This is a genomic window from Nostoc sp. ChiQUE02 (assembly GCF_034531305.2).
GTDB lineage: Bacteria > Cyanobacteriota > Cyanobacteriia > Cyanobacteriales > Nostocaceae > Nostoc.
The window spans coordinates 1-83,031 of sequence record NZ_JAVRBN020000031.1 but is presented as its reverse complement, the minus strand read 5'-3'; the positions used below and the strand labels follow the sequence as shown (position 1 = coordinate 83,031).

Annotated in this window: 79 protein-coding genes, 2 tRNA genes and 5 pseudogenes; 40 read left to right on the top strand and 46 right to left on the bottom strand. The window is 42.7% G+C overall.

Annotated features, from left to right (window positions below; genetic code table 11):
* Positions 1–564: 564 nt before the first annotated feature.
* The 3 genes from RM347_RS25900 to RM347_RS25890 all read right to left on the bottom strand — a co-directional run bounded on the left by RM347_RS25900 (position 565) and on the right by RM347_RS25890 (position 3,818).
* Complete coding sequence (locus tag RM347_RS25900; protein ID WP_322719539.1) at positions 565–1,332, bottom strand: hypothetical protein; 768 nt, start codon at positions 1,330–1,332, stop codon at positions 565–567.
* Between the two features lie 316 nt (positions 1,333–1,648).
* On the bottom strand, positions 1,649–3,061 hold the full coding sequence (locus RM347_RS25895) for a DnaJ domain-containing protein (protein WP_322719538.1): 1,413 nt from the start codon (positions 3,059–3,061) through the stop codon (positions 1,649–1,651).
* Between the two features lie 118 nt (positions 3,062–3,179).
* Positions 3,180–3,818 carry a J domain-containing protein gene (locus tag RM347_RS25890; RefSeq protein WP_416211910.1) on the bottom strand — a complete coding sequence of 213 codons (639 nt, stop codon included), beginning with the start codon at positions 3,816–3,818 and terminating at the stop codon, positions 3,180–3,182.
* Between the two features lie 2 nt (positions 3,819–3,820).
* Between RM347_RS25890 and RM347_RS25885 the strand changes: the two genes are divergently transcribed.
* From RM347_RS25885 to trxA, 5 genes are all read left to right on the top strand, one after another.
* Positions 3,821–4,918, top strand: coding sequence for a tocopherol cyclase family protein (locus RM347_RS25885; RefSeq protein ID WP_322719537.1), 1,098 nt, complete (start codon positions 3,821–3,823; stop codon positions 4,916–4,918).
* Between the two features lie 33 nt (positions 4,919–4,951).
* Positions 4,952–5,025 (top strand) — tRNA-Arg (locus RM347_RS25880).
* 363 nt (positions 5,026–5,388) lie between these two features.
* Positions 5,389–5,919 carry a YdcF family protein gene (locus tag RM347_RS25875; RefSeq protein WP_322719545.1) on the top strand — a complete coding sequence of 177 codons (531 nt, stop codon included), beginning with the start codon at positions 5,389–5,391 and terminating at the stop codon, positions 5,917–5,919.
* A 338-nt stretch (positions 5,920–6,257) separates the two neighbouring features.
* Positions 6,258–7,421, top strand: a complete 1,164-nt coding sequence (locus RM347_RS25870) for a GuaB3 family IMP dehydrogenase-related protein (protein ID WP_322719536.1) — start codon at positions 6,258–6,260, stop codon at positions 7,419–7,421.
* Positions 7,422–7,789: 368 nt separating this feature from the next.
* Positions 7,790–8,113 carry a thioredoxin gene (gene trxA / locus RM347_RS25865; protein WP_322719535.1) on the top strand — a complete coding sequence of 108 codons (324 nt, stop codon included), beginning with the start codon at positions 7,790–7,792 and terminating at the stop codon, positions 8,111–8,113.
* Positions 8,114–8,269: 156 nt separating this feature from the next.
* On the opposite strand, the gene RM347_RS25860 is transcribed toward trxA, so the two are convergent.
* The gene (locus RM347_RS25860; RefSeq protein ID WP_322719534.1) at positions 8,270–8,863 is read right to left on the bottom strand and encodes a MarC family protein; all 594 of its coding nucleotides are present in this window, start codon (positions 8,861–8,863) and stop codon (positions 8,270–8,272) included.
* A 210-nt stretch (positions 8,864–9,073) separates the two neighbouring features.
* On the opposite strand from RM347_RS25860, the gene RM347_RS25855 reads away from it, so the two are divergent.
* Complete coding sequence (locus tag RM347_RS25855) at positions 9,074–9,886, top strand: carbon-nitrogen hydrolase family protein (protein WP_322719533.1); 813 nt, start codon at positions 9,074–9,076, stop codon at positions 9,884–9,886.
* 230 nt (positions 9,887–10,116) lie between these two features.
* On the opposite strand, the gene fba is transcribed toward RM347_RS25855, so the two are convergent.
* The 4 genes from fba to pdhA all read right to left on the bottom strand — a co-directional run bounded on the left by fba (position 10,117) and on the right by pdhA (position 13,854).
* Positions 10,117–11,196, bottom strand: a complete 1,080-nt coding sequence (fba, locus tag RM347_RS25850) for a class II fructose-bisphosphate aldolase (RefSeq protein WP_094346179.1) — start codon at positions 11,194–11,196, stop codon at positions 10,117–10,119.
* Positions 11,197–11,649: 453 nt separating this feature from the next.
* Positions 11,650–11,721, bottom strand: a tRNA-Lys gene (locus tag RM347_RS25845).
* Positions 11,722–11,782: 61 nt separating this feature from the next.
* Positions 11,783–12,652, bottom strand: a complete 870-nt coding sequence (locus RM347_RS25840; RefSeq protein ID WP_322719532.1) for an aldose epimerase — start codon at positions 12,650–12,652, stop codon at positions 11,783–11,785.
* Positions 12,653–12,819: 167 nt separating this feature from the next.
* Positions 12,820–13,854, bottom strand: coding sequence for a pyruvate dehydrogenase (acetyl-transferring) E1 component subunit alpha (pdhA, locus tag RM347_RS25835; protein WP_322719531.1), 1,035 nt, complete (start codon positions 13,852–13,854; stop codon positions 12,820–12,822).
* Positions 13,855–14,621: 767 nt separating this feature from the next.
* On the opposite strand from pdhA, the gene RM347_RS25830 reads away from it, so the two are divergent.
* Positions 14,622–16,925: an IMS domain-containing protein gene (locus RM347_RS25830; RefSeq protein WP_322719530.1), complete on the top strand. Its 2,304-nt coding sequence runs from the start codon at positions 14,622–14,624 to the stop codon at positions 16,923–16,925.
* Positions 16,926–17,004: 79 nt separating this feature from the next.
* Here the strand turns inward: RM347_RS25830 and dhaL are convergent, their stop codons facing one another.
* The 3 genes from dhaL to RM347_RS25815 all read right to left on the bottom strand — a co-directional run bounded on the left by dhaL (position 17,005) and on the right by RM347_RS25815 (position 20,157).
* Positions 17,005–17,646, bottom strand: coding sequence for a dihydroxyacetone kinase subunit DhaL (gene dhaL / locus RM347_RS25825; protein ID WP_322719529.1), 642 nt, complete (start codon positions 17,644–17,646; stop codon positions 17,005–17,007).
* 54 nt (positions 17,647–17,700) lie between these two features.
* Positions 17,701–18,777 carry a dihydroxyacetone kinase subunit DhaK gene (gene dhaK, locus RM347_RS25820; protein WP_322719528.1) on the bottom strand — a complete coding sequence of 359 codons (1,077 nt, stop codon included), beginning with the start codon at positions 18,775–18,777 and terminating at the stop codon, positions 17,701–17,703.
* A gap of 504 nt (positions 18,778–19,281) precedes the next feature.
* Positions 19,282–20,157 (bottom strand): MBL fold metallo-hydrolase, encoded by an 876-nt coding sequence (locus RM347_RS25815; protein WP_322719527.1) that lies wholly within the window; start codon positions 20,155–20,157, stop codon positions 19,282–19,284.
* 190 nt (positions 20,158–20,347) lie between these two features.
* On the opposite strand from RM347_RS25815, the pseudogene RM347_RS25810 reads away from it, so the two are divergent.
* From RM347_RS25810 to RM347_RS25795, 4 genes and pseudogenes are all read left to right on the top strand, one after another.
* Positions 20,348–20,491 (top strand): annotated as a pseudogene (locus RM347_RS25810) (4-Cys prefix domain-containing protein); the annotation flags it as partial.
* A complete protein-coding gene (locus RM347_RS25805; protein WP_322719526.1) occupies positions 20,475–20,729 on the top strand; it encodes a GUN4 domain-containing protein in 255 nt (84 codons plus the stop codon). The pseudogene RM347_RS25810 and the gene RM347_RS25805, both read left to right, overlap by 17 nt.
* Positions 20,730–20,756: 27 nt before the next feature.
* Positions 20,757–20,966 (top strand): type II toxin-antitoxin system HicB family antitoxin, encoded by a 210-nt coding sequence (locus RM347_RS25800; RefSeq protein ID WP_322719525.1) that lies wholly within the window; start codon positions 20,757–20,759, stop codon positions 20,964–20,966.
* Complete coding sequence (locus RM347_RS25795) at positions 20,963–21,205, top strand: type II toxin-antitoxin system HicA family toxin (RefSeq protein WP_322719524.1); 243 nt, start codon at positions 20,963–20,965, stop codon at positions 21,203–21,205. The genes RM347_RS25800 and RM347_RS25795 overlap by 4 nt, the downstream gene beginning before the upstream one ends.
* Before the next feature lie 195 nt (positions 21,206–21,400).
* On the opposite strand, the gene RM347_RS25790 is transcribed toward RM347_RS25795, so the two are convergent.
* Together RM347_RS25790 and RM347_RS25785 are read right to left on the bottom strand one after the other, a co-directional pair.
* Positions 21,401–22,354 (bottom strand): heme o synthase, encoded by a 954-nt coding sequence (locus tag RM347_RS25790; protein ID WP_322719523.1) that lies wholly within the window; start codon positions 22,352–22,354, stop codon positions 21,401–21,403.
* Between the two features lie 229 nt (positions 22,355–22,583).
* Complete coding sequence (locus RM347_RS25785; RefSeq protein ID WP_322719522.1) at positions 22,584–23,525, bottom strand: COX15/CtaA family protein; 942 nt, start codon at positions 23,523–23,525, stop codon at positions 22,584–22,586.
* Positions 23,526–24,128: 603 nt separating this feature from the next.
* Between RM347_RS25785 and RM347_RS25780 the strand changes: the two genes are divergently transcribed.
* The 5 genes from RM347_RS25780 to RM347_RS25760 all read left to right on the top strand — a co-directional run bounded on the left by RM347_RS25780 (position 24,129) and on the right by RM347_RS25760 (position 31,290).
* Positions 24,129–25,217 (top strand): cytochrome c oxidase subunit II, encoded by a 1,089-nt coding sequence (locus RM347_RS25780; protein ID WP_322719521.1) that lies wholly within the window; start codon positions 24,129–24,131, stop codon positions 25,215–25,217.
* A 61-nt stretch (positions 25,218–25,278) separates the two neighbouring features.
* Positions 25,279–27,024, top strand: a complete 1,746-nt coding sequence (gene ctaD / locus RM347_RS25775; RefSeq protein WP_322719520.1) for a cytochrome c oxidase subunit I — start codon at positions 25,279–25,281, stop codon at positions 27,022–27,024.
* A 172-nt stretch (positions 27,025–27,196) separates the two neighbouring features.
* Positions 27,197–27,823 carry a cytochrome c oxidase subunit 3 gene (locus RM347_RS25770; RefSeq protein WP_322719519.1) on the top strand — a complete coding sequence of 209 codons (627 nt, stop codon included), beginning with the start codon at positions 27,197–27,199 and terminating at the stop codon, positions 27,821–27,823.
* 978 nt (positions 27,824–28,801) lie between these two features.
* Positions 28,802–30,046, top strand: coding sequence for a serine/threonine-protein kinase (locus RM347_RS25765; protein WP_322719517.1), 1,245 nt, complete (start codon positions 28,802–28,804; stop codon positions 30,044–30,046).
* A 170-nt stretch (positions 30,047–30,216) separates the two neighbouring features.
* On the top strand, positions 30,217–31,290 hold the full coding sequence (locus RM347_RS25760; RefSeq protein WP_322719516.1) for a PstS family phosphate ABC transporter substrate-binding protein: 1,074 nt from the start codon (positions 30,217–30,219) through the stop codon (positions 31,288–31,290).
* A 205-nt stretch (positions 31,291–31,495) separates the two neighbouring features.
* On the opposite strand, the pseudogene RM347_RS25755 reads toward RM347_RS25760, so the two are convergent.
* The 5 genes and pseudogenes from RM347_RS25755 to RM347_RS25735 form a co-directional block, all read right to left on the bottom strand.
* A pseudogene (locus tag RM347_RS25755) lies at positions 31,496–31,830 on the bottom strand (XisI protein).
* Between the two features lie 26 nt (positions 31,831–31,856).
* A pseudogene (locus tag RM347_RS25750) lies at positions 31,857–32,233 on the bottom strand (XisH family protein).
* 50 nt (positions 32,234–32,283) lie between these two features.
* Complete coding sequence (locus tag RM347_RS25745; protein ID WP_322719514.1) at positions 32,284–34,065, bottom strand: tetratricopeptide repeat protein; 1,782 nt, start codon at positions 34,063–34,065, stop codon at positions 32,284–32,286.
* Positions 34,055–35,347 carry an ATP-binding protein gene (locus tag RM347_RS25740; protein WP_322719513.1) on the bottom strand — a complete coding sequence of 431 codons (1,293 nt, stop codon included), beginning with the start codon at positions 35,345–35,347 and terminating at the stop codon, positions 34,055–34,057. Before RM347_RS25740 ends, RM347_RS25745 begins: the two co-directional genes overlap by 11 nt.
* A gap of 499 nt (positions 35,348–35,846) precedes the next feature.
* Entirely contained in the window at positions 35,847–36,059 is a 213-nt protein-coding gene (locus RM347_RS25735; protein ID WP_322719512.1) for a hypothetical protein, read from the bottom strand.
* Positions 36,060–36,236: 177 nt separating this feature from the next.
* Between RM347_RS25735 and RM347_RS25730 the strand changes: the two genes are divergently transcribed.
* The 4 genes and pseudogenes from RM347_RS25730 (at position 36,237) to RM347_RS25715 (ending at position 39,779) form a co-directional block, all read left to right on the top strand.
* Positions 36,237–36,605, top strand: a complete 369-nt coding sequence (locus RM347_RS25730) for a hypothetical protein (protein WP_322719511.1) — start codon at positions 36,237–36,239, stop codon at positions 36,603–36,605.
* 346 nt (positions 36,606–36,951) lie between these two features.
* Positions 36,952–37,493 (top strand): annotated as a pseudogene (locus tag RM347_RS25725) (REP-associated tyrosine transposase).
* A 265-nt stretch (positions 37,494–37,758) separates the two neighbouring features.
* On the top strand, positions 37,759–39,096 hold the full coding sequence (locus tag RM347_RS25720) for an AAA family ATPase (RefSeq protein ID WP_322719510.1): 1,338 nt from the start codon (positions 37,759–37,761) through the stop codon (positions 39,094–39,096).
* Complete coding sequence (locus RM347_RS25715) at positions 39,093–39,779, top strand: Rho termination factor N-terminal domain-containing protein (protein ID WP_322719509.1); 687 nt, start codon at positions 39,093–39,095, stop codon at positions 39,777–39,779. The genes RM347_RS25720 and RM347_RS25715 overlap by 4 nt, the downstream gene beginning before the upstream one ends.
* Before the next feature lie 250 nt (positions 39,780–40,029).
* Here RM347_RS25715 and RM347_RS25710 read toward each other — a convergent pair whose 3' ends face one another.
* From RM347_RS25710 to RM347_RS25695, 4 genes are all read right to left on the bottom strand, one after another.
* Positions 40,030–40,560: an NAD(P)H-quinone oxidoreductase subunit J gene (locus tag RM347_RS25710; protein WP_322719508.1), complete on the bottom strand. Its 531-nt coding sequence runs from the start codon at positions 40,558–40,560 to the stop codon at positions 40,030–40,032.
* Entirely contained in the window at positions 40,553–41,290 is a 738-nt protein-coding gene (ndhK, locus tag RM347_RS25705; protein WP_322719507.1) for a photosynthetic/respiratory NAD(P)H-quinone oxidoreductase subunit K, read from the bottom strand. Before ndhK ends, RM347_RS25710 begins: the two co-directional genes overlap by 8 nt.
* Positions 41,281–41,643, bottom strand: a complete 363-nt coding sequence (gene ndhC, locus RM347_RS25700; protein WP_196526961.1) for a photosynthetic/respiratory NAD(P)H-quinone oxidoreductase subunit C — start codon at positions 41,641–41,643, stop codon at positions 41,281–41,283. The genes ndhK and ndhC overlap by 10 nt, the downstream gene beginning before the upstream one ends.
* A 67-nt stretch (positions 41,644–41,710) precedes the next feature.
* Positions 41,711–41,839, bottom strand: coding sequence for a hypothetical protein (locus tag RM347_RS25695; RefSeq protein WP_428850614.1), 129 nt, complete (start codon positions 41,837–41,839; stop codon positions 41,711–41,713).
* Between the two features lie 179 nt (positions 41,840–42,018).
* Between RM347_RS25695 and RM347_RS25690 the strand changes: the two genes are divergently transcribed.
* The 6 genes from RM347_RS25690 (at position 42,019) to RM347_RS25665 (ending at position 44,607) form a co-directional block, all read left to right on the top strand.
* Positions 42,019–42,354, top strand: coding sequence for a rubredoxin (locus RM347_RS25690; RefSeq protein ID WP_104908258.1), 336 nt, complete (start codon positions 42,019–42,021; stop codon positions 42,352–42,354).
* 356 nt (positions 42,355–42,710) lie between these two features.
* On the top strand, positions 42,711–43,733 hold the full coding sequence (locus RM347_RS25685; protein ID WP_322719506.1) for a photosynthesis system II assembly factor Ycf48: 1,023 nt from the start codon (positions 42,711–42,713) through the stop codon (positions 43,731–43,733).
* Between the two features lie 157 nt (positions 43,734–43,890).
* Positions 43,891–44,139, top strand: coding sequence for a cytochrome b559 subunit alpha (gene psbE / locus RM347_RS25680; RefSeq protein WP_012411800.1), 249 nt, complete (start codon positions 43,891–43,893; stop codon positions 44,137–44,139).
* A gap of 9 nt (positions 44,140–44,148) precedes the next feature.
* On the top strand, positions 44,149–44,286 hold the full coding sequence (psbF, locus tag RM347_RS25675) for a cytochrome b559 subunit beta (RefSeq protein WP_015115279.1): 138 nt from the start codon (positions 44,149–44,151) through the stop codon (positions 44,284–44,286).
* Between the two features lie 8 nt (positions 44,287–44,294).
* A complete protein-coding gene (locus tag RM347_RS25670; RefSeq protein WP_012411802.1) occupies positions 44,295–44,417 on the top strand; it encodes a photosystem II reaction center protein L in 123 nt (40 codons plus the stop codon).
* A gap of 70 nt (positions 44,418–44,487) precedes the next feature.
* Positions 44,488–44,607, top strand: a complete 120-nt coding sequence (locus RM347_RS25665; protein WP_012411803.1) for a photosystem II reaction center protein J — start codon at positions 44,488–44,490, stop codon at positions 44,605–44,607.
* Between the two features lie 222 nt (positions 44,608–44,829).
* On the opposite strand, the gene RM347_RS25660 is transcribed toward RM347_RS25665, so the two are convergent.
* The 4 genes and pseudogenes from RM347_RS25660 to RM347_RS25645 form a co-directional block, all read right to left on the bottom strand.
* On the bottom strand, positions 44,830–44,940 hold the full coding sequence (locus tag RM347_RS25660) for a photosystem I reaction center subunit VIII (protein WP_229486813.1): 111 nt from the start codon (positions 44,938–44,940) through the stop codon (positions 44,830–44,832).
* A gap of 201 nt (positions 44,941–45,141) precedes the next feature.
* Positions 45,142–47,721: a hypothetical protein gene (locus RM347_RS25655; RefSeq protein WP_322719543.1), complete on the bottom strand. Its 2,580-nt coding sequence runs from the start codon at positions 47,719–47,721 to the stop codon at positions 45,142–45,144.
* Positions 47,722–48,137: 416 nt separating this feature from the next.
* Positions 48,138–48,483, bottom strand: a pseudogene (locus RM347_RS25650) (hypothetical protein); the annotation flags it as partial.
* A gap of 363 nt (positions 48,484–48,846) precedes the next feature.
* Positions 48,847–49,023 (bottom strand): hypothetical protein, encoded by a 177-nt coding sequence (locus RM347_RS25645; RefSeq protein WP_322719505.1) that lies wholly within the window; start codon positions 49,021–49,023, stop codon positions 48,847–48,849.
* A gap of 58 nt (positions 49,024–49,081) precedes the next feature.
* Between RM347_RS25645 and RM347_RS25640 the strand changes: the two genes are divergently transcribed.
* Both RM347_RS25640 and RM347_RS25635 read left to right on the top strand, forming a co-directional pair.
* On the top strand, positions 49,082–49,279 hold the full coding sequence (locus RM347_RS25640; protein WP_179065660.1) for a hypothetical protein: 198 nt from the start codon (positions 49,082–49,084) through the stop codon (positions 49,277–49,279).
* Positions 49,280–49,360: 81 nt separating this feature from the next.
* Complete coding sequence (locus RM347_RS25635) at positions 49,361–49,837, top strand: Tic20 family protein (RefSeq protein ID WP_322719504.1); 477 nt, start codon at positions 49,361–49,363, stop codon at positions 49,835–49,837.
* Positions 49,838–49,840: 3 nt separating this feature from the next.
* Here the strand turns inward: RM347_RS25635 and RM347_RS25630 are convergent, their stop codons facing one another.
* Positions 49,841–50,614 (bottom strand): fumarylacetoacetate hydrolase family protein, encoded by a 774-nt coding sequence (locus tag RM347_RS25630; RefSeq protein ID WP_322719503.1) that lies wholly within the window; start codon positions 50,612–50,614, stop codon positions 49,841–49,843.
* Positions 50,615–51,012: 398 nt separating this feature from the next.
* On the opposite strand from RM347_RS25630, the gene rpsF reads away from it, so the two are divergent.
* The gene (gene rpsF, locus RM347_RS25625; RefSeq protein ID WP_322719502.1) at positions 51,013–51,363 is read left to right on the top strand and encodes a 30S ribosomal protein S6; all 351 of its coding nucleotides are present in this window, start codon (positions 51,013–51,015) and stop codon (positions 51,361–51,363) included.
* A 244-nt stretch (positions 51,364–51,607) separates the two neighbouring features.
* On the top strand, positions 51,608–52,168 hold the full coding sequence (locus RM347_RS25620) for an Npun_F5560 family protein (protein ID WP_322719501.1): 561 nt from the start codon (positions 51,608–51,610) through the stop codon (positions 52,166–52,168).
* 483 nt (positions 52,169–52,651) lie between these two features.
* On the opposite strand, the gene RM347_RS25615 is transcribed toward RM347_RS25620, so the two are convergent.
* Positions 52,652–53,005: an STAS domain-containing protein gene (locus tag RM347_RS25615; RefSeq protein WP_322719500.1), complete on the bottom strand. Its 354-nt coding sequence runs from the start codon at positions 53,003–53,005 to the stop codon at positions 52,652–52,654.
* Between the two features lie 487 nt (positions 53,006–53,492).
* On the opposite strand from RM347_RS25615, the gene RM347_RS25610 reads away from it, so the two are divergent.
* Entirely contained in the window at positions 53,493–54,122 is a 630-nt protein-coding gene (locus RM347_RS25610) for a DedA family protein (RefSeq protein ID WP_322719499.1), read from the top strand.
* A 68-nt stretch (positions 54,123–54,190) separates the two neighbouring features.
* On the opposite strand, the gene RM347_RS25605 is transcribed toward RM347_RS25610, so the two are convergent.
* Positions 54,191–55,393 (bottom strand): argininosuccinate synthase, encoded by a 1,203-nt coding sequence (locus RM347_RS25605; protein WP_322719542.1) that lies wholly within the window; start codon positions 55,391–55,393, stop codon positions 54,191–54,193.
* A 422-nt stretch (positions 55,394–55,815) separates the two neighbouring features.
* Between RM347_RS25605 and RM347_RS25600 the strand changes: the two genes are divergently transcribed.
* Complete coding sequence (locus RM347_RS25600; protein ID WP_322719498.1) at positions 55,816–56,352, top strand: PEP-CTERM sorting domain-containing protein; 537 nt, start codon at positions 55,816–55,818, stop codon at positions 56,350–56,352.
* A 179-nt stretch (positions 56,353–56,531) separates the two neighbouring features.
* Here RM347_RS25600 and RM347_RS25595 read toward each other — a convergent pair whose 3' ends face one another.
* On the bottom strand, positions 56,532–58,850 hold the full coding sequence (locus tag RM347_RS25595; RefSeq protein WP_322719497.1) for a PhoX family protein: 2,319 nt from the start codon (positions 58,848–58,850) through the stop codon (positions 56,532–56,534).
* Positions 58,851–59,358: 508 nt separating this feature from the next.
* Here RM347_RS25595 and RM347_RS25590 point away from each other — a divergent pair.
* Positions 59,359–60,312 (top strand): glycosyltransferase family 2 protein, encoded by a 954-nt coding sequence (locus RM347_RS25590; RefSeq protein ID WP_322719496.1) that lies wholly within the window; start codon positions 59,359–59,361, stop codon positions 60,310–60,312.
* A 36-nt stretch (positions 60,313–60,348) separates the two neighbouring features.
* On the opposite strand, the gene recG is transcribed toward RM347_RS25590, so the two are convergent.
* The 7 genes from recG to RM347_RS25555 form a co-directional block, all read right to left on the bottom strand.
* Positions 60,349–62,868 carry an ATP-dependent DNA helicase RecG gene (gene recG, locus RM347_RS25585; RefSeq protein ID WP_322719541.1) on the bottom strand — a complete coding sequence of 840 codons (2,520 nt, stop codon included), beginning with the start codon at positions 62,866–62,868 and terminating at the stop codon, positions 60,349–60,351.
* A gap of 76 nt (positions 62,869–62,944) precedes the next feature.
* Positions 62,945–63,805: a hypothetical protein gene (locus RM347_RS25580; protein ID WP_322719495.1), complete on the bottom strand. Its 861-nt coding sequence runs from the start codon at positions 63,803–63,805 to the stop codon at positions 62,945–62,947.
* Positions 63,806–64,030: 225 nt separating this feature from the next.
* Positions 64,031–64,975 carry a translation elongation factor Ts gene (tsf, locus tag RM347_RS25575; RefSeq protein WP_322719494.1) on the bottom strand — a complete coding sequence of 315 codons (945 nt, stop codon included), beginning with the start codon at positions 64,973–64,975 and terminating at the stop codon, positions 64,031–64,033.
* Positions 64,976–65,192: 217 nt separating this feature from the next.
* The gene (rpsB, locus tag RM347_RS25570) at positions 65,193–65,987 is read right to left on the bottom strand and encodes a 30S ribosomal protein S2 (protein ID WP_322719493.1); all 795 of its coding nucleotides are present in this window, start codon (positions 65,985–65,987) and stop codon (positions 65,193–65,195) included.
* A 243-nt stretch (positions 65,988–66,230) separates the two neighbouring features.
* The gene (locus RM347_RS25565; protein ID WP_322719492.1) at positions 66,231–66,398 is read right to left on the bottom strand and encodes a hypothetical protein; all 168 of its coding nucleotides are present in this window, start codon (positions 66,396–66,398) and stop codon (positions 66,231–66,233) included.
* Between the two features lie 693 nt (positions 66,399–67,091).
* On the bottom strand, positions 67,092–67,811 hold the full coding sequence (locus RM347_RS25560; RefSeq protein WP_322719490.1) for a Uma2 family endonuclease: 720 nt from the start codon (positions 67,809–67,811) through the stop codon (positions 67,092–67,094).
* A gap of 50 nt (positions 67,812–67,861) precedes the next feature.
* Complete coding sequence (locus RM347_RS25555; protein ID WP_322719489.1) at positions 67,862–68,659, bottom strand: HAD family hydrolase; 798 nt, start codon at positions 68,657–68,659, stop codon at positions 67,862–67,864.
* 104 nt (positions 68,660–68,763) lie between these two features.
* Between RM347_RS25555 and RM347_RS25550 the strand changes: the two genes are divergently transcribed.
* Entirely contained in the window at positions 68,764–69,582 is an 819-nt protein-coding gene (locus RM347_RS25550) for a hypothetical protein (RefSeq protein ID WP_322719488.1), read from the top strand.
* Between the two features lie 197 nt (positions 69,583–69,779).
* Here RM347_RS25550 and RM347_RS25545 read toward each other — a convergent pair whose 3' ends face one another.
* The 3 genes from RM347_RS25545 to RM347_RS25535 form a co-directional block, all read right to left on the bottom strand.
* Positions 69,780–70,487: a DevA family ABC transporter ATP-binding protein gene (locus RM347_RS25545; RefSeq protein ID WP_322719540.1), complete on the bottom strand. Its 708-nt coding sequence runs from the start codon at positions 70,485–70,487 to the stop codon at positions 69,780–69,782.
* A 129-nt stretch (positions 70,488–70,616) separates the two neighbouring features.
* Positions 70,617–71,771: an ABC transporter permease DevC gene (gene devC, locus RM347_RS25540; protein WP_322719487.1), complete on the bottom strand. Its 1,155-nt coding sequence runs from the start codon at positions 71,769–71,771 to the stop codon at positions 70,617–70,619.
* Positions 71,772–72,014: 243 nt separating this feature from the next.
* A complete protein-coding gene (locus RM347_RS25535; RefSeq protein WP_322719486.1) occupies positions 72,015–73,439 on the bottom strand; it encodes an HlyD family efflux transporter periplasmic adaptor subunit in 1,425 nt (474 codons plus the stop codon).
* Between the two features lie 407 nt (positions 73,440–73,846).
* Here RM347_RS25535 and RM347_RS25530 point away from each other — a divergent pair, with 407 nt between their 5' ends.
* The gene (locus tag RM347_RS25530; protein ID WP_322719485.1) at positions 73,847–74,056 is read left to right on the top strand and encodes a hypothetical protein; all 210 of its coding nucleotides are present in this window, start codon (positions 73,847–73,849) and stop codon (positions 74,054–74,056) included.
* 369 nt (positions 74,057–74,425) lie between these two features.
* Here RM347_RS25530 and RM347_RS25525 read toward each other — a convergent pair whose 3' ends face one another.
* Entirely contained in the window at positions 74,426–75,163 is a 738-nt protein-coding gene (locus RM347_RS25525) for a phycocyanobilin:ferredoxin oxidoreductase (RefSeq protein ID WP_322719484.1), read from the bottom strand.
* A gap of 201 nt (positions 75,164–75,364) precedes the next feature.
* Here RM347_RS25525 and RM347_RS25520 point away from each other — a divergent pair, with 201 nt between their 5' ends.
* The gene (locus RM347_RS25520; protein ID WP_322719483.1) at positions 75,365–75,592 is read left to right on the top strand and encodes a hypothetical protein; all 228 of its coding nucleotides are present in this window, start codon (positions 75,365–75,367) and stop codon (positions 75,590–75,592) included.
* A gap of 34 nt (positions 75,593–75,626) precedes the next feature.
* Here the strand turns inward: RM347_RS25520 and RM347_RS25515 are convergent, their stop codons facing one another.
* The 4 genes from RM347_RS25515 to rcbX all read right to left on the bottom strand — a co-directional run bounded on the left by RM347_RS25515 (position 75,627) and on the right by rcbX (position 77,875).
* Complete coding sequence (locus RM347_RS25515) at positions 75,627–76,220, bottom strand: Maf family protein (protein ID WP_322719482.1); 594 nt, start codon at positions 76,218–76,220, stop codon at positions 75,627–75,629.
* A 102-nt stretch (positions 76,221–76,322) separates the two neighbouring features.
* On the bottom strand, positions 76,323–76,868 hold the full coding sequence (gene psbP / locus RM347_RS25510) for a photosystem II reaction center PsbP (protein WP_322719481.1): 546 nt from the start codon (positions 76,866–76,868) through the stop codon (positions 76,323–76,325).
* A gap of 223 nt (positions 76,869–77,091) precedes the next feature.
* Positions 77,092–77,421: a ribulose bisphosphate carboxylase small subunit gene (locus RM347_RS25505; RefSeq protein ID WP_012410539.1), complete on the bottom strand. Its 330-nt coding sequence runs from the start codon at positions 77,419–77,421 to the stop codon at positions 77,092–77,094.
* Positions 77,422–77,467: 46 nt separating this feature from the next.
* A complete protein-coding gene (gene rcbX / locus RM347_RS25500) occupies positions 77,468–77,875 on the bottom strand; it encodes a RuBisCO chaperone RbcX (protein WP_322719480.1) in 408 nt (135 codons plus the stop codon).
* A 38-nt stretch (positions 77,876–77,913) separates the two neighbouring features.
* On the opposite strand from rcbX, the gene RM347_RS25495 reads away from it, so the two are divergent.
* A complete protein-coding gene (locus RM347_RS25495) occupies positions 77,914–78,039 on the top strand; it encodes a hypothetical protein (protein ID WP_322719479.1) in 126 nt (41 codons plus the stop codon).
* 6 nt (positions 78,040–78,045) lie between these two features.
* Here RM347_RS25495 and RM347_RS25490 read toward each other — a convergent pair whose 3' ends face one another.
* Positions 78,046–79,476 carry a form I ribulose bisphosphate carboxylase large subunit gene (locus RM347_RS25490; RefSeq protein WP_012410537.1) on the bottom strand — a complete coding sequence of 477 codons (1,431 nt, stop codon included), beginning with the start codon at positions 79,474–79,476 and terminating at the stop codon, positions 78,046–78,048.
* Between the two features lie 835 nt (positions 79,477–80,311).
* Between RM347_RS25490 and RM347_RS25485 the strand changes: the two genes are divergently transcribed.
* The 3 genes from RM347_RS25485 (at position 80,312) to RM347_RS25475 (ending at position 82,942) form a co-directional block, all read left to right on the top strand.
* Positions 80,312–81,418 carry a ligand-binding sensor domain-containing protein gene (locus tag RM347_RS25485; protein WP_322719478.1) on the top strand — a complete coding sequence of 369 codons (1,107 nt, stop codon included), beginning with the start codon at positions 80,312–80,314 and terminating at the stop codon, positions 81,416–81,418.
* 121 nt (positions 81,419–81,539) lie between these two features.
* Entirely contained in the window at positions 81,540–82,310 is a 771-nt protein-coding gene (panB, locus tag RM347_RS25480; protein ID WP_322719477.1) for a 3-methyl-2-oxobutanoate hydroxymethyltransferase, read from the top strand.
* 14 nt (positions 82,311–82,324) lie between these two features.
* Positions 82,325–82,942, top strand: coding sequence for a hypothetical protein (locus RM347_RS25475; RefSeq protein WP_322719476.1), 618 nt, complete (start codon positions 82,325–82,327; stop codon positions 82,940–82,942).
* Positions 82,943–83,031: the final 89 nt, after the last annotated feature.

Genomic DNA, 83,031 nt, shown 5'->3' with positions numbered 1-83,031 from the left:
ACTTTTATCCGCTTCTTCATATAGTAATTTTGCCAGTTCCCTTACACAGGCTTTTATTTGTTCTTCTCTATCTTGGCTCATAGTAGTTGATGCACTCTTTTTATCTCCTTTTACATTCTCTCTTATTTTGTATATCTTCCAAAAGTGGATGCTCCCTAACTCAACTAAGGTGGACACTATTCGCGATCGCTTTACTCAGAATTGCACATCCTTATATTCCAACTAGGCAGGCATTTTCTGGCTGTGCGTCTTAAAACCTCCAAAACAACTCATTGAACTCAAGGCAAAAACACATTCAATGGATGTCACAACTTCAGAGCGATCGCAAGAACATTAGAGCAGGAGGTACAGGCTCTAACTTGAAAGTTTTTGTTTAACTTTTAACCTGTTTGTACCTTGCTCTTAATCTAGCATTATGTTTTTTCAGCCACAAGACACGTTTACTAAACTTGAGTAGCATTAATTTATCGCAACAATTCTGAAATATTGCTTAAAAATTGTCCCACTTGTTAGATGTTGGCGTTAATGCCAGCATTATCAAGTGGGCTGAAAATTCAGAAGCAGTTATTGACCAGAACCGCCTGTAGTAGTATCACCTGCGGTAGAAGAACCGCTATTAGATGTACTGTTTGACTTGTCTACTCCTTCAGGTGGAGTAACTTTAGAGCTATCACTTTTTGTACCTGGAGCGACGGTATTAGTAGAAGTATCGTCCTGCGAACTAGGAGTCTTACTAGTTGGACTCGTAGTCTGACTCTGTGTCGCATTGGGAGTTGGCTGGGTTACAGAAGGCGCTTTTTCTGCCGCAGGCTGCTGGGGTGGAACAGTAATATTAATATCCGGTTGGCGAGGAGGTGCAGACGGAGGTACAACCTGCTGTTGTGGAACAGGAACAGGTACAGGAACAGGTACTTCCCTAGTTCTTTCGATTATTGTCGTTTGTGGTTGAGGAGATGCACTGGGGGTTGGACTACTATCAGTCGGTACAGGAACCACGACGGGCACAGTAGTGTCAACGGCTGCATCATTGCGCTGGCTGAAGTACCAGACCCCACCTACAACCAAACTAACCAGGGAAGTAACAATAATACCCAACAGCAAACCACGACTAGCATTGTCATTGTCACGCTCGGCTAAATCAGCTTGCTGGTAGCTACGCTCACTATTTCGACCTTGTACGTAACCGTTTTGGTAAGAGTTAGGATTAGCTGTGCTATTGTTGAGCGTTTCAGTGGTTCGTGTCAGGTGGGTGTGAGTATTACCATTAGTATCAGTGTAAGATTCTTGTCTAACTTCACTGTTTTTGCTTTCGCGTTCATTGGGAATAGACATAGCTGTTGATTTAACTCCTCGATACGATATTGACAAACTAAAGCTTTGTAAAAACAAGAGGTTTTAATGAACTGAAAATATATGTTGCTGATAAATATTGAGTTTTATTTGCTACTCAACTGTTGGTAATTCTCAGAATAACCTCTGCGATTAAACAAGTGGCTCTATCTCCAGGGAGTTAATACTTAATCTTCAGGATGTTAATACTTAATCAAGAGAAAGAGTATCCCAAAGATGGATGTTATTATGCTGTCAGTTAATGGATTGATAAAAACATCTAGGATTTGCTGCAATTATCTAAATTTTTAATTTGTTGTTAGATATCGCAGCGCCAAATTTTAATGGTCATGTCTCGACTACTACTAACCAGGGTTTTGCTATTGGGACTGAAAGCGACAGAGTTAACCCAATCCGAATGCTTGCCAAGAGTGTAAAGTTCTTGTCCAGTGCTAACGTGCCACAACTTCACACTATAATCTGCACTACCACTAGCAATATGCTGACCATCGGGGCTAAAAGCGACCGAACAAACATAGTTGTGATGTCCGGCAAATGTGTTAATTAGCTTACCTGTATTGATGTTCCATAACTTGATAGTCTGGTCATAACTGCTACTAGCTAAAAATTGCCCATCAGGGCTAATGGCCACACAAGTCAGCCAACCTGAATGCCCGTTGAGAGTTTGCAACAGTTTCTTAGTTTTTAAATTCCACAGCTTAATGGTATTGTCTGCGCTACCACTGATTAAAGTCTGCTGCTTTGAGCAAATAGCAAGGGAAAAAACCAAGCAGGAATGACCTTTGAGGACTTGCAGTAATTGTCCCATTTCTATATGGGAAATCTTGATAGTAGTGTCTTTACCGCCACTCAGGATAGTCTGACCATCCGGACTAATGATTACAGAAAAAACTGGGGTTGAATGTACTTTAAGGGTGTTGAGTAACTTACCTGTAGACACTTCCCAAATCTTTATGCTGCTATCATCACTGCCACTAACCAGAGTTTGGCTATCTGGGCTAAAGGCAATACATCTTACCCATTTTGTATGACTAGTAAGAGTATGTAGTAATTTACCTGTGTCGCAATGCCAAATCTTGATAGTATTATCACTACTTCCACTAGCCATAGTTTGCCCATCTGGACTGATTGCAGTTATAAAAACCCAGTTCAGATGACTCAGAATGTGTACACATTTCCACGGTGAAGGTTGAGACTGTGATTTAGCTGGTGGCGGCGATGCAGGTTTGGGTGGTGCTTTTTTCTGTTTCAGTTCCAGTTCTCTGGCATTTTTGAAATCTGACCAAGCTCTATTTTCATATCCCAGTTTTGAGCAAGCAAGCCCTCGATATTTATAGGCTTCAAAGTAGTTAGGGTTAAGACGAATTGCTTGGCTAAAGTCTTCAATTGCTTCAGTATATTTTCCTTTTTGAGCTTTCTCCATGCCCAGTTTGTAGAAACTTTCAGCATTGGATGGAGTGAAATCAATTTTAATCGAAGTGGAAGCAGATTGATTTGTCTCACTTGGCTGATAAGATTTTAACCTTGCATAAGCTTGATTAATTTCTTTGATTTTTTCTTCTGCTTCTCGCTTTTGCTGTGGTTCGAGAAAACAATCTGGATGCCAAGCCTTAGCCATCTGGCGATAAGCTTGCTTGACTTCCTCAACAGATGCACCTGGTTTTAACCCAAGGATATTGTAAACATGATTTATATCGAAGCTATCGCTCATACTGGGAATACTAAGAAATCAGGGCAAATCTTACTATACTTAGTATTCCCCAGTATAAGTATTCTCTAACTCAAGGTATGTATCGCCGTCTGAAGTCGTCTTAAACTATATTCGCTTTTTATCTCCAACGTCGATTTAGTCGTAGTAAACTTTTTATCCTCTGACAAAATCTTTCTACCACAGGTTTAGGTTTTGATACATATCTAGGTGAGCGTAATGTCCGTGCAGCGCCCGGATTTCTTAACTCTTGTTCTATTTGTGCAGCTTTATTTAAATCTGAAGCGGCTCTATGTTCGTATCCCAGTTGAGAGCAAACTAGCCCACGATATTTATACGCGTCAATATAGTGAGGATTGAGACGAATTGCGTGGGTAAAATCTGCGATCGCATCCTCATATCTTCCTTCTGTAGCATTCTCTACCCCTAAAGTATAGAAAGTTTCCGCATCCCAACGATTGACAGATATTTTTGGGGGATTTTTAGGCGAAGATGAAAGTGGATTTTCAGGAGTGGGAGGCTCAGATGGACTTTCAGATTTGAGCTTGTTGTAAGCTGCGTTGATTGATTTAATTTTTTCCTCAGCTTCCTGCTTTTGCTTTTGATCGACAAAGCGATCGGGATGCCAAATTTTCACCAGTTGACGGTAAGCTCGCTTCACTTGTGCTTGTGATGCACCGGGTTCCAGCCCAAGAATTTCATAAGCATGATTGATATCGAGGTCATCGCGCATACTGAAAAAATCGGCAACTATATACATATATGTTAACTATTCCCATAAATCCCCTCCAATCAACCCAAACCCCCCATTCTGGTTATCACTGGGATGGTAGTAGTCGCCGCTTCTTTGAAGGCTGGTATTACCGCGTCACGTTACCAGAAATTGGGCAAACGTTCGCCTTTATGTACTCCATTGAAGACCCTATTGGCGGTAAACCCCATAGTGGTGGTGCAGCCCAAATTCTCGGCCCGGATGATGAGTATTTATGCCGTACTTTTCCTGATGTCAATAAATTTTGGGGGAGTCGAGATGTGCTGGGTTTAGGTCATTGGGGTAAAACTAATTTGCAAATTTCTCCTCTATACCTCCTGCCAGCAGAGTTTGAGCATCATGTTCAAGAGGGTTATCAAGCCACAGCCACCTTGAATCAGGGAATAATTTGCGATCGCGCCACCAATAATTATTGCCGTTGGGAGTATGAAATTCAATCAGTATACGGTTGGGGACATAAAAATAGCATTCAGCAATCAACCGCAGGCTGGCTTTCATTCTTACAGATTTTTGAACCAGGATGGCAGATTTTGATGGCTCACGGTCTAGCCAGCGGAAAGATTGACTGGAATGGCAAAATCTACGAATTCACCAACGCCCCAGCTTACGGAGAGAAAAATTGGGGTGGTGCTTTTCCTCAAAAATGGTTTTGGATAAATTGTAATTTATTTGAAGGCGAACCTGACTTAGCATTAACTGCTGGTGGTGGACGGCGGGGTGTGCTGTGGTGGATGGAATCTGTAGCGATGATTGGCTTGCACTACCAAGGCAAGTTTTATGAATTCGTTCCCTGGAATTCCCAAGTAGAGTGGGAAATCCAGCCTTGGGGCCGATGGCAAATGAAAGCTAGTAACTCCAATTACGAAATTGAATTGACAGGAACCACCCATCTACCTGGTACACCTTTACGTGCGCCCACAGCAGAAGGTTTAAGATATTGTTGCCGAGACACTATGCAAGGAAAGTTAAATTTAGAGTTACGAGAACTAAATGGCAGAAAATCTAAAATAATCCTAAAAGCAGAAAGTCTTCTTTGTGGTTTAGAAGTAGGCGGCGGCTCTTGGGATACTTGTTGGCAGTCTCCCTAAAACTACTGCTATAATAGTATATGCTTCGCAGTTGGGGTTGTAGCTCAGTTGGATAGAGCGGACGCCTCCTAAGCGTCAGGTCGTGCGTTCAAGTCGCACCAGTCCCGTTGTATGCAGACAATTAATAGCAATTCTGAGGGGCGTACAGCTAGCTGTGCGCCCTTAGCTTATACCTCATTCAAACGAGAAGCACTACATTGCCATCTGCCATCTATATAAAGTGGTTATAACCCTTTGATGAATCGTCCGATACAGGTTAGGATAATCCATCAATTAGAGGAAAAACTCCAAGCACGCTTAATCGCGCTGTAACACTAAAATCAACCAAATTTATATTTGGTCAGATTTTTGGAAGTTTGCTACTCTACTATCAATTGTTTTTTCTTCTAGCCAGAGAAAATTTTGGATTAAGCAAATTAAGTTATTAAGCCTTGAATAAGCTACTTTTTACAGGTAAATCTTTTCGTTTTATGGCTTTTGTCCTACCAATAATCGTGTGGTGGGGATACAAAGAAGTACAAAACCAATTTGTACAGCCGCAAGCAGTTGTAGTTTTGGGTGGTTCAACGAGACGTTTAGAGCGAGAAAAGTTTACGGCCAAATTCGTTCGCGAGCATCCAAATATACCAATTTGGATTACGGGCGGGAGTCCACCTACATTCACCGAACGAGTATTTATCAAAGCTGGTGTTGATCCGAAACGTTTACACTTGGACTATGAAGCTGTAGATACAGTTACTAATTTTACTACGTTGGTGGATGATTTGCAAGCTCGCGGCATCAAGAGCGTTTATTTGATTACTTCAGATTTTCACATGCGTAGGGCTTGTGTCATCGGCGAAATTATTTTGGGTAGTCGAGGTATTTATTTAAAACCAGTGCCCGTTCCTTCAGAAAAACCACCTGAATCTATTGAAAAATCTATTCGTGATGGAGCTAGAGCGATACTTTGGATAGCAACTGGTTACACTGGTGTGGATGCAGCTAAAAATAAGCGGTAAATGATCAGTAAGAATTTGCATGATTTTGACTTAACTCAATACAGGCAAATTAAGGCAATTAATGCCAAGAATCGTGATATTAACAAAGTAATAACAGACACATGAAACTACAATGATCCAAAAACTAGCGCAACACCAACCCTCAAACAACACAATCTAAAAACCAATTAACAAATTTTGCTCATTTGGTTGCTTGGTGAATACTTTGCGTACATCAAAGTTTCGAGCGGCGGCTTGGCTAACTCGAATCTATCTGTTGTGTAGTTCAGGAAAAAAACGCCCCAACTTATCTCACAATTTGATACCCTAGCTTAAACAGATTTGAGAAAAATTAAAGCGTGGAAATTCAACTTGGGCGGGGAAAAACAGCTCGTAGAGCTTACGGAATAGATGAAATTGCTCTAGTCCCTGGTAACAGAACACTAGACCCCAGTTTGGCAGATACTAAGTGGCGTATTGGCAATATTGAGCGAGAAATCCCGATAATTGCCAGTGCGATGGATGGCGTAGTAGATGTTCGTATGGCTGTACGTTTGTCACAGTTAGGAGCATTAGGTGTTCTCAATTTAGAGGGTATTCACACTCGCTATGCTGACCCAGAGCCAATATTAGATCGGATTGCCTCTGTGGGGAAAGATGAATTTGTTGCCTTAATGCAAGAACTCTATGCCGAACCAATAAAGCCGGAATTAATTGAACAACGTATTCAGGAAATTAAACAACAAGGTGGTATTGCGGCGGTGAGTGCAACTCCAGCCGGTGCAAGTAAATACGGTGAGGCGGTGGCAAAAGCTGGGGCAGATTTATTTTTTGTACAGGCTACGGTAGTTTCTACTGCACATCTATCACCAGAATCTTTAGTACCACTTGATTTGGCAGAATTTTGCCGTTCCATGCCCATCCCCGTGGTGTTGGGGAATTGCGTGACTTACGAAGTCACTTTGAATTTGTTGAAAGCTGGAGCGGCTGGAGTACTAGTGGGAATTGGGCCTGGTGCGGCTTGTACATCCCGTGGGGTTTTGGGTGTGGGTGTGCCACAAGCGACTGCGATCGCAGATTGTGCTGCGGCACGAGATGATTACTACAAGGAAACTGGCAACTATATCCCCGTCATTGCTGATGGCGGTTTAATCACTGGTGGGGACATTTGTAAATGCATTGCTTGCGGTGCTGATGGTGTGATGATTGGCTCACCCTTTGCTAGAGCCGCAGAAGCCCCAGGACGGGGTTATCACTGGGGTATGGCGACTCCAAGCCCAGTCTTGCCCCGTGGCACCCGCATTCGCGTTGCCACCACTGGTAGCCTAGAGCAAATACTCATTGGCCCAGCAGGGCTAGATGATGGCACTCACAATCTTTTAGGAGCCTTAAAGACGAGTATGGGCACCTTAGGAGCCAAAAATATTAAAGAAATGCAACAAGTGGAAGTTGTGATTGCGCCTTCTCTATTAACCGAGGGTAAAGTTTACCAAAAAGCTCAACAATTGGGTATGGGGAAATAAAGCTGGATATTGAGGGCTGGGTACTAGGTACTGGGAGAGAGTTATTTTAATCCCCAATCCCCATTGCCCCTTATCCCCAGAGGGGGCCCCGAGTTCCCCAATCCCTAATTCTTCAATAAATTTTCCAGGCCCCTAAACAATTGCTGGAAAAATCCGATATGTCGCCTACAATAGAGATAGCGGAGACGCATGTTTCCGTTCACTCCTCACACCACACTCCGCCCGGACTACTGTTCGGGCGGTTCCTTATGTTTGTAAATAAATTCTAGAGCTTCTTTGCAAATGTACATCCTCGCATTCCCAAGCTGAGGTTTTTGCTATGGTAGAATTTTCACCAAGTTCAGATATTATTGGCGAAGGTTTTAGGCATGTCAACAGCCGCACAAGTTACCGATTCTAGTTTTAAGCAAGAAGTACTCGAGAGCGATGTACCAGTTTTAGTTGACTTTTGGGCACCCTGGTGCGGACCATGCCGTATGGTAGCTCCTGTTGTCGATGAAATCTCCGAACAGTACAAAGGTCAAATCAAGGTCGTCAAGGTCAACACGGATGAAAATCCTAATGTTGCCAGTCAGTACGGTATCCGCAGTATTCCCACATTAATGATTTTTAAAGATGGACAAAAAGTGGATATGGTAGTCGGCGCTGTGCCTAAAACTACATTAGCTTCTACTCTCGAAAAGTATCTTTGAAACTCAATTGGCAATAAAATCCTTTTGAGTTATCCATGTTGTTCTAACTTTAGGTTAATTTTTATAAACAAGTTTGAAAGGCGCAAATTTCTCGCCTCTCAAACTTGTTTACATTTGTATACCAGTTTCAAATCTCAGAATATTTTTAGGAGTTTTTTACCTGAAAAACAACTCCCTAATTCCCGTACTACCAATTTCCACCGCTAGCGCCGCTAACAAAAAACCCAAAAGTTGAGTCACAATCACTCCACCTTCTGCACCAATCCACTGGTCAATCACATTTGCTAAACGCAAAATCAACCAAGTGATAAACATTGCTCCTAAGATACCCATCGCCACAGCAATATGCGGACTCTGTGATTTTGACATCAGCAACATCACCGTTGTCAAAGTCCCCGGTCCCGCTAGCAGTGGTAAAGCTAGTGGAGTAATTGCGACATCGCGTCCTTCCTCAATAATCGGCTGATCTAATTCTCCGCGCAGCATTTGCAAAGCAATTAACAGCAACAATAGTCCTCCTGCTACTCGCAAAGAGCCGATACTGATTTCCAAATAATTTAAAATTACTTGCCCTGCAAAAGCAAATAGCAAAAGAACTGCGATCGCAATGATAACTGCTTTATCTATAACTTTGTTTCTTTGCTCTGGCATCATGCCCTTAGTCAAAACTAAAACAATCGGTATATTGCCCACAGCATCCGCCAAGACAAACACAGCGATAAATGTTTGAATGAGAATAGAAATATCCACAGCAGATAGCTTTTATCAAGGTTTGATCACAACCTAATCTTTATCTTGCTCAGTTTGCTAGAACCTAGAGGAAGATTAAGATCAGTAATAAAACAAGTCTGTTAAAGAAAAGCAACGCTGACGCATTTCTAATTAAGTTCCACAGATGTTGAAGTAGCGATATATTTTGATAATCTCTTTTCCATAAATGAACTGTTCGTTGTTGAATCTATGAAGCCTTATTTAGCCGCCGCTATTCAATTGACCAGTGTGCCCGATCTACAGAAAAATTTGGCACAGGCAGAAGAATTAATAGAGCTTGCCGTGCGTCAAGGTGCTGAATTGGTAGGTTTGCCAGAAAACTTTTCCTATATGGGAGAAGAAAAAGACAAGCTCGCGCAAGGTGATGCGATCGCTCTTGAAAGTGAAAAATTTCTGAAAAAAATGGCTCAACGCTTTCAAATTACGATCTTGGGCGGCAGCTTTCCAGTTCCCGTAGACAATACAGGCAAAGTTTATAACACCACTCTACTTATCGACCCCAGCGGTCAAGAACTTGCCCGCTACTACAAAGTACACCTATTTGATGTTAATGTTCCCGACGGCAACACCTATCGTGAATCCAGCACGGTTGTGGCTGGTACGCAACTACCCCCTGTCCATTTCTCAGAAAAACTCGGTAATCTAGGACTTTCTATTTGTTATGATGTCCGCTTCCCTGAACTGTACAGACATCTGGCAGATAAGGGAGCTGATGTTATCTTTATTCCCGCTGCCTTTACCGCCTTTACTGGCAAAGACCACTGGCAAGTACTACTACAAGCCAGAGCCATCGAAAATACCGCCTACGTCATTGCTCCTGCCCAAACAGGCAATAACTACGCCCGCCGTCTAACCCACGGGCACGCGGTCATTATCGACCCTTGGGGCGTAATTTTAGCCGATGCTGGGGAAAAACCGGGAATTGCGATCGCAGAAATCAAGCCCACTAGGCTCGAACAAGTCCGCCGTCAAATGCCTTCTTTACAACATCGGGTGTTCTAGGGATTGGGGACTGAGGAAGAAGCAAGGGAGCAGGGAGCAGGGAGCAAGGGAGAAGAGTTTTCTCCTCAGCAAGAGCAGCACTCCGCCCCGATGCCTCTTTTCAATGCCCCATTCCCAGCCCTTATGAATAAAACAAAAAACCGGGTAAACACCCGGTTTCTGACAACATTAAAATCTTCAGTTTTTTAGGAGCAAAGCAGCACTGTGCCCCGATTCATTTGTTGCCAAAATTAAACTTTAGCAGCTGCTTTGGTAACAACGTTAAGTTCACCTTTAGCATACTTAGCAGCAAAATCTTCCAAAGAAATTTGCTTAATCTTGCTTGCGTTGCCAGCTGTGCCAAATTGCTGATAGCGTTCAGCACATACCTTCTGCATGTATGTAATAGAAGGCTTGAGGAAGTGACGGGGGTCAAACTCCTCTGGTTTTTTAGCCAAAGCTTCACGGACAGCAGCAGTAATAGCCAAACGGTTGTCGGTGTCGATGTTTACTTTACGTACACCACTCTTAATACCTTTTTGGATTTCTTCTACAGGTACACCGTAGGTTTCAGGAATTGCACCACCATACTGGTTAATCAGTGCAAGCAAATCTTCAGGTACAGAAGAAGAACCGTGCATTACCAAGTGGGTGTTAGGCAGACGGCGGTGAATTTCTTCAATGCGGCTGATGGCCAAAATTTCGCCAGTCGGCTTACGGGTAAACTTGTAAGCACCGTGGCTTGTGCCAATGGCAACAGCCAAAGCATCTACTTGGGTTGCTTCTACGAAGTCAACAGCTTCATCGGGGTCAGTTAACAGTTGAGAGTGGTCGAGTGTACCTTCAAACCCGTGACCATCTTCAGCTTCACCAGCACCAGTTTCTAGAGAACCCAAACAACCGAGTTCACCTTCAACGCTGACACCCAGAGCATGAGCTACATTTACAACTTCGCGGGTAACATTGACGTTGTACTCGAAGCTAGCGGGAGTTTTCGCATCAGCTTCCAAAGAACCATCCATCATCACGCTGGTGAAGTTGTTCTTAATTGCTGAGTAGCAAGTAGCAGGCGCATTCCCATGATCTTGGTGCATGACAATGGGAATGTGAGGATAGGTTTCTACCGCTGCCAAAATCAGGTGACGGAGAAAGTTTTCTCCTGCATAAGCACGAGCGCCACGAGAGGCTTGCAAAATTACGGGGCTATCTGTCTCGACAGCAGCCTTCAGGATCGCCTGAATCTGCTCCAAATTGTTAACGTTGAAAGCTGGGATGCCGTAACCGTTTTCAGCTGCGTGATCCAACAGCAGCCGCAGTGGTACAAGCGCCATAGATAGTCCTCCTAATGTGGTTGTCAGCTAGTCGGTCTGAGAGAAGCGTAATTATTACGCTAAATCTTAAGAGTTTTTTCAACTTATAGGAAATTATAACTAGTGTCGTGTGTCTATGTTGAAAAAGTTTACGCCATAGCCATAGTTATTATAAATATGTTCTATACTTGCTCTCTACTGCTGTACTATGCCCCATACTTGCTCTGTATTGCTGTACATTTAGTTACCCTAGAGTTAGTAGCTCTGGTAGCCCACTATCCAAAATGGTCATTTCAAAGCGATCGCTTCAAGCTAAAGGCAACAAATTCTACCAAATGCTGTGAGGTGTTTTCCTGTAACTATTGCATTTGCGATGAGATTATGCTTAGTCTACAGAATTCTTAAAAAGAGGAGCGATTTCAATCTTAATCAATAGGCGATCGCTCTTTGATTACCATTCAATAAACCTTTATATGGGTCGCCCGGGATTCGAACCCGGAACTAATCGGTTAAAAGCCGAGTACTCTACCGTTGAGTTAGCGACCCTTTCTTTGCATTTCGCAACTTTGCCATCATAGCATAGACATCTGTAGATTTGTAAATAGGTTTAGAAAAAATCTGCCGTTAACTGCACAGATGCCGTGTAGCTGCTTCCTGGTTCTAACACAGTCAGGTTTTCACCAGTGTTTAGGGAGTTACGGGGACCGCTCCACGGTTCTAGACAGTAGAATTCTTTGCCTTTGAGCGTCCAAAATACCAAAATCGGATATTCATTCCCGTAATCCAGAGTCAGTTTTAACTTGCGGCTGTTGTCTATGACTACGGCTGATTGACTGGTTAGCTGTTTAAAGGCAACGTCAATTTCATCGCGGCTAAAGTCAAAATTACCATTGAAGGGATGAACCTCCTTGGTTCTCTGGTCTTGATACTGTTGGGAAGGAATTTCAAACTCTAGCCCAGCTTTATCATCCGTCAGAAAATAAGGATGGAAGCCTGTGGAAAATGGCAGTGATGTGGATGAAAGATTTTTATACTGCTGCCGAATTTCTAAGCTATTACCTTGGAGTTCGTAAGTGAACAGCACTTGAAAGTCAAAAGGATAAACAGCCCGTGTTTGCTCGTTGCTGTTGAGGACGAGGGTAAGGCTAGCTTTATCTTCAGTTACTTGGTCAGTTACTTCCCACGGGAGATCGCGGGCAAAGCCGTGTTGTTTGAGAGTATACTGCTGCCCATTGTGAGTATAACTATTATCCGGTATATTGCCACAGATAGGAAACAAAATAGGATTCCCACCTCTGACGCTCAAATCAGGATTAGCAAAGCGTTCAGTATCTAAATAGAAAATTTCTTGCCCCTGTATACGCCAACGAGTGATGATACCACCACGTTCTGGGACAACTTCCAGTTGAGAACCAGCGGTTTCATCTGAAAGGATGTAAGTTTTGTATTGTTGCTGTTGAACTGCAATGGTAAACACAAGTCTAGTCCTGAAAGGATTGGGGATTGGGGATTAGGGATTGGGGAACTCGGGGCCCCCTCTGGGGATAAGGGGCAATGGGGATTGGGCACAAGAGGCAGAGGGGAAAACTCTTCTCCCTTGCTCCCTGCTCCTTTGCTTCTTCCTGTGTCCCCAGTTCCCAAAATTTATTCGTCTTCTGCAAACACAAAACGATATAACTCGCTGGGGTCTGGTTCGGGGCTACTTTCGGCGAACTTAACCGCTTCGTCGATTACATCCTGAATTTTACGGTCAATGGCTTTGAGTTCTTGCTCATCGGCTAGGTTTTGCTCCACCAAATAAGCTGCCAACTTCTTAATTGGGTCACGGGCGAACCAAAATTCTTTCTCAGCTTTGCTTCGCATTTCATCAGGGTCAGCCAAGGAATGACCCCGGAAGCGGTAGGTAAGTGCCTCAATTAATGTTGGTCCTTCACCTGCACGGGCACGGGCTACAGCTTCTTGGGCCACGGCTCGGACTGCTAGTACATCCATGCCATCTACTTCCACGCCCACCATGTTAAATACACTGGCTTTTTTATAAATCTCTGGCTGGGAAGTGGCTCGTTCGTGAGACATCCCAATGGCCCACTTATTATTTTCGACTACAAAAAGAATTGGCAGTTTCCATAGGGCTGCCATATTTAGCGTCTCGAAAAACTGACCGTTGTTAGCTGCACCGTCACCAAAAAAGCAAGCTGTCACTTGGTCAGCATTTTTATCTCCTAGCACTTCGCGGCGGTATTTGCTTTGAAAAGCCGCTCCAGCTGCCACAGGAATTCCCTCAGCCACAAAAGCATAGCCACCCAGCAAACGATGTTCCGCAGAAAACATGTGCATGGAACCACCGCGCCCTTTGCTACAACCTGTGGCTTTGCCAAATAATTCTGCCATTACCTCTTTTGCTGGTACTCCCGCACTCAGAGCATGAACGTGGTCGCGGTAAGTACTACAAACGTAATCTTCACCCGGTCGCATTGACTGCACAACACCACTGCAAACGGCTTCTTGACCGTTGTACAAATGGACAAAACCAAACATTTTGCCCCTGTAGTACATTTCAGCGCACTTGTCTTCAAACAAGCGCCCTAACACCATGTCCTCATATAACCGTAACCCTTCTTCCTTAGTAATGTGCGTAGTAGCAGGATTAAAAGTGGGTAAAGTACGCTCTTGAACCATTATTTTTGAGTATCCCTGTTGTACAACTTAAAGTTACGGTCTTAAATAAGTTGGTCTGATAACACCTCAGCTTTTAACAGGCTAGCGTTTGCAAGACTCAACAATCAAACTTTATTTATGCACCAAAAAAGGGTCTTAGGGAATAGCTGAATTTTTGATTTTTGATTTTTAACTTTTCAGCCCATACCCCGTGAGGATTTGACTCTAACGACAATATCTGGCGTTTTGGGTTTTATCTCTCACGATTCCCCTTCATAGACTAGCAATCAAGATAAGCTGCTTTCTGCATATCCATTAACAATTTAAAAAAAAGGAGGCAAAAGTCTATATACCCAAATAGGTAATTGTAATTAAAGGTAAATTATGATATGATTTTCTTCTCCTGTTATCAGGGTTAAACCCCCAATAGTAGTATTTTTAGTGACCTCCTAGTGGGAAAGTCCCGAAAAAATCAATCATCAATAGATTCTTACAACCACAACAATTATGCCGTGATTAAAAACGGTAGTTGTGGTTTGTGGTATCGAAGGCTGATAATAGTCGTGTTAAACAAAAATACTAAGAATTAAGACAAAAAATTGAGGCTTTCTAGGCGAAAGCAAAAAATTAGTACTAGAATGTGACTCAAAATTTCGGGAAGGTACAAAACAAGTTGTTGCAATATACACTTGTAGAGTAAATTCTACACGGCATTTTTATGGCACGGTTTTGCAAGCCTGGAACGCTCTAGGTGAATTATGTTGATCACGGTGCAGGGGAAGTAGGCTGTGCGAATTCCGCTAGATTACTACCGAATTTTAGGACTACCGTTAGCGGCAAGTGAAGAACAATTGCGACAGGCATACAGCGATCGCATTGTACAATTGCCACGACGTGAGTATTCTCAGGCAGCAATTTCTTCTCGTAAACAACTCATAGAAGAAGCTTACGTGGTTTTATCAGATCCAAAACAACGCAGTACCTACGATCAGCTTTATCTTGCCCACGCCTATGACCCTGATAACCTTGCTGCTGCCGCAGTAGCACTGGAAAATCGTCCAGAAAGCACCAAAAGGGGTAGTGAGACCCAGAGTCTGGGTATCGAAATTACCCAAGACGAATTAGTTGGCGCTTTATTAATTTTGCAAGAGTTGGGGGAATACGAACTTGTATTGAAACTAGGTCGTCCCTACCTGGTAAATAAAAATGGTGCTACAAGTGCAAGAAAAGGCAATAATTTAGCAGACGAAGAAATACACGAAAGTGCTGAACATCCAGATGTTGTTCTCACTGTTGCCCTTGCTTGTCTAGAATTAGGTCGCGAACAGTGGCAGCAAGGTCACTATGAAAATGCCGCCATATCCCTAGAAACTGGTCAAGAACTGCTAGTACGCGAAGGGTTGTTCTCCAGTGTCCAGGCAGAAATTCAGGCTGATCTTTACAAATTGCGACCATATCGAATTTTGGAGTTGTTGGCATTACCTCAAGAAAAGACTGCCGAACGAAGCCAAGGTTTGGAATTATTGCAAAACCTCTTAGAAGATCGTGGCGGGATTGATGGCACGAACAATGATGACTCTGGTTTAAACATAGATGACTTTCTGCGATTTATCCAGCAGTTACGCAACCACTTAACAGTTGCAGAGCAGCACAAGTTATTTGAAGCCCAAAGCAAACGTCCTTCTGCTGTTGCCACTTACTTAGCTGTTTATGCCTTAATAGCGCGGGGATTTGCTCAACGGCAACCTGCTTTAATTCGTCAAGCAAGGCAAATGCTCATACGTTTGGGCAAGCGCCAAGATGTACATTTAGAACAGTCGCTATGTGCGTTACTCTTGGGACAAACTGAAGAAGCAACTCGTGTTTTAGAACTTAGTCAGGAGTACGAAGCTTTAGCTTTTATTCGGGAAAAATCTCAAGACTCTCCAGACTTGTTACCTGGGCTGTGTCTATATGCAGAGCAGTGGTTGCAACACGAAGTATTTCCACATTTTCGAGATTTAGCAAACCAGCAAGCTTTCCTGAAAGATTACTTTGCTAACCAACAGGTACAAGCTTATTTAGAAGCACTACCAACAGATGCAGAAACAACTAATGAATGGGCTGTAATTAATCCTCAGTATTTTCCCCAACCCCAGACAAATAATTCCCCTTTCCCCAACAATTCAACTAGGAATTCAGGGCAATTTAATCACAGCAGAACACCTGACCTAGATTTGCCAGAAACACCAACAAAAGAAACATTCGAATATGCAAACTTCTCATCACCAATATGGAATTCATCTGGGAGTGTAAAATCAGAGGTTCCTGCTGCTGAACGGATGAGCAGAGGTACTAATCAGCATTTGAATGGGTCAGCTAAGACTGCTGCACCCAGTCATAACCAAAAGCGTAGGCGGAGAAAACCTACTCCATCTGCTAGCCGAGGGCGTGTACCAGATAATCGTCCTCATTCTCGTCGTCCCCGGCGGCGGCGAACCTTTGCTAACACCATAGAAGGAAAAACACGGCTGGTGTGGAGAGTGTTTATTTCTTTGGTGAGTCTATTAGTTTTCTGGGTATTAGCCACAACAACTTTTGGATGGTTAAAAAATCTGTTTTTTCCTACACCACGTATGCCTGTTTCAGAGTTGTTTATACAAATAAATCAACCACCAATATCTATTCCCGATCCAAGTAAACCACAAGGACTAGATGGTCCTTTAACAGATGCAACGGCAGAAGAGATCATTCAGACTTGGTTATCTACCAAAGCTGAAGCTTTAGGTCCGAATCATGAGATTAATAATTTAGATCAGATTTTAACTGGTTCAGCTTTGTCTCAATGGCGGGTGATTGCTCAACAGTATAGGTCAGACAACCTCTACCGGAAGTACAACCATAGTCTGAAGATAGAATCTGTAGAGAAAATTGATTTATTTGCAGATCGCGCCGCAGTGGAAGCTACGGTTAAGGAAGCAACGCAGTTATATGAAAATGGTCAGTTTCAAAAGTCTTCTAACGATAATTTGCGAGTTCGATATGATTTGATTCGAGAACGAGGTAAATGGCGTATTCAGAGTACATCTGTTGTGAATCAGATAATCAGATAAATTGGAATTTTTAGATGATAATCTGGTTAATTATTCCTTTTTGTACCTTACCTATGCGGGAACCGCTAGAAATTTTAACTCAAAATTTGCCAGAACTTTCTAACACCCCTAACAAACTCTTCAACATCAAATAAGCAGAAGTCCCTCCTGGATCTTGATGTCCGATACTCCGTTCTCCCAGGTAGCTAGCCCGTCCCTTTTTCGCCTGCATTGGTATAGTTTCCTGCAACCCCCTTTCGGCTGCTGCTACAGCCTGTTGCATAGCTTCCACCGTACCCTTGCTTTCTCCTACAGCTTGCCCAAAAGCGGCTACAGCCGGAGATAGCACATCTACCATTGTTTTGTCTCCTAGTTGCGCTTTGCCACGTTGCAGCACGCCGTCTAAGCCCGCTTGGAGTAAGCCTAAAACATCTTGTTCTGTTAATTCTTGCTTACTAGCTACTGCTGTACTTGCTCGCAAAAACCAAGTGCCATAAAGAGGACCACTAGCACCGCCAATAGAAGAAATCAAGGTCATACTGACGGCTTTGAGAATGTTGCTGATGTCCTTGTCTGTAAGAGTTGGTAACTGAATACTTACCTTTTTAAAGCCACGTTCCATATTTATACCGTGGTCAGCATCTCCGATCGCAGCATCTAATTCTGTCAAATATGCTTTATTCTGCTCTATCTCGGTTGCATAAGCTTGCAACCATTGTAATATCTGCGCGTGGCTTACCATATAAACATAATTCGTAATGAAGCTCGAATACTCGCTAACGCTACGCTAACGTAATTATGAAATTCCCCAGCGCCAACTTGGTGTTTTTACTGGTGCATCCCATAGCCGAATCATCTCATCATCTAATTTCAGCAGGGTAATAGAGCAACCTTGCATTTCTAGAGATGTGATGTAAGGGCCTATCAAGTTTCGCACAATTTGTAATCCTTGCTGTTCGCAGATTTGGGCGAGTTTGCGGTAAACAATATACAGTTCAGAAACCGGAGTTCCACCCATACTATTGACAAAAGCTAATAAGCGATCGCCTTTTGCAAATGGGAGATTTGTTAGTTCTACATCTACCCATTCTCCTTTGTCTTCATCCCACTCGCGCAGTGTGCGGCTGTATGCTGCATCTTCAATGAGCGATCGCGTTAAAATTTCGGTAATCTCATCTACTGATTTAATAGCTGTACGTTCTATTCCTGGCTCACCGTGGATACCGATACCTAATTCGATTTCGCGATCGCCCAATTCAAATGTCGGCGTTCCATTAGCTGGCACTGTACAAGATGTTAGAGCAATTCCCATACTCCGCCCATTTAGATTTACCCGACGACATAAATTTGCTATTTGTGGCAAATCATACCCTGCTTCAGCCGCAGCGCCACAAATTTTTTCCGCCAGTATTGTTGTTCCCACACCCCGCCGTCCTTGGGTATAGAGACTATCCTTCACTGCTACATCGTCATCAATCAAAATATTTAGCGATCGAATGCCCTCACTACGGGCTAACTCTGTTGCCATTTCAAAGTTCATCACATCGCCACTGTAATTCTTGACGATATAAAGGATACCAGAGCCTCCATCTACTTGCTTGGCTGCTTCTAGCATTTGGTCTGGAGTAGGTGAAGTGAAAACCTCACCAGGACAAGCTGCATCAAGCATTCCTCTGCCCACGAAGCCAGCGTGCATTGGTTCATGTCCACTGCCACCACCAGAAATAATTGCTACTTTACCCGGAATAGGTGCATTGGCTCGATAGACAAAAGTAGGATCATAGTTCAGTTTAATTAAATCGGAATGAGCCGCCGCCATACCTTCTAGACTTTCCCGCACAAAGTCTTCCGGCTTATTGATCAGCTTTTTCATAATCCGTATTTGGTTAAAAGGGTGCTAAAACTCAGGTTATAGTGCTTCTGGTTTGTATGCAATAAAGTTTGATCTCTCTCTAAGTCTCTCTCCTAAAAGGCTATCCTATAGACACAAGTCTTTTAGAGTGGCTCCACAGACTTTTAATCCCCACAACCCCTCTTGAAAAGCAAAGCTGTTTCATACCCTCAAAAACTCAAAAAAGACTTGTGTTCTGAACGAAAGTACTTGTGTTCTGAACGAAAACCCTTATGTTCTGAACGAAAGCCCTTGTGTTCTGAACGAAAGCCCTTGTGTTCTGAACGAAAACCCTTATGTTCTGAACGAAAGCCCTTGTGTTCTGAACGAAAGCACTCGTGTTCTGAACGAAAGCACTTGTGTGTACACCGTAGCCTTAAAGGAGAGAGACTTTAAATTTCCCTCCTTCCGGCATCGGGAAAGGGGTTAGGGGGTTAGGTTTTTCTTAAGTTTTGCCATATAACCGAATAATTATAAATTATTTGGTCAATTCAAAGATTCCATCCACTCAATACACTTGTGCATCTGCTGGCGCATGGTTTCCTTATCAGCATGAAACCTTCGTCCATGACCTGGTAGCACCCACTCAAAAGAATAATTAGCCAAGTTACGCATTGATTTAGTCTGTTCTGACCAAGAATACCAGCAGACACCATAGAATGCAGTCAGTTGGTGCAAGCTTTCTGACCAAGCGAGATGGTCGCCAGTGAACAGAAACTTATTTTTATAAAGTAGGGCGGTTTGTCCTTTCGTGTGACCGGGAACTGGGATAATTAATAAATCTGGAGTCAAAGTAAATGGTTCAGAACCAGTTAGCTGTATTTCTACATTGCGAGTATCCGCAGTAATATCATCAGTATGAAGGATGCGATCGCACTGAAAATGCTCGGCAAACTTTTGATGATCGGCGACATCATCCTTATGAGTTAGGTACATATAATGAATCGGCCCCAGTTCTTCTAAACGCTTGACTAAAGGCGGCGTAAAACGGGGAGAATCCACCAAAATGTTACCTTCTGGAAGCTGAATTAAATAGCTAGCAGCACCATAAGATTTTTCAGAATGATAGCCGCAGTGGTAAACATTTTCCGTTACTAATATGGGAAATTTTTGTTGAGCATCTTTGATATCTTTTGGTTTTTCAACTGTGCCGATAGAACTAGTAGGACAAGCTAAAAGTGCTTCGAGGGCTGCTAATCTTTCCACTTCATTCGTTGGTTGATGATAAACCGCCGACTGTTCATCAATACGAGAAAACACTTCAGGAGTCATCCAGCGACAGGTATCACAATCAATACAGGTAGTATCTACATAAAAATCGCCGTTGACATTTTGGGAGCGACGCTGATTTAAATGAGCCATATTAATCCTTTTGCTTCCAACTGCTTAGTGGGGAGCGATAAACCTTATATCACTACGCTAGCAAAAGTAACTTGAGACTGTAGACGCTATCAGAAGTAAATCTGCTCAAAAATATAAAGACTCGTGAAACCCACTAAGCAGAAAATGGAAAAACTGAACATAGACATTATCTGCTGATATATTCCCAAATATGCTCTACTGTTCTAATTCCAGTTGTTCAAATCCCTTTAACCCTGATGACAATAAGTTTTGCATTAAGTGTGGACAAACACTCACACCATTACTCAGAAACCGTTTCCGGGTAATACGACTTTTGGGTGAGGGTGGATTTAGCATTTAGTGTCCAAAGCCAAATTTGGTTAAAATTAGACCGTGATTGGATTAAAGTAGGCGATCGCTTAAGTTGGCGTGTCAATAATAACTGGAAAGAATATTCTGAACTTACTTTTAGTATTGATGCACCAGAAGGAGCATTTCCTACTTTTTGGGGTGGAGAGGGAAGAAAGTTGATATTTGGTTATTCAGGCGCTTGGGAGGATTTTTTCTCTTGTATTAGGGCTTGTAAATTGTAAAATTTAGTAGTTAAGGAAAAATTGGCTATGACTGAAATTGTATTTATCGTTGAAGATGATCCAGATGGTGGTTATACAGCTAGAGCTTTAACCGAGTCAATTTTTACTCAAGCTGACGATATAGAAACATTACGCGAAATGATCCGTGATGCGGTTCATTGCCATTTTCCTAATGAACAAAACCGTCCTAAAATTATTCGGTTACACATAGTCCGTGATGAGGTAATAGCTTCTTGAAGCTCCCACGAGACTTATCTGGTTCAGAATTAGTTAACGTTTTAGCTCGTCTGGGATATGAGATTAGTCATCAAAAAGGTAGCCACATTCGGTTAACTACTCAACAGAATGGTGAGCATCATATCACAGTTCCCGCCCATGACCCGATTAAAATTGGCACACTTAACGCCATACTGAGAGATGTTGCTGCTCATGCTGGTTTCACTCGTGACGAATTACTTGCGTTGCTTTTTCCATAGCTATTAAAAATGGATAAATAGGTAAGTGTAATTAATGTTTAATAAATACACTTATGATTGAAACTTTACTCGCGTAGGCGTAGCCCATCGTAGATATCGCAAATCCGCCAAACCCTAATTATTATGTATATTTTATAATTTCTGAAAATGCGATCGCGCCCCTTTACCAAACGCGATCGCTAACTTTTTCATCCCCTAACCAATAAAATGCAGATGATTACTCACCGCACTAATTAGATTATGGGTAACGGGAAGACTATCAACTACCATCCCCAGACACAACAGCATCATGTAGGAGATGGAATAGAGAAACAACTCTTTAGCTACAGCGCGATCCTCTGGATTTTGCAACAACCGCCAAGATTTGTGGATAAATAATCCTCCCAGACTTACGGCGATCGCAGCATAAAGAATTCCACTCGCGCCCAAGGGATAAACCAATAACACGGTTGCAAATACTGTTACCAGCGTATAGTACCAAATCTGCTTCACTGTTGCCGTATCACCTTCAATCACAGGTAGCATTGGTATCCCAACTTTTGCGTAATCGTCCCGGATCATCAGAGCTAAAGCCCAGAAATGGGGTGGTGTCCACAAAAAGACGATGGCAAAAATTAACCATGCAGACCAGCTTAAAGTGCCTGTGACGGCAGCCCAACCCACTAATGCCGGAATTGCCCCAGCAGCCCCACCAACAACGATATTCTGGGTGGTATGGCGTTTTAGCCAGTGGGTATAGACCAAAATATAAAAGACGATACCAGAGAAGGCTAGCAGTGCGGCTAACAGGTTGGCAAAAACTGCCAAGAGTGTAAAGGAAATCGTCGCCAGTGCGATCGCAAAAATTAGAGCATCGCGTGGCTGCACTTTACCCGAAGGTATTGGACGATGGCGCGTCCGCTCCATGTCGTAATCTATATCCCGGTCATAGACACAGTTAATCGTCTGGGCGCTTGCAGCAGCCATTGTGCCACCAGTCAGAGTTACTAGCAACAGCAATGGGTCTACTTCTCCCTTAGCAGCAATCCACATACTCCCAGCCGTGGTAATCAAAAGCAACGGAATAATCCGAGGCTTTGTTAGCTGGTAGTAACTTTGAACTACTTGTAAAAATGTTTCGTGGTGGCGAGAGACATTAGTCTCAATCATTTTGGCTCTGGTTCCTTATTTTTCAACAACTTATATGCAGCCCCCGCTCAAGCTGGCTCTTTCAGGCAAACGAAAACACAGATTTTCTGCACCTGCGTGGGTCGCAATACTCGCCGTTGCGGCCATAATTTAGTGCTGAGTTAGGAGTTAGGAGAGACGCGATTAATCGCGTCTGTACAAGAGTTAGGGATTTTCCTTCCGCTACTCTCCCTGTTCCCTCACTTCATATTCAGCACTCATTGCTCAACACTGTGATCTCACGGCTAGTAGCCCAGTCACGCAATGCGAGAACTGTGAAAGCCACCAAAGTACCCAGCAAAGCAGCTCCTATAGCTTGGTGAGAGACGGTGAGAGGCTCGACTTGGAGATGTAATTTGAAAGTGGCAAATCCCAACAAGATTTGTAAGGTCAACAACCCACCAGCTATATTTGCCAGTCGCCGTAAGGCTGGATGTAGTGCTGGTGTACGCCAACAGATAAATACCATTGCCAAGGTTGTCACTGTTGGCGGCACCAAACCAGCAATATGGCTGTACATTACAGTACAAAGTTGAGAACCGCCGAGGCATTGGTGTAGCGCCCAGCGAGACCCTACCAAAGCACCTAGCAGACTTTGCAGGTAAACCAGAACAGCGGCAGTTAAACCTACCCAAGGCAACTGACCAACGGTTCCAGTCCCGTGATAGGGTGTGAGTGCCGTGCCGATAATCAGGAGGGTGGTAAAAAACAACAGCGCCGTTCCTAAATGAGCGGTAACGATATCAAACCGCAACAGTTCGGTGACGGTGAGTCCCCCCAAGATGCCTTGGAAGACGATTAAAAACAGGGCGAATGTGGATGCCCAAGGCAGCCATCTGGGTAAGAAACGACGATGCCACCAGGACAAACCGAAGAGTGCGATCGCGCTTACACCAATTAAAGCTGCATCCAATCTGTGAAACCACTCTAGGAACACCTGGAGATTCATTTGCTTGGCTGGCACCAGTTCGCCATAGCATAAGGGCCAGTCTGGGCAAGCAAGTCCAGCATTCATCACGCGGGTGGCGCTGCCTATTGCCATCAAAATTAAGGTGGCTATGCATATTTTCCACACCAAGCGACGAATCATTTCCTTGGGCTTGTGCTGCTCAACTGCCGCTTCATTTTGTTGTTGTAGGACAAATTCGCTCATTAACGATACCTTCTGCCCGCTCTTGGTGGATCTGTTAAAATTTTCAATTTTCTTTTAGCGTCCTATCTTCACCCTAGCGTATAGGCTAAGGGTTTATAGATTAGCACTCACTTATACTTTGAATCACTTCAGAAAGGTTTTGCCTGAAGCTTTAGGTATTTTTCAAGATGTGAAAAATTGATTAATGACAATTAATTTAAGCATCCTAAATTCTTCCTTAAATTTTTTCACTGATTTTAGGAGAAGGCAGGAGGCAGGAGGCAGGAGGAAATAATTATGAATGAAAACTTTAGTTTTGGGTATAAAACCCAGTGCTTCAATCCCATACTTTTAAATGCATTTGGGTTACTCCTACCTTCTGCCCCCTACCTTCTGCCCCCTGCCTCCTGCCCCCTGCCTCCTGCCCCCTGCCTCCTGCCCCCTGCCTCCTGCCCCCTGCCTCCTGCCCCCTGCCTCCTGATAGTCACCTTGTACTCAAAATTAGTAAAATATTTAAAAAAATTAATAAAAATTTTAGACCTTTGGACTCTATGCCTTCCAGCCTAGACTACCTTAGTAAGTGAGCAGCTTTAAGATAACGTAGTAAATTCAATTAAGTAAGCCGTGAAGATTCCAAGTTCAATCTGGACATTACTGATTGGCGTCGTGCTAACGCTAGTCAGCCTTTGGTACGGTCAAAATCACGGTCTGTTGCCAGCAGCAGCCACGGATGAAGCCGTATTGGTTGATGGTCTGTTCAACGCGATGATGATCGTTTCTACAGGTATATTCCTGCTCGTAGAAGGTGTTTTAATTTACTCTGCATTTAAATACCGTCGACGCGCAGGTGACAATGAAGACGGCCCACCAGTTGAGGGCAATGTACCTCTAGAAATTCTCTGGACGGCGATCCCAGCAATTATCGTTATCGGCATTTCTGTTTACAGCTTTGATGTGTACAACGAAATCGGTGGCTTTGATCCCCATGCTATCCATGAAGCGCCGATAAATCAGGAGTCGATGAAAATGCCAGGGCATGGGAGTGCGATAGCCGCGACTTTAAGCGATACTCCTCCCAGCACTGAACCCAACCTCAATCAAGAAAAATCTGATGAGGCAATGCAAGACCCAGCTACGGCAGAAGTCCGCAATGCTGACCAAATTCCCCAACTGCGGAATGCCCCAGGTGTAGGTACTGTTGCTCCGACAATTGGGGGCAGTCGTGATAAAGCAGGCAAACCACCAGAATTGCGAGTCAACGTCACAGGTCTACAATATGCTTGGATTTTCACCTATCCTGAAACTGGTATAACTACAGGTGAAATGCACGTCCCCATCGGGCGAGAAGTGCAAATCAATATGACAGCCAATGATGTTATCCACGCCTTCTGGGTGCCAGAGTTCCGCCTGAAACAAGATGCGATCCCTGGTAGACAAAGCGAGATTCGCTTTACACCCAAAAAAGCAGGCGATTATGCCCTGATCTGCGCTGAACTTTGCGGCCCATATCATGGTGCGATGAGAGCATCAGTAGTAGTTGAGACAGAAGAAGCCTTTGACAAATGGGAGAAAGAGCAGCTAGTTGCCAGCAAGGAAACTCTAAATCAAGCCGTTGCTGTTAACCCTGCGGATCTATCCCCAAATGAATTTCTCGCTCCTTACACCAAGGACTTGGGGATTCAGCCAGAAATCCTCCATCAAGTTCACCATTAGTCAATATGTTATTTAGTCAAAATCCAATGACTAATGACTAATGACTAATGACTAATGACTAATGACTATGACGACACAAGCTCAGTTGCAGGAAACTGCCAATATCCCCGCCCTTATAGAGGAACCAGGGATTAGAAAATGGCAAGACTACTTTGGCTTCAACACCGACCATAAGGTGATTGGGATTCAATACCTAGTCACTACGTTCATTTTCTACTGCATTGGTGGGGTGATGGCTGACTTGGTTCGTACAGAACTGCGAACCCCAGAAGTCGATTTTGTCACCCCTGAAGTCTACAACAGCTTATTTACGCTGCACGCCACAATCATGATTTTCTTGTGGATTGTGCCAGCTGGTGCGGGTTTTGCTAACTTCCTTATCCCCTTGATGATTGGGGCAAAGGATATGGCATTTCCGCGCTTGAATGCTGTTGCCTTTTGGATGATTCCCCCTGCGGGTTTATTATTGATCGCCAGTTTAGTAGTAGGCGATGCACCGGATGCGGGTTGGACTTCGTACCCTCCCTTGAGCTTGGTAACAGGTCAAGTAGGTGAGGGAATTTGGATTATGAGCGTCCTCCTACTAGGTACGTCATCGATTTTAGGGGCAATCAATTTCCTTGTCACATTGCTCAAGATGCGTATCCCCGGTATGGGGGTTCACCAAATGCCCTTGTTCTGCTGGGCGATGTTTGCTACCTCGGCACTGACTTTGGTATCTACGCCAGTGTTAGCAGCAGGTCTGATTCTGCTTGCCTTTGACTTAATTGCTGGGACAACATTTTTTAACCCAACTGGCGGTGGCGACCCAGTTGTATACCAGCACATGTTCTGGTTTTACTCCCACCCAGCGGTTTACATCATGATTTTGCCCTTTTTTGGGGCAATTTCAGAAATTATCCCGGTGCATTCCCGCAAGCCGATTTTTGGCTATAAAGCGATCGCTTATTCGTCTCTTGCTATTAGCTTTCTGGGGCTAATTGTTTGGGCACACCACATGTTTACCAGCGGTATCCCTGGTTGGTTGCGGATGTTCTTTATGATCACCACCATGATCATTGCCGTACCTACGGGAATTAAAATATTCAGTTGGTTAGCAACCATGTGGGGTGGAAAAATCCGGCTTAACAGCGCCATGCTGTTCGCTATAGGCTTTGTCGGCACCTTTGTGATTGGTGGGATCAGTGGCGTGATGTTGGCAGCAGTGCCCTTTGATATTCACGTTCACGACACCTATTTTGTGGTTGCACACTTGCACTACGTCCTGTTTGGTGGTAGCGTTCTCGGCATTTATGCGGCGATTTACCACTGGTTCCCGAAAATGACGGGACGGATGGTGAACGAATTTTGGGGTAAGGTTCACTTTGCCTTAACAATAGTGGGTCTAAATATGACCTTCTTACCAATGCACAAGCTGGGATTAATGGGCATGAACCGCCGTATCGCCCAGTATGACCCGAAATTTACCTTTCTCAACGAAATCTGCACTTATGGCGCTTACATATTAGCAGTTTCGACATTCCCCTTCATCATCAATGCGATTTGGAGTTGGTTGTACGGCGAAAAAGCTGGTAACAATCCCTGGAGGGCACTTACCTTAGAGTGGATGACAACCTCACCACCAGCGATCGAGAATTTTGATCAAACCCCAGTACTGGCTACGGGCCCCTACGACTACGGTTTGGAAAAGGCTAAAGAAGGTGTACCTTTGTCTGATCCCAATCCAGTCTTATCTGCCGGCCCAAACTCAGTGTTAAGAGCAGAACCCGACCCTGTGGTTGCTGCCAATCCCGAAGACCGCAAATAAACAGCGCATAGGGCATGGGATATAGGGCATTGGTCAGAAGATGCAGAAGGGTAGGGGAAAGGGTGCAGAGGAGAGGAATTTTCCCCCTGCTCCCTGCTCCCCTGCCTCCCCTGCCTCCCCAGCCTCCCCTGCTCCCCCTGCTCCCTCTTTGTCCTCTAGGCATTAAAAATTCATGCAAAGTCAAACTATTGACCCAGCTAAAACCGAACTAAATCATCACCACGCGGCGGAAGCATCCGTCGGCCATCACGAAGAACATCCAGACCATCGCCTATTTGGGCTAATTGTCTTCCTGATTGCTGAAGGGATGATTTTTATGGGGTTGTTCGGAGCCTACTTGGCTTTCCGTGCTACCTTACCTGCATGGCCGCCAGCAGGTACCCCAGAGTTAGAACTATTGTTACCCGGAGTGAACACCGTCAATCTAATTTCTAGTAGTTTTGTCATGCACAATGCTGACACTGCGATCAAAAAGAACGATACGCGGGGTGCACAAACTTGGTTAGCAATTACTGCTGCGATGGGTGCTATTTTCTTGGTGGGTCAAGTATATGAATATACCCATTTAGAATTTGGTTTAACTACCAATTTATTTGCCAGTGCATTTTACGTTTTGACTGGTTTCCACGGATTGCACGTTACCATCGGCGTTTTGGCGATTGTTGCCGTGTTATGGCGATCGCGCCTTCCGGGTCACTACAGTAACGAAAAGCACTTTGGCATTGAAGCAGCCGAAATCTACTGGCACTTCGTTGACGTGATTTGGATTATTTTGTTCGGATTACTGTATTTACTGTGAGTATTAATTATTAGTTGTTCACTCCACGCGAACAACTTAATTGGCCCCCTATTGGGGGCTTTTTTAATCCAATGCTGCCGTTGCAACTGCCCTGATGTCACATTATTTTATCTATTGGCTGGCAGCAAAATCTAAATTAGGACTGCTTCTAGAAGATTAAATATTTGGGAAGTTATCTATACCGTTTTTTATTTCCTATAAAATAGTTTTATCTTTTAACTATAAGAGTTATATAAAATATATCAAAACGGCGTAGTCTTTTCCCAGTATGAGTTTTGCTAAATGCAATTGAGTTATTGCAAGTGAGACAGGTGGGAGTAAAAGGTGGGAAAGGTCGGAAAAGTTGGATTTTTGTAGAAACTATTGAATAACTAGTTAATATACTGTAATTTGATATGTGAGTGATTGAAAAATAACACTTATTTGTCTCAAAAACCATCACTCGATATTTATCTCAATAACTTACCTGCTCTTTTTAGTTTTGTCGAACTTACGTTTATATTAATAACGCGATCGCAGTTAGTACTGGTAACAAAGTTGTGGTCGGCATTGTAATGGTATTTGTGCGTTTAAATTCCACTGCTCAAGGTTTTGTCAGTAATCAGACCCAACAGTTAAAATAAATATCCTAACTGCCTGAATGTTATCTTCATGACGGTAGTTGTAAATACTCTGGGCTAGTGTTAAATTTACTTAAGTGATAGAATTATTGAAGTATTCCAGAAATAAATTTTATATTTATAAGGTTAAATTTACTTAAGTGATAAAATTATTGAAGCATTCCAAAAATAAATTTTATATGTAAGATACCTATAAAGGTATTAAATGAACCAATCAAGCGACTAAGCATAAAACTACTCCAAAACGTCTGAAACCTGAGAAGCTGACTGTCTCAAATACCAACAAATCTAGCGATAGGTATTCATAACCACACTCAAGCTCTGAATGGTCAGTAAATTAACAAGTAGTATACGCCACATGAGCCAGAACCCTCTAGTCAGAAAAACACTTCGGAGTCGCTTTGAGACTGTCAAACTGTTGACAAGCGGAGGATCAGGTAATACTTCCTTGTTGGCAGGTAATATACGTAACAGACGTCAGTACTCGAGCGCTAGAAAAACACTTCGGAATCGCTTTGAAATTGTCAAACACTTAGGAAGTGGAGGATCTGGTGATACCTACTTAGCCATAGACCTGGATTTACCAGGACAACCCCATTGTGTCGTCAAACATTTCCACCCAAAAGACTCCAATCCTGCTGTTCTACCCATCGCTAAAAAGCTATTTGATCGGGAAGCGGAAGTTTTATACCAGCTAGGCAACGACCACGATCAAATTCCTAGACTGTTTGCCCATTTTGATGAAGATGGGGATTTCTATTTAGTCCAGGAATTTATTGACGGTCATGCCTTGACTCAAGAAATTTTACCAGGTCAACGTCTTAGTGAGAATGCAGTCTTAAATTTATTAAAAGACATCCTAGAAGTTTTGGCCTTCGTCCACCAACACAATATTATTCACCGAGATATTAAGCCTCAAAACTTAATGCGGCGGTACTCCGATCAAAAGATTGTGTTAATTGACTTTGGCAGTATTAAGAAAATTGGTGCTTTGGGAGCAGGCTTAACAATTGCTGTTGGGACTCCTGGCTATATGCCAAGTGAACAGGCTAAGGGAAAGCCAAAACTTTGCAGCGATATTTATGCCGTAGGGATGATTGCCATTCAAGCTTTAACAGGTTTAATACCTGAGCAACTCCAAGAAGATCCCAATACTGGAGAAATTATCTGGCGCGATCAGGCACAGGTAAGTGATGCTCTGGCAAATATTTTAGATACAATGGTTCGCGATCGCTACAACCAGCGTTACCAATCTGCCACAGAAGCTTTGCAAGCGCTTAATTCTGATCTGGCGTTCTCACAGTTCTCACAATCTGTTGGCACCAACCAAAACGCCGATGATACCTATTTGCTGACTTATAGAAACTTTGTTTTGCTGCTGGGCATTGGTCTTGGTGCTACCACTAGTTTAATAGTATTAGTTTTAATCTATACATTTATTAATACGGGGACATCGCTTCCGAAGCAACCTACTTCACTAAAGAGTTTTTTAGAAAAATTTGTTGAGTTACCGTTAACTAATATGAATAGTCTAGTAGCTAAATCAGCACCTAACAGAAGAATCTTTCAAAGCAATTGTACCATTGCAAAAACTACTAAATAGCAAATTTAATTTCACTAAATCAGAAAGACTTATAAATCTAGTAGTAATCATAAAACTGACTATTAACTATTTATTACATATTTACTTTGAACCTAAATATTTAAAGATTATTAGAGGATAAATACTTAGATATTCCTGTAAGATGAATACAATAATCAACATTTAAATATATGGACAATACAAATCAAAGAAAAGCTTTAATTAACGGCGAAATCGCCCTCTTTCTTAGAGGTTTGATTATTGGTAAAGTGCTGACACTTATGGTTATTGGTGGATTACTTTGGTGGTTACTGAAGCCTAACTTATCATCCCGCAACAGCGCTGATTCCTCCAATCAAACTTTGAACACCGTCTCTAATACTGCATCCACTTTTCAGACAGTTGCTGATGTCCCCACTGCCTCATTCAACTACGGAGGCAGTACAGCTTGGGCATCTATCCGACAATTTGTAGATTCTCAGATTCAGAGCGTTCGCCCTGAACTACAATTACGTTATGTAGACCCTGTTAATGGTAGTCCTGGTTCTAGCTCAGGCATTCGGATGTTGCTTGATGGGAAACTCGATTTTGCTCAGTCTTCCCGTCCCCTCACAGATGAAGAACAAGCTATTGCAAAAGAGCGAGGCTTCACCCTTGAGCAACGTCAGGTGGGTATGGATGGGATAGCAGTGGTAGTCAACCCATCACTGAATGTGTCGGGTTTAACTGTTGAACAATTGCAGCAAATCTATTTGGGAAAAATTACTAACTGGAATCAAGTAGGTGGGCCAAACCTACCCATCACAGCTTTTTCCCAACGACCAGAGGACGCAGATACAGTAATATTCTCTAGCAACAGCGACTTGAAGGGACAAGCACTTGGCTCGAATGTGCAGTATGTCTACTCTACAACAGAGGCAGTGCGCCAACTCAGTAAAACTCCTGGTGGTGTCTATTACGCTTCTGCTCGTTCAGTAGTACCTCAATGTAGTGTAAAGGCTTTGCCATTGGGTAGCACTTCTGGTCAGCTAATTCCCCCCTATCGCGAAACTATGATATCGCCTGAGCAATGTCCACGTCAGCGCAACCAGCTAAATATTCAGGCGATCAAAAATGGCAGTTATCCGATGATTGCTAATTTGTTTGTAATTATTAAGCAGAATAAAGGTCGGGAACAGCAGATTGGGAATGCATATACTAAACTTTTATTAACTGATCAGGGACAAAGAGCAATTGAGCAAGCTGGTTTTGTTGGGGTTCGCTAGTAGATTTAGATCGCAATTAAGCCCCCTTCTGGGGGTTTTTATTACTAATTGTGTAATCGACTGCTCAAGGCAAAATACTCGTTATTGAGATCCCCGACTTATTAAAAAAGTTGGGGTTCAAGGGGAAGCGATCGCTTTTGTATCCATTCACTACTTGTTCAATATTCATGTATTGATCATTTGAGTTCAAAATATTTATTTATGTTCACTCTACAGCATAAGAAGTAAATTGGCGCTTAAAAGGAGATGGAACCCAATAACAATATCAGAAGGGGGTACACCTAGCTCAACCAATCGTTCAGCAACAGACTCTTCTGTCCCGTTATACTGTATCCATATTTTCCCATTTTGAATATCAAAATGCATAACCGGGCCAAACACCCGCTTATCTCCTTACCAGCCAACGTAAGCTAGTTGATAATGGTCGTTTTCATTGTCTAAAATTAATTGTGATTTGACAGTATCGGTATTAGACGCGATTTCTTGATGTTCACTCAAAATTTGTTTGATAAATTGTCGATAGCGTTCTATTTTATCCATAGCCGAATTTCCTCTTATTTTGGATCCTAAATTATTAACTTAACTTGGTAACGATGAATGGTGCGTTGGATAAAAGAAAGTTGAAAAAAGTCTTGATATGTTTCGATAGGAATGGCTAGATAAAGCACTCTGTCTGCTTCTTTCTCTTCAATAGCTTGGCAGTAATTCAAATATTGTCCGAGTACAGTATGATATTCACTGATATCTGAATCTGCAATAAAACTCTTAATTTCAACAGCTATTTTCTCTGTATTCCGTTCTGCGACAATGGCATTTTCAGCCGCTAAATCTATTTGGAGTTTAATTGCTTCACTAATCCGAATTGTAAAAGGGTCTGAGTAATTATCCACCCATCTTTGATTAGTGCTTTTTTTACCTGTTGATGGAAAACATCTTTAGCCATTTTGCTATCTCTAGATTAGAGTCAGCTTAACTCAAAATGATATTTTTGCTCTATGTAATGCGATCGCACTCTCCATTATTCTGTATAGTTGCAGCAAGCTTCTCTAAATTTTGACGTACATTGACACTACGGTGATGATTTACACCCCAGATTCGTTCACAAATATCTAAAGCTTGCAAATAAAGCGGTTCTGCTTCACCGTAACGTCCAGTTTCACGATAAATTTCTGCCAAATTATTGAGACTTTCGGCAATATTGGGATGATTTTCTCCCAATAGGTGCTTATCAAGTTCTAAGGCTTTTATACATAAGGGTTCCGCTTCATTGTAACGCCCCTGCTCCCTGTACATGTAACCAAGAGCGTAGATAGTATCTGCTAAAAGGGGATGCGCTTTTTGTAATACACGCTGCTTGAGTTCTAATGATTCCAAAAACAAAGATTCCGCTTCACTGTAGCGTCCTTGAGCGCGGTATATTAAACCTAAATTGTGCAAATCTGTTGCAACATCTGGATTCTCTTCTCCCAAAAATTGCTTATCTAGTTCTATTGCTTGTTGCGACAAGGGTTCAGCTTCACTGTAGCGTCCTTGATGATAATAAAGTAGCGCTAAATTATTCAGTATAAGAGCGAAAGAAAGATGATTTTCGCCAACCAAACGTTTTTCGAGTTCTAATGATTGCAAATACAGAGGTTCTGCTTCGTCATAACGTCCTTGTTCATCATATAATAATGCCAAATTGTTTAGACTGGCAGCAACATCGGCATGGTTTTCTCCCCACAGGCGTTTCCTCAGTTCTAAAGCTTCTTGATATAGGAGTTCTGCTTTACTATATTGTCCAGTAGATTTGTAGAGTCCTGCCAAATTATTTAGGCTCGTAGCAAAAGAAGGATGGTTGTCTCCTAGCAGGCGTTTCCTCAGTTCTAAAGCTTGTTTATATAAGGGTTCGGCTTCGCTGTAGTGTCCGGTTGCACGATATATTCCTGCTAAATTATTGAGGCTGTTAGCTAAGTCTATCTGCAAACCTAATTCATTTTGTAGCTCACTCGCTTGACGCCAATATTTAATTGCTAATTCTTGCTCTTCTTGATAATTCTGAGATTCACCCCGATCTAATCTGCTACGGTAAATATCGCCCAATCTTGAGTATAACGTAGCCAAGGTCGGGTCTTTCGTTCCCCGTTCCTGTTCTACTTTCTCGATTAGCCTTTGTAAATCTTGGATAGGTAAGAAAAAGTGATTAGTTTCGTTAGTATCTGTGCTAGCTAATTCTGTATCACGAAAAACAAAGCGTATATGTTCTAATTCTTTACCAGGAATAGCACTTGTCTTTTTAGATTCAAACCGGAATACACCATTGCGCCAACTCCAAAAATCAGGAGCTTTTTTAATCAGGTTGACTAAAATTTGGTTAGTTACCCAAAGCACGATCGCAAACGGAAACTCGCGCAATCCTTCCCTTGTCCACTGTAAGTAACCAAAAAATTTCTCCTGTTCTGATTGCTCATTTCCCAACCTGAGAAAATAAAGTTGTTCAGCACCTGTTACAGTAATCGCCGCCGGGTTCTGCTGACGAAGATATTCTTCTTGTTGTACCAGTTGGTTAAGGGCAGCTTTTAGGCTCGGTTCCTGACGTGCTAAAGTCGCTCGATATGGACGGAAAGCAGGTTGTAGTTCAGCTTCATATTGAGCAATAATTTCATCACGAAAGCTAGCATCATCGCAAACCGCAATCAGTAAATTTAATCCCCGCTTTTGAGCTTCAATAGAAACAATTAAATCATCATAAGCATCTTGATTTTCTCCCTGATCAAATAACTCTTCATTTAACATTAATAGCACCTTGTCTTTTCAAGCTTTCGATAATAATTGGATGAACATCGTACCAAGTTTCATCAGTGCGATATTCTAGAACATACAGCCCATGTAGCAAATCCAAAAACTCTGCTTGTTTAGGATCATTGGGCATAAATTGTTCATAAACACTTTGCAAAATATCTGTATCAGCTTTTCCTAAACGTATGGAAAAATCATTGCGGATTTTATTGATTGCTTGAAGGAGAATTTTATCATCAATGATAATTTTAACTGAGGGATTTCGCCGGATCATCCGCAAACAAATTCGGCAGCATTCCTTAGAGATACGAATTAACTCTCGTAATACACCACCACTATAAATCACAATTTTTTCAGCAGTTTCGACTGCAATTAATTCACTGGAAATGCGCTTTTGTAAAACTTCACCGAGAATCTTTGTTGCTTCTGGGCGAGGTTGGGCATTAGGGAAGCGATTTTTACCTTTATCAAAAATTTTTAAGACAGGCATCGCTACAACTTGATCGTTGGTTTCAGTAGCAATTATTGTGCTGATAAATGTTTCCCGAAGGACTGCGATCGGGATAGTGTAAATAATTTGAAAGTTTGGTTGGCAAAGAGCTTTAATGTTATCTCTATAAATTTCGTTAACTCTGCCTAAGTCAAGCTTATCTAAATCATCAATGATTACTAAAACATTTTGTTTAGTTGCAGCTTGAATAAGAGCAGCAATTTCATTAATCCTGGCAACTAAATCTGATAACTTGCGTTCAAACTCTTGCTTAATTTCATCCCGAACGCTAGCATCAGCTTTTAATTTAGAGCTAATCAACTTTAAGAGATCAAAACCTATACTAGCTTCTGCTTGCAAATTTAATTCTTCAGTACGAGTGCGGGTAGCAAACCACTTATAAAGAGCTTCTTTAGTAGATTGAGGAATATCAACTTTGCGTGCTTCGGCCTCTGTCATTAAATTAACTGCGATCGCAAACAGTATATTAATATGATTAACAGCCGACATTTCAATTTTGTCAGCAATAGAAAATAGAACTACAAAATATTTATCTTGAATTTGTCTGCTAAATTCAGCTAACAAAGTAGACTTACCACATCCCCGATGTCCTGTAAAGACAATTTTGCCATCTCCATTAGGACTATCTTCCACTAATTGGTTCAGGTCTGCAATCAAATCATCACCATATTCGACCCGAAATCTTTCCATTTCGTTCCGTTCCATTAACGGAAATAGTTCGAGATTGCTGTATGCTTCTTGAAAGGAGTTTAATAAGTCTTCAGACATTGGATAGTGCCGTAAACGTGCTAACTATTCATATAATGACTCATGATTTTTGAAGCACAAGTTCAGGCAATGTCTAAGATAGATTCTGCCTACATAACTTCTTAAGTTCTGTTAATAAATAACTACTAAGTGAGTGGTATGTTATGTCTTAAAAAGAGATGCCCTAAACTCAAATTTCAACCTATCAATGAGTAACAGAGGTCAATAATCAATCAGACTGAATGATAGATTATACATTTGATAATTCCGACTGAATGATAGATTATACAGATAACATCCTGAAAGCTACTTAACACATAAATAAAATAAAATTTTCAGTTATAAAAATAAATTTTTAGTGTGCTTCGTCTCATCCCCCTCTAGCCGATGCGATGGTAGCTGTTGTTACTATTAGTTAGTAGTCTGTCAAGGAATAATTGACGAGTACATTCTCTGTAGAGACGGCGATTTATCGCGTCTCTCTAACGTGTCAGTCTTTTAGACGCGATAAATCGCGTCTCTACATGAGATAAAGCTCCGCGACTTCAAAACCAGCTTTTGCGACTTCAAAACCAGCTTTTGTGACTTCAAAACCAGCTTTTGTGACTTCAAAACTAGCTTTTGCAACTTCAAAACCAGCTTTTGCGACTTCAAAACCTGCTTTTGTAACTTCAAAACTAGCTTTTGCAACTTCAAAACCAGCTTTTGCGACTTCAAAACCTGCTTTTCTCAAGAAATTTCAGCAAATATACCCGCATCTATCTAGTTGGCTAATGCCATTTAATGCTGTTAAAATTCTGTAACTTCACTGTGGCTGGTGCATCTGCTTGTTGCGTATTTTTATGATATATAAATAACTCAGTGTGCAAACTTAGGGTTATTTATAAATTAATCCAAACAGGAAAACTATATGACGCAACGGAAACGAAACTCCATATCACTGACCAAAGCTGAACGACGGATTGAAGGAATGCAGACAATTAACCCTAAGTTAGACTTTAGTAATGGGTTTTCAATTGCTACTTACAACACTAAAGTAATTGAGTTACGAGAAAAGCTAGCCGCTTATAATCAAGCACAAACAATAGTAGATAAGACACACAATGCATTAATAGAAGCAGAACGTGAGTTGAATACTTATTCTGAGCAGATGTTGCTGAATGTTGCATCTTGCTATGGCAAAAATAGTGATGAGTATGAAATGGCTGGTGGAACGCGCAGGTCAGACCGCAAAAAACCACGCCCAGTAGCAAACCAAACTGTGATATCAGTGAAGTAATTGTTCGGACTCGCCGCTTCTTTAGATAAGGGTGCGTTGACCTTTGTGACAACGCACCACGATCCTATATTCTACCGCTTAACTTCTGAAGCGTCTTCAGAGACTTTTGACATCCCAAAATCGAATGCTGAGTGCGATCGCAAATAGACTAAGGATATCGTCAAACTCTAAATCAGACATAATCGTAGGTTGGGTTGAGGAACGAAACCCAACATCTACTTTAGTTTCTTAAATAGCCCTTCACTCATTTCTTAACTTACATCTCAAAAAAAATAAGTTGAGGGTATCCTTTATAACCAATACTTTGGTATAAAGCCCGAAATATAACCATCATAAAATTAACTCAATGCAATATCGCCGAGCCACAATAGAAGGTGGCACTTACTTTTTACACTCGTAACACATAAAAGACAAAGACTATTATGCTTACCGACTAACGTATCTTTATTGAGAAATATTTTTCGGTATGTAATGCGACAACACCCATTTATAATTGATGCCTTTGTTTTATTACCCGATCATCTGCACTGTATTTGGACATTACCACAGGGCGATCGCAATTTTTCTACTCGTTGGCGTTTGATCAAAAGCTATTTTAGTCGCCAGTGCATTACTCTATCACAGGAAAACCTATCTACCTCTAGGCAAAATAAAAAAGAGCGGGCTATTTGGCAGCGTAGTTTTTGGGAACACTTGATTAGAGACGAGGTAGATTTTAAAAATCACCTTGAATATATTCACTACAATCCTGTCAAACATGGTTTAGTGAAAGCTCCAAAAGATTGGGAATATTCCAGCTTTCATCGTTCTGTTCGTCAGGGTACGTATGATATTACGTGGGGTGCTGGGCAAGGAATTGTATTTGACTCTAATATCGGTAAAGAGTAAATATCGCCTAAATTGTAACTGAAATTGTAGGTTGGGTTAAACGAAGTGAAACCCAACATCAGCGTTGGGTATTGTGATGGGTAATGTTGGGTTTCGTTCCTCAACCCAACCTACGAATTACTACTAAATCTAAGCGTGGCGTCTGTGTTTGGCTGGTTATAGAGTAATTTTGTAATTTTCTCGATAAATGATAAACAAACACAATAAATAATTGTCCTGAAGTGGGAACACTAGACTTAGACATTGCTGGAAGTCAACCCACACTATGAGCATGACAATTATCAGTCTTCGAGCGGCACTGCAAAGCCTGCCCGAAAATGCACCAGAACCTGTTATAAACGACCTTTTCGCCCCTTACTTGTTGAGGGCATTAGGGTTTCAATCTGAAGAAATTCATCCTGAATATAACACTGGTGACGGAGCTGTTGATAAAGCAGCCAGGAAAACTATTGGAGATGATGTATTTTTACATACAAAATCTAATCCATACCTGCTACTGGAATTGAAAGGGAGGGATATTAATTTATCTGAAGATGCTGCACAGTATCAAAGAACAGTTAATCAACTTAAACGTTACCTACTTGCACCTAATTGCAAAACAGTACAGTGGGGAATTATTACTAATTCTTGCCATATTCAACTGTTTCGCAAGCATGGAAAAGTGATTTATCCTGCTACACAGTGTCTTCCAATTGATGCAAATAATATTGATAATGTAGTCGTTTCAATTAGGAAAAAAATTGAAAATCCTACAAAAGCCTTAACCATCGCGGTTTATAACAATAAAGGTGGAGTAGGTAAAACAACAACTACCGTCAACTTGGCAGCTATCTTAACTTTTTTAGGGAAAAAGGTTTTAGCGATTGATTTTGATCCAAACCAACAAGATTTAACTAGTTCTTTAGGACTTCCACTAAGCAAAGGTAGTGTATTTGAGGCTCTTAAGGAACGGGGTATAGAACTTCAAAGTACTCTACATCCTTATAAATTCCCCTTAAAGAAGCTTAATTCAGAACTTAGATTTGATATTATTCCTGCCGATCAAGAACTGATAGATGCACCTGAACAGCTCTTGCGTAATCATTTGCAAGCTCACACTCTTTATCAAAAGCTAGAATTATCAAGACAAGAATATGACTATATTTTGATAGATGCACCACCCAACTGGCGAGTGTTTAGCCAGCTAGCAGTATATGCGGCTGATGTCGTTCTCATTCCCACGAAGCATAACAATCTTTTCTCTTTAGAAAATGCAGCAATAGCAATCAAGAAATTCATTCCTGAAGTCCAATCTAAAAAAGCTGATGGTAGTCCCATTCCATTACCGATTTTCTTCAATGGAGAAAAGATTACACCATTTCAATTGGAAGTTGCTCAAAAAGAAATTAATAATATTCTTAAAACTGCTAAAAAAGAGGGATTTGATTTACTGTCCTATTTCTATCCCAAGTATACCAATGCCAACAGAGACCTTCGTGTTCATGAGGTTCCAAGCTACGCTAACATAGCTAGTTCAGCTTTCTCACGCACTCCTGCGGTTTATCGAGATCGATCTGCTCATGAATATTACAAAAATCTAGCAAAGGAGTATTTTTTACAATGAGTAGCCTCAGCAATATTGGAAATTTGATGCATTTATATTTAGATGAAATTGACCCCGGCGAAGGAACTAATGCACCTGAGTTTTTGATTAAAGCTTCAGCTCATTTGCTCAACCAAAAGGGCGGAAGAAATTGGATTCCAGTGATTGTGAAAGAAACTGGCAAGGATAAGTATCAAGTAATTGCTAACTCTTTCATTTATGCAATTGCAGAAGCCGCTCGCTTAGATCGCGTTTGGTGCATTATTACTGATGGTAGTGATGAGACAGTTGAAGTCACAAAAGTACTAGCAAAAGAAGAAATTCCAAAAATCAATCTCTCTAAGGCATCTAGAGATGAAATCATGGCAGCATTAGAATACTTAGTTGAACAACCAGGTAGTGTTCTTAAAGCAGTTAAACCTGCTATAGCTACAAACCGGATTGATGAAGCTCCTCGTGAATATTGGAAGACATTAGATCCAATTCTTAATCTGAAATGTGGCATTACCAAAGGGAAAAAACTTGATGCTTTAAATAAAGTTTTTTATCTAACTCCTCAACCAATGCCAGATACAATTACTGACACTGCTATTCTCCAAACAATGACAATAGCTGATTTAAAAGCGATCGCGAAGAAACGAGGAATTACTGGCATCACTAAGATGAAAAAAGACAATCTTGTTAAAGCATTGAGTAAACCTTAAAAGTAGCGAAGAGACAACAGAGTAATCGCATCTTTACTGGTGTGTTGTGGCAAAGGCGCAACGCACCATTATCTCAAGCATCTTCAATATTGGAAATACAGCCAATGAATTACAGCAAATTTTGTCAACCAACTTTACATGAAAGGCCAAAAACATAACCCCTCTCCGCCACCGGAAAGGGGTTAATCACTGCCGAAACTCAGCACTATATTGTACAGACGCGATGAATCGCGTCTCTATTCAGCACTATCTAATAAGCGTCTTGCAACTCGTAGAAATCAGGCGAGATGTAATCCTTCCGCAAAGGCCAACCTACCCAATCTTCCGGCATCAAAATCCGCTTGAGATTTGGGTGTCCTTCGTAGATAATGCCGAACATATCGTAAGACTCGCGCTCTTGCCAATCTGCGGTCTTCCAAATCCAGTACACAGAAGGCACTACAGGATTTTCCCGTGGTAAGAACACCTTAACTCGAACTTCTTCGGGGCGATCGCTATTATCACCGACTTTAATCAAGTGATACACACTTACCAATTCCTGCCCTGGCCCAAGGTCAACACCACCTTGAAACTGGAGATAATTAAAGCCGTAGGCATAAAGGGCTGTAGCGGTGGGAAGCAAAAAATCTGCCGCCACCTTAATTATCTCTACACCATTCTTGTCTGGTGCCAAAAACTCATGGTCAAAGCCATTTTCCGTCAACCACTGGGAAACTTTACCCGCTTGTACCAATGCCTCTTCTTTCGCTGCTGGTACTGGTTTAGATTCTTCTTCAGCCACGGGTTTGTTCCTCCTTTTGCGCCTTTGCTGTCAGCAGTGCAGGTGGTATTGGCATACCGATCGCTTCTGCCAATTCCTTCGGTGGTACAGAGCGAGTATCTGACTGCAAATACTTACCAGTTAAGATTTCCTCTACTGGCTTCAAATTATGAGTCGTGCTGTAGTAGCGGTGGGTTTGCTTAATTTTATCCCGCTCTTGCATCGATTCATTGGCGATTTTCTTTCGCAGCTTAATGATTGCGTCAATAATTGCTTCTGGACGGGGAGGACAACCAGGCAAGTACACATCCACAGGAATCAGTTTATCAACTCCGCGCACTGCTGTGGGGGAATCAACACTGAACATCCCGCCAGTAATTGTGCAAGCTCCCATCGCAATTACATACTTCGGCTCTGGCATTTGTTCATAAAGACGCACCAGTTGGGGAGCCATCTTCATCGTAATAGTCCCTGCCGTAATAATTAAATCGGCTTGGCGGGGGCTAGAACGGGGAATTAGCCCAAAACGGTCAAAGTCAAATCGGGAGCCAATTAAAGCTGCAAACTCAATAAAGCAGCAAGCAGTACCAAACAGTAATGGCCACAGGCTAGAAAGCCGCGCCCAGTCGTAGAGATCGTCAACCGTGGTCAAAATGACGTTTTCTGAAAGGTCTTGAGTGATTGTAGTCCGTTCAATGGGGTTGATGATTCGCTCTTTGCCCTGGGTTGTTAAGTTAGAATTCAAGACCATTCCAAAGCTCCTTTACGCCATGCGTAAACTAAAGCGACTACAAGAATTGCAATAAAGACTAGCGCTTCAATAAATGCCAGTAGCCCCAAACGGTGGAAAGCTACCGCCCAAGGATACAAGAATACAGTCTCCACATCAAAGACGACGAAGACCAAAGCAAACATGTAGTAGCGGATGTTGAACTGAATCCAGGCTCCCCCGATGGGTTCCATGCCAGATTCATAGGTGGTGTGCCGTTCTGGGCTGTAACCACTAGGTCGTAGGAGCTTGGATGCTGAGAGCGCTAAGGCAGGCACTAGGCTACAGATGATGAAGAAGCCTAGAAGGTACTCGTAACCGCTGAGGACAAACACAATGAGTATCTACCGCTTATGGAGTATTTTAAGTAGTGACTGGAGATTGGGTACAGACGACTAGAGATTAGGGGCTAAAGAGTTGGTGGACAAAGAAGTTTTCTTGCCCAATGCCCAATGCCCCATCCAGTTGCTTCTCCGTAGGAGTACAAGTCGGGCATTGCCCGCCCAACGCACTGGCTCCCCAATGCCCCATGCCCAATCCCTTGAATTACGTTACTTTCTTTTACATTATATCTGTTTGGTTTTTCTGAAATCTGGGAAACAGACGCACTTCAGGTATTTAATTCGCTTTTGCTAGTGATAGAAAAGTCTAACAATTATGTCATAATTTTTAACGTATATTTAAGATTTCTCCTCTGCGAGGCCTTAGCCATGAGCGAACCAGCTGTTGAGACTACGGTGTTAGACCGCTACGAGTGTCGCGCCTGCGGTTATGTTTACGAACCTGAAAAGGGAGACGACAAGGATGATATTCCTTCAGGGACAACCTTTGCAGAACTGCCCATAAATTGGCGCTGTCCAGTTTGTAGTGCTAAGAAGACCGCTTTTGCCAACATCGGACCTGCCGGTACTGCATCCGGCTTCAAAGAAAATCTCGGTTACGGTTTGGGTGTCAATAACCTAACGCCAACCCAAAAGAATATCCTAATTTTTGGCGCTTTGGCTCTTGGCTTCTTGTTTTTTATTAGTCTCTACGGCTTACAATGACAGCCGTTATCTCAGACACAGGGAACAGATGATAGGTGACACCAAGCTTGTTGTGTAATTAAAATTACATAAATGTGTCGTTTTTCCAGTCCCGTAGAGTGGCCACGGCCCTCAATACCAAATTGGGATAAATAATATTTTTTGGGATTATTGGAAGGGTTTTTAGTAAAAACTTTTAATCCCTTCGGGTTCAGCAGTCGCTTATGGGGGAAACCCCAGACACTCGCGGACTCGGTAACGCCAAGGGAGAAGACCGCGCGGCTTCACCAAAATCCCAAATCTAAAATCCAAAACTGGTATAAGGTAAACCTTTTAGAGAACACCTACACAAATTTAGAAACAATTAAGAAATACTGATGCATTCAATTGTGAAAAGTTGGCAACGAATAGCTGCCTTGTTGATAGTAGTCCTCATGTGTATAGGTTGTAGCAAAATCCCCTCTGTTAGCTACAATCCCTGGAAAATCATTTCTGTGCCAACAGACTCGAATCTCCTAGATATTGCTTTTACTAATAATCCTGAGCATGGCTACTTAGTAGGTAGCAATGCCACCCTGTTGGAAACCAATGACGGTGGTAATACCTGGAAACCAATCACACTGCAACTGGATGAGCAAAAGTATCGCTTTGACTCAGTAAGTTTTGCAGGGAAAGAAGGCTGGATTGCTGGAGAGCCTGGACTGTTGCTGCACACTACTGATGAAGGTGCTTCTTGGTCGCGTATTCCCCTGAGCGAAAAGCTACCAGGTAGCCCGATCGCAATTAAGGCACTGGCAGACAAGACAGCTGAGATGGCTACTGATGTGGGAGCCATATATAAGACCACAGACGGCGGCAAAAACTGGAAAGCCCAGGTGGAGTCAGCGGTGGGTGTGGTGCGTAACTTAGAACGTTCTGCTGATGGTAAATATGTTGCAGTTTCTGCGAAGGGTAGTTTCTACTCGACTTGGGAACCGGGGCAAGATGCTTGGGTACCCCATAACCGCAATAGTTCTCGGCGCGTAGAAAACATGGGTTTTGCTGACAATGGGCAATTGTGGTTGCTAGCTAGGGGAGGTCAAATTCAGTTTAGTGACCCAACTAAACCTGAAGAATGGCAAGAGGCAAAATATCCAGAGTTATCCACCAGTTGGGGTTTACTAGATTTGGCATATCGCACACCCAATGAAATTTGGATAGGTGGCGGTAGCGGTAATTTGCTACGGAGTGCAGACGGTGGCAAAACGTGGGAAAAAGACCGTGCAGTGGAAGAAGTTGCTGCTAATTTGTACAAGATTGTCTTCTTAGAGCCAGAACGGGGATTTATAATTGGCGATCGCGGCGTTTTGCTCAAATATCTACCAAACCCTGAAACAACCTCCTCAGAAGAGGCTGCTTAGTTACCGAAGAGGCAGAGGGCACAGGAAGAAATAACTAATACGCAATGCCCAATGCCCCATGCACTATTTCTGAGAAGAACGTTGTAACTTGTAACTCTTTCTTAACTTTGTAGGATAATAAACTCAATAACACTCTATGTATAAGGTAGGGAGCTAAATGTCAGGTACCACTGGAGAACGTCCGTTTTCGGACATCATTACCAGCGTTCGTTACTGGGTAATTCACAGCATCACCATCCCGGCATTGTTTATTGCCGGTTGGCTATTTGTCAGCACCGGGCTGGCTTATGATGCCTTTGGCACACCCCGCCCCAACGAGTATTTCACACCAGCGCGGCAAGAAGTGCCAATTGTGAAGAACCGTTTTGAAGCTAAAAAACAAGTTGAACAATTTATCGGAAAGTAGTTTGAGATCATGACTAGCGGCAATAACATCAATCAACCAGTTACCTATCCAATTTTTACCGTTAGATGGCTGGCAGTTCACACCTTAGGTGTACCAACTGTATTCTTTTTGGGCGCGATCGCCGCAATGCAATTTATTCAACGTTAGGAGCAATTATGGTAGAAAGATCGCCCAATCCCAATAATCAGCCGGTTGAACTAAACCGGACTTCGCTATACCTGGGACTACTACTAGTTTTCGTTCTGGGGATTCTGTTTTCCAGTTACTTCTTTAACTAACTGGAACTACTGTTGTTAATCTTTGTTTATTGAACGTGTGTTGATTTGTTGTTAAGGGAGGAGAGAAGCTGTGTCTGGAAGTGGGAGAATTCCCCTGTGGGTCGTCGCTACGATCGCAGGCTTAGGTATAATTACAGTCTTGGGCATTTTCTTTTATGGTGCCTACGCCGGACTCGGTTCTTCGATTTAACATTAGTTAGTTTGAACCGAACACTATAAGTTAGAATTTTCTAGCATTTGTTGAGAAATCAACCTTAAAAAAACCGCCTGTCTCTATGAGATAGGCGGTATTAATTTTGGTCAATAGTCCTTTGTCCTACCCTGCGGGTACTCCGTTGGAGAACTCGAAGAGTAGCCGCTAGCGCGTCTATGTCATTTGTGTTTTGCAAATGACTACTGACTGATGACTACATTAGCCAATATCGTCTCTTTCAATGTATAAAAATAGAAACGCGAAGGTCACTGCTGGTAAAACCCAACCAATGATGGGAACTAAGATAGAAGGCAAAAAGGAGGCTGCCATAGTAAAGGTTCCTGTTAAATAACACTACAATTCAAAATGAGCTTACTGCAAATCCTGCCAAATTTTTGAAATTCTTTCATATTTTTAACACAGCTAATATTGGCAGTGGGGAGCAAAGAGTGGGGAGCGGGGGAAGATTTTTTGAGTAATACTTCCTTTTACCCTTATCTTTAAGTAACTATTTTTACTCGCAGTTCACTATCACATACCCAAGAGTTCATCTAGTTGCAAGTTCGGCAAGTCTGGAGGAATCACAGTTCGCACTATTGTGACTTTGTGACTCTCTTGTTGGGTTGTCAGATCAAGTGCGATCGCTTCCAAGCGAATTTCTAAACAGCCAAAGGGAATGTTTAATTGCGTCATCACTTCCAACGCTCCCGATGCATTAGGTAGTAAATTTGCCAATAAATGGGGACCATCTAGTAACCAGCGAGTTTGATAATCTTCAAGCCATAACTTGACAACAACTTGCGGAGGTACTTCAGGCAGTACTACGCGTACTATGACAGATTTACCAGCGATTAGTTCGCCTTCTGGCACATACAAATATGGAACTGGCAAAGGCTCAGTGGCTGCCGCAATTATAGGTAAGGAAGGGGATGAATCTAACAGTGGTTGCTCCTCTTCTTCAAAAGGGTAACTCCTCGTTGCATCAGCTTCCAGTTCACTATATGTATCATCTACAACAATTTCTTGAGCCAACCAAGCTGACGCTATATTTATTTTTATCGGAGGAGGGGGGGGCGGTAGTTGTGTTAACAGAGCCGATGAGAGTGCTGGTTCTTCTAATACTTTTTCTATTTCCGTATTTTCTTCTATCCCCAGATCGGCTTCCTTTGCTGTGTCTAAATCTTCTCCAAAATTCCCTAGTTCGGAAGACAGCTTTTGGGCTTCTTCCCATGTCCCCTGTTCGTTGTGAGTCTTTGCCAGAAGAAGTTCTGAGTGGTTCCAACCTTCGCTCAAATTCTTCTCTGTGTTGGTATCTAGGTTTAACGGCAAATTGACATCAACATTCGCATTTTCTGCACTAAGAGAAAGGGGCATCTGCTGTGCTGGAACATAGTTATCGTAATCTTGAAGTTGCAGATCATTGATGGATTCAGGCAACGAGTATCCTTGGCTCTGCATCCACTTCCTGAGTAGAGGAGATGAGTAAAGGTTGCCTGTTGTAATGAATTGTGAATTTTGCTGGGCTTCTACTTCAGCAACAGATTCTTCCTGGAATTGTGGATTTTGCTGGGCTTCTAACTCAGCAACAGATTTTTTCTGAGATGGTGCATCACTGACTACTAATTCAGGTGTATTTTCATCTTCATCTACAATTGCGTCCAACTGCGGGAAGTCTTCAGCCCCTTGAACTTCTAATGCATCTGGGGTGATATTGTCTTTTACTTCTTCTGAATCATCTGGCAAAGCTTGTAGCCGTTTCAAGTATGGCAAAGTAGTGTCAAGTATTGGCATTCGACGTTGCTTGATGACCAACTGCTCCAAGTTGATGGCAGCTATAGTGGCATCCTTTTCTAGAAGCTCCTCCTGTATAGGGGGTTCTGCAATAACATCTGTGGGAATGTTGACATCTGTTTGAACAGGGGGCAGTTTCGGCAATTGAGGGGAAGTGCCTGAATTCTTGAGCTTAGATGTCCGCAGGGTAGTTTCTCGCAGAACTTGTAGGTTAATTTGCGGTGGTAGGGGTGTGTTTGGGGATGGATTAAGTATCTGTGACTGGTCTGTTTTTGGAATCTTGACCAGATTGAATAGTTTCAAATCGAGCCTAACAGGTGCTTCTGGTTCTGTGAAAGCAGCAGATGAGTCCGATGGTGCTATGGGGTCATTTAAGGATGTACTGGGTTTTGCTGCGGCTGTGATTGCCAGTAATTCCGTTACATCTGCTGTAATGGTGAACGAATGGCTGGCTAACTGGATGACTTCACCAGCATCGGCGAATCTACCATACAAACTGATATCTGCCAAAATTAACTTGGATTCACACTCAGCAGGAATACCAATTGAGGTATTGATGGTGAAGGGCAACTCTTGGTCTGGTAAAGGTTGCCGCACCTGGGTCAAAATTTTCGAGTTATTAGGCGATCGCAGTTCAATTCCTAGTTCAAGTGCCCGCAGGCATTCTGGGGATAATGTTTCAGCCTGATCTAGATTCGTCTTTTCTTTGAGTTCTATATGCCCATTGATTCTAACAGCTTGTCCCCAACGAGCAATGTAAGTATCCTGACTTAAAGTTAGCAGTAGTGGTGGCGGTAGTTTTGTTGCTGGAGAATCTGTAATCTTTTCATCTTTGGGTAGGGGTTCAGATGTGGGTAAAGCTAAATCTATTAAATTTTGTAAAATCTGCTCTGCCGTCTCACCTTTGAGCCACACAGGACTTACAGGCTCATCGATAACTATATCTTCTTCCGTTTCATCTGGCAGAACACTGGTAGTGAGGTTGCTGTGTAGTTCTGTGGAAACAGCGATCGCTTTATCAAGCGTAGTTGCGGGTTCTGCTGGAGCAGTGTATTCCAAGTTCCCTTTTGGAATAACACTGGTAGCAGGGTTGCTGTCTGTCGCAATTGCCAGTTCTGTGGAAACAGCGATCGTTCGATCAAACGTAATTACGGGTTCTGCTGGGGCAGTGTATTCTAAGTTCTCTTCATTTGGCAGAACACTGGTAGCGGGGTTGCTATCTGTAGTAATTGCCGATTCTGTAGAGACCGCGATCGCTTGATCAAATGTAATTGCGGGTTCTGCTGGAGCAGTGCATTCCAAGTTTCCTTCATCTGGCACAAAAATGTTAGTAGGGTTGCTGTATTTAGTGATTGCCAGTTCTGTGGAAACAGCGATCGCTTTATCAAGCGTAGTTGCGGGTTCTGCTGGAGGAGTGTATTCCAAGTTCCCTTCTGGAAGAACACTGGTAGCGGGGTTGCTATCTGTAGTAATTGCCGATTCTGTGGAAACAGCTATCGCTTGATCAAACGTAATTACGGGTTCTGCTGGAGCAATGTATTCTGAGTACCCTTGATCTGGCAGAACAGTGGTAGTGAGGTTGTTGTGTATTTCTGTGGAAACAGTGATCGCTCGATCAAACGTAATTACGGGTTCTGCTGAAGTAGTGCCTTCCAAGTTTTCAGAAACAGTAGTTGGGTGATCGGGTGAATTTGATTCTACATTCTCCCCCTGCTCCCCTTCCTCCTCTGCCACCGGAGACAAGACTTGCAGTTGAACATTGTATTGCCAAGATTTACCGAGCAGATCCGACATCAAATCGCCAGAACAGCGCAGTTCCCAAACTCCCGCCTGGAAGTAGGTAAAAGGAATTACCGCCATTAAGCCTTCTGAGTTAGTGCGACGCGATCGCTTGAAAATTCGCCGCGTTGGTTGAACTTCCTGGGTTGAAGAGTGAGTTACCCGCACTTCCACGTCTGTATTAGGAAGGTTAGAACGAGCCAAAACTCTATAGTGTCCTTCCAAAATTTCCAAATTTGGCGATTCTAGGATATGCCACGAGCGAGCGCCTTGTTTCTGTATCAGAAATTGCCAGTGTTCCATTGTGAGTGATGCCCAGACCGACGAGCCGCTGAGTAATATTGTGTATTAACTTGCTTGCAAGTTTACCTCAGTATTTTATAAATGCCTCACTTAAATGGCTATCAAGTTAACTCAGTTTTACTTACTTAACTTTTCTGGCTTTAACTAGTCACCTCAAGGAAATTTCAATGGGTCGCTGTGTTGCTTATGCATAAAGCTTTTGTTGTTTTCTGAATATTAAGTTTGACACTCTCCAGTGCTAAATTAACAGGGATGTAATAGATAGCATGAGCTGTCTCTGCTCAACTTCGTGCAAAGATTTTTGTATTATTTTTTACTAAAATACTCAAATTGCAATAGACACAACGTACAATAAATTAAGATTCACTTGACAATTTGTATTAAATTGTGATTGCCCACATTTTTGCTACAAAGAGGTAGGATGTGGCTCTTAAGTGTCTTCTGCGATCGCCCACGGCGGGCGCAAAGTCCATCGCAAATCACAACACTTAACCGCGCAAAACGCATCCAATCTACCTGAAGCGGCTTGAACCGCCACACAGTGTGTCCTCCCCTGAGTGAAATGTGGGTGACAATGAGGATTTACAGGAGGGATTGGATGCTAGTCATTTTAATGGACGATCAAATCCTTGCCCCTGAGCAAGTTTGCCAGTCTTGTTTACTCGCTGACGGGAGCGGTCAACCCCGTTGGCGTGGAGGTCAACTGCGCTGTGGTCAAGCCATTCGCAAACTTACTCAACAGCAGCCAGACCAGTATGAGTGCATGATGGGCTTTCGCATCGCCCATATAGAATAGTTGAATTTGTCAGCAAGACCAAGCAACTGCGTTATCCTAAGCTCAAGTAACTATTAAAATTTAACCACAGGAGAACGCATAATGTCTTGGCGCGGGTCTACAACGGTTTCAGATCGGATTTTTGCTTCCTTGCCTTATTTGCTTCCTCTAATCGAGGTTTTTGTATTTGGTAGATATTTGCTTTCAGAGTTCCCACCGCTCCAACTGCTGTTTCTGCCACTTGTGCCATTGTTAAATATTTACTACGGCGTGCGTTATGCAGGAATGATTATTTTCTTTGCTTTATTTTTGCTGGTAGTGAGAAACGAAAAAATTAGTCACTTTATTCGTTTCAACACCATGCAAGCAATCCTTTTGGACATCATTATCTTTTTGTTTGGTATCCTAACTGATGTTGTAGGACTAGTTCCCGCTGGTGGTTTTGCAATTCAAACCCTATCCACAACTATTTTTATCGGCATAGTGGGAGCAGTTGCATATTCAGTCATCCAGTCTGTGAGCGGACGTTATGCAGAAATTCCGGCGATTTCCGATGCAGTGTATATGCAAGTGCGTTAGAAGTTAACGGGGCGCTACGGTGTTTTCCAGGCGACCAATACCTTCAATTTCGACGCGGACGCGATCGCCTGGATGCAATGGATTTACACCCTCCGGCGTACCTGTAAGCACCAAATCACCGGGTAGTAGCGTCATAACCTGACTGATATAGGAAACGAGAACATCGGGCGAAAATACCATCTGATCGATACAAGCAGATTGGACTGGATTGGCGTCATCATTCACAAAAGTCTGCAATCTCGCTCCTGGATTTAATTCCCGCACAATCCAAGGCCCCAAGGGACAGAAAGTATCAAAACCTTTGGCTCGCGTCCATTGACCATCCCGTTTTTGTAAATCCCGCGCTGTTACATCATTGGCGATAGTGTAGCCCCAAATCTTCGTTTGGGCTACCTCTGGTGTACATTCAAAGGCATAATCGCCAATCACTAATGCTAACTCTCCTTCGTAGTCAACTCTTTGTGACTGGGGAGGATACTTAATTTCCCTCTCCGATGGAATGATAGACGTAGGTGGCTTGAGAAAGATTAGTGGCTCAGAAGGTACAGGAGTTCCCATTTCCGCTGCATGATCTGCATAATTCTTACCCACTGCCACAATTTTTGAGGGAGCACAGGGAGCTAGAATTTGGTAATTTTCTGGTGTCAAAGTTAAATCAGTGGGTTGTCCTTGTAACCAAGGCGGAGCATCTAGCACCTGGACGTTGAGGGATAGTTGTAGTAACCCATAGAAAATCTGTCCTTCTTGATTTTGAATTCGCACATAGCGCTGCGCCATAACCTTGATGAATATCCTTTTATCTGCGATTAGAAGCTGTGAGCAGGTAGCAATCCTCAGTTATCTTGATTGAGCCTTGAGCCTAAAAGCGATCGCTATAGATGCCCTTAGGAAAAGATACCCGTTGGCGAAGCTGGTAGCTTGAATAATTTGCTGGCGAGCACCAAAACTGGATTCTTACTTGCTAAAGAAATATCGGGGTCGCCTCCCGACTTAGTTTTCATTAGGGATATGCAAAAAATCCAAACTTCGGCGATTTGGCTAATGATTCAAATTGAAAACTGGTAAGATTATAGTTCCTTGTTGCTTCAGATGTTGATTAATACTGTCATTTTTAATGAAAAGCATGTATAAATTAACATCAGCAGCCACTTTTGTCCATGAGGAAACTGAAAAATATGACTACAAGTTACGAAACAATGTACATCCTGCGTCCTGACCTAGGAGACGAACAGGCAGAGCAAGCAATTACTAAATATCAGAATTTGCTTCGCGATCAAGGCGCTGAGGATATCCAAATTCAAAATCGTGGTAAGCGTCGTCTCGCTTATGAAATCAAAAAACACCGCGATGGTATCTACATCCAGTTAAACTACACTGCGCCTGCAACTGCGATCGCCCCCTTTGAACGCGCCATGCGCTTGAGTGAAGAAGTGATTCGCTATTTGACAATTAAGCAGGAAATTGAAGAGGAAAAACCCCCTAAAGAAGAAAAGGAAAAACCCACTAAAGTGGCAGCAACGGTCTAGGGGACTGGAGACTAGGGACTGGTAACTGGGGAAGAAGCAAGGGAGCAGAGTTTTCCCCTCTGCTAAGAGCACCCCTCTGCCTCTTTTCAATTGCCAATCCCCACTCCCATTCAATAAAATTTTGTCTTTTTCTTTTCTCGTGACTTGTCTGGGAATGCTAAATTAACAAATACTTGCCAAAGGTAGTACTCCCGCAGTTATACCTAAGAGTGGACAAGATTCTGAATGGGAGCTGTAAGCTACTGTGAGCCAATCTGATACACCCAATATTCAAGTTCTCTCTACGGAAGTATCGCAGCTACGCCAAGAGTTGCAACTTCGCGATCAATTAGTTCAACAACTATCTCAAGAACTTTTCCGGCTGGTAAAGGGTAATACTAGTTTTATGCCCCAGCAGCCGGAGCTTGAGCGCGATCTGACCCAATTACACGCTTTACAAGAACAACTCCAAGCTGTAGAGCAACAGGTGGCGTTCTACCAAGAGCAAATTACTACTCGTGACTCCGAAATTTACCAATTGCGACAGTCAGTCCAAGAACTCACAGATCGCACTCGGATGTTAGAGCAAGTAGTACAAGAGTTGCCTCAAATTTACCGTCGGAAATTTGAGGAGCGGATGACGCCAGTGAGAGAAAAGGTGGCAATGCTACAAAGGGAAAACCGCCAACTACAAGCAGAACTGCAAAGTGTGAGTTACCGTTTAGCACTCAAGACTCGCAATGCTAGTCACAGCGGCATTGATTTGCCAAATTTTCCCCGCCCAGCATCAGAACAAACTAACATTTCGACTCCCCAGAATGCCTAAAATTAGCATTATGGTGGAATATTTAAGAGGTAAGAAATTGGTGCAGCAAAGGATCTTGGAGACATCCAAGTAGTAAATCAAGGCAAAAATAACTATAGAGTTATAAATAACGCAAAGATTGATATTCTAACCTTTCTTACCTCCTGCTTCCTTGTAGTACTTACGTACGACATAGAGGAATTAGCTCAGAGTAATTTTAAAAGCCCTATCCTAGAAAGGCTGGGGAGTGTCACAAATAATTGCATTTGCTTTGACCAATTTTGGTCATTTCATACTTTACTGGTTTAGGTAGATGGCTTCCAACGAGCAGATTCATTCATCTGCCATTCATACTACTTAGCTCAAAAGCATAAGCTTTCATAAGCATTCTTCTTTATACAAAAAAGAATATCAGCCTGCTAGCACCAGACTGTTATCTTGGAGAATGTGAAAAAATGCAAAAATTACTTGACTCCACCATCGTTCTAAAGGTAGATTTATTAGCTAGCCTGCTAGCACCAGACTGTTATCTTCGATGGTGGTAAAAATATCTTGGTAAGTGTGAAAAATTTCAAACACTGTATCTAGTTGGGTAAGTTCCAAAATTAACCGTACAGGAGCTTGCACGTTGCATAAAACCAAACGGCAGCCACTCTGACGTGCAGCTTTTAACCCTTTTACTAAAGGGACTAATCCAGAACTGTCCATGAAATTAACTTCTGCTAAGTCGATAACCCAGAGTTGATGAGCTTGAGGCAATACTTCAGCCATCTGTTCACTTAAAGCCTTACCGCCTTCCAAATCTATGCTTCCTTGGGGTTTAAACAAAATTACTTGAACTTCTTGTGTGAGAGCCATGAATTTAACAGGGTAATTGGTACACTTGACAAAAAAATTGAAAAAAGACATCAATACTTCTTCTCTCTCAACGGGAAAATGACGGTTTTACCCAGATATTTGGGCAATTGCAGTCGTGCAGTTGAGAGGGATTGTTTCAGTATTCATGTCGTATAATTTGTGATAACTTTCATCAATATAGGCATAAGCGCCTAACAATTTCGGTATCAAGCGTATCTTTTACAAGATTTTCACAATTTAAACAGATATTTATAAATTTTCTATAAATTTTTTAATTTTTTATTAATAAATATGAACTTGTGGTAGCAATTCCAAAAACTGCATAGTTAATAGTCAAAATTTAATAGTTACCATAGACTAAAAGGTATGGATTATTCAGTATTAAACTAATGACTTAATGACTCTATGTATTGGTTTGATTGACACCCCACCCAAAAACAAGCAAAGATATAGTAAAAGTAAAAATTTGTAAAGACGGCGGTGCGGAATGTCTTTAGAGCTGATTTCACTAGAAAATATCCAGGAAGTTGCTCACAGGTACGGGTATTGGGCAATTTTTTTGGGAATTTTGCTAGAAAATTTAGGCATTCCCCTTCCTGGTGAAACCGTGACCTTAGTAGGCGGGTTTCTAGCTGGCAGCGATGAACTAAATTTCTGGCTGGTTCTCGGTGACGCAATTATGGGTGCTGTCATTGGTGGCACTTGTGGCTATTGGATTGGTAGAGTTAGCGGTTGGTCTTTTCTGGTAAAAGTTGGTAGCATATTTCGGATTTCGGAAGTGCGGCTACTGAATATTAAAGATCAATTTAGTCAAAATGCTGCTAAAGCAGTGTTTTTTGGACGTTTTTTAGCATTATTACGAGTTTTTGCTGCACCACTAGCTGGTATAGCTGAAATGCCTTTTGGAAAATTCTTTTTATACAACTTGTTAGGAGCAGTTGCTTGGGCTAGTTTGATGGTGACATTGGCTTTTTTTGCTGGCAAAATTGTCTCTTTAGAACAACTAGTTGCTTGGGTGGGTCAATTTGCGATCGCAGCGTTACTGATCCTCGCTGCCTTAATTATTGTGCCCCTGTGGCTAGAGTCTCGCCAAGTTAAGGGTGCAGCAGAAGAGTAGTCGAAGTGGAAAGATGAGCTAGCAGGGGGAGACGAGGGAGAAAATTGTACCTTGTCCCCCTCATCTTCCTAACCTCTAACTTGCCGCGACCAAATGCGAGTCGGTAGTCCCCAAACGTAAATAAAGCCTTCAGCGGCTTTGTGGTCAAATTGGTCTTCGGCTCCGTAAGTTGCCAAATCGGGAGTATAAAGGGAATTATCGCTTGAACGCCCAACTATCGTAGAGTTGCCCTTGAACAACTTCACTCGCACAGTTCCAGAGACTCGCTCTTGTGTCTTTTGAATAAAAGCATCGAGTGCAACTTTGAGTGGACTGTACCACAAACCGTTGTAAACGATTTGGCTGTAAGTTTCTTCAATCCCACGCTTGTAATGGGTGACATCTGCCGTTAACGTCAAGCTTTCTAAATCCCTATGTGCCTGAATTAGGACTAACATCGCGGGTGATTCGTAGATCTCCCGCGATTTGATACCCACCAGACGGTTTTCAATCATATCGATCCGTCCGATGCCGTGATTTCCTACCAGATGATTGAGTTCTTCAATTAGCTCAACTGGTTTTTTAGCTATGCCGTTGAGGGTTGTCGGAATACCGTAGTGGAAACCAATCTCGATGTACTCTGGCTCGTTGGGAGTGTCAACGATCGCTTTGGTCATTTCATAAATTTCTTCTGGTGGCTCGAATGACGGATCTTCGAGTAAACCAGCTTCAATGCTACGACCAAGTAAATTCTTGTCAATGCTGTAGGGAGAGGATTTTTTGACTGGTGAGGGGATACCAAACTTTTCACCATAAGCGATAGTTTCTTCACGGCTCATCCCCCATTCTCTGGCTGGTGCGAGGATCTTCAAGTTGGGGTTCAGAGCGGTAACAGAAACATCAAAGCGAACCTGATCGTTACCTTTACCGGTGCAACCGTGAGCGATCGCATCAGCACCATATTTTTCAGCAGTTTCTACCAATACCTTAGCAATCAGTGGACGGGCAAGGGCAGTTCCTAGAGGATAACGATTTTCATAAAGGGCGTTGGCTTGAATCGCTCCAAAGGCGTAATCTTTAACAAAGCTGTCTTTGACATCCGCCACAAGGGATTCACTTGCACCCGATTTCAGAGCTTTTTCTCTGACTGGCTCTAATTCATCTCCCTGACCTAAATCTGCTGCTAGGGTAATCACCTCTTCTACACCCCATTCCTGTTTGAGGTAGGGGATGCAAACTGAGGTATCCACTCCGCCAGAATATGCCAGGACAACCTTTTTGGCGCGACCCATTAATTTCTCCAGTTGGGAAAACAAAGAATGAGTCATTATTATATCTAAACTTATCCATATATATTTTCTTCATGCAACAAGCGATCAGAGGAGTTACAATTCAGAATTTTGATCAAAGTTTGTCTCTAAAGCGATCGCTTGCACATAAATATTTTTGATCTGCTTTTGAACGTCTCAATATTTTTATTTAACGCAAAATATTTTTTGCTTTGAAGAATTATTGATAATCAGCTTCAAATAGCAACATAACCTGCTGTAAATATTGAAATAAGTTTACACAAAATTTATATATAGCTGACAAACTTGAAGATTTAACGAAGATCATCTTTTGTTTGTTATTTCTTAACCTCTATACAGAGGTTGAAAGTTTATTTAAGTGAAATTACAGAATAATTAATTTTTGAGCTTCGGAGCATTTTCTGATGAAATTAGCTAAAAATATTGGCATTGCTGCTATTGCGATCGCGGTTGCTGCTGTTGCTAAACCGACGCAAGCTGCCTTGGTTAATTATGGTTTCAGTGTGAATGCGACATCTGGCGATAATCCCGGTCAGTATTTCGGCTCTTTTCAATATGATGACTCGACTTTAACCGGTACAGGTGAGGAAACTCTAGGCGTTAGCAATGGATTATCTATTTTGTTTGACTACTTGGGTACTCAGTATACAGAGGCAAGTGATTTTGATTACCCATCATCTCCTGTAGTCAGCTTTACAAATGGCAACCTGTTAGGACTGAGCTATTTGGTTGAAGATCAGTTTTTCATTGGGAATGATCCAGTTAATCCAAATACAGGAGGAACAAAATTTTATAGCATTCTGAGTGCTGACTTATTGTCTACAACACAGGTGGGTACAGTAAGTTACTCTAAGAGTCAGTCTGTAGCAGAACCTATGACTGTTGCTGGTATAGCGATCGCTGGTGTTATGGGGTTATGCCTCAAACGCAAGAAAAAATGACATACTGTACTTAGTCAGTCTCTGAAGTTTTAACCAGCTTTCAGCTAAACGGTTTGGCTTGGTGATTATACAAATCATGCACACAGATAAATTATCTGTGTGCATCTGTGATTCAAACTTTATATAGATATCCAATGTAAAGAAGTTGAATGACAACTTCTTTACACGTACAGAAAAGGCTAAACAAAACTGCCAGTCGGCTTCTTCCGCTGGATAGCAATTACAGATGGACGAGGGACACCTGTATGTTGACCATTTATATTACTGGGCCAACTACTACCACGAGGTACAGTGCGAGTCTGATTGAATGTTATACCATTCAAATCCAGTAATTCAATGCTACGGCTCAAAATTGTGCCATCATTAATCGGACAATCTTCACCAGGATGTTGTACTGAAAGAATCAGTGTATCTTCTACAAAAGTTGGCCCAGTCATCTCGCAACGCACCGGCCCATAGGCAAACGGTACTACATGTCCTGCATTGGCTCCACTGGTGGGGATAAAGAACAGCCAGTTATTACCAAAAACTCCTGTAAACTTGGAAACATCACCAATAATTTTGTGATCGATGGTGGTTGGAGTACCAGCTGCACCGATGTCAAAACCGTTGTGAGTGTTGGTAGACATATCTGTTACACCCCAAACATTACCTTGATTGTCGAATACTTGGTTATCGACATTAGCAAAACCAGCTCCATCAACCGATCCGGCTTCCCCACCTTGGGCAAATCTTTCCCAGCGGAAGGTTAAACCTGTACCATCGGCACTATCTTCAATAATTTTGTAGAGTCCGCCTGACTGCTGTGTGGCATTGACATCGGTACTTACCTTGGCAACTTGGAAAATCCGCGAATCTGGATAACCGTCGCTTCCCGGTGCACCATCAGTATAGGAGATGAACACCTCTTTGGTGAAAGGATGCACTTCTAAATCTTCTGGACGTGCTGTAGGTGTTCCCCCGGCCAAGTTTGCGGCTAAGAAGGCATCGCTGAGAACAGCGCCTTGGGTTGGGTAGAAGTCAGATAGCTTCTTATTCTGATAATTAGGTAGTGCTGTCGCTTCGTTGGTGCGATCGCATTTAAAGATACCACCATCTTCAGTTTGACCTGCAACGCCACTACGTTTCGGTAGTGGTAAAAACTTCACTTTTTCATCTAAGACGTTACCTTCTTGAGAAGAAATAACTGATGGTGGAATAGGATTGGTAGCAGTATTTAAGAGTAAAGGTATCCATTGACCTGTTTTATCTGCGTTGTAACGGGCAACATACAAAGTACCACTTTCCCACAAGCTGCTGTTAGCTTTACTAGTTGGTGAGGAAATAGTACCTTTACTAACAAATTTCCAGGTATGTCCGCCACGTCTGTCATCACCCATATAGGCGACTAATTTCTTACCTGCTTGAGCACGGATGGCAACGTTTTCATGGCGGAAACGTCCTAACCAAGTGTGTTTACGAGGGCGGAAATTCGGATTTACGAGGTCAATTTCGACAATCCAGCCGTATTTTTCGCCAACTAAACCAAAAGTTTTACCTACAGTATCTTTGGTGTAATCTGTCTGAGTCCCATCAGGCTTAACTGCTTCTGTAACACTGCTTTGGAAGTTTTCTTCAGCAGATAAAATAGTTCCCCAAGGAGTTGTACCACCAGAACAGTTGTAGGCAGTACCAATAATTTTGTTGCCAAGTTTATCGGAACTCAGGTTAAATACTTCAGTTGCAGCTGGGCCAGTACTAGTTAAATAGTTTTGGTCACCTTGCTGGTGGCTGCGACTTCCCCAAGAGGTAATGTTTTTGTAATCATCATTCCGTTGGCTATTAATTCCCAACCCAGAAAGACCATGAATGCGACGATTTCGGGGATCATCGCTGACCACAGCAAAATGCTTATTGGCGTTACGGCGAGAGATGCGAATGATTGATCCGCCTTGATTATATAAAAATTCCCCTTCAACTTCAATATTTTTGGCAGAGGGTAAAGCCCACCCAATTACCTGCTGGAATGCGTCGGGTGATGCTTTCACATCAGAGGGAGTTCCTGGTGCTAAGACAGAAAAAGGGAAACTAACGTATTCGTGATTGACCCACAAATAGCCGACATCGTTGGTTCTACCAATGGGAACAAAACCAGTGTAATCGCAGTTGTAACCGAAATAATCATCTTTGTTGGGAAACACGCGATCGCCCCAACTTGCAATTACATAACGTTCGTACTCCGGTGGCACTACTACATCATCAATGACGTTGTAGCTACTTAACTTAACATCCGTAGATGCATTTTCTACTTTTCCCTGACCAATTCCTGTTGGCAAGAAATTCTTTTGGTGTTTATAAATTGGTAGGGGATGGGGTAAACGCACTGGTGTAAAGCTTAGTAGCTTAGTTTTTGCTTCCGCAATGCTGGTAACACCATCTAGAATTTTGTCTCCCAACACAGCAGCACCAGCACTGCCTGCAAAAAAGATTAAAAGTTGTCTCCGGCTGAATGTAGACATCAAACTTCCTCTATTTTGATCGGAAAAATTTAATACAGACAAACTCTATTCGTTGACAGGAAAAGCCATTAGTATTTACGTGAAACTTCCTATATTTTGAATATGAGATAACTTCCTACGAAAAATAGATTATTTGCTGTTTTAAGTTACCTAAATGCATGAGATTTCCTAAGTTTCTCCTAAAATATAATCAATAAAAATTAACGACAGGTTATATCTTGATTAATTAGAATTTATCAACTGTTATTCTTTACTAAAAAATAATCTTGAAAAAAGTAATATGAGTTAAGCATAAATACCTGTACTTGTAAAAGTAAAATAATTTTTAACAGATATAGCAAAATGTATATTTTCAGGTTTAAGACATAGTAAATTTATATACCTGTTCTTAAATACCTAGCAAATATTATTGCATTATCAGCAAATTTACCATTTCCGTAAACAGAATCAAGTAAGGAACAGTGTCAGCGTCGTATCTGTCCTATGCTGAAGATGGGTAGATAGTGTTGTGGGTGAGACTGTGTTTTTCAGCGTTGTGATACCAACTTATAATCGCCAACCGATTTTAGAAAAGTGCCTCCGTGCCTTGGAGGTACAAGAGTTGAGTAAGCCAAGTTCGGTTACTGATTACGAAATTGTTTTGGTGGATGATGGTTCTACTGATGGCACATTGGAGTGGTTAGCAGCACACAAAGAGGAGTTTCCCCATGTGCGCTGGTTTCAACAAGATCATGCTGGCCCAGCTGCGGCTCGAAATTTGGGAGTAGAACAAGCGCTGGGAGACACAATTATCTTTATTGATAGTGATTTAGTAGTGCTGGATAATTTCTTGCAAGCTCATGTTAACGCATTAGTGCAGGGGAAAGAGAAATTGGGGTGCGATCGCTTTTTCACTTACGGTGCAGTTATTAATACTTGCAATTTCGATAATCCAACGGCTGAACCCTACAAAGTAACAGATTTTTCAGCAGCTTTTTTTGCTACGGGAAATGTAGCAATCCCTAAACATTGGCTAGAGAAAGCAGGACTTTTTGACACTAGTTTTCAACTCTATGGTTGGGAAGATTTAGAATTAGGTGTGCGGCTGAAAAAACTAGGTTTGACATTAATTAAATGTCCAGAAGCTGTAGGATATCATTGGCATCCAGCATTTAAATTAGAACAAATTCCCCGATTGATTGACCAAGAAATTCAACGCGGACGTATGGGAGTTTTATTTTATCAAAAGCATCCTACATGGGAAGTGCGAATGATGATTCAAATGACTTGGTTGCATCGCTTACTTTGGGGAATTTTGTCACTAAATGGCGCACTTAATGAACGGACAATGGCTCCATTTTTGCAATGGCTAATTAATTTAGGTAAACCTCAACTGGCTTTAGAAATTGCCCGAATTTTCCTTAACTGGTACAACGTGAAGGGTGTCTATCAAGCTTATGCTGAAATGCAGCAAGTATCGTGATTTCAAACCGGGTAAACTTGGATTTACCCAGTCACGTCACGTCAAAATTGCCCCACCCATCAACCGCTCATACCGATACTTCAACTCTTGTTTCATCAAATACCAACGCTCTAGAGTAACATCCATCTCTATTATTTTTTCTGCTGCTTGCCGCGCTAAAAGTAAAACTTCTTCATCTTCGACCAAACTCGCTAAGGTAAAATCTGGCACTCCAGATTGACGAGTTCCCAATACTTGACCTGGGCCACGAAAACGCATATCCATTTCGGAGATGAAAAAGCCATCCTGAGATTGTTCCAACACCTTCAACCGTTGTTGAGCATCAGGACTTCTGGAACTGCTCATCAACAGACAGTAAGACTGAGCCGCGCCACGACCGACACGCCCCCGCAGTTGGTGGAGTTGTGATAAGCCAAATCGCTCTGCATTTTCAATGAGCATTACTGTAGCATTAGGTACGTCTACACCAACCTCGACAACGGTAGTAGAAACCAAAATTTGCGTTTGGTTATCACGAAATTTGGTAATCGCTTCATCCTTATCGGCTGAACTCATGCGACCGTGCAGCAGCCCCACTTGAAAGTCGGGAAAAACACTTTCCTGTAGCTTTTGATGCTCATCAACAGCCGATCGCAAATCTAATTTTTCTGATTCTTCCACTAACGGCAAAACCACGTAAACTTGTCTACCTTGGGCAATTTCTCGGCGGATGAGGTCGTAAGCATGGTTGCGTTGCTGACCTGACAATACTGTTGTCTGAATCTTTTGCCGTCCTGGCGGTAACTCATCAATTTGGCTCACATCCAAATCCCCGTGTATCGTCAGTGCCAAGGTTCGGGGAATTGGGGTAGCTGTCATAGTTAACACATGGGGTTGCTCGCCTTTTTGCTGCAAACGCGCCCGTTGTTCTACCCCAAAGCGATGCTGTTCATCTATCACCACTAACCCTAGTTGCTGGAAGTTCACAGGGTCTTGAATCAAGGCATGGGTTCCTACTAACAGAGGTAATTCACCAGTTCCTAACTGAGAATGTATTTGTCTTCGTTTAGCAGTTTTTGTGGAACCTGTCAATAATTCCACTGGCAAATGCAAGAGGTTAAACCAGCTAACTAACTTGCGATAGTGTTGTTCTGCCAAAACTTCTGTGGGAGCCATCAGCGCCGCTTGGTAGCCAGATTGAATTGCTGCAAGGATAGCTAGCACGGCGACGACGGTTTTACCAGAACCGACATCACCTTGCACCAAACGATTCATTGGCACAGGTTTCTGCAAGTCGTTGAGGATGTCGTTGAGGACTCGTTGCTGTGCACCAGTAAGTTGAAAAGGCAATATTTCGTGGAATTTTTCTACAAGTTGACCACGTGGGACAAGGATGGCGCTGGTTTGAATCGCTCTTGCTTGCTGCTGACGTTGCAGTAACCCAAGTTGCAGGTAGAAAAATTCATCAAAAACTAGGCGGCGACGGGCAACTTGCAGGGCGGCGCTATCGCTGGGAAAGTGAATATTAGCGATCGCATCTTTCAATTCCATCAAACCATACTTCTGTCGCAAACCACTTGGTAGAGGGTCTTTCAAGTTAGCCGCAGCAGGCAAAGCAGCAATTACCGCTTGTCGCACTGTATTCGCCACCACACCCTCAGTTAGTCCATAAATTGGCACCACCCGCCCAATATTCAGCGACTCAATTGTATCTCCTGGATTTGCCAAAACCTCTAGTTCTGGATTATCCAGTGTCAATCCGTATTTACTTTCTTTCACCAACCCACAGGCCGCCAGAATACTACCTACTGCATAACGGCGTTTTAAACTTTCTTGCCAAGCGCGACTGCTAAAGCGCGTACCTGCGTAAAAACGACCAATTTTGATTTGACCACTGTTATCTTTGACAATCAGTTCTAAAATTGATAATTTCTGATTTTTGGGACTAGTAAAACAGTTGCAACGCTTTACTGTAGCCACTATTGTCACCGTCTCACCCGCCTGTAACTCGCGGATATTCACCTGACGCGCATAATCAATGTGGTCACGAGGATAGTAAAAAAGCAGATCGCGGACGGTGTGTAAACCAAGCCGTGCCAAATTATCAGCTTTTTTAAAGCCTATTTCTGGCAAGTCACTGAGTTTTTGCTCAATTTTCGGGGCAAGCCTCCGACTAACCTCAGCAACAATTGGAGATTTTGGATTTTGGATTTTTTTCCCCTGCTCCCCTGCTCCCTTGCTCCCCCGGTTACTGAGCGCAGTCGTTGGCGCAGCCTCTCGTAGAGAAGTATGCTCACCCTGCTCCTCTTGCTGTAGTTGTGAGAGATACCTCCGAGTCTCTGCTACTAAGTGTTGTCTTTCTTCCAGCGCTAAATGTGGATAACTAGCAAATTGTACCGCTAGTCCTTGCCAACGGCGGCGTTCAGTTTGCGGCAATCCTGTTGGGAATTTGCCCAAAGTTAGGCTCAGAAATTCACTGAAACGGTATTGTCTGCCCACCAAGTCTGTAAAGCCACGTTCAGCTTCTATTGCCAAGGCTTTGTGCAATCGTATCCAATCTGGTTTTTCATTAGTCATTGGTAGCAGAGTGAGGAGTGAGGAGTTAGGAGTTAGGAATAAATAACTCATAACTCATAATTCATAACTCATAACTTTATTCAAACCAACTAGCACGCCATGCAGCTTCAGCTTCAGCAATTGCCTTCTCTCGATGTTTCTTTTGATACTCTCGCCCTAACTTGTTTAGCTGAACTAAAATACTGCGGATTTGCCTGCGCTCAGAGGAGAGTGTCGTATCAGCAAATTCAATTTCGCCTAGCCGCAGGTTAATAGCCATAATTTGTGTCAGTCCAGAATCTTCTGACTGCTGCTCATTTTCAATTTCAATTACTAAGTTTAATAAATTGGGTGGTCCTGGCATTACCTCGGCAGATGCTTCTGATGCAGCCGCAGCCGCTGCGGCTAAAATCGGTTCTGGTAGTTTTTTGGGTAATACCCCAGCTTTTTGTAATAAAAGATTTGCATCATGCGAAAGTTTTTTCAGAATCTCTTGCGTGACCTCTTCTAAGTTCTGTTGCCATTTTGCCAGTTCTATAGGACTAGAGGTGTCGAGGGGAAAAGGTTCAGGGGTAGATTTGGCCGGGATCACAGGAGATGAGGATGTTACTCCCCCATGTCTACCATCTTGCCCATCTCCCTCATCTGTTCCATCTCTTTCATTTCCCCCTGCTTCCTCACTTTTTATACAAGTGAGCAATTGCTCAGATGCCAGTTGACCCAACTTGCGGATGGCTTGTTGCAATTGTTGGCGCTGATTCAATGATAAATGCAGAAAGTTTTCGGGATACCCCTGGGTACAAAGGTGGTAACTCGCAAGAATTAACTGTTTTCGTACAGCTAGTCCCAAGGTGGCTAGATAACTAGCATAAGCGGTTTGTAATTCTACTGCGATCGCGCGGATCGTTTCTTTCAGTGCTGCAATATCCCGTTCAATTCGCTCGATTGCTCTTGCCATATCTTTTCGTTCTTGCCCATCTGAACCATTACATAGTACAAATGTACGAATCTATTTTAAGATAACTTTCCAGAGGATTTTAGATTTTAAATTAAATGCGATATCTTGCGTTTTTACTAATAAAATACAGGTCAGGCTATTTGCTTGACCTGTTTGGTAAAGAGTCATTAGTCATTTGTCCTTGGTAAAGACTAATGACTAATGACTAATGACCAATGACTAATATTACTTGCTGCCCATTTGTGCAGCGACTTCATCAGCAAAGCTAATTTCTTGCTTTTCAATGCCTTCGCCCAGTATATAGCGGACAAAGCGAGTCACTTGAATGTCTTCGCCTAATTGCCCTTTCACTTGCTTCACCAAGTCTTCTACAGAAATACTTTGATCGCGAATGTAAGGCTGATCGAGCAAAGTCAATTCTTTCAGGCGTTTTTCAATCCGTCCCTGAACAATCTTTTCTTTGATGTTATCTGGCTTATTCGCCAAATCATCCTTGCCCATTTCAATCTCTTTTTCCTTTTGGGCAACTTCGGCGGGAATTTGGTCTACGCTCACATACTCGACATTGGGACAAGCTGCAACTTGCATTGCAGTGTTCCGTGCCAAGGTTTGGAACTCTGAATTAGCAGCCACTGACTCAGTTTGAGAACCCAGTTCTACCAATACACCAACTCGACCGCCAGTGTGAATGTAGCTGTCTACTATACCTTGTGTACCTTCCGCTAGTGCAAAATTGACAAAGCGACGCACTTGAATGTTTTCACCGAGCGTGGCAATGGTTTGCTTGATGAATTCTTCTACAGTTCCATTTTTATTATCAATATAGGGTTGAGCCAACAAAGACTCAACACTATCAGCAGTCGCTGCTTGCTTTGCCAGATTCTTAACTAAAGCTTTAAAAGCCTCGTTACGAGCAACAAAGTCGGTTTGGCAGTTGACTTCTATGAGTACACCCACTCGACCACCAGGCTGAATGTAAGTGTCTACTAGACCTTCTGCCGCAACGCGATCGCTTTTTGCCCCCGCCTTAGAGATGCCCTTTTTCCGTAGCCAGTCTGCGGCTTCTTCTACGTTGCCTTCAGTCTCTATCAGCGCCTTTTTGCAGTCCATCATGCCGGCACCAGTTTTTTGGCGTAGCTCTTGGACGAGTTTTGCAGATATTTCCGCCATGTTGCCTCAATTCCTAACTTGACCTCGAGTTGTAATCGCTCACGGGTGTTGAGTATTTCTATCTTACTCAGGGCTGGGGGAGAAAAAATAATGAAGTTATAAGGTATGAGTTTTTTCGCCTCTACCTTAGCCTACGAGTTACCGCAGGCTAGGGCGGATTGCTGCCACTCTGCAAACAACCGCCCTCCGCTGCAAACTTGCTTCACCCCTGCTTTACTTATTCCTCTTCTTCCTCGTCGGGAATTACGGCGTCAGTATATTCGCTTTCTTCGTAGTCTTCGTCATACTCACCGCCCTCGTAATCTTCGTCATACTCTTCAGCATCTAGCTGGCCGTGACGACCTTCATAAATGGCATCCGCCAATTTTCCTACTATCAGCTTAATTGACCTGATAGCATCATCGTTTGCTGGGATGGGGATATCTACTACATCTGGGTCACAGTTTGTATCCAGCATAGACACAATAGGAATATTCAGCTTTTGACATTCTTGAACTGCGTTATATTCCCGCCGTTGGTCTACAATTACGACGATATCGGGCACTTTTCGCATTGTTTTAATGCCGCCCAAGTATTTCTGGAGCTTCGTCATTTCTCGACGTAGCATTGATGCTTCTTTTTTCGGTAATAAATCTAGTGCGCCAGTTTCTTCACGGCGTTCTAAATCTTTCAGACGGTCAACTCGTGTTTTGATGGTTGCCCAGTTGGTCAACATTCCGCCCAACCAGCGTTGGTTAATGTAGTGGGAACCACAACGGCTAGCTTCTTGGGCAATAATTCCAGCTGCTTGACGCTTGGTGCCGACGAAAAGAAATTTCTTCCCTTGTTCTGCGTGCGATCGCATGTAGTTGTAAGCATTATCCATCAACTGGGCAGTTTGCACCAAGTCGATAATATGTACACCATTGCGGGAAGTATAAATGTAAGGAGACATTTTTGGGTTCCAACGCCGGGTCTGATGCCCAAAGTGAACCCCTGACTCCATCATTTGAGCCAATGAAACTACTGGCATATAATTTTTAACTCCGATTCGGGTTAAACCTCCATCCAAGTGTATTTCCCAATCGGGAAACACCCGAATTCTCAGATGTGCGAGATTAGTTAACCATACTAGGTTAACACAGACTGCTAACCCCAATAGGAAGAGTTGTAGATTGATTATGTAGATTGAGGGCGAGAAAATAGGGTTGCCCACTCAACAATCAGGCAACGCTATGCTTTTAGTGATGAAAATGCTGCTCTTCTAACATCTCATCTACTTGCGGTCTTCTTGATCCTTGGGCTTAGGTTTTTGTCGCCGTTGTTCGATCTGATCGTCGATGGTTTCTCTCATTTTGCGATCGGCAGCGTCCATCGCAGAATACTTAAAGCGGTTGATTATGCCACTGAACAAGTTGCCAAAGAATCTTTCAATTTCTTGCATAATTTTATACCTCAATATTTAAAGGTAAATTCTTGACTTTACATTGATCTTGGACTTTCTAGTGGAAGTAGGAAATAAAACGCTAACCTGTCCTTGGAGTATCTGTATAATCTCTTAGCGTCTCTGGGTGCTTAAAAGGCTGGCGGTTTATTTATCCTTTGATTCAGTTTTGCTTGGGAATGACTGTATAAAACAGTCTTTTCAATTAAATTAGTATTGTTGAGACTTACTAGATTGAAACGCGCTAGAGATTCATCTATTGTATTCTGTCTCAGGTAATAAATGTAGCAAACACACGGCTAACAAATTGTCTACTTGGCATTTAGCCAAGATATAACCAAAAATCTGGAAGATGATCTCAAAAAGCTTGATTTTCCGTTGTAAATGATGGCTGAAAAACTCAGATGTAGCAAATTGTAAACCCAGACAGGATAAAGTTTTTCAAACGGTCTTGCAGAAAACTACACATATATCGGTTTTATACATGGTCTAAAATACTACTCGCTTCCTGCTGATAACGCTTGGGAGTTATGTGTAGCATTCGTTGAAACGGGGATTAATACAGACTTATGGGCCATCACCGGGCAGAGCGATCGGTTTTTTTGGTACTTGGCTAGTTTATATTGTCGGCAGTCTGGCTTGTCTTTACTACAGCGTGCGGCAATTTTTATAGTCCAGGGACGACCCTGTATCTTACTCAATAGTATCGGGGTCTACATTGAGCGATCGCAACCTTGCCTTTAACTGTTCTATCTGCAATTCTGCCTGTTCTGCTCGTTGGCGTTCCTGTTCTGCCAGTTCTTCTGCTTGCTGTCTTGCTAAAACTTCCTGTCGTAAAGCCTCTACCAGTTCACCAGGGATCAGTAATTTTTCCCCTGTATCCTCTCGATAAAACCCAATTAGCCTTTCCTCAACTACCAAGCGCAGTTGTAACGGTTCACTGCGTCCATCTTGTATCGGTTCGTAGATTTCTCCCCGCAGGCGATAGCCACGTAACTGTTGTTCTACCCACTCGCCTTTAGGGTCAAATAGCCAGTATTCCTTGACGCCTAGCTGCTCATAAAGGGTTTTTTTGAAGATTTCGTCTTGTCCCTTAGTACCAAAAGATGTTATTTCAAAAATAACTGTGGGTACTTGACCCTCTTCCCAGGTTTTATAGTTGTCCCGACCGCCAGGTGCAACATCAAAAATCACCATCACATCTGGAGCTACCCGCAACTTGGGAAAGCCTTGTGCATAGTAAAGAAATTGATTTGCCAAAACTGTTGCCTGACGATTTGTCAGATACTGTTTCAGAACTTCTAAGGTAGTTAGTAAAGCATAAAGGTGGTCGTAAGTTTCTGCCACTGGTTGACCATCAGCACTGGGGTAGAAGATTTCTGATTCGACACTAACAGGTACAGTAGCCGTCATGGTTATAAAATCAGTGCTACGAGATTATTGTAGAACAACTCTACTTCTCCCTAACTTGGGATGTACAAGCTTTTCAAAATATAACTAGATAACTCACAAAATCCTTCCCCTTCGGCAGCGTTAGTAATATAAGCAGGGTGATATTTCAACTGAGTCATATATTCCAGCACGTTTGCCACGCCTACAGAAATAGGGAAATAACGCCGATCAAATAAACTTTCATCATTGGGACTATCGCCAACAGTAACAATTTGTTCTGGTGAATACTGGGGCAAATATTCACGCAATACCTGCAACAATCCCACTGCTTTATCTTGTCCTTGGGGTTTAATGTGACACTGCACGTTGCTATAGGTAAATCCCCAACCCATTTGTTGACAGAGACTATCTAGAGTTTGTAATTCGTCTTGACGCAAAGCAGCTACATCAAAAGTCCAGTCAGTGATACGAAACCGATTATCAGCAGATTCTTGGATTTGAGGAAATTTAGTTTGTAAATTCTCAAAAGTTGTAGCCAAGTGCTGGCGATGTTTAGCTAAATCGGGAATGGGTGTTAAGACTACTGGTTTCTGGTTCCCAGGTGGAAAGTACAAACCGCCATTTTCTGCCATCGCACCTGCCACTGGCATCAAGCTACTCAATCCACTTACCCACCCAGCAGAACGTCCTGTGACAATCAGTACTTTAATGTCAGCTGCCGCTAAATCCTCTAAAGCTTGCAGCAGTGGGGGAGTAAATTTTCCTCTTCTAGTCAGAGTGCCATCCATATCTGTGGCTATCAGACGAATATTGCTCAGGCAAATAGATGAAACCTCAGACAGGGCAGGGAGGCTCAAATGTCTGGACATAGGCGGTTTGTAAAAAGCTGTAAAAAATACTAATCATACAGCAAGATGGCATTGAAGATTTGGGCATCCTAAACATCAGGAGTCAAGTTTTTCAGTTTCCAACCATGTCCACTTCAATGTTTCTTGCCCAATCCTCCGGGACAAAGACTAAAAAGGCATCCCAGGAAGTGCCAGCAAGTAATCCTCAAATACCACCATTATTGTTGGTAACTTCTGGAGGGCTGGCTTTAGCGGTGATTGCTTTGATTGTGTATAGTAAGCTCCAGATGAATCAGCTGGAGAAAAAACTCAAGTTTGAACAATTCCGCGCGCGAGAACTAGAGAAAAAGTTTAAGCTGGCGCTGGAAACAATCCGCAAAATGGAAACTAATCCCGATTTGGTCAATTCACGGGACTTTAACCTGGATTATCTGCGAATGCGGATGTCAGAGGAGGTGTTTCATTTTGCAATTCTAAATCAAGTTAAGATTCAGATCAAAGAAAAAATTTCTCAAGCCTTGCGTCCAAATCAAGCCCAACAAGGATCAGTCGGAATTGCTAATAGTGCTGGACGGCAAGTAGATGAAATTTTTGATGTAGAGTATGAGACTGGTAGTCCAGGTAACTCTGCCAAGCGAGTACTATTTCGGATTCAAATCCGGTTAATGAAGTTACCGACACAAGCAACTTCTGCAACTATTAGTCAAATTATTGACTGTATAGAAACTTACCTAAGCCCCATAGAAGACGAAGATAGTTGGCAACCAATAATTCAAGGTCGGATTGCTACTATGCATTGGGATCAAAAGGCTAAACCTACGCCTCTACTGGTGCTAGAGCAATCGAATGAAGGCGTAAATGTGACTTTTCGCACTAGTCGCCAACCAAATGCCCCAACTCAGCAACCACCTGGAATGAAAAAATCAGGCTCGGCTAGACAATAAATTATGGCTGTCATTAGTCATTGGTCATTAGTTACTTGTACTGAGCGACTTGCCCTGAGCGCAGTCGTACCCCTCCGGGGAAGCAAGCTAGGCGTAGCGTCCCGTAGGGAAGGGAGCCGTTGGCGCAGCCTCTCGTAGAGAAGTATTAGTCATTAGTCATTGGTCATTCACAAAGAATAAATGATTAATGACTAAAATTATGACTGAATAGCTGCATTGGGGGAATTACGGGTTAAAAGACCATCTTCCATTTCTACGATGCGATCGGCTATGTCTAAAATGCGGTTGTCGTGTGTCACTAATAAGATAGTAGTTCCCTGATTTTTGGCTAGACTCTGCATTATTTCCACGACATCGCGTCCTGATTGTTTGTCTAATGCTGCTGTTGGTTCGTCTGCTAACACCAATGGGGGACGATTCACCAAGGCGCGGGCGATCGCAATTCTTTGTTTTTGTCCACCAGAAAGATTGTCTGGGTAATAATCAACTCGTTCTTCTAGCCCAACAGACCCCAGCATGGCTTTTGATTTAGCCACTGCTTCTGTTTGAGAAATATGATCGTTCAATTCTACCGCCATTTGCACATTTTGCTTTGCTGTCAAGAACCCTAGCAAATTGTGAGCTTGGAAAATATAACCAATGTTGCGTCGCATCTGCACCAGTTTGTTTTGACTGACGCCAACGAGTTCTTCACCTAAAAATTTTAAACTTCCTTCTTGTACAGACCGTAAACCACCAATCAAGCTCAGTAATGTTGTTTTACCTGAACCTGATGGCCCGGTCATAATTACAATTTCACCAGGATAAATGTCTAGGTTGATATCAAATAATATCTGTTTTCTCAGTGCGCCTTTGCCATAGTAGTGATTGAGATTTTTAATGGCAATTACAGGTTCTTGTCTCATCATAAATTTGTTAGCTATAAGTTAGCAGTTCCGAGACGGAACTGTAGTGCCTTTCAGAAATTAAGTTTTCTTAATTATTAATGATAGGCTATGGTTAACAACAATATCTTTTAATTAATATTGAATTAATTAAAAGATATCTGCTGGATCGGCAGAACGCAATTTTCGGACTGCGATCGCACCAGAAATAATGCACATCATCATAGTCAAAATCAACACCATTACGGCACGATCAAAACTCATAAAAACTGGTAAAAGAGTTGCTTCTCTAGCACTTTTATACATAAATAAAGCAAAAACTATACCAGGGAAGTATCCTAAAATTGCTAACAACAAAGCCTCTTGAAGAATGACTGTTAACAAATAGTTTTGTGTATATCCTATTGCCTTGAGAGTAGCGTACTCAGCTAAGTGATCTGCAACTTCTGTATAAAGGATTTGATAAACAATCACAGTCCCTACAATGAAGCCCATGACAGTCCCTAATGTGAAAATAAACCCAATAGCTGTACTATTTGCCCAATAATTACGCTCAAAATCAATAAATTCTTGCTTAGTTAAGACATTTACCTCGTTAGGTAAATACTTTCGTAATTCTTGGGCGACAACTTTAGCATCTGCTCCCGGCTTTAATCTAATCAGCCCAATATCAATTAATCCTTTTTGACGATTGCTGAATATCCGCAGAAAGTTAATATCACTCGTAATTAAATTACCATCTGCGCCAAATGATGCACCTAATGTAAATAGTCCTTCTACTTTAATTCGCCGCCTTCGTACTTCTGCTGTTACAGTCTTTCCTTGCTGATAATTAGCAGCAATTGGGCCATACTCTACTCTAGAAGAACGGTCAAATAGAACTACATCAGGTAGTTTAAGTTTATCTAAATTCTCCTGAACTCCAGGTAAGTTAACTAGGTTAGTTTCTGGGTTCATTCCAAATATCAGGATACTACGAGGGCGGCCTGTTACAGGATTTTTCCAGATTGTAAAGTCTAAATATATTGGATGTACTGATTGTACTGCTGGTAACTCTAAAGCTTTATATAATCGCCGTTGAGAAAAGCTTCTCATCGCTAGAACAGCGCTGGATTGACTATTGATTAAGACAATATCGCCCTGCAAGCTGTTGTGAAATCGAACATTACTATAATACAAAGCATCTCGGAAACCGAGTTGCATAAACATTAAAATATCAGCGAAAGAAATTCCTGCCAAAGCCACAGCTAGGCGAGTTTTTTCCCTTGTCAGTTGGAGCCACGACAGAGGTATTTTTTGATTCATTTTCTAGGCATCCAAGCACAGTTAGCAGTTATGGAATTCAAAACTTAGGAGTTAGGAGTAGTAAAACAGTATTTATATCTGGCTTTTAAGTCTAGGTTCCGTACCTCACTTAAAAACAAACTGCTGTAAATTATCAGACATTATTTATATAATGTTGAAAATTGATGAAACAGCCTAATGAAGAACATTCCCAATTTAAAATATCAAATTATAAATTTGTATTACTGCTCACCTAGAACTTGATTAGTTATCAATTTCGACAACAACTTTAGCGTAAGTTAAACCAGAAACTTTCTGGCTATCTTCTGGAGGCAGAGCAATTTTGACTTCTACTACTCTGGCATCCACATCTGCTGCTGGATCTGTATTCAGCACGTCTTTTTTACCAATTTTTCTGCCAATTTCAGTGACAGTTCCCTTTAATTCGCCGCTAAATGCTCCATTATCGCTGGTGATAGTAGCATTTTGACCAATACGCACTTTACCAATGCTGTCTTCGGCGACTTCAGCAATCACAAACATTTGGCTGGTTTGTCCAATTTCAGCAATGCCATTTGCACCGATCGCTTCGCCTGACTTGGTGTAAACCTTTAAAATCTCTCCAGCGATTGGTGCTTGAACGTAGCTCAATCTCAGTTCTGCTTCGGCTTTTCTGACATTTGCAAGGGCATTACTAACTTGGGCTTGCGCTACTTGCACATCGGTAGGACTAACATCCAAAATTCTGCTCAGTTTGGCCTTTTCTTCATCGATTTGTCTTTGCAAAGTTGCTACAGTTTTATCGCGGTTAACTTTGGCTTCGATTAACTGCTGCTGCAAAGTTGCTAAATTTTGTATTTGGTTAGCTCTAGCCTCAGCAAGTTGCTGTCGCAGGGTTGCCAATGTCTGCTTTAGCGTAGCTTGGCTTTCAGCAACCTGCTGATTAGCAGTTACTGCACTCAAGCGTCTTCTGTCCCGCTCTTGCTGAGAAATAGCACCTTCCCTGTATAAAAAATCATACCGTCCAGCATCGACTTGAGCATTACGCTGTTCGGCTTGAATACGTGTAATTGTCGCTCTTAGAGCATCTCTTTGCCCACTAAGTTCAGCTTCTAGGCGGTTCACGGTTGCTTGTTGGACAAGTTTATCACCACTTAACTGGGCTGCAATCCGCGCGATCGCAGCTTGTTGAGCATTCCTTTCGCCAATTAACTGCGCTTGTAGGCGAGCAACAACTGCTCTTTGGGCTTGAATATCTCTTGGAGATCCAGCCCTAACTTGCGCTAAATTTGCCCGAGCTTCTTGCACCTTGGCTTTTGCCTCTTCTAGTCCGGCTATTTGGGTATCGCGGTTGTCCAAAATTGCCACAATTTGACCTTGCTTTACCTGTTCACCCTCTCTCACCAGAAGTTGCTGAATTCGTGACGATGGTGCTAATCCTGATGATGGGGCGGACAATTTAACAACTTCGCCTCGCGGTTCCAAACGCCCTACAGCACTAATGCTATTGGTAGATGGCATTACAGGTGCGGATGTAGTTAGTTTTCTCAGCTGCTCGATTTTAGCTGTACCTAGTATCCCAGCAGCGATTACTATTGGCACAGCGACAGCGATACCCCACCAAATCTTAGGTTGTTCATGATTAAGTGCCTGCTCACTTGGCTTTGGCTTTTCAGTCACCCTTGACATAATATGTTGCCCATTTACCTGAATTGTGCTGATGGAAGTAAAAATAAAAGGGTTTTTAATCAACAGCCAGCCGCTTAGGACAAACAACAGTGGTTTAAAGCTGGGTATGGCTTAAAATCCATTGCGTGATGAACGCTCAACACTATGGCTTTGTAAAATGGTGTTTTCTATAGCGATGTCTTACGACAAGCCGCTGACGCTCCTTCTCTGCGAGACGCTACGCGAACGTCGCTACCGCTTCGCTAATGCGTCTACGCTCGTACCCTGCGGGTACTCCGTTGGAGAACTCGAAGAGTAGCTAGGCATCTATGTATACAATACATTGACCTCTCTCCAAACCTCTCGGAGAGAGGCTTTGAGGCTTACTCCCCAACGCTAGTAGAGAAGGGGGTAAGGTTAGGTCTATATTGAAACCGAGAAGTGCTGTGGTAGCTGGGTATTTAATAACTCTGAGTATTATTGAGACATGGGTGCAATGGGAGTTAGCAGGATTTACAAGCAGTATGAATCTAGATGTAGAAACGCGACATATCACATCTCTACACAAAATCCCAAATTGGTATGATGCGGTACTCTACTGCTACATTCACTATGGCTACAGTGAGCCACAAAATTGAAAAGAAACATCAAAAATAGACTGTTGCCTTTGCTGGATACAATCTTGCTACAAAAGTTAGTCTTCCTTAAGTCAATCAACGATTAACTAACTAAAAAATATCTGTCAACTTGAGCATTTCTAAACATCAGAGTATCCTTAACTTTCTGGTCAATGAGTTAGCAGGGCTAGTTGCTTGCACCTACCAAGACAACAAACCATTTTGTGATATTCGCTTCAAAGACCTTACTATTCTCCCTGCTGCTGTTTTGGGACTCCATTAAACTCTCGTTGAATGAATTCTACATTTATCCGTTACGCGAAAACGTAACAGAGCCTACAGATGGGGAACTCTGAGTTTGGAGGGAGTTGAGAGGGATGAGGGGGATGATTAATTTGGCAGGTCGAATAGAACTGTGGTCATATAATGTTCTGCCCAAGCTGGGCCAAAGGCTTTTTCTAGTACGCGGCGGGTTTTATCGTTTTGTTGCTGTTTGGTGCAGTAGTTGTGTTGTCCAGCGAGATTTTGTGTGACTTGTTCGACTGAAACAGGATGTGAAGCGATCGCTTGGGTGCAATGAATGTCTAAAAATTCTCGCACCCGCGAAAGAAACATTGTTTCTTCTTCTGGGGAACTGGGGCGCACAAAGATGCAAAAATCCGAAAAAATATTTCCCCATTCAGGTAATTCACGAGGTTGGGAAAAGTTAAGCACTGTTAGCTGTGTCAGTGCAGAAGTATAAGATTCTGGTAAGGTGCGTTCTAAGTGAATCGGAGAAAGGTCTGCGATCGCAGCACTAATTTGACCTCTACCCCCAACTAAATCGCAACCAAACATCGGCAGGTTGTATTCTGGACGGGGAAACATGACGCAGTGCAAAATATCCAGCATATTTCCGATTTTTGCCAGTTCCAAGTGCATTTTCCGAAACTGGGGCGTTTGATAGCAGCGGTTTTCAATCGTCAGTTTTTCGCCTTCTAGTCTACCTTCCACATACCCCAACTCATCAGGCAAATGGTAGGGCGATAGATCCAGGTGCTGATGCCAAGCTGCCTCAATACAATCAGCTAGCTGACGAATTAGGGGATGTTGTTGCTCACGCAGCGAGGGCATAGAAGTAAATGACATATTCTAGTTGGGAATGCGATCTAGTGGCCAGTCTACAACCTGTCGTGCCATACCTGTTGTGGTCTGCAATATAAGCAAACACTTACACCCAGCCAACGTAAATTTATAAGACAGATGCTTTTCAGAATGATTATTTATTTTGTAGTCTAGGTTACAGAAATAATTTTAGATTAGTCCATTTGCGAAGGCTAATAGAAAGCTATGAAACTAGATTCTCATAGACCAGATTTTGCTGTGCAAACAAGAAGGCAGAATCTGGAAGGTTTGCAGCAGTTAAGAGTTTCTATTTGGGTGAACCTTTTGCTACTTCCCAACCCTTTTAGTTTTGACGAAGCACTTTTATTATGTCCGGTTTCAGCGGATGAGTGGCTGGTCTGGATTCCAGATCATGGCGAAGCAATACTCAATATCAGACAATTTAGTTATTAGTCATTGGTCATTGGGATTAACTTTGGACAAAGGACTATTGCCAGAAATCAGTGACATCGTATCCCAATTCCTCTAGCATGTGCCGCAGCAAGGGTAAACTGAGTCCAATTACATTGGTGTGACAGCCTTCAATTTTTTCGACGAAGAAACTTCCAAAACCCTCGATGGCAAAAGCACCAGCACACTTGAGGGGTTCACCTGTGGCAACATAGGCTTTAATTGCCTTCTCGCTCATTTGAGCAAAGTAAACTCTTGTAACTTGAGACTTGACTAAAGTGCGGTTTTGGTCAGTGTCAATTAAGGCATGACCTGTGTACAAGTCGCCAAAGTTACCTTGCATTATCTGCCAACGAGCGATCGCTTCAGAGAAGTCTGCTGGTTTGCCGTAAATTTCACCATCGATGGACAAAACTGAATCACAACCCATAATCAAAGCTGATTCAAACTGCGGGGCTATGGTTTCTGCTTTGTACTGGGCAAGAGTTTTGACCAATTGTGCTGGTTCACTTAGTTGAATTTGCGACTCATCAAAGTCACTTGGTCGAACTATCGGTTCAATACCAACAGTTTGCAGCAAGCGGCGTCGGGCTGGGGAAGCTGAGGCAAGTACAAAAGGTGGAATTTTCATGAGATTTCAGAAAAATTTGTTAATTGGGGATTGGGGATTGGGGACTGGGTATTGGTTTTTCTCCCCCTGCTTTCCCTGCCTCGCCTGCTCCCCATTCCCCAATTAATAGACAGAAAAAGAATTGACAACCTCATCAATCATTCGTTTAACTTTCTGCCAGCGTTTTTCAGGAATTGAGGCGTTGAAGGTAAAAAGTTTACCACGGCTCACAGCAACGCTGGCGATGTTGTGTCTTTGCTGTTGATTGGGGAGTTTAACCTCATACTCTAAAAGGTAGTATGTTTTACCGTCAACTTCTCGCTGTGCAGCATTGACTAATTCCGCCGAACGACCAGAGTCAGGAGGCGCGAGAGCGGCTTTTCCTAATTTATATCCTACTTCTGTTGGGGTTCCCAATTCTGGCAAAGTTTTGCCTTCTGGAACTGGGCTAATCACAACCGAAACATTTTCAGACACCTCAATTAAATCGTGGAAAACCACATCTGGCCCATTGGCAACTTTAACTGGCAGCCAGCCGTTAGGATATAAAAACTGATAGCCATCATTAGTGTCTACAAAGCTTTTGAGTCCAGCCGCCGCAGCTACACCAGAATTACTTAGACTGAAGCTCAACACTAATAGCAAAATTAATACAATTCGTTTCCACATTTATACAGATTCCTTTGGGCTGGATACAACACAAGGCTTGCATCATTTCTCGTCTTTATTCTCCCACCAACCGGGACGCTTCGGATGATGCATTAGATGGTGAGGGATCAATGCCCAGTGGAATATATAGTTATAAAACAGGAGAGGCAGATAATCTACCTCTCCTATGTAGGGATAGACAAATTACTTCAACTATCCCATGATTATTTCCAACTGACTAGGCTTAGTATCTGTTGGGTTTGTGAACAAGAAAGCTGAGAACTTGGCACTGCTTGATGTTGTCAAAACCCACAACACGAATATAGCTGCCGTTAAACTGAGAGCGGCATCCTTGAACTTCGCTCAATACTTCTTGAGTGGATTTAGCACCAAACAGAGGCAGCTTCCACATTGTCCAATATAATTCTGTTGGCTCAGAAGTTTCGTTAAACTCGATCGCTGGAATATAACCTTGATTCAAAATGTACTGAATCTGCTTGGCAATTTGAGCGTCAGACAGAGGTGGTAGATAAGAAAGGGTTTCGTAACGACGCTCTTTTGGTAAAGTTTGCATAGCTTTTGATAATGGGTTGCGATTTTTTACTACTAGGTTGAACGAATTAATTGGATAAGTTATCCAAATTCGGATCTGAAGTTGCTTGCTGTTCTGGTTGCGGACTGGGGTTAGATGTGTCTATTCGTGTGATGCGTTCTAAATGCTGGCGACGCTGTTCCATGTTGGCTTGCTGAATGCCAGTGCGAACCATTTCCGGTAAAAATTCGATGATTTCTTCCGCGATGTGTTCCCTGACAGTCATGATTCGCAAAGCCAAATCTGGTTTTTCTCGCAACAGTTGCTCAATGTATGATTCACCATTCTGAATTTTGCCAGCAGAAAAGTTATGCAGCCAAAGTTCTAATGGCGGATTCGTTTCGCCTAGCTGTGCCAGTACTGTCCTTAGAGCCTGATAAGTCAGGTAGCTTTGGAGAGTCTTGGCTGTGTCCTTCGCAATTTGCTTAAGATTCATGCTTGACCCCAGCCCTGAAGAGTTATGAGTTATGAATTATGAGTTATGAATTAATGCAAATCTTAACTCTTGTACAGACGCGATTAATGAGCCAGCGCGTTGCAGGGGTTTCCCCCGTTGTAGCGACTGGCGTCGCGTCTCTACTTCTAACTCTTAACCGTTAACTCAGATCAGACGGTATCCATTGCTTCAAACTCGAACTTGATTTCTTTCCACAGTTCGCAAGCAACAGCTAGTTCAGGAGACCACTTGGCAGCTTCGCGGATGATATCGTTACCTTCACGAGCCAAGTTGCGGCCTTCGTTACGAGCTTGAACAACAGCTTCCAAGGCGACGCGGTTAGCTGTAGCACCAGGAGCGTTACCCCAAGGGTGTCCTAGAGTACCACCACCGAATTGTAGTACGGAGTCATCACCAAAGATTTCTACCAGTGCGGGCATGTGCCATACGTGGATACCACCAGAAGCAACTGCCATTACACCAGGTAGAGAAGCCCAGTCTTGGGTAAAGTAAATACCACGAGACTTGTCTTGCTCAATGTAGTTTTCACGCAACAGGTCAACGAAGCCCATTGTGATGCCACGCTCACCTTCCAACTTACCAACTACTGTACCAGTGTGGATGTGGTCACCACCAGACAAACGTAGGGCTTTAGCCAATACACGGAAGTGGATACCGTGGTTCTTTTGACGGTCAATTACAGCGTGCATAGCACGGTGAATGTGCAACAGAATACCGTTATCGCGGCACCAACGAGCCAATGTGGTATTAGCGGTGAAACCTGCGGTCAGGTAGTCATGCATGATGATGGGCTGTTTGAGTTCTTTTGCGTACTCAGCCCGTTGCAACATTTGTTCGCAGGTAGGAGCGGTGACGTTTAGGTAGTGACCTTTAATTTCACCGGTTTCTGCTTGAGCTTTGTTGATAGCTTCAGCTACGAACAAGAAGCGATCGCGCCATCTTTGGAATGGTGCGGAGTTGATGTTTTCGTCGTCTTTGGTGAAGTCCAAACCACCGCGTAAGCACTCGTATACAGCGCGTCCGTAGTTCTTAGCAGAAAGACCCAATTTGGGCTTAATGGTACAACCCAGTAAAGGACGACCGTATTTGTTTAACTTGTCGCGCTCAACTTGGATACCATGAGGAGGCCCTTGGAAGGTCTTGATGTAAGCTACTGGAAAGCGGATATCTTCTAGACGCAGTGCCCGCAGAGCTTTGAAACCAAATACGTTACCTACAATTGAGGTCAATACGTTGGTTACAGAACCTTCTTCAAACAAGTCCAGAGGATAGGCAACGTAACAGATATACTGGTTGTCTTCGCCGGGAACTGGTTCGATGTCATAGCAACGACCTTTGTAGCGATCGAGGTCGGTGAGCAAGTCTGTCCACACAGTTGTCCAAGTACCTGTGGAAGACTCAGCCGCTACAGCCGCACCTGCTTCTTCGGGAGGAACACCAGGCTGGGGTGTCATGCGGAACGCAGCTAGAAGATCGGTATCTTTTGGTGTGTAATCGGGTGTGTAATAAGTTAGTCTGTAATCTTTAACCCCGGCTTGATACCCAGACTTGCTCTGAGTCTTCGTTTGAGCGTAAGACATATTTTATCCTTCCCTGAAATCACTCTTGTTAATTATCAAATCACGTTTTGTGCAACTTCCCCTCACCCCGCTCTTTCCCCCCTCTAGAGCGGGGGGAAGATCAGGAAAATTTTTGTTAAGGGTTGCTTTTGGCAGAGGTTAGCAGTTTTTGTGCGGCGGACACTTTGGTAGCGGTGGTAGCCCTCCTCACCAGTGTTCTCCCCTTCTAGGGGTACACGACCTAGCGCTTCTACTGTTCCCTCTTCCTACGAATTAAAATTCTTTTTTACCTCTTCTTCGCACCCGACTAAACCTTCTCAATTTCACCAAAACTTCCGCTTTTTGCGGCTTGATTTAGATAATTCCCCCACCAATCGGGGTATTCAGGGGATTGGGCTGGCTGGCACACATTCCCGCCTCTACACTCCTTATATCTTCTCCGTTGATAGAAAAGATACCAGAAAAGAATTTCCTTGACAGAGATTTAGCAGAGTAATGAACGAAAGATAAAAAATCGCACACCACGTAATTTGTAACTTGTTTCACAATATATCAAGAATTCGATAAGTTATTCTTTGAAAGTTTTTAACTTATCTATTTAATTTTGTTATTACATAAAGATTTAAACATTTTGTTACAAATGCTTTACAAAGTGTCATCAATGGTATTCGGAGACTGGGAATTCGGGGCTGGGTATTGGTAATGAGAAAGTATTCCTAAATATTTATTTCCTAGTCCCCAATCCCCATTGCCCCTAATCCCCAGAGGGGGTCCCGAGTTCCCTAATCCTCAATGTTTAAAAAATCCCAGCTAGGGGAACACTGGAATTAACCCAAAGCCAGTTTAGGTAACGGCTATGGGTAGTGTCTCCAAAGGAAATTTCACCGTGGTATTGTTTTGCAAGCGTACTAGTTTATTGATTACTTCCACCTTGCTGGGGTTGATAGCTTTGCCAAATATGGGATGGGCGCAAAAAACCCCTGACATTAATTCATCTGATTTAACCCCCTCTTACCCAGCTTCCCCACCGCCACCGCGAGTAGAACCCTTACCCGATGAGCGGGGAGTGCAAGAAAATTCTCCACAAACTGATTATCGGGTTGGTAACTTACTGGGAGATGTTACAGGCAATCTTTGGGTAGGTTCTTGGCGGGGGCTATCGCGGATTGATCCTAAAACTGGCAAGATTGTTTCTCGTGTTAGCTTACCGAATATTGCCATTGGTGCTTTAGCCCAAGACAAAGTAGGACGTTTGTGGGTAGGAAGTTATGAGGGATTAGTTCGAGTAGACCCCCACACTAACGAAATCACCGCACAGAATTTATTTTTGCCTTCTAAACGGGTGTTGTCATTGTTACTTGACAAGCGGGGTTATTTGTGGACTGGAACCGATAGTGGTTTAGCTCTAATTAGTCCTGACCAAGGCTTGATTATGACAACATTAAAAAATTTGCCTGGTGTCAGCGCCAACACTTTGACTTTAGATGCTGAAGGTCAACTGTGGGTTGGTACCCTTGATGGATTGGTGCGGGTAAATACTGCTAGTGCAACGATTATGAAACGGATTGCCGATTTACCAGGGACGACTGTACAAGCTTTAGCTATCAGTCCAGAAGGGTTAATCTGGGCGGGAATGCCAAATAATTTGCTAGTTATTAACCCAAAAACTGGTGCAGTACTACGGTCTGTAACTCGCCTGCGTGGGCGTGACGTGACAGCGGTACGTTTTGCTAAAGATGGTAGTCTCTGGGTCGGGACTAATAATGGTTTGTTACGATTAAATCCAAATACAGGAGCTGTGTTAGACGGAGAAGTTGCTGGACTTCCTTCTAGTCGGGTTCTTGCCCTTGCACCTGACATCGGCAATAAATTATGGATCGGCACTAGTGAAGGTCTAGCTTGGTTAATGCCTAAAACAGACAGTGCAAAACCCCATATTGCTTTCGGTCGCGCTGTTAAGTAGGGACTAGGGACTGGGGACTAGGGACTGGAGACTAGGAAATTTTATTCCTAATACCCAATACTTAATAACCAAATACCTAATCCCCAATCCAAAATCCAAAATCCAAAATCTAAAATTGGCAATGGCAATCACTACCCAGCAATTAATTCAATGGAAACAACAGGGACGTTCAATTGTCGCGTTGACCGCCTGGGATTATACGATCGCTCAACTCCTCGATGCAGCTGGTGTAGACTTAATCCTTGTGGGTGACTCGATGGCAGTAGTTCTTGGGTATGAAACAACACTGCCAATTACTCTGGATGAAATTATATATCACGCTAAAGCTGTGCGCCGTGGGGTTAAACGGGCATTAGTAGTTGTAGATTTACCTTTTTTGACGTATCAAGAAAGTCTCCAACAAGCGATGCACTCAGCTGGCCGGGTACTAAAGGAAACCGGCGCTCAAGCGGTAAAATTGGAAGGTGGCTATCCAGCGATCGCCCAAACTGTGGCTCGTTTAGTAGAAGCCGGAATTCCGGTCATGGGTCATGTGGGTTTGACACCACAATCAGTACATCAACTGGGTTTGCGACAACAAGGAAAAACCCAAGAAGCGAGTGAGAGGATTTTACAAGAAGCGATCGCTCTCGAACAAGCGGGTGTATTTTCTCTAGTTTTAGAGCATATACCCGCAGATTTAGCAATGCAGATTTCACAAAAATTGAGTATTCCCACAATTGGTATCGGTGCGGGAATTCACTGCGATGGACAAGTTTTAGTTACTTCAGATGTCCTCGGACTGGCAGAAAAGCATCCACCATTCGCCAAAGTTTACACGAATTTGCGCGAGACGATTACCAAAGCCGTGCAAAATTATGCTGTGGAAGTGCGAGAGCGGAAGTTTCCTTAATTTCATCATTAACTGTGAGTGAGACTCAGGCAACAAATCTCTTAAGAGTTCTACTTCAAAAAGATCCAGAGCAAGTACAAACTTGGTTGAGAATGGTTTGGGCAGAACAACAGCAAGTACCAGAAAAATTTAACTGGCTTGGTTTGGCTGAAATCTCTACTTTCAGAGCGCAAGAACTAGCCAATCAAGAATCTAATGAATCTCATTCAGAGAGCCTTGCTTGGGCAGAGATCGCAACTTCAGTTTACGAGTTTTTAGCTGAAAATAATCCTACTTTTTCTGAGAGCTATCTATATTCTTTAATGGGATTACGAGCTTACACGATCCTAAAATTTGGTGCTCTTCCAGGAAATCCAGTTCTCGATATACAGCAGATTGTTAATTGGTTTTTTGATAATTTACACATTTCCTATCAAGAAGCATTAATTAAAGCAACAGATTGGAGAGAAACTTTAGCTGCGAATAATCCAGAAGAAACTCAAAAAAAGTTTGAGAGCGAACTGGAAGATATCAGAAAACTAAGGTTGATTAAGAATCGGTTAGGAATCATTAAACGATTATCTAAGAGTAAATATTTTCTTCCAAACGAGGAACTCAATATTTGGATTTCACTTTGGGAGAAATTGCCCTGAGTCATGCTGCTTAGGAATGCGGATTAAATAAAATCCAGAATTATGCCACCTGTGGTTTAGCGGTGTAATTCCATTGCGGCAAATAATCA

Coding starts and splice junctions, on each gene's coding strand:
- RM347_RS25900 (WP_322719539.1), bottom strand. CDS start 1,332: ATGTCTATTCCCAATGAACGCGAAAGCAAAAACAGTGAAGTTAGACAA.
- RM347_RS25895 (WP_322719538.1), bottom strand. CDS start 3,061: ATGAGCGATAGCTTCGATATAAATCATGTTTACAATATCCTTGGGTTA.
- RM347_RS25890 (WP_416211910.1), bottom strand. CDS start 3,818: ATGTATATAGTTGCCGATTTTTTCAGTATGCGCGATGACCTCGATATC.
- RM347_RS25885 (WP_322719537.1), top strand. CDS start 3,821: ATGTTAACTATTCCCATAAATCCCCTCCAATCAACCCAAACCCCCCAT.
- RM347_RS25875 (WP_322719545.1), top strand. CDS start 5,389: ATGGCTTTTGTCCTACCAATAATCGTGTGGTGGGGATACAAAGAAGTA.
- trxA (WP_322719535.1), top strand. CDS start 7,790: ATGTCAACAGCCGCACAAGTTACCGATTCTAGTTTTAAGCAAGAAGTA.
- RM347_RS25855 (WP_322719533.1), top strand. CDS start 9,074: ATGAAGCCTTATTTAGCCGCCGCTATTCAATTGACCAGTGTGCCCGAT.
- fba (WP_094346179.1), bottom strand. CDS start 11,196: ATGGCGCTTGTACCACTGCGGCTGCTGTTGGATCACGCAGCTGAAAAC.
- pdhA (WP_322719531.1), bottom strand. CDS start 13,854: ATGGTTCAAGAGCGTACTTTACCCACTTTTAATCCTGCTACTACGCAC.
- dhaL (WP_322719529.1), bottom strand. CDS start 17,646: ATGGTAAGCCACGCGCAGATATTACAATGGTTGCAAGCTTATGCAACC.
- dhaK (WP_322719528.1), bottom strand. CDS start 18,777: ATGAAAAAGCTGATCAATAAGCCGGAAGACTTTGTGCGGGAAAGTCTA.
- RM347_RS25815 (WP_322719527.1), bottom strand. CDS start 20,157: ATGGCTCATTTAAATCAGCGTCGCTCCCAAAATGTCAACGGCGATTTT.
- RM347_RS25800 (WP_322719525.1), top strand. CDS start 20,757: ATGACTGAAATTGTATTTATCGTTGAAGATGATCCAGATGGTGGTTAT.
- RM347_RS25790 (WP_322719523.1), bottom strand. CDS start 22,354: ATGATTGAGACTAATGTCTCTCGCCACCACGAAACATTTTTACAAGTA.
- RM347_RS25785 (WP_322719522.1), bottom strand. CDS start 23,525: ATGAGCGAATTTGTCCTACAACAACAAAATGAAGCGGCAGTTGAGCAG.
- ctaD (WP_322719520.1), top strand. CDS start 25,279: ATGACTATGACGACACAAGCTCAGTTGCAGGAAACTGCCAATATCCCC.
- RM347_RS25770 (WP_322719519.1), top strand. CDS start 27,197: ATGCAAAGTCAAACTATTGACCCAGCTAAAACCGAACTAAATCATCAC.
- RM347_RS25765 (WP_322719517.1), top strand. CDS start 28,802: ATGAGCCAGAACCCTCTAGTCAGAAAAACACTTCGGAGTCGCTTTGAG.
- RM347_RS25760 (WP_322719516.1), top strand. CDS start 30,217: ATGGACAATACAAATCAAAGAAAAGCTTTAATTAACGGCGAAATCGCC.
- RM347_RS25745 (WP_322719514.1), bottom strand. CDS start 34,065: ATGTTAAATGAAGAGTTATTTGATCAGGGAGAAAATCAAGATGCTTAT.
- RM347_RS25740 (WP_322719513.1), bottom strand. CDS start 35,347: ATGTCTGAAGACTTATTAAACTCCTTTCAAGAAGCATACAGCAATCTC.
- RM347_RS25730 (WP_322719511.1), top strand. CDS start 36,237: ATGACGCAACGGAAACGAAACTCCATATCACTGACCAAAGCTGAACGA.
- RM347_RS25720 (WP_322719510.1), top strand. CDS start 37,759: ATGAGCATGACAATTATCAGTCTTCGAGCGGCACTGCAAAGCCTGCCC.
- RM347_RS25715 (WP_322719509.1), top strand. CDS start 39,093: ATGAGTAGCCTCAGCAATATTGGAAATTTGATGCATTTATATTTAGAT.
- ndhK (WP_322719507.1), bottom strand. CDS start 41,290: ATGGTCTTGAATTCTAACTTAACAACCCAGGGCAAAGAGCGAATCATC.
- RM347_RS25695 (WP_428850614.1), bottom strand. CDS start 41,839: ATGGGGCATTGGGGAGCCAGTGCGTTGGGCGGGCAATGCCCGACTTGT.
- RM347_RS25690 (WP_104908258.1), top strand. CDS start 42,019: ATGAGCGAACCAGCTGTTGAGACTACGGTGTTAGACCGCTACGAGTGT.
- RM347_RS25685 (WP_322719506.1), top strand. CDS start 42,711: ATGCATTCAATTGTGAAAAGTTGGCAACGAATAGCTGCCTTGTTGATA.
- psbE (WP_012411800.1), top strand. CDS start 43,891: ATGTCAGGTACCACTGGAGAACGTCCGTTTTCGGACATCATTACCAGC.
- psbF (WP_015115279.1), top strand. CDS start 44,149: ATGACTAGCGGCAATAACATCAATCAACCAGTTACCTATCCAATTTTT.
- RM347_RS25670 (WP_012411802.1), top strand. CDS start 44,295: ATGGTAGAAAGATCGCCCAATCCCAATAATCAGCCGGTTGAACTAAAC.
- RM347_RS25660 (WP_229486813.1), bottom strand. CDS start 44,940: ATGGCAGCCTCCTTTTTGCCTTCTATCTTAGTTCCCATCATTGGTTGG.
- RM347_RS25640 (WP_179065660.1), top strand. CDS start 49,082: ATGCTAGTCATTTTAATGGACGATCAAATCCTTGCCCCTGAGCAAGTT.
- RM347_RS25635 (WP_322719504.1), top strand. CDS start 49,361: ATGTCTTGGCGCGGGTCTACAACGGTTTCAGATCGGATTTTTGCTTCC.
- RM347_RS25630 (WP_322719503.1), bottom strand. CDS start 50,614: ATGGCGCAGCGCTATGTGCGAATTCAAAATCAAGAAGGACAGATTTTC.
- rpsF (WP_322719502.1), top strand. CDS start 51,013: ATGACTACAAGTTACGAAACAATGTACATCCTGCGTCCTGACCTAGGA.
- RM347_RS25615 (WP_322719500.1), bottom strand. CDS start 53,005: ATGGCTCTCACACAAGAAGTTCAAGTAATTTTGTTTAAACCCCAAGGA.
- RM347_RS25610 (WP_322719499.1), top strand. CDS start 53,493: ATGTCTTTAGAGCTGATTTCACTAGAAAATATCCAGGAAGTTGCTCAC.
- RM347_RS25605 (WP_322719542.1), bottom strand. CDS start 55,393: ATGGGTCGCGCCAAAAAGGTTGTCCTGGCATATTCTGGCGGAGTGGAT.
- RM347_RS25600 (WP_322719498.1), top strand. CDS start 55,816: ATGAAATTAGCTAAAAATATTGGCATTGCTGCTATTGCGATCGCGGTT.
- RM347_RS25595 (WP_322719497.1), bottom strand. CDS start 58,850: ATGTCTACATTCAGCCGGAGACAACTTTTAATCTTTTTTGCAGGCAGT.
- recG (WP_322719541.1), bottom strand. CDS start 62,868: ATGACTAATGAAAAACCAGATTGGATACGATTGCACAAAGCCTTGGCA.
- RM347_RS25580 (WP_322719495.1), bottom strand. CDS start 63,805: ATGGCAAGAGCAATCGAGCGAATTGAACGGGATATTGCAGCACTGAAA.
- tsf (WP_322719494.1), bottom strand. CDS start 64,975: ATGGCGGAAATATCTGCAAAACTCGTCCAAGAGCTACGCCAAAAAACT.
- rpsB (WP_322719493.1), bottom strand. CDS start 65,987: ATGCCAGTAGTTTCATTGGCTCAAATGATGGAGTCAGGGGTTCACTTT.
- RM347_RS25565 (WP_322719492.1), bottom strand. CDS start 66,398: ATGCAAGAAATTGAAAGATTCTTTGGCAACTTGTTCAGTGGCATAATC.
- RM347_RS25560 (WP_322719490.1), bottom strand. CDS start 67,811: ATGACGGCTACTGTACCTGTTAGTGTCGAATCAGAAATCTTCTACCCC.
- RM347_RS25555 (WP_322719489.1), bottom strand. CDS start 68,659: ATGTCCAGACATTTGAGCCTCCCTGCCCTGTCTGAGGTTTCATCTATT.
- RM347_RS25550 (WP_322719488.1), top strand. CDS start 68,764: ATGTCCACTTCAATGTTTCTTGCCCAATCCTCCGGGACAAAGACTAAA.
- RM347_RS25545 (WP_322719540.1), bottom strand. CDS start 70,487: ATGAGACAAGAACCTGTAATTGCCATTAAAAATCTCAATCACTACTAT.
- devC (WP_322719487.1), bottom strand. CDS start 71,771: ATGAATCAAAAAATACCTCTGTCGTGGCTCCAACTGACAAGGGAAAAA.
- RM347_RS25535 (WP_322719486.1), bottom strand. CDS start 73,439: ATGTCAAGGGTGACTGAAAAGCCAAAGCCAAGTGAGCAGGCACTTAAT.
- RM347_RS25525 (WP_322719484.1), bottom strand. CDS start 75,163: ATGTCATTTACTTCTATGCCCTCGCTGCGTGAGCAACAACATCCCCTA.
- RM347_RS25520 (WP_322719483.1), top strand. CDS start 75,365: ATGAAACTAGATTCTCATAGACCAGATTTTGCTGTGCAAACAAGAAGG.
- RM347_RS25515 (WP_322719482.1), bottom strand. CDS start 76,220: ATGAAAATTCCACCTTTTGTACTTGCCTCAGCTTCCCCAGCCCGACGC.
- psbP (WP_322719481.1), bottom strand. CDS start 76,868: ATGTGGAAACGAATTGTATTAATTTTGCTATTAGTGTTGAGCTTCAGT.
- RM347_RS25505 (WP_012410539.1), bottom strand. CDS start 77,421: ATGCAAACTTTACCAAAAGAGCGTCGTTACGAAACCCTTTCTTATCTA.
- rcbX (WP_322719480.1), bottom strand. CDS start 77,875: ATGAATCTTAAGCAAATTGCGAAGGACACAGCCAAGACTCTCCAAAGC.
- RM347_RS25495 (WP_322719479.1), top strand. CDS start 77,914: ATGAGTTATGAATTAATGCAAATCTTAACTCTTGTACAGACGCGATTA.
- RM347_RS25490 (WP_012410537.1), bottom strand. CDS start 79,476: ATGTCTTACGCTCAAACGAAGACTCAGAGCAAGTCTGGGTATCAAGCC.
- RM347_RS25485 (WP_322719478.1), top strand. CDS start 80,312: ATGGGTAGTGTCTCCAAAGGAAATTTCACCGTGGTATTGTTTTGCAAG.
- panB (WP_322719477.1), top strand. CDS start 81,540: ATGGCAATCACTACCCAGCAATTAATTCAATGGAAACAACAGGGACGT.